The sequence below is a fragment of the Psychrobacter sp. NPDC078631 genome (genome assembly GCF_050268165.1).
Classification (GTDB): domain Bacteria; phylum Pseudomonadota; class Gammaproteobacteria; order Pseudomonadales; family Moraxellaceae; genus Psychrobacter.
Genome location: NZ_JBNNGG010000001.1, coordinates 1,418,308 through 1,515,880 on the forward strand (window position 1 = coordinate 1,418,308; position 97,573 = coordinate 1,515,880).

General features: G+C 42.7%; 86 protein-coding genes, 4 tRNA genes, 1 other RNA gene and 2 pseudogenes. 44 read left to right on the plus strand and 49 right to left on the minus strand.

Annotation, left to right across the window (positions count from 1 at the left end; all coding sequences use genetic code 11):
* Positions 1-111: 111 nt before the first annotated feature.
* Both ACQKCP_RS05645 and ACQKCP_RS05650 read right to left on the minus strand, forming a co-directional pair.
* Positions 112-522 (minus strand): DUF2177 family protein, encoded by a 411-nt coding sequence (locus ACQKCP_RS05645; RefSeq protein ID WP_404692671.1) that lies wholly within the window; start codon positions 520-522, stop codon positions 112-114.
* A gap of 39 nt (positions 523-561) precedes the next feature.
* Entirely contained in the window at positions 562-1,464 is a 903-nt protein-coding gene (locus ACQKCP_RS05650; protein WP_427611595.1) for a LysR family transcriptional regulator, read from the minus strand.
* A gap of 108 nt (positions 1,465-1,572) precedes the next feature.
* On the opposite strand from ACQKCP_RS05650, the gene ACQKCP_RS05655 reads away from it, so the two are divergent.
* Positions 1,573-2,745, plus strand: a complete 1,173-nt coding sequence (locus ACQKCP_RS05655; protein ID WP_427611596.1) for an MFS transporter — start codon at positions 1,573-1,575, stop codon at positions 2,743-2,745.
* A gap of 116 nt (positions 2,746-2,861) precedes the next feature.
* On the opposite strand, the gene ACQKCP_RS05660 is transcribed toward ACQKCP_RS05655, so the two are convergent.
* The 4 genes from ACQKCP_RS05660 to ACQKCP_RS05675 all read right to left on the minus strand — a co-directional run bounded on the left by ACQKCP_RS05660 (position 2,862) and on the right by ACQKCP_RS05675 (position 8,079).
* Positions 2,862-4,316, minus strand: a complete 1,455-nt coding sequence (locus ACQKCP_RS05660) for a class I SAM-dependent methyltransferase (RefSeq protein WP_427611597.1) — start codon at positions 4,314-4,316, stop codon at positions 2,862-2,864.
* 128 nt (positions 4,317-4,444) lie between these two features.
* A complete protein-coding gene (locus tag ACQKCP_RS05665) occupies positions 4,445-5,458 on the minus strand; it encodes a DUF1365 domain-containing protein (protein WP_427611598.1) in 1,014 nt (337 codons plus the stop codon).
* A gap of 84 nt (positions 5,459-5,542) precedes the next feature.
* Positions 5,543-7,279 (minus strand): NAD(P)/FAD-dependent oxidoreductase, encoded by a 1,737-nt coding sequence (locus tag ACQKCP_RS05670; RefSeq protein WP_427611599.1) that lies wholly within the window; start codon positions 7,277-7,279, stop codon positions 5,543-5,545.
* A gap of 62 nt (positions 7,280-7,341) precedes the next feature.
* On the minus strand, positions 7,342-8,079 hold the full coding sequence (locus ACQKCP_RS05675; RefSeq protein ID WP_427611600.1) for an SDR family NAD(P)-dependent oxidoreductase: 738 nt from the start codon (positions 8,077-8,079) through the stop codon (positions 7,342-7,344).
* Positions 8,080-8,634: 555 nt separating this feature from the next.
* Between ACQKCP_RS05675 and ACQKCP_RS05680 the strand changes: the two genes are divergently transcribed.
* Together ACQKCP_RS05680 and ACQKCP_RS05685 are read left to right on the plus strand one after the other, a co-directional pair.
* Entirely contained in the window at positions 8,635-9,837 is a 1,203-nt protein-coding gene (locus ACQKCP_RS05680) for a pyridoxal phosphate-dependent aminotransferase (RefSeq protein WP_427611601.1), read from the plus strand.
* 256 nt (positions 9,838-10,093) lie between these two features.
* Positions 10,094-10,169: transfer RNA gene (locus tag ACQKCP_RS05685), tRNA-Asn, on the plus strand.
* 186 nt (positions 10,170-10,355) lie between these two features.
* On the opposite strand, the gene ACQKCP_RS05690 is transcribed toward ACQKCP_RS05685, so the two are convergent.
* The 7 genes from ACQKCP_RS05690 to ACQKCP_RS05720 form a co-directional block, all read right to left on the minus strand.
* Positions 10,356-10,976 carry a DUF411 domain-containing protein gene (locus ACQKCP_RS05690; protein WP_427611602.1) on the minus strand — a complete coding sequence of 207 codons (621 nt, stop codon included), beginning with the start codon at positions 10,974-10,976 and terminating at the stop codon, positions 10,356-10,358.
* A gap of 123 nt (positions 10,977-11,099) precedes the next feature.
* Positions 11,100-12,407, minus strand: coding sequence for an arsenic transporter (locus ACQKCP_RS05695; protein WP_427611603.1), 1,308 nt, complete (start codon positions 12,405-12,407; stop codon positions 11,100-11,102).
* 67 nt (positions 12,408-12,474) lie between these two features.
* Positions 12,475-13,248 carry an arsenical resistance protein ArsH gene (arsH, locus tag ACQKCP_RS05700; protein WP_427611604.1) on the minus strand — a complete coding sequence of 258 codons (774 nt, stop codon included), beginning with the start codon at positions 13,246-13,248 and terminating at the stop codon, positions 12,475-12,477.
* Positions 13,235-13,642: an arsenate reductase (glutaredoxin) gene (gene arsC / locus ACQKCP_RS05705; RefSeq protein WP_427611605.1), complete on the minus strand. Its 408-nt coding sequence runs from the start codon at positions 13,640-13,642 to the stop codon at positions 13,235-13,237. Before arsC ends, arsH begins: the two co-directional genes overlap by 14 nt.
* A 44-nt stretch (positions 13,643-13,686) precedes the next feature.
* On the minus strand, positions 13,687-14,049 hold the full coding sequence (locus ACQKCP_RS05710; RefSeq protein WP_427611606.1) for an ArsR/SmtB family transcription factor: 363 nt from the start codon (positions 14,047-14,049) through the stop codon (positions 13,687-13,689).
* Between the two features lie 217 nt (positions 14,050-14,266).
* Complete coding sequence (locus ACQKCP_RS05715) at positions 14,267-14,533, minus strand: YrhK family protein (RefSeq protein ID WP_347163400.1); 267 nt, start codon at positions 14,531-14,533, stop codon at positions 14,267-14,269.
* A gap of 191 nt (positions 14,534-14,724) precedes the next feature.
* Positions 14,725-15,273 (minus strand): TetR/AcrR family transcriptional regulator, encoded by a 549-nt coding sequence (locus ACQKCP_RS05720; protein ID WP_427611607.1) that lies wholly within the window; start codon positions 15,271-15,273, stop codon positions 14,725-14,727.
* Between the two features lie 163 nt (positions 15,274-15,436).
* Between ACQKCP_RS05720 and ACQKCP_RS05725 the strand changes: the two genes are divergently transcribed.
* Positions 15,437-16,102: an NAD(P)H-dependent oxidoreductase gene (locus ACQKCP_RS05725; protein ID WP_427611608.1), complete on the plus strand. Its 666-nt coding sequence runs from the start codon at positions 15,437-15,439 to the stop codon at positions 16,100-16,102.
* A 127-nt stretch (positions 16,103-16,229) separates the two neighbouring features.
* Here the strand turns inward: ACQKCP_RS05725 and ACQKCP_RS05730 are convergent.
* From ACQKCP_RS05730 to msrB, 4 genes are all read right to left on the minus strand, one after another.
* Positions 16,230-16,306: transfer RNA gene (locus ACQKCP_RS05730), tRNA-Asp, on the minus strand.
* Between the two features lie 37 nt (positions 16,307-16,343).
* A tRNA-Val gene (locus ACQKCP_RS05735) sits at positions 16,344-16,419 on the minus strand.
* A 224-nt stretch (positions 16,420-16,643) separates the two neighbouring features.
* Positions 16,644-17,129 (minus strand): glutathione peroxidase, encoded by a 486-nt coding sequence (locus ACQKCP_RS05740; RefSeq protein WP_160020834.1) that lies wholly within the window; start codon positions 17,127-17,129, stop codon positions 16,644-16,646.
* Between the two features lie 137 nt (positions 17,130-17,266).
* Positions 17,267-17,692, minus strand: a complete 426-nt coding sequence (gene msrB, locus ACQKCP_RS05745) for a peptide-methionine (R)-S-oxide reductase MsrB (RefSeq protein ID WP_057760931.1) — start codon at positions 17,690-17,692, stop codon at positions 17,267-17,269.
* Between the two features lie 444 nt (positions 17,693-18,136).
* On the opposite strand from msrB, the pseudogene ACQKCP_RS05750 reads away from it, so the two are divergent.
* Both ACQKCP_RS05750 and ACQKCP_RS05755 read left to right on the plus strand, forming a co-directional pair.
* Positions 18,137-18,371: pseudogene (locus ACQKCP_RS05750) on the plus strand (helix-turn-helix domain-containing protein); the annotation flags it as partial.
* A gap of 53 nt (positions 18,372-18,424) precedes the next feature.
* Positions 18,425-19,789: pseudogene (locus tag ACQKCP_RS05755) on the plus strand (aminotransferase class I/II-fold pyridoxal phosphate-dependent enzyme); the annotation flags it as partial.
* A gap of 115 nt (positions 19,790-19,904) precedes the next feature.
* Here ACQKCP_RS05755 and ACQKCP_RS05760 read toward each other — a convergent pair.
* Positions 19,905-21,512: an inorganic phosphate transporter gene (locus ACQKCP_RS05760; protein WP_290176460.1), complete on the minus strand. Its 1,608-nt coding sequence runs from the start codon at positions 21,510-21,512 to the stop codon at positions 19,905-19,907.
* A gap of 556 nt (positions 21,513-22,068) precedes the next feature.
* Positions 22,069-23,754 (minus strand): ATPase, encoded by a 1,686-nt coding sequence (locus tag ACQKCP_RS05765; protein ID WP_427611609.1) that lies wholly within the window; start codon positions 23,752-23,754, stop codon positions 22,069-22,071.
* Positions 23,755-24,074: 320 nt separating this feature from the next.
* Here ACQKCP_RS05765 and ACQKCP_RS05770 point away from each other — a divergent pair, with 320 nt between their 5' ends.
* From ACQKCP_RS05770 to ACQKCP_RS05790, 5 genes are all read left to right on the plus strand, one after another.
* Positions 24,075-24,788: an FFLEELY motif protein gene (locus ACQKCP_RS05770; RefSeq protein WP_427611610.1), complete on the plus strand. Its 714-nt coding sequence runs from the start codon at positions 24,075-24,077 to the stop codon at positions 24,786-24,788.
* 90 nt (positions 24,789-24,878) lie between these two features.
* Positions 24,879-25,979 (plus strand): bifunctional demethylmenaquinone methyltransferase/2-methoxy-6-polyprenyl-1,4-benzoquinol methylase UbiE, encoded by a 1,101-nt coding sequence (gene ubiE, locus ACQKCP_RS05775; RefSeq protein WP_427611611.1) that lies wholly within the window; start codon positions 24,879-24,881, stop codon positions 25,977-25,979.
* Positions 25,980-26,097: 118 nt separating this feature from the next.
* Positions 26,098-26,802, plus strand: coding sequence for a ubiquinone biosynthesis accessory factor UbiJ (locus ACQKCP_RS05780; RefSeq protein WP_427611612.1), 705 nt, complete (start codon positions 26,098-26,100; stop codon positions 26,800-26,802).
* A gap of 102 nt (positions 26,803-26,904) precedes the next feature.
* Positions 26,905-28,566: an ABC1 kinase family protein gene (locus ACQKCP_RS05785; protein WP_427611613.1), complete on the plus strand. Its 1,662-nt coding sequence runs from the start codon at positions 26,905-26,907 to the stop codon at positions 28,564-28,566.
* A 96-nt stretch (positions 28,567-28,662) separates the two neighbouring features.
* A complete protein-coding gene (locus ACQKCP_RS05790; protein WP_427611614.1) occupies positions 28,663-30,090 on the plus strand; it encodes an FAD-binding oxidoreductase in 1,428 nt (475 codons plus the stop codon).
* Between the two features lie 98 nt (positions 30,091-30,188).
* Here the strand turns inward: ACQKCP_RS05790 and ruvB are convergent, their stop codons facing one another.
* The 5 genes from ruvB to ACQKCP_RS05815 form a co-directional block, all read right to left on the minus strand.
* Positions 30,189-31,172, minus strand: a complete 984-nt coding sequence (gene ruvB, locus ACQKCP_RS05795) for a Holliday junction branch migration DNA helicase RuvB (protein WP_057760949.1) — start codon at positions 31,170-31,172, stop codon at positions 30,189-30,191.
* A gap of 175 nt (positions 31,173-31,347) precedes the next feature.
* Complete coding sequence (gene ruvA, locus ACQKCP_RS05800) at positions 31,348-31,968, minus strand: Holliday junction branch migration protein RuvA (protein ID WP_201548844.1); 621 nt, start codon at positions 31,966-31,968, stop codon at positions 31,348-31,350.
* Between the two features lie 78 nt (positions 31,969-32,046).
* Complete coding sequence (gene fba / locus ACQKCP_RS05805) at positions 32,047-33,084, minus strand: class II fructose-bisphosphate aldolase (RefSeq protein WP_427611615.1); 1,038 nt, start codon at positions 33,082-33,084, stop codon at positions 32,047-32,049.
* 413 nt (positions 33,085-33,497) lie between these two features.
* A complete protein-coding gene (locus tag ACQKCP_RS05810) occupies positions 33,498-33,884 on the minus strand; it encodes a hypothetical protein (protein ID WP_201567361.1) in 387 nt (128 codons plus the stop codon).
* 257 nt (positions 33,885-34,141) lie between these two features.
* Entirely contained in the window at positions 34,142-35,356 is a 1,215-nt protein-coding gene (locus tag ACQKCP_RS05815; RefSeq protein WP_427611616.1) for a phosphoglycerate kinase, read from the minus strand.
* Positions 35,357-35,861: 505 nt separating this feature from the next.
* On the opposite strand from ACQKCP_RS05815, the gene ACQKCP_RS05820 reads away from it, so the two are divergent.
* The gene (locus tag ACQKCP_RS05820; RefSeq protein WP_427611617.1) at positions 35,862-36,191 is read left to right on the plus strand and encodes a TraR/DksA family transcriptional regulator; all 330 of its coding nucleotides are present in this window, start codon (positions 35,862-35,864) and stop codon (positions 36,189-36,191) included.
* Positions 36,192-36,256: 65 nt separating this feature from the next.
* On the opposite strand, the gene ACQKCP_RS05825 is transcribed toward ACQKCP_RS05820, so the two are convergent.
* The gene (locus ACQKCP_RS05825; protein WP_427611618.1) at positions 36,257-36,925 is read right to left on the minus strand and encodes a thiamine phosphate synthase; all 669 of its coding nucleotides are present in this window, start codon (positions 36,923-36,925) and stop codon (positions 36,257-36,259) included.
* An 87-nt stretch (positions 36,926-37,012) separates the two neighbouring features.
* Positions 37,013-38,095, minus strand: a complete 1,083-nt coding sequence (locus ACQKCP_RS05830) for a serine hydrolase (RefSeq protein WP_057760963.1) — start codon at positions 38,093-38,095, stop codon at positions 37,013-37,015.
* A 392-nt stretch (positions 38,096-38,487) separates the two neighbouring features.
* Between ACQKCP_RS05830 and ACQKCP_RS05835 the strand changes: the two genes are divergently transcribed.
* The 3 genes from ACQKCP_RS05835 to ACQKCP_RS05845 all read left to right on the plus strand — a co-directional run bounded on the left by ACQKCP_RS05835 (position 38,488) and on the right by ACQKCP_RS05845 (position 42,709).
* On the plus strand, positions 38,488-39,123 hold the full coding sequence (locus ACQKCP_RS05835) for a response regulator (RefSeq protein ID WP_101206382.1): 636 nt from the start codon (positions 38,488-38,490) through the stop codon (positions 39,121-39,123).
* A gap of 34 nt (positions 39,124-39,157) precedes the next feature.
* A complete protein-coding gene (locus tag ACQKCP_RS05840) occupies positions 39,158-40,915 on the plus strand; it encodes a sensor histidine kinase (RefSeq protein WP_427611619.1) in 1,758 nt (585 codons plus the stop codon).
* Positions 40,916-40,993: 78 nt separating this feature from the next.
* On the plus strand, positions 40,994-42,709 hold the full coding sequence (locus ACQKCP_RS05845) for a sigma-54-dependent transcriptional regulator (protein WP_427611620.1): 1,716 nt from the start codon (positions 40,994-40,996) through the stop codon (positions 42,707-42,709).
* Positions 42,710-42,783: 74 nt separating this feature from the next.
* Here ACQKCP_RS05845 and ACQKCP_RS05850 read toward each other — a convergent pair whose 3' ends face one another.
* Positions 42,784-44,253, minus strand: coding sequence for a S41 family peptidase (locus ACQKCP_RS05850; protein ID WP_427611621.1), 1,470 nt, complete (start codon positions 44,251-44,253; stop codon positions 42,784-42,786).
* A gap of 234 nt (positions 44,254-44,487) precedes the next feature.
* Positions 44,488-46,146 (minus strand): 2,3-bisphosphoglycerate-independent phosphoglycerate mutase, encoded by a 1,659-nt coding sequence (gpmI, locus tag ACQKCP_RS05855; RefSeq protein WP_427611622.1) that lies wholly within the window; start codon positions 46,144-46,146, stop codon positions 44,488-44,490.
* A 247-nt stretch (positions 46,147-46,393) separates the two neighbouring features.
* On the opposite strand from gpmI, the gene ssrS reads away from it, so the two are divergent.
* Positions 46,394-46,589, plus strand: a non-coding RNA gene (gene ssrS, locus ACQKCP_RS05860) — 6S RNA.
* A gap of 106 nt (positions 46,590-46,695) precedes the next feature.
* On the opposite strand, the gene ACQKCP_RS05865 is transcribed toward ssrS, so the two are convergent.
* The gene (locus ACQKCP_RS05865; RefSeq protein ID WP_057760971.1) at positions 46,696-47,328 is read right to left on the minus strand and encodes an FxsA family protein; all 633 of its coding nucleotides are present in this window, start codon (positions 47,326-47,328) and stop codon (positions 46,696-46,698) included.
* A 259-nt stretch (positions 47,329-47,587) separates the two neighbouring features.
* Between ACQKCP_RS05865 and ruvC the strand changes: the two genes are divergently transcribed.
* Complete coding sequence (gene ruvC, locus ACQKCP_RS05870; protein ID WP_057760973.1) at positions 47,588-48,172, plus strand: crossover junction endodeoxyribonuclease RuvC; 585 nt, start codon at positions 47,588-47,590, stop codon at positions 48,170-48,172.
* Between the two features lie 147 nt (positions 48,173-48,319).
* On the opposite strand, the gene ACQKCP_RS05875 is transcribed toward ruvC, so the two are convergent.
* The 5 genes from ACQKCP_RS05875 to ACQKCP_RS05895 all read right to left on the minus strand — a co-directional run bounded on the left by ACQKCP_RS05875 (position 48,320) and on the right by ACQKCP_RS05895 (position 53,995).
* Entirely contained in the window at positions 48,320-49,270 is a 951-nt protein-coding gene (locus tag ACQKCP_RS05875) for an META domain-containing protein (RefSeq protein WP_427611623.1), read from the minus strand.
* 314 nt (positions 49,271-49,584) lie between these two features.
* Positions 49,585-50,247, minus strand: a complete 663-nt coding sequence (locus ACQKCP_RS05880; RefSeq protein ID WP_427611624.1) for a glutathione S-transferase family protein — start codon at positions 50,245-50,247, stop codon at positions 49,585-49,587.
* A gap of 219 nt (positions 50,248-50,466) precedes the next feature.
* Positions 50,467-51,105, minus strand: coding sequence for a peroxiredoxin (locus ACQKCP_RS05885; RefSeq protein ID WP_114700376.1), 639 nt, complete (start codon positions 51,103-51,105; stop codon positions 50,467-50,469).
* Between the two features lie 243 nt (positions 51,106-51,348).
* Positions 51,349-52,092 (minus strand): phospholipase D family protein, encoded by a 744-nt coding sequence (locus ACQKCP_RS05890; protein ID WP_427567356.1) that lies wholly within the window; start codon positions 52,090-52,092, stop codon positions 51,349-51,351.
* A gap of 163 nt (positions 52,093-52,255) precedes the next feature.
* Positions 52,256-53,995, minus strand: coding sequence for a glutamine--tRNA ligase/YqeY domain fusion protein (locus ACQKCP_RS05895; protein ID WP_427611625.1), 1,740 nt, complete (start codon positions 53,993-53,995; stop codon positions 52,256-52,258).
* A gap of 305 nt (positions 53,996-54,300) precedes the next feature.
* Here ACQKCP_RS05895 and ACQKCP_RS05900 point away from each other — a divergent pair, with 305 nt between their 5' ends.
* Positions 54,301-54,816: a peptidylprolyl isomerase gene (locus ACQKCP_RS05900; RefSeq protein ID WP_057760980.1), complete on the plus strand. Its 516-nt coding sequence runs from the start codon at positions 54,301-54,303 to the stop codon at positions 54,814-54,816.
* A 123-nt stretch (positions 54,817-54,939) separates the two neighbouring features.
* Positions 54,940-55,809, plus strand: a complete 870-nt coding sequence (locus ACQKCP_RS05905) for a UDP-2,3-diacylglucosamine diphosphatase (protein WP_427611626.1) — start codon at positions 54,940-54,942, stop codon at positions 55,807-55,809.
* A gap of 119 nt (positions 55,810-55,928) precedes the next feature.
* On the opposite strand, the gene orn is transcribed toward ACQKCP_RS05905, so the two are convergent.
* The gene (gene orn / locus ACQKCP_RS05910) at positions 55,929-56,516 is read right to left on the minus strand and encodes an oligoribonuclease (protein ID WP_057760984.1); all 588 of its coding nucleotides are present in this window, start codon (positions 56,514-56,516) and stop codon (positions 55,929-55,931) included.
* Positions 56,517-56,746: 230 nt separating this feature from the next.
* On the opposite strand from orn, the gene rsgA reads away from it, so the two are divergent.
* The 4 genes from rsgA to secB all read left to right on the plus strand — a co-directional run bounded on the left by rsgA (position 56,747) and on the right by secB (position 59,795).
* Entirely contained in the window at positions 56,747-57,850 is a 1,104-nt protein-coding gene (gene rsgA, locus ACQKCP_RS05915; RefSeq protein ID WP_261869670.1) for a ribosome small subunit-dependent GTPase A, read from the plus strand.
* Between the two features lie 221 nt (positions 57,851-58,071).
* A complete protein-coding gene (locus ACQKCP_RS05920; protein ID WP_057760987.1) occupies positions 58,072-58,527 on the plus strand; it encodes a rhodanese-like domain-containing protein in 456 nt (151 codons plus the stop codon).
* Positions 58,528-58,886: 359 nt separating this feature from the next.
* Positions 58,887-59,150, plus strand: a complete 264-nt coding sequence (gene grxC, locus ACQKCP_RS05925; protein ID WP_021813631.1) for a glutaredoxin 3 — start codon at positions 58,887-58,889, stop codon at positions 59,148-59,150.
* Positions 59,151-59,342: 192 nt separating this feature from the next.
* Positions 59,343-59,795: a protein-export chaperone SecB gene (gene secB / locus ACQKCP_RS05930; protein ID WP_057760989.1), complete on the plus strand. Its 453-nt coding sequence runs from the start codon at positions 59,343-59,345 to the stop codon at positions 59,793-59,795.
* Positions 59,796-59,987: 192 nt separating this feature from the next.
* Here secB and adk read toward each other — a convergent pair whose 3' ends face one another.
* From adk to ACQKCP_RS05960, 6 genes are all read right to left on the minus strand, one after another.
* Positions 59,988-60,644, minus strand: a complete 657-nt coding sequence (gene adk / locus ACQKCP_RS05935; protein ID WP_427611627.1) for an adenylate kinase — start codon at positions 60,642-60,644, stop codon at positions 59,988-59,990.
* A gap of 332 nt (positions 60,645-60,976) precedes the next feature.
* Positions 60,977-62,257 (minus strand): c-type cytochrome biogenesis protein CcmI, encoded by a 1,281-nt coding sequence (gene ccmI / locus ACQKCP_RS05940; RefSeq protein ID WP_427611628.1) that lies wholly within the window; start codon positions 62,255-62,257, stop codon positions 60,977-60,979.
* Positions 62,254-62,811, minus strand: coding sequence for a cytochrome c-type biogenesis protein (locus tag ACQKCP_RS05945; protein WP_427611677.1), 558 nt, complete (start codon positions 62,809-62,811; stop codon positions 62,254-62,256). The genes ccmI and ACQKCP_RS05945 overlap by 4 nt, the downstream gene beginning before the upstream one ends.
* Entirely contained in the window at positions 62,808-63,485 is a 678-nt protein-coding gene (locus ACQKCP_RS05950) for a DsbE family thiol:disulfide interchange protein (protein WP_427611629.1), read from the minus strand. Before ACQKCP_RS05950 ends, ACQKCP_RS05945 begins: the two co-directional genes overlap by 4 nt.
* A gap of 1 nt (position 63,486) precedes the next feature.
* The gene (locus ACQKCP_RS05955) at positions 63,487-65,517 is read right to left on the minus strand and encodes a heme lyase CcmF/NrfE family subunit (protein ID WP_427611630.1); all 2,031 of its coding nucleotides are present in this window, start codon (positions 65,515-65,517) and stop codon (positions 63,487-63,489) included.
* A 280-nt stretch (positions 65,518-65,797) separates the two neighbouring features.
* Positions 65,798-67,132: a hypothetical protein gene (locus ACQKCP_RS05960; RefSeq protein ID WP_102093742.1), complete on the minus strand. Its 1,335-nt coding sequence runs from the start codon at positions 67,130-67,132 to the stop codon at positions 65,798-65,800.
* Positions 67,133-67,625: 493 nt separating this feature from the next.
* On the opposite strand from ACQKCP_RS05960, the gene mrdA reads away from it, so the two are divergent.
* From mrdA to scpB, 8 genes are all read left to right on the plus strand, one after another.
* A complete protein-coding gene (gene mrdA / locus ACQKCP_RS05965) occupies positions 67,626-69,611 on the plus strand; it encodes a penicillin-binding protein 2 (RefSeq protein WP_427611631.1) in 1,986 nt (661 codons plus the stop codon).
* 69 nt (positions 69,612-69,680) lie between these two features.
* Positions 69,681-70,367, plus strand: coding sequence for a 16S rRNA (guanine(966)-N(2))-methyltransferase RsmD (gene rsmD, locus ACQKCP_RS05970; RefSeq protein ID WP_427611632.1), 687 nt, complete (start codon positions 69,681-69,683; stop codon positions 70,365-70,367).
* 210 nt (positions 70,368-70,577) lie between these two features.
* Positions 70,578-71,006, plus strand: coding sequence for a 50S ribosomal protein L13 (gene rplM, locus ACQKCP_RS05975; RefSeq protein ID WP_057761004.1), 429 nt, complete (start codon positions 70,578-70,580; stop codon positions 71,004-71,006).
* Positions 71,007-71,016: 10 nt separating this feature from the next.
* The gene (gene rpsI, locus ACQKCP_RS05980; RefSeq protein WP_101206364.1) at positions 71,017-71,403 is read left to right on the plus strand and encodes a 30S ribosomal protein S9; all 387 of its coding nucleotides are present in this window, start codon (positions 71,017-71,019) and stop codon (positions 71,401-71,403) included.
* A 332-nt stretch (positions 71,404-71,735) separates the two neighbouring features.
* The gene (locus ACQKCP_RS05985) at positions 71,736-72,824 is read left to right on the plus strand and encodes a lipid A biosynthesis acyltransferase (RefSeq protein WP_427611678.1); all 1,089 of its coding nucleotides are present in this window, start codon (positions 71,736-71,738) and stop codon (positions 72,822-72,824) included.
* Positions 72,825-72,932: 108 nt separating this feature from the next.
* Positions 72,933-74,018 carry a tryptophan--tRNA ligase gene (locus tag ACQKCP_RS05990; protein WP_427611633.1) on the plus strand — a complete coding sequence of 362 codons (1,086 nt, stop codon included), beginning with the start codon at positions 72,933-72,935 and terminating at the stop codon, positions 74,016-74,018.
* A 180-nt stretch (positions 74,019-74,198) separates the two neighbouring features.
* Positions 74,199-75,017, plus strand: coding sequence for a segregation and condensation protein A (locus tag ACQKCP_RS05995; protein ID WP_427611679.1), 819 nt, complete (start codon positions 74,199-74,201; stop codon positions 75,015-75,017).
* A gap of 124 nt (positions 75,018-75,141) precedes the next feature.
* Entirely contained in the window at positions 75,142-75,702 is a 561-nt protein-coding gene (gene scpB / locus ACQKCP_RS06000; protein ID WP_427611634.1) for an SMC-Scp complex subunit ScpB, read from the plus strand.
* Between the two features lie 121 nt (positions 75,703-75,823).
* Here the strand turns inward: scpB and lolA are convergent, their stop codons facing one another.
* The 4 genes from lolA to rplU form a co-directional block, all read right to left on the minus strand.
* Positions 75,824-76,510, minus strand: coding sequence for an outer membrane lipoprotein chaperone LolA (gene lolA, locus ACQKCP_RS06005; protein ID WP_057761010.1), 687 nt, complete (start codon positions 76,508-76,510; stop codon positions 75,824-75,826).
* Positions 76,511-76,885: 375 nt separating this feature from the next.
* On the minus strand, positions 76,886-77,530 hold the full coding sequence (locus tag ACQKCP_RS06010) for a hypothetical protein (protein ID WP_427611635.1): 645 nt from the start codon (positions 77,528-77,530) through the stop codon (positions 76,886-76,888).
* A gap of 220 nt (positions 77,531-77,750) precedes the next feature.
* A complete protein-coding gene (gene rpmA / locus ACQKCP_RS06015; protein ID WP_021813611.1) occupies positions 77,751-78,008 on the minus strand; it encodes a 50S ribosomal protein L27 in 258 nt (85 codons plus the stop codon).
* 91 nt (positions 78,009-78,099) lie between these two features.
* Positions 78,100-78,411 (minus strand): 50S ribosomal protein L21, encoded by a 312-nt coding sequence (rplU, locus tag ACQKCP_RS06020; RefSeq protein WP_057761012.1) that lies wholly within the window; start codon positions 78,409-78,411, stop codon positions 78,100-78,102.
* 569 nt (positions 78,412-78,980) lie between these two features.
* Between rplU and ACQKCP_RS06025 the strand changes: the two genes are divergently transcribed.
* From ACQKCP_RS06025 to hemB, 5 genes are all read left to right on the plus strand, one after another.
* The gene (locus ACQKCP_RS06025; protein WP_427611636.1) at positions 78,981-80,006 is read left to right on the plus strand and encodes a polyprenyl synthetase family protein; all 1,026 of its coding nucleotides are present in this window, start codon (positions 78,981-78,983) and stop codon (positions 80,004-80,006) included.
* 863 nt (positions 80,007-80,869) lie between these two features.
* Entirely contained in the window at positions 80,870-82,273 is a 1,404-nt protein-coding gene (locus ACQKCP_RS06030) for an efflux RND transporter periplasmic adaptor subunit (RefSeq protein ID WP_427611637.1), read from the plus strand.
* 34 nt (positions 82,274-82,307) lie between these two features.
* The gene (locus tag ACQKCP_RS06035) at positions 82,308-85,538 is read left to right on the plus strand and encodes an efflux RND transporter permease subunit (protein ID WP_427611638.1); all 3,231 of its coding nucleotides are present in this window, start codon (positions 82,308-82,310) and stop codon (positions 85,536-85,538) included.
* On the plus strand, positions 85,535-87,349 hold the full coding sequence (locus tag ACQKCP_RS06040; protein WP_427611639.1) for an efflux transporter outer membrane subunit: 1,815 nt from the start codon (positions 85,535-85,537) through the stop codon (positions 87,347-87,349). The genes ACQKCP_RS06035 and ACQKCP_RS06040 overlap by 4 nt, the downstream gene beginning before the upstream one ends.
* A 268-nt stretch (positions 87,350-87,617) precedes the next feature.
* Entirely contained in the window at positions 87,618-88,625 is a 1,008-nt protein-coding gene (gene hemB / locus ACQKCP_RS06045; protein ID WP_427611640.1) for a porphobilinogen synthase, read from the plus strand.
* An 88-nt stretch (positions 88,626-88,713) separates the two neighbouring features.
* On the opposite strand, the gene ACQKCP_RS06050 is transcribed toward hemB, so the two are convergent.
* Positions 88,714-89,691 (minus strand): glutathione S-transferase family protein, encoded by a 978-nt coding sequence (locus tag ACQKCP_RS06050; protein WP_427611641.1) that lies wholly within the window; start codon positions 89,689-89,691, stop codon positions 88,714-88,716.
* 311 nt (positions 89,692-90,002) lie between these two features.
* Here ACQKCP_RS06050 and ACQKCP_RS06055 point away from each other — a divergent pair.
* A tRNA-Val gene (locus tag ACQKCP_RS06055) sits at positions 90,003-90,079 on the plus strand.
* A gap of 241 nt (positions 90,080-90,320) precedes the next feature.
* Here the strand turns inward: ACQKCP_RS06055 and ACQKCP_RS06060 are convergent.
* Complete coding sequence (locus tag ACQKCP_RS06060) at positions 90,321-90,545, minus strand: helix-turn-helix domain-containing protein (protein ID WP_060491549.1); 225 nt, start codon at positions 90,543-90,545, stop codon at positions 90,321-90,323.
* A 150-nt stretch (positions 90,546-90,695) separates the two neighbouring features.
* On the opposite strand from ACQKCP_RS06060, the gene ACQKCP_RS06065 reads away from it, so the two are divergent.
* The 5 genes from ACQKCP_RS06065 to ACQKCP_RS06085 all read left to right on the plus strand — a co-directional run bounded on the left by ACQKCP_RS06065 (position 90,696) and on the right by ACQKCP_RS06085 (position 93,359).
* Positions 90,696-90,911, plus strand: a complete 216-nt coding sequence (locus ACQKCP_RS06065; RefSeq protein ID WP_075107543.1) for a hypothetical protein — start codon at positions 90,696-90,698, stop codon at positions 90,909-90,911.
* An 11-nt stretch (positions 90,912-90,922) separates the two neighbouring features.
* A complete protein-coding gene (locus tag ACQKCP_RS06070; protein ID WP_427611680.1) occupies positions 90,923-92,134 on the plus strand; it encodes an Arm DNA-binding domain-containing protein in 1,212 nt (403 codons plus the stop codon).
* Positions 92,121-92,411, plus strand: a complete 291-nt coding sequence (locus tag ACQKCP_RS06075) for a hypothetical protein (RefSeq protein ID WP_427611642.1) — start codon at positions 92,121-92,123, stop codon at positions 92,409-92,411. Before ACQKCP_RS06070 ends, ACQKCP_RS06075 begins: the two co-directional genes overlap by 14 nt.
* 10 nt (positions 92,412-92,421) lie before the next feature.
* Positions 92,422-92,742, plus strand: coding sequence for a hypothetical protein (locus tag ACQKCP_RS06080; RefSeq protein ID WP_427611643.1), 321 nt, complete (start codon positions 92,422-92,424; stop codon positions 92,740-92,742).
* 197 nt (positions 92,743-92,939) lie between these two features.
* Positions 92,940-93,359 (plus strand): SMP-30/gluconolactonase/LRE family protein, encoded by a 420-nt coding sequence (locus tag ACQKCP_RS06085; RefSeq protein WP_427611644.1) that lies wholly within the window; start codon positions 92,940-92,942, stop codon positions 93,357-93,359.
* A gap of 125 nt (positions 93,360-93,484) precedes the next feature.
* Here ACQKCP_RS06085 and ACQKCP_RS06090 read toward each other — a convergent pair whose 3' ends face one another.
* A complete protein-coding gene (locus tag ACQKCP_RS06090) occupies positions 93,485-94,210 on the minus strand; it encodes a GntR family transcriptional regulator (RefSeq protein WP_427611681.1) in 726 nt (241 codons plus the stop codon).
* Between the two features lie 171 nt (positions 94,211-94,381).
* On the opposite strand from ACQKCP_RS06090, the gene ACQKCP_RS06095 reads away from it, so the two are divergent.
* Positions 94,382-95,671 (plus strand): SLC13 family permease, encoded by a 1,290-nt coding sequence (locus ACQKCP_RS06095; RefSeq protein WP_427611645.1) that lies wholly within the window; start codon positions 94,382-94,384, stop codon positions 95,669-95,671.
* A 24-nt stretch (positions 95,672-95,695) separates the two neighbouring features.
* Positions 95,696-96,496: an amidohydrolase family protein gene (locus tag ACQKCP_RS06100; protein ID WP_427611646.1), complete on the plus strand. Its 801-nt coding sequence runs from the start codon at positions 95,696-95,698 to the stop codon at positions 96,494-96,496.
* 140 nt (positions 96,497-96,636) lie between these two features.
* Here the strand turns inward: ACQKCP_RS06100 and ACQKCP_RS06105 are convergent, their stop codons facing one another.
* On the minus strand, positions 96,637-97,461 hold the full coding sequence (locus ACQKCP_RS06105) for a M48 family metallopeptidase (RefSeq protein WP_427611647.1): 825 nt from the start codon (positions 97,459-97,461) through the stop codon (positions 96,637-96,639).
* Between the last annotated feature and the right edge of the window lie 112 nt (positions 97,462-97,573).

Consider the following 97,573-nt stretch of genomic DNA (forward strand, 5'->3'; position numbering starts at 1 on the left):
CATTTATACAGCAGGGCACCGTATAGCACAAACGATCCTCTGTCATTAGACAGTCTAAATTGTGTAAATTAGGGCTATTTAAACAGCGTTATATAGGCCAAGATGTAAGCGCTAGCTCAACCAATGGAAACGGTACGCAAGCCACGCTACTATGGCACTAACCGAACCGGTCAAAATACCACCCCATACAAAGTCAACGAGCGCTGTATCTAGCGTAAAACCCTTATACAGTGCCAAATTGGTAAAGTCGTATGTGCCATAAGCCATCAAGCCAATCAACCCGCCGAGTAAGAAGATATGACCAACGGATGCGCCAGCTTTGATTTGCGGATACAGTACCAAAATACAAAGCGCCAATATATAAAACATATAAAACACGCCAGCGGCTATCATGTTTGGCTCATCGGCCAATAGATGCCCGATACGCGACTCATAAAAGGCGCCTTTCATGGTCGTCAGCCAAACAGCATCCACGCCCAAAAAGATGACCACAGCAGCGAGATAAATAAAAACATAACCCATGATAATACCCCTTATAAAATGAATAAAAACGGATAAAACTTATAATGTCAGTCGTGGCTGAATAAAATCTAAAAATGCTAAAATACGCGATGATACGGCACTGTTTTTATAATAGACCGCCTGTATGGCTTCGCGATTGTTTGGTCTGACTATCGCTTCAGGCAACACCTCAACCAATCGTCCAGAATTCAAGTCTTCACCAATCATAAAGTGTGACAGTAAAGCGATACCTTGATGATTTAAACACAGCTGACGCAAGGTCTCGCCGCTACTGCCAGTCATATGAAAGTTCAGTTTCATTGGTGTTTTTAGTGGCCAGCTATTTAGTTTTGACGCATCGTTAAAGCCAATTAACTTATGAGTGCTCAAGTCATCAATATTCAAATCATCAATATGAGCTACTTCATTATGCTGATATAAATATTCAGGACTGACTACTAGCCGCAGCTGACTTTTACCCAATAGACGCGCATGCAGGTTTGAGTCTTTTAAATCGCCAATTCTGATAGCCAGATCCGTCTTGTGCTCAAGCAAGTCGATGATGTTGTCATGCGATGTCAAATCAAGCGTAATATGCGGATACTGCTGCACAAACTCACCAACCAAAGGCGTCAGCTGATGCAATACAAACGGACTCGCAGCATCAATTCGTAGATGCCCACTTGGTGCTTGTTTTAACAGCTTAATCGCCTCTTCACCGGTATATAACGTATTTAAACTCTCACGCGCATATCTAATAAAGACATGCCCTTCCTCCGTCAGCTCCAAGCGCCGTGTCGTTCTATTTAGCAGCGTACATTGCAGCGTGTCTTCGAGTCTGGACACAGCACGAGATACCTTAGCTACTTGCTGATTCAGTAAATTAGCAGCGCCAGTAAAACTACCCGTGTCTACTACCGTCAAAAATATCTCTATGTCTTCTGTTTTAGCATGTCCCATCATCATGATTACCTTTACAAAATTGACAAAGGTATTTTGTCATTTATGCTGTTTTTTGCAAACTATAAATCCGTCAAACTACGCGCATCATTTAATTATTAGGATGTCGTTATGCCACTCGCTTTATGGGCGCTTACTCTGAGCGCATTTGCAATTGGGACAACCGAATTTGTCATCGTTGGATTGGTACCAACTATTGCCGCCGATCTGGGTGTGAGCTTACCTTCAGCAGGGTTACTCGTTAGCCTATATGCTGTCGGTGTCGCTATCGGTGCCCCTATACTTACCGCACTCACTGGCCGCTGGAATCGAAAAATAGTACTGATGAGCTTAATGGGTCTGTTTGTGCTTGGCAACTTATTGGCTTGGCAAGCACCCAGTTATGAAACCTTAATACTTGCCCGTATCTTGACCGGTCTGGCGCATGGCGTGTTTTTCTCTATTGGTTCTATGATTGCTACCAGCCTTGTTAGTAAAGAAAAAGAAGCCAGCGCAATTGCCATTATGTTTACCGGACTCACTGTTGCGCTCGTCACTGGTGTACCCCTTGGCACATGGATTGGACAGCATTTTGGCTGGCGCGCTACGTTTCTAGTCGTCTCAGTACTGGGTTTAATCGCTTTAATTGGTAGCGCAATATTAGTACCAAAAAACCTAAAAAAATCTATCCCTGCGACGTTCAAAGAGCAATTACAAGTCATTGTAAAACCACAGTTATTACTGGTTTATCTCATGACTATCCTCGGCTATGGTGGTACGTTTACGGCATTTACCTACCTAGCACCTATCTTAGAGCAGCAGACCAAATTTGCGCCATCAGCCATCGGCCTTATCATGCTCGTATATGGCGTATCCGTTGCTATTGGTAATATCTGGGGCGGAAAACTTGCAGATAGACGCGGCCCTATTAGTGCGCTTAGCATTATATTTAGCGCCCTAAGTGTCATTCTTTTACTGTTCACCTTTACTATGCAATCCAAGATTGCCGCAGTGCTAACTATTTTGGTATGGGGTGCGTTCGCCTTTGGTAATGTACCAGGTCTACAAATCTATGTGGTTAAGCAAGCTGAAAAATATACGCCAAATGCCGTCGATGTCGCTTCTGGATTGAACATTGCTGCATTTAATATCGGTATTGCACTGGGCTCAATCATCGGTGGTAGCGTGGTTGAAAATATGTCATTACAAGACACAGCTTGGATCGGCGCTGTTATCTCTTTAATGGCATTAGCGGTAACACGCTATTCAGGTCTGCGTGATAAGCGTGCCCTGCAAGCATCGTAGAACCTTTCGATTTAGAACTTTTAAATGTACAACTTCTCAACATATGGGTCTCAAACTGTTCATGCAGTATGAGACTCTATGAATGTTATGAAAAAACCCTATCTATGTCATCAGACTTATACTGACGCGGTGTCTGTTCTATCTTCTTTACTAAAGGCTGTCTCATCGTTCAAAACCGTTTTATGATTTAAGACGGCAGATGGCAAATCAGAAAAATGTAGCGTATCGATGTTGTTAGGCTTCACCGCAGTAACTTGTACCACACCGATCGTGCGCTCCAAAAAGCCACCCTCGCAATAGCAAAAGTAAAACTCCCATAGGCGGATAAAGGCATCGTCATAGCCAAGCGCTTGAATCTCTGCACGCTGCGCCATAAACGCAGCACGCCAGTCACGCAGCGTGTACGCATAATCGAAGCCATAATCATGCAATTGTTTGACGACCATATCGGTTTGTTCAGTAAATTGTGTCGTCAGTTCTTGGTTGGAAAGCAGACAACCACCTGGGAAAATGTGCGTTTGGATAAAATCGACTGAATCGATATAGTCTTGATAATTTTGATCATTAAAAGTGATGGCCTGTAATACCATAAGACCTGTCGGCTTGAGCAAGCTATTACACTTGGCAAAGAAAGTCGGTAAATACTCATGCCCCACCGCTTCAATCATCTCAATACTGACTAATTTGTCATATTGACCTGTCAGCTCGCGGTAATCTTGCTTGAGTAGCGTGATTTTGTCAGACAGCCCTGCCGCCTCGACTCGTCGCTTCGCTTCATCATACTGGGCATCAGAGATAGTCGTGGTGGTCACATGACAGCCGTAGTGCTTAGCCGCAAAGATAGCAAAGCCGCCCCACCCTGTACCGATTTCAATCACATTATCATCAGCGCTGAGCTGTAAACGTTGGCATATGAGCGACAGTTTGTATTGCTGAGCATCACTGAGCGTCACATCAGGCGTAGGATAGACTGCCGATGAGTACATCATGGTATCGTCCAAAAACCGCTCATACATGTCATTGCCCAAGTCATAATGCGCTAGGATATTGGATTTGGATCCAGATTTATCATTGCTACGTAGCTGGTGCTTCGCTTTTTCAAATGCTTTACTAATACCTGCAAAACGATTCTCTAGTTTATTGAGTACGGCTAAGTTACGAGCCGCCAAACGAATCAAACCTGTCAGATCATCCGTATCCCACTCACCATCGATATAACTGTCTGCTAGCGCGATAGAGCCTCCTAAAAGCAGCTGACGATAAACAGCAGAATCATGAATCTGCAATGTCACATGTAGCGAATGGCGACCAACCGCCGAGCTACTAGTGTCATTAGTAGCTACTTTGCCAAAGCTACTTGTCTTAGGTTCCTGCTCGTCAAATGTTTCAATCAGCGTGAGGCTACCAAACTGAACGTGCTGTAACGCACGAAAGATAAGCTTTCTAGCTAAGTTATTCACACTATTGCTGACTGGCTGTAGTACAGCACTTTCATTAACTACTTTGCTCACACGAGCAGTTAGTTTTTCTAGTTTTGTGACTGGTGCTCGATCGGTCGGTCGTGCTGGCATCGTGTATTTATCCTTATTTAAATGCTTTATTTTTTAGTATTACATTGACGATATTTTTGGTTTGTTGATATTTAAAAATTGCTAGAACTATAAGACATTTTTTTCGCTCGATACTGCTAGCTGCTTTTCTACTGTCTACTTTTCTGTTGACTGTCGGCCAATTTTTCATCGTAGTTGATATACGGCACCTTTTTAATCGCATAGAGCTTAAACGCATGCCAATAAATACGGGTTAATGACGTCATATTCATCAGAGGGTTTTTTCGCAAGCTATGACGAACGGTATCTTCTGTCATTGGTACGCCTGATATCTTTATACCAGTTTTTAGCACTTCACCGCGCTCATCGCTGATATTGATAGCAATACGTGCTTGTAATCCAGTGTTAGGCTGCTCATCAGTTTTAGTACGTTTTACCGTTACCTGCCAGCGATACAGCTGATCAATAGGGTTAAAAGGTGATACGTGAAAATCCTTATCATGACAGAATTCAGTATCCTCTCCCTCTAACAGAAACCCGTAGTAATGGCGCTTGTCCCATGGCGTGTTAGACACTTCAGCCAATAGATGAGTGGGCGTCTGCTGCGCATCAAACCCCAAGTAAAAATTGACTGGGCTAAAGTACATGCCCGCATTACGGCAGACAAGCAATCCCAATATATCGCCTTCAGGCGCGCTTCCTGCATGTTTTTCAAATGCGCGGCTTAGGCGTTTTTCTAGTGCTTGAACAGACTGTACATTACTATCATGTTTTTCATCGTTACTTAGGCTATTAGCACTCTGTAGGTCAGTATGCTGTAGATAGTCATCAGGACAGAATTGTTGTAGCGCTTTTTTCTTTGCTGAAAATAGAGGCAGACCTTTTGCTAGTAGCTTTTTCGATAATACTTTAGGTAATGGTAACTTCCCTAGAACCTTACTTTCATCAAATGACGCCGTGTTAATTTCAGGCAGTTCCTTCCCTTTCGCAAGCGCACTAATATTGACGCCCCAATAGCGATAAGGGTAAACGAATTTATTCACGCTAGGTAGCAGACGACTGTGCCATGTCGTACCCTCAAACAGCTGATGCGGCAATGCAGTGGGATCATAAGAAGACTCATGACTTGGCATAGCATTGGTATCTTGAGCGAACGTGGTCATAAATAGTCTCTTGTGTAACGGTATGCTTTTCGTATGGCGAATCTTTCAAAACACTTAGAATACATAACGGCATTAATCGTCATACTATTTGGTTCTACGGCGACCAAATAAGCCACGCTTCTTATATTGGCTCGTATCAGTAGCTGCATTCTGCAAACGATTAGCATACTCGACCAGCTCCTGATTGGTCGTCGCTATGGTTACTTCGCGCTTGTTCAGTCTACGTAATTTGGTATCCGCTTTTATAGGTAAGTCTTTATAACGGAACGGCGTATGCGCGCTATCAGCGTCAGGTAAATGAGCTGGGTCAACCTCGTCTTTTATATCAATATCAAGACCAAGCGCCTGACAGACGCGTAATCCACTGCGTACGCCATCTTCATGAAAGCCATTAAACCAATAAGCCCCGCAGAAATGCGTGTGCAAACCATTACCCGAGATACTCGACCATTTAGTCTGTGCATCAATCATCGCAAGATCGAACACTGGATGACTGTAATCGATGCTTTTAATTATCTGCTTATCATCGACGCTTTTGTTGTCTACAGCTGGATTTAATGTGACCAAATAATTGTGTTTTTTGGTCAAGCGTTGCAGGATATTCATGTGATAAGTCAGCACTGGCTTTGCAGGTACCTGTGCGTTTCCAGACGCTTGCTCATCCTTAACACTGCCTGAAACTGTTTCATCTATTAAGTAATTCCAGCTTGCCCATGCCAGTGGTTTCTTAGGTAAAACACTGGTATCGGTGTGTAGTACCGCTGTGTTCTTGGTAAAGCGAAAGTGACTTAATACTTCAGATTCATCGGTGCTCGCATCCTTTAGAATCTTTAGCGCAGTATCTGCATGACAAGCAAATATAACCTCATCGAACACAAGGTTTTCGCTACGGTTGTCAGCGTTACCTTTATCCTGCATTGTTAAAACATTCTTCACCGTCAAAGTCACTTGCTCACCATCACGAACCACAGACTGTACTGGGCTATTGACTCGTATCTTGCCACCCGCTTTGATAAAACGTGGAATCAATTTATTGACGTATTGCTTTGAGCCGCCTTTTATCGTAAACCACTGCGGACGATTGACCACATCCAGCAAACCGTGGTTGTCAAAGAACTGTGCAAAAAACACCAGTGGAAAATCTTGTACTTCATCTAGGCTGGTTGACCAAATAGCCGAGACCATTGGTAGTAGATAGTTATCGGTAAATAGCTGACCGTATTTCTTTTGTGCTAAGTAACCGCCAAGTGTTTGCTCTGCAAAGCTACTAACGTCTTGTCCTTGAGAGCGCGCACTATCATAATCTTGGCGTAGCTGTTTGATATGCTTATTAAACTGCAAAATATCTTTGATAAATTGCCAGAACTTTGGATTAAGTACATTTTTACGTTGTGACAATAAAGTGTTGAGCGTATGACCATTGTATTCAAAATGACGTGCAGTATTTTTGACAGAAAAGCTCATGTCCGTTGCCTGAAACGGCACCTGCAACTCATGAAGCAAACGAAAGAAGTTCGGGTATGTGCGCTCATTAAAGACAATAAACCCTGTATCTATCGCACTACTCTCTACATTGCTACTCTTCGCTTTTTTACCATCTTGTAGTGCCACGTCAATCGTATTTACATGCCCGCCGATATAATCATTGGCTTCAAATACCGTCACATCATGTTGCGTACCTAGATAATGGGCACATGTCAGTCCTGATACACCTGAGCCAATGATAGCAATAAGTTTTGGGGTAGTCTGATGGTCAGAATCTGTTGCAGCATTAGTAGCAATCTTTTGGTTACTGGCACGTTTGAAATGAGTAAACGGCATAAAAGCATTCCCTTCTATATTTTTCTGTCGATATAATGGTTGAGAGTTCTACTGATAGTAGATTATTTTTTATTAAGTTTTTCACTAACTTGCTGCCAGACTAAATCAGGCAACGTACCTAATGCTTTCAAAGGCATGGTTAGTTTTTTTGGAAATTCAATCACGTCATGCCCACTCTCGATACCGTCACGTATAGCTTTACTGGCCTGCGCTGGCGTCTGGATAAACGGCATCGGAAAGTCATTCTGTTTGGTCATTGGGGTTTCGACAAAACCAGGTACGACTAAGCTAACTGACACATCATGCGGTGCAAGACTAATCTGTAGGGTTTTCATTAGATAATGGATAGCAGCTTTTGAGCTACCATAGGCTTCAGCGCGCGCAAAAGGCACATAAGCAGACGCTGAACCGATACCGACCAAGCGACCTTTTGAAGCGATTAGCTTTGGCAGCACTCCTTCGATCGTATGCGACAACGTACCCATGTTTACCGACATGACTTTCATAAACACACTGCTATCAAAGTTCGGCATATCTAAGTACTCGCACATACCAGCGCCGCAAATTGCTAGATCGATATTGTCGATTTTTTCAAAAGCTTCGACGACCTTTTCTCGATCCATTAGGTCTAAATCAATCGTTTCTGCGCCTAACGCCTGAAGTTCAGCCAACGCTTCGTCGTCACGGCCAACTGCATATACATGATGATTTGCTAGCAGATAGTCTTTTGCCAACTGCTTACCAATGCCCGACGTCGCCCCAGTAATGAGAATATGTAATTTTTCAGTAGAATCTGTCATCGTAAATATCCTTTTTGAGTATTCTTATCTTTTTAAGTATTTTCATAATATGGAATTAATGCTCTTAAACTGATTACCTAATAAAACCTTAGACCTTTGATAGCAACTAGCTATTAATTATCGTTATTCTTCGCAAATATCATTGGGCGCATTTTATTAAGCTATAAGCCATTTTATTTAACAAATCTAAATAATTATAGTGGTTGGCTACAGGTTTATTGTTGTGTCTTCGCAATCGTCTGGGCTCAAGCTTAATCTCAGTGTGTTATTTACTACCTTCACAAGGATGCTGCTATCACAAGCAACGACACAATATTCTGTTACTAGCGTCGTAAGACAGGTCAATATCAGCATGCTACAATGCAAAAATTAGCAATCGCGTCGTTTGCCGAAGCATCATTACTATCATCTATAATCGAATGACCGCCGTGTTACGGTAAGATGACGCTATCTTTTCTCAAACTATCTGACATCTTGTCCTGATAGCAATGAAAACGTTATATAATTAATATCAGATTTTCATCAACCCCACCCTCATATAAAAAAGGATCTCTCATGAGCGAGTTGCAACTGTCTGACCGCGTCAACAACATCCAACCATCACCTACGCTAGCGATTACCAATAAAGCCAAAGAGCTAAAATCAGCTGGTAAAGATATTATCGGTTTGGGCGCTGGTGAACCTGATTTTGATACCCCTGAACACATCAAAAAAGCAGCAATCGACGCAATCAATAATGGCTTTACTAAATATACAGCTGTCGATGGTACGCCAGAGCTAAAAACAGCCATTATCGAAAAATTCAAGCGTGACAACGACATCAGCTATGAGCCAAACGAAATCCTAGTATCGGTCGGTGGTAAGCAGTCATTCTTTAACCTGGCTCAAGCATTTATCAATCCTGGTGACGAAGTCATCATCCCAGCACCATATTGGGTCAGCTATCCTGACATGGTTATCATCGCAGAAGGTGTGCCAGTCATCGTCAAATGCCCAGCTGAACAAGATTTCAAAATTACTCCTGAGCAGTTGGAAGAAGCCATCACTGACAAGACTAAATTGTTAGTATTAAATAGCCCATCTAACCCAACGGGTATGATTTATACATTAGATGAGCTAAAGGCTATCGCTGAAGTATTGAAAAAGCATCCACAAGTCTATGTAGCTTCAGACGATATGTACGAGCATATCCGCTGGACAGGCGATAAGTTCTACAATATCTTAAACGCGGCACCTGAGCTAAGAGATCGTGCCATTATCTTGAACGGTGTGTCTAAAGCGTATGCGATGACGGGCTGGCGTATCGGCTATGCGGGTGGCCCTGCTAAGCTAATTGGCGCGATGAAAAAGGTACAGTCACAGTCTACTTCATGCCCGACATCAATCAGCCAAGTGGCTGCCGAAGTTGCTATCAGTGGTGATCAGAGCGTACTAGAGCCGATGGTAGCCGCCTTTGAGAAACGCTGTGACCTAGTTGTAGATGGTTTAAATGCCATTAAAGGCATTACTTGCTTGCGTCCTGATGGCGCATTTTATGTATACCCAAATATCGTACCGCTCATCAAAGCGGCGGGCCTGTCGTCATGTACTGAATTCTCAGCATGGTTATTGGACAAAGTTGGCGTGGCAGTCGTACCGGGTGATGCGTTCGGTCTTGGCGGCTATATGCGTATCTCGTACGCTACTGATGAGGCAACATTGAAAGATGCACTATCACGTATCGAAAAAGCAGTGGCTGACTTAGACGTTGCTGAATAAAACGTAAATAGCAACGAGTCTTACCCTTGTTCATAGAAAAGACGCCCTATAGAGTATATAGGGCGTCTTTTTTTGCACGAGTCTTGAGCGTAACTAAGAAAGACACGCTATCTCATCATTAAAATGACAATTTTTACTAATTATGCAAAAAAAGGCTTGACGTATTTTTTAACTTTGCTAGAATACGCCCCACTTAGCAAGAACTCGTTAGAGACTTCTAAGGCTCGTTGTAAGCGATTAAACACTTACAGCCTATTCTCCAATAGCTCAGTTGGTAGAGCAACGGACTGTTAATCCGTGTGTCCCTGGTTCGAGCCCAGGTTGGAGAGCCACATTTTAGTAGTAAATTTCTTGAGTCAACTTTGATTCAATTATGGCATTTGCCAAAACCCCCATCAGTTTGATGGGGGTTTTTTTATGGCTACTATATGGAAACTCTGCACTTATTCCAACGCTTCGATAAGTGCCTGCATTTCTTTTAGCTCACATTTTTGTGCCTCAATAATATCGTCAGCAAATTATAGCTGCTGAGCGATGGACTCGATATCTGCATATACTTGATTTGTACCGTCCTTATTTATTTGCATAATTTGATAAGGTGAGAACTGGTCTCGATACTCCATACCTGGGCTACCGACTGGCATGCTAGGTACAGCGAGTCCGATAGCCTGCTCTGGTGGGTTCTGCAAAAACTCTGCTACATACTTCGCCGGGACATGGCCTTCAAAGATGTAGCCTTCGGTCGTGACTGCCGTGTGACAAGAGCGCATCTCATCAGGCACGCTATAGCGGTCTTTGATCAATGATAAATCAGCTGGATGCTGGGCTGTCGAGACCAGTCCGTGCGTCTGTACATGATCTATCCACTCTTTACAGCAGCCGCAATTAGCATCTTTATAGACGGTTGCAGATACATTGTTTAGGATACCAGTCTGGCTCGCTTGCGGCGCTGCTGTAGGTTCTACTACCGCTTCAACGTTTGCGTCTTTAGCACTGGTATTGATACTTACGTCATCAGTATTATCAGACTCTGCGCATGCCGACAATAGAAGCGCAGTAACCAATACAGCTGCCCCGCGGATTGGCATTAGCAAATACTGACGAGGTTTGATAATGATGTTCACAGTAAGCATTGTCATTTTATACCCTCATTTTAGGTAAAACACGGATCGCATTTAGACCTTATCATGTCCAAACAAAGCTGAACATCGATACGCTTATCAAATTAGCGCCCTAGTAAAGCGGGCTTGCTAATGCTTTGATTAGCTTGGCAGCATAGGCAACCAAACAACCAATGCTAACAATGTCACTAACAACACAGGCGGCGTGATCAGTAGACCAATCTTTATGTACTGCCCCCAGCTGATTTTGTAGTCCTTTTCTGCCAACACATGTAACCATAGTAAAGTAGCCAGACTACCAATCGGCGTAAATTTAGGGCCCAAATCATTACCAATGACATTGGCATAAATCATTAGCTCTCGCGTTGCAGCAGGTACTTGTGCTTGATCAATCGCAAGCGCGCCGACTAAGGTTGCTGGCATATTATTCATAACAGAAGCGACTATAGCGGACAAGAACCCAGTTCCAACGGTAGCAATGACTGCGCCTTGTTGACCCAACCAGTTGAGTACTTGCGCCCCATAGGCAGTGAGACCTGCATTACCCAGACCGTATACCACTAGATACATACCGATTGAAAATAGTACGATTTGCCAAGGCGCTTTACGTACTACATCGCTCACCGAGACCACCGCACCGCGACCGCCTTGCCATATACGACCAGCGATTGCCATCAGTGCAACAGCAGCGATGCCCGTGACCAGCGAAATAGACAGCCCCAACGGCTCAGTCGCAAAATAGGCGACCAGTAGCAAACCTAATAATGGAAAAGCAGCTCGGAACACCAATGGATCGGTAATAGCAGACTCTGGAGCGCTTAGCTCGCCAGTCGAGTAGGTTTTTGGAATATGACGTGCATATACAACCCACAACACCAGTAGCGTCGCTAATACAGACACTATATTGACCGGTACCATCACCGCCGCATAACGACCAAAGCCTATGTCAAAATAATTGGCACTGACAATGTTGACTAAATTTGAGGTGACCAATGGCAGACTTGCCGTATCAGCGATAAAACCAGTTGCTATAATAAACGCTAACGCTGATGGTGGCGAAAATTTCAGACGTAGCAAGATAGCGATGACAATCGGAGTCAGTAGTAGCGCTGCACCATCATTGGCAAAAAATGCAGAAATAAAGGCGCCGAGCACGACAATCATCGGAAACAACAAGCGCCCTTGCCCATTGCCAAGGCGTGCCACATGCAATGCGGCCCAGCCAAAAAACCCTGCCCGATCTAAGATAAGCGAGATGATAATCAGCGCCACAAAAGTAAAGGTAGCATCCCAGACAATATCCCAGACAATACCCACATCTGATAGCTGCACGACGCCAAGCGCTAACGCTACTAAGGCACCACCCATGGCGCTCCAGCCGATACCCAATCCTTTAGGTTGCCAGATAACTAAGACTAAAGTGACCACAAAAATAGCAAATGCAAGCATTGTACGACCTTACTTAAGCTGACTTTATTCAGCCGATTTAATATAGGGAATTAGATCGATTAGGGGGTTAGATCGATTTTTGATTGACGCGGCTCGATAGTTCTTCAGCACTCTCAACGCGCTCTGAATAGCGATCAGTGAGATAATCTGAACGTCCGCGTGTAAGCCAAGTAAACTTCACTAACTCCTCACAGACATCGACAAGACGCAGATATAACGGAGACATATCCATGCGATTGTCGTCGTTGAACTCTAAAAATGCTTTGGGTATCGAAGATTGGTTGGGGATAGTAATCATCCGCATCCAGCGCCCAAGAATACGCATTTGATTAACTGTATTGAAGCTCTGACTACCACCGCTGACTTGCATCAGTGCTAGTGTTTTACCTTGAGTTGGACGTACGCCACCTAGTGACAGCGGTATCCAGTCGATTTGCGCTTTCATGATACTGGTAATACTGCCGTGACGCTCTGGACTCACCCACAGCATGCCTTCTGACCACTGCGCCAGCTCCCGTAACTCTTGCACTTTAGGATGGTCTGAGTCTACATCGTCAGGCAACGGCAAGCCGGATGGATCAAACATTTTTACTTCACAACCATACCAACGTAGCAACCGGCTCGACTCTTCAGCGGCCAATCTAGAAAATGAGCGCGCACGGACAGAACCGTATAGCACTAGTATTCTTGGCGGATGACGTGAGTCATTTGGCGCAACCAAAGACTCAATATCGATAGGCTGAAGATTATCTATATCAATATTGGGTAAGTCGTCTAAGCTAAATTCTGGCAAAACAGTAGATTCGGCTTCCAATGCTTGGTCAACCTCAGTGTTTGTCATGAGTAACAACCTCGCCGTCTTCTTTTGTGAAGCTACTTACTGGATTGGCTAGCAATTCAAACACACGCTCTGACGGACGACATAGAGCAGCGCCTTTATCCGTCACTACGATAGGACGGTTGATTAAAATAGGATGCGCAATCATGGCATCGATAATTTGATCGTCAGACAACTCAGGATTATCTAGACCAAGCTCATCATTGATAGCTTCTTTACTTCTTAACAGCTCTCTAGGCGAAATCTGCATTTGTGCCAACAGCTCCACTAAACGGTCGCGGGTTGGTGGATTGTTCAGATATTCCACCACTTCTGGTTCTTCACCTGATGATTTAATAATGGCAAGCGTGTTACGAGAGGTTCCGCATTTAGGATTATGAAAGATTAATGGCTTCATAGTGTTTACACCTATTTTATGTATTTATTGAAATGATAATTGGTTTAATCATTACTTTGCTCAGTAGACTCATTTACTTTGCAGCCACTCAGGCTATCCATGAGTGACGCACATAATTCTGGATGTCCCGCACAGCAATCTTGCAACAGGAACTGAATGACGTTTTCCATATGTGATAGCGAAGCACGATAGATAATTTGCCGGCTTTGTCGTTGTGAGACCACCCACCCTGCTCGTGCCAGCACCGCTAGATGCGCTGACATCGTGTTGTGCGGCACACCAAGCTGACGGGCTATTTCACCGGCAGGGAGACCTTCAGGCTCGTGGCTGACCAGCAACCTAAAAGCCTTTAAACGAGTGTCTTGAGAGAGTGCAGCAAAGCTTGCAGTAGCAGTAGTTATTTCCATATGTCCAATAATATAGACATATGGAAATAACTCAATGGTTTTTGGATGAAATTTTTGTCTTTTAAGAGTATCAGAGATCACTCACCATCGTTCAATGAACCAAATTACTTCTAGCAATAATGACTATTGTCCTTGGGAGTGATACTGGATAAATTGATTGTATTTATAGTTAAAGCTTATGGGTTATAACAAGCGAGGTACTACCTAACGCTATAACTTATCGCTGACTTGATCGTTTGTATACCCTACCGACATGAATTAAGCTGACCAGCTTGATCAGTGGCTTTATAAGCAACTGCGCACTACCAAGGATAAATAGCCAAGTACCGTCCGTTGTCAGTGATTCTTTTAAAAAGAAAAAGCTACCGATCAGAAACCAAATAGCGATAAGTAAGTCATTTACCGCGCCCAAGGCATCATAGCGCCGCTGTATCACAATATGATCTTGTCCAATATCAACATCTAATTTTTTACTATCACCCAAAACTTATTCCTTAGCCACATGTCACTTTGTTACACGCACAGATATACCAATTAATTAGAACCGCTGCCAACATCAGAGTTTACTAAATAGACCAAGCCAATAAGATTAGATATATATCATGTGTAAAACTAGTTACTCCAATATTCGTGATCCTTTAGGTAAATAACAAAGATAAAACTTAGAACCGTACACTATAGCAATTTGTCATCTTCCATTGCTGGATGACTTTCTAGCAGAGATACCAAGAGACATTTAGCAGTCATAACAGCCTTTGATCCTAATATCGGCCAACTTTGAACAACACCCTCATGTATCAATAACAAATGATCTCTTCTATCTAGGAGATTTGTCGTCTCAGCCATTTTATCGGCGACTTCTTTTTTATGCTGTTCCATAACCTTGCGGATAGGCTCGCTATGAGGATATGAAGCAACGGCGCTATGAAAAAGACATCCCTGCGATACATTTTCAAACATCCACCTCCCGACTCTATCAAATATGACGTTTGATATATTTTCAGTATTGTCAGGTAAATCCTCAAAAATATAACTGAGATATCGTGTATGACGATTCTCAAGTGCCATTATGATCATGTCTTCTTTTGAAGGACAATATTTGTAGAGGGTCCGCAGGCTCACCTGTGCCGAATCACGTAATTGATCGACACCCAATTCGGTGAATCCACTTTGGGCAAATGCTTTTTCAAGACCTGCTGCGATTTTTTTCTGTGTTTTATTCATAGTTGACAATGTAGAACGTTCTCTATACTATTTCAAGTAGAGCGAACGTTCTACTTTTTTAATACATCCATTATTATCAAGCGTAGTGATGGATAATCACTAAATAAATTTTTGTTACAGGATTTATTATCTCTCTATCAACCGTACTGTAAGAGGCAATCATATGAATATATTGACCGTTTTTTCCCATCCATTTAGAGACAAGTATCCAGCAGCAGTCATGGAGGCTTTTCACAAACCTATCATCGACGCAGGTCACTCGGTAGATATATTAGATCTGCATGCCGAAGGGTTCGATCCTCGATTTACTGAAGCAGATCATGCTTGTTTTTGGGGTGGCGAGCTGCCTGATGAGATAAGAGAAATGCACCAAAGAGTTGCTAAAGCAGATCAACTTGCTTTTATTTTTCCCGTTTACTGGTGGAGTATGCCTGCATTAATGAAGGGCTGGATTGAACGCGTCTTCACTGGTGGCTGGGCATATCAATATGGTTCAGGTGTTGAAGATCGCGGTAAAGCGCCATTGGATGGCCTTTTGACAAATATACCAACAATTTTAATTGGTGTCGGTGGTTCAAAAAAGGCAACCTACGATAAGTATAATTATGAACATGCTATGCATACTCAAATTGATCTTGGTATTTTCTCATACTGCGGGGTAACAGATGTCGAAAGCCATATTATCTATGATGTGGAAGGCGAAAGTAACGCACCAAATCGTGAACAAGGACTAAAGTTCGCCAAAAAAGCGGGGGAAGACTTTATCTGTCCTAGTCGAATACCAAAAAATGTCAGAGAAGCATTTTTGAAAAATTTGTCATTAGAATGATAAGTGAATTTATTTTATTACTTAAGGCAGAGCTTAATTTAAACACCCAAACACAAAAAAACCTCAAACAATCTAATGCTTGAGGCGAAACTTGCTTAAACTCGAAAGTCTAAATTCGTTTTAAATATGGCGCAGCGGACGGGACTCGAACCCGCGACCCCCGGCGTGACAGGCCGGTATTCTAACCAACTGAACTACCGCTGCTTAGGTCTCTTAGCTTGTTTAGCCACTTGCTAAGAAGTGGTGGGTGATGACGGATTCGAACCGCCGACATTCTGCGTGTAAGGCAGACGCTCTACCAACTGAGCTAATCACCCTTCGAACAATCGCTAGGCAATTTATTCAACATCAACTGAGCTCTTAAGTTTGTCACTAAGCTCCGTTGCTGTGGGTGTGTATTATATAGATTTACTGTTGGGTGTCAAACAGTATTTACCACTTTTTTAGATATTTTTTCGATTTTTATTAGAATATCTAGCAAGCATTTGTTTTTATTGATTTTATATTTTCATACAAAATCAATATTTTTTAAATTTAATGCCTATTTATTAGCCAGTGCTTGCTCGATGTCGTTTTTGATGGCTTCTGGCTTGGTCGTTGGTGCATAGCGGTCAATCACCTGACCTTTACTATCGACTAGGAACTTGGTGAAATTCCACTTGATACCATCTGTCAGCACACCACCCTTTTGTTCTTTGAGCCATTGATAGATAGGATGAGCATCTGCGCCATTGACATCAGTCTTTGCCATCATTGGAAAACTGACACCATAGTTCTTTTGGCAAAACGCACCAATTTCGTCATTGCTACCTGGGTCTTGGCTACCAAATTGATTACAAGGAAAGCCGACGATGACCAGTCCTTGATCTTTATATTGTTGATATAGCGACTCTAAGCCTTCAAACTGCGGCGTAAATCCACATTTGCTTGCAGTATTGACGATTAATAATACTTTATCTTGGTAATCTGAAAACGCTTGCGAGCTACCATCCATGCGCTCAGCCGTAAAATCATAAATTGTACTCATCATTTATCCTTAAATTGAGGTTTTTATTGTTTTGAGTGTCTATGCACTACTTCTTTTTCTATCATACACCTAATAAAACTATTGAAAAGGAAGCACCTTGTACTTCCCTTTCACGTTTCTAATACTACTTATACTACTTACTTCTCAGACTTATCTAAATCGATAGATACTGAGTTAATGCAATAGCGCATGCCTGTTGTCTCGGTAGGACCATCAGGGAATACATGGCCCAAATGTGCGCCGCAGTTGCTGCAAGTGACTTCGGTGCGAGTCATGCCTAGCGAGTTATCGACGTGCTCTTCAATCGCACTGTTATCGATACCTTGGTCAAAACTTGGCCAGCCACAGCTAGCATCAAATTTATTGCTTGAGTCAAATAAGCTTGCACCGCAGCCCTTACAGCGGTAAACGCCATCGTCGGTCGCATCATTATATACACCTGTAAATGGGCGTTCAGTGCCCTTCTCACGCATAATATGATACTCATCAGCGGTTAAACGCTCTTTCCAGTCAGCTTCAGTCAACTGGCTGATCTCTTCTTTGCTTAGTTGGTTGTCTTGCATAATTTATCCTTATTCGAGTATTTATTATCTAATCTCGGTAACTATTTTATCGCCATTTGATTATGAGAACGACGTGCTCTATCTGTTGGTTATCGGCACACTATTCAAGGCATATATAAGAAAAGCACTCTTTATATTGGGAGATAGACAACATGATTGAGGAGATTAACTGAGTCAAATATAGCAAATTAATTTTAGATAATGATGGGTAAAGATGTAATTTTGATACCTATACATTTTATAGTCTACATAAGAGATTTAAAGCCATATAAATATAAGCCAAATGTCAATTGCAAGATATACTTGCAAATACTAATTGAACCGATTGTAAAATCATTTGCAAATTAATTATCAATGCAATAATATCTTGCATTAGTGTTTGACTAAAATGTTTAATATACCTCTACACTGAATAACTACTGGTTAATAAAGGCTCAAATAACAATGTCTAACGACAATAGCAAAAGTACGCAAGCGGAACGACTGGTACAGTTGCGCCGTGACAAAGGATTTACTGCTGAGCAGCTAGCACAAGCCATGACAGCCGCTGGTGCAAAGGTGAGTCGTGGTGCTATATCAAACTGGGAGCGCGGTACCAATGGCATTGTCTCATCCAAGCTGCCTACGCTCGCGCGTATTTTGGGCTGTAGTGAGGGATATCTGTTGCGCGGCGACCTCAACAATGAAGCTATTGATGCAGATGAATCGACATCATCTATAGAGTGCAGTGAACATCAAGAGATGGATACGATTTCCTACACCCAGTCAGATATTAGAGCGACTGTCGCTCAATCGACGACACCTTATCCTGCTGGTAAAGACTCAAAAACCAATTCGACAACCAATCCGAAAAACGGTCATGCTATGAACACCATAAAAAAATCTGATAAATTACAAAACGTTTGCTATGACATTCGTGGTCCTCTATTGCAGACTGCCAATAAGATGGAAGCAGAAGGCAAACGCATATTAAAACTAAACGTGGGTAATCCAGCGCCTTTTGGTTTAGAAGCACCGCATGAGATTTTGCGCGATGTCGCTATGAACTTATCTGAGGCGACTGGCTATTCAGACTCGCAGGGGATTTTCTCAGCGCGTAAAGCCATTTTGCAATATTACCAATCAAAGGGGTTGCTGTCGGCTGTTGATGTGCGTGATGTGTATTTGGGCAATGGGGTTTCTGAGCTTATTGTCATGACCATGCAGGCGTTGATGAATGACGGTGATGAAGTCCTAATTCCAATGCCAGACTACCCGCTTTGGACTGCTGCTGCTAATCTCGCTGGCGGTACTGCTGTGCACTATCGCTGCAATGAAAAAGACAACTGGCATCCTGATATTGAAGACATTAAGTCTAAAATTACGAGCAAAACAAAGGGCATCGTGGTTATTAACCCAAATAACCCGACAGGCTCCCTTTATAGTGATGAGTTATTAAAGCAGATCATCGAAGTCGCTAAAGAGCATGATTTAATTATCATGGCTGATGAGATTTACGATCGTATTCTCTATGATAATAATATACATACCCCAATGAGCACTCTAACTGATGACGTGCTGGTACTTTCTTACAATGGCTTGTCAAAGTCACATCGTATTGCAGGCTTTCGCTCAGGTTGGATGATGGTATCGGGTCGTAAACAGCACGCAGCTGACTTTATTGAAGGCTTAGATATGCTCGCATCTATGCGTCTTTGCTCTAACGTGCAAGGACAGTATGCTATTCAAACAGCGATGGGTGGGCATCAGAGCATGCAAGACCTGACTTCTGAAAAAGGTCGCCTATATAAGCAACGTGAAATGGCAGTCTCACGTCTTAATGCTATTAAAGGCATTTCTTGTACCATGCCTCAAGGCGCGTTTTACTGTTTTCCAAAAATGGATCCAGAGGTTTACCCTATCACCGATGATATGGATTTTATGATGGACTTGCTCGTTGAAGAAAACGTACTGATGGTTCAAGGTACTGGGTTTAACTGGGATAGACCCGACCATTTCCGTCTGGTGTTCTTACCTAACTTGCTTGACCTAGAAAATGCGATGGATAGATTGGACAGATTTTTTGCCAAAAAACGTAAGCAATTTGGTACCGAGTAAATCGTTATATATCATTAAAAAACGCTTATCGGCATGATGCTGATAAGCGTTTTTTATTGCGTTAAACCTAGTTATTCAAACTCAATTATGATAATTCATTGATAAAAACAGCGCATTAAAAAATGTTGCTCAATACAAGATAACTGATGGCAGACATAGTAGCCGCTGCAGGCAGCGTCACAATCCAAGCCAAGCCAATCGGTTTCATAAGCTTCCAGTTAGTATCTCTGTTGACGATACCGATACCTAATACCGCGCCTACTAGCGTGTGAGTACTTGATACAGGCAGACCCATAGTCGATGCGCCCATCACAACCGCCGCAGCAGCCAGCTCAGCTGAGAATCCTGAAGCTGGATGCATTTTCGCTAGATTGGTACCAACGGTTTGAATAACTTCTTTACCAATGAACCAAAGACCAACGATTAGTGCGACACCAAAAGTCAGCATGACAGCAGGTGGTACAGCAGCTTCAGTAGCGATACTATTAGTACGAATCACATCCATAATGGCGGCAAAAGGACCAACCGCGTTGGCAATATCGTTTGAACCATGACTAAAGGCAAAAGCTGACGCGGTAAAGACCTGCATCCAGCTAAACATAATGAATGTCGCTTTGGTCAAATCTTCTTTGTGCTTACCGCGGATACTCTTGGTATAGATGTAGGTCGCTAACCATACTAGCGCCGCTATCATACCCATAATCAAGAAGCCCTGTAGTGTGGTCAGGCCGCTATTAACATTTTTAAGACCTTTAAAGACGACTAGAGAAGTCATCACCGCACCACCTGCGGCAGCAATGATAGGTACCCATTGCTTAAGTGCTTTTAGAGTATCAAGGCTACTACGCTCATTCTCAATATCATAAAGCTTTTTGTAGTAATCAGTTTCTAAATCTTCAACGTTACAATCGTCATCTTTATAGATTTCCTGATCACGTAACATCGCTGACGTATAGGCCAATTGCTCAGACTCTGTCAAACCATCCAAAAACTCTTTATGATTTTGCTTTAAGACTTTTTTATTGCCTTTTAGCGTCGCAATATAAGCTTCGGTTTTATCGTTATATTCAATGATGTTTTTCTTGATTTGTCCATATAAAAGATAAGACAACACGCCACCTAGTAGCGGCGACAACACCCAAGAAATAGCGATGGTTCCAACTGTTCCCCAGTCTACTGTTGATAGCGCCATGTCCGTACCACCTAACGTGATACCTAAAACAATGGAGCTACCAATCACACCGCCAATAATGGAGTGAGTGGTCGAAACAGGCAGACCTTTTTTGGTCGCAAATAACAGCCAAAATGCTGCTGCAACCAATGCGGAGAGCATGACATAAATGAACTGATTGGGCGTCACTGATAGACCATCTAGATCGACGATGCCGCTTCGAATCGTATCAGTAACCTCCCCGCCTGCAAGGACTGCCCCCGATACTTCAAATATCGCGGCAATACCCAATGCTTGCGGGATAGTCAATGTCCCTGCACCCACCGAAGTACCAAATGAGTTGGCGACATCGTTACCACCGATATTGAATGCCATAAAGACACCAAAAGCGGTCGCCACGATGAATAGCGTCGTTTGCTGACGCATGGTGTAATCTAAACCCCACCACAAAAAGTAGGAAGTCATCGCAATCAGTAAAATGGCAAAAAATAGATTTATTCTCATAGAGCCAACTGGCTTGACTGACTCTGTAGAACTGCTGCTAATACCCATACGTTAGTACGTCCTGCGTAAGCTGATTAAAATTATATGAGGTTGATAATACTGCGCTGCTACTCACAGTGCTTGTCGCAGCATCTAATGAAGTAGCAATAGAAAATATATAACATGCGGTTAGAAGGTCTTAAACCGACTATAATGAAAGGAGAAGTACATCCTTCAACATGTCACAAAGCCGCAAGTAATGTTGCCAAATCGTCTGATTACAGCATCTTGCGGCTTATATATTTCTTAGCGATATTTGTGGTACTACTAACAGCTATTGTAACAATTTTTGTCGTAATTATTAAGTTATCTATACTAAATAACCAAAATACGTTGTTTGCTAAATTAAAATTATTATTTAGCAGAAGCTGTTTTGCGCTCTATTATATTAAATATGAGCACATAATGCATGATGATATTGCGAGATTTGTAACTGCAAGTGTATACGGACAAGACCACACTCTGTAAAAGACAGGATGGCTCGAATATGTTTTGAGCCATCTTACTTAGGAAATACAATTATATGAGCCTATAAGAGCCCTTAAACTTCAGGCATCTTTAACAACTACTTGCTTTTGGTGATTGCCGACAACTGCTCAATAGCATGATCTAACACGTCTAAACGCGCCTGACGCTTTTCGTTGGTCGCAATGACACACCATGGCGCTGTCGTTGTATCTGTACGTGCCAGCATATCTGCTGCAGACTGCACATAGTCTGACCATTTATCACGGTTACGCCAGTCATCATCCGTTAGTTTAAACTGCTTATGCGGTGTTTCTAGACGATCTTCAAACCGTTTAAGTTGCTCTTTTTTATCAATCGCTAACCAATATTTGATAACCAACGTTCCTGCTGCTGCCAAGTCTGCCTCGAAACGATTGATTTCATCGTATGCTCGTTGCCATTCATTAGGAGACGCAAATCCTTCGATGCGCTCAACCAACACACGCCCATACCAAGTACGATCGAAAATAGCGATACGGCTAATACGATTCGTTTGCTCATCAGGCAATCTCGTCCAGAAACGCCACAAGTAAGGATGCTGAGTCTCATACAACATCGGCGCGCCAATATTATAGATTTGATACTCGCGGGGATCTAGCGGTGCGACCAATCTTTTTATTGCACCGCCCTTGCCAGCAGCGTCTATTCCTTCAAAAGCAAACACCACATGCCGACCTTGGCGTGCACGTAGCAATTCAGCGAGCCTTGCTTGCTTCTCCGCCAATGCCTCACGATAGTCGGACTTACTGATTTTTTGATCTTTAATAGATGTCAGTTGCTTAGGTATCGGTACAGGTTCAAACTGTTTTTGTTTGGTATCTGAGCTAAGTTTCAATGTCTCAAACTGGGGATCATTTGCTGATACTTCATTGTCATTGCTATCTGTCTGACTACTCGCCAGCGCGGTTTGCATAGCGTGTAGCACCAAATGACAAAAGTTATCAGCGGCCTCTAACTTATCATCACCATCAATGATGACCCAGTCATCCTGTTGACGCAGCAAGGTCGCAGCCACTTCATTAAACTTCTCGATGACTTGCTTACTATTCCAGTCAATTTGATACAAAAACTGAGGATCTGCCTCATCATCTTTTAAGCGACTGTGCAACGTTTCGATATCAACATGAAACCAACATTTTAATAATTTGGTTTGATTGGCAATGAGATCGTCTTCAAATGCTTTTAGTGTGTCTAATTGCTGCTGTAGATAATCTTGCCACTGAGCAATAGGAAGCGGATTTTTATCTGTTTGACCTTTATTATTTGATAATGCTTCAAGGTTTACACTATCTGATGTCGCTAGTCGCATGACGTTATATAATAAATCAGCATACCAGTTGCCAAAATATACCATGACATCACCATGGCGTGGCATGGCGCTAGTATGCGCTTGCCAAATAGGTTGATAGTTCAATGGCGAATGACCAATAGTGGCCTCAACTTTAAGCAGCCTTGGATCTACCCACTGCCGTAACTGCTTAACGGCGGTACCTTTACCCGCCTGCTCCATCCCATTAACTAGTACTAACAGACCTGTTGGTTTATTGAGGGTCGGCGGCGTTTGCTGGCGAGTGGCTTTTAAAGCATACTGAGCTGTTACCAATGCCAATCTAAGCGAATCCTCATCCAGTGAAAACTGACTTAAAGGATTGGGCTTTAGACGCTGCTCCACAACTTGCTCACTAAATTGTGTACTTACCGCTTGTGGTGCTTTTGGTTCAGTAGTATCATTTTTTTTAGACATGATTACACTCGCTATTATTGTTATTGGACTGCTTTACCGTTGAGTGACTTATGGAATAGCTATTAATAGGATAACTCTTAACATTTCTATCTCATCGCTCATTTTTATCTCATTTAATCATAGCACTGCGCCAATCGAGTAAATAATATTGCTGTGTAACAGATTGGTATTTGTATTCTTAATTATTTTCTTTTAAGGTGAACACAATTTTGAGTATAGGATAGAACAGTTGTTGAAAAACTCATAACCCTGAACCACCATATTTAAAACAACCATACTCAAATTTGATTACCCTATTTACTTCTACAGGATTCACTGCCATGACCGCTTTAGCTGATTTACAACAGCATTTGACACGTTTTTGGGCGATGCCTCATCACCAAGATGATGAATTAAATGCTAAGCTCAAAGAAGTACAATCATGGCAACAAGTACGTCTCCAGCAAACGCATCGCGAGCTATTTGAACAACCCAAAAACCAGTTAATGGCAGATTACTTTCTCACCCAACTGTATGGCGGCGAAGAGTTCAAATTATTAGCAGAGCAGTTGGCACGTATCTTGCCAAAAGCGAAAAAGCTAGAACGGCTTGCTAAAGAGTCAGCCCTAGAGGCTGGTAGCATGGGCATCCAAGCAGCGATTTTTGCTATTGAGCTAGATCTGCATTTAGCCCAGTGGTTACTCGCTCAGGATTTACCAGTGAATGAAGAGAATATGCTAGCCGCCTATCGTACTGTCGATGAAGAAGACGAGCGCCGAGTTCAGATTGCCAATCTAAAAGACGTCTGCTATCGCACGGACAAACATCTAAATTCGTTTATGCTCAAAAAAGCCTTTGCACTAGCAAAAAGCACAGCCTATCGTCATGGTTACCAGCCGCTTTATGATTTTATTGATACAGGCTTTAAGGCCATGAAACCTTTGAGCAGCGTCAGCGATTTTATTGAGCCGTTCTGCGAGCGTGAACTGTCCATTATCGATCAGGTTCATGATACGGATAATGGCAGTAAGCCAGTAGCGTTTGGTGTATCATAAGGTCAATATGCTAAATAGCTAATTGACGCTTACTATTTAACGATTTCCTCCGATAAAGACAATCATAAAAATAAATTCTAGGACAACATGATGACTGATAATTCAAAAGATAGCAGCGCCCTTTCTAATCAAGCCACAACGACCAATGGTCATTTGCAAGACAAACTGGTAAAAGACAGTATTGCTCATAATCAGCAGATTAGCGCGCAGATATTACGCAACCAAACAACCAATGTCGTGCCGAGCAAGAATAATAGCGTTGCTAGTGATGACAATAGCGACTTTACTAAAGTTCAAGATCTACCAACTGGGACGCCGCAAGGCCAACAAACCACTATGCCAAACAACGACAAAACGACTCGTACAAACCCTTCAGAGCAAACGATAAAACAGACACTGTTCAATCAGCGTGATGACATCAATAATCCGCACACGCCTGAAACAGATGGTAATGAGCAGACGCATTTTGGCTATAAGACAGTCAATAAAGCAGAAAAACAAGCACGTGTGGCTGACGTATTCACTTCTGTTGCCAAAAAATACGACATCATGAATGACTTGATGTCATTCGGTATTCATCGTCTATGGAAGCGCTATGCGATTAGTTTATCGGGCGTGCGCGCTGGTCAGCATGTCCTTGATATTGCGGGTGGTACGGGTGATTTGGCTAAAGTATTTAGCCGTGAAGTTGGTAGAAATGGCCACGTGGTACTATCTGATATCAATGCTGCGATGCTGGAAGTCGGTCGTGAGCGCCTGATCAATGCAGGCTGTAATAACGTTGATTTTGTATTAGCAAACGCTGAGACATTAGCTCCTTTTGATGACGAAAGCTTTGATTTGGTCACCATTAGCTTTGGTCTGCGTAACGTCACAGACAAAGATGCCGCGCTAAAGTCTATGTATCGCGTCCTGAAGCCAGGCGGTCGTCTATTGATTTTAGAATTCTCAAAGCCAGTATTTGAGCCATTATCTAAGGCTTATGATTTGTATTCATTTACTGCATTGCCAGTGATGGGTAAGCTAATTGCTAATGATGCTGAAAGTTATCAGTACTTGGCTGAGTCAATTCGTATGCACCCTGATCAGCAGACACTCAAGCAAATGATGCAACAAGCTGGGTTTGAGAACTGCGATTATCATAACTTGACTGCTGGCATCGTGGCTGTCCATCGCGGATTTAAAGCGTAACGCTAAATTACGATTGGCAAGACCATTACGTTTAACAGACCCTATTGAACCTAACACGAACATACTATGCGCTGATGCAGCTAATGCAAAGGCGCTCACTTACCGATGCGAGAGCCTTATGCTGACTGTCCTTCTATTAGCTGGAGCCGAAAAGCTAATTAACATTGCCATTGCTAGTGATGAGATTACCAAAGCAGGTTTAGCGCCGCTTGCAGGTAAGGTGTTACGTCTTAATATGGGACTGCCTGAGATTCATTTAGATATCTTGTTCACTCATGAGCGTTTGCGCTTTGAGCCGGTCACGACAGAGAGCGTATTTGAGCCAAATGGCCAGATGAATGAGCGCCAAAAAGCCAGCATGGAGCGCGCACGTTTTGGTCATAGTCGTCCAGACTGTACCATCACCGTAGACAATGCCGCTCAACTGCTTAATCTGATGCGTGGCGCTGAAGGTAACCTGCCAATCGCTGGCGATTACAAAGTGCTAATGCAGCTCAAACAACTGGTTGCAGGATTTGATCCTGACGTGGCTGGACAGCTTGAACCATTTATTGGTAAACCAATGGCTAGCCAATTACACCTTCTTATCTCTCAGCTCAAAGGTAGCTGGCGTCATAGTGCCAAACGTGCTTTGGATGACGTTAGTGATTGGGCCAATGAAGTGGCTGGCAATAGCACACCTGATCCTATCAAGGTGGCAGAAGTAAATGATCTGAAACAGCAACTGTTAAAATTACGTGCTGACATCGAACGGGAAGAAGCCAAACTTGCTGCTATCAAAGAAGAGCAAGCACAGTTTCTTAATAACTCGTTTCATCAATAGCCGATTGCATCAATCATAAATAAACGCTATTACCGATGGCACTATTTATGATTAAGCACAGCGCTTACCCCATTTTCGTCTTTGTTTAGAGTACCTAACCTCATGCTATTATCGCACCGCGCTCGTCTACTTGAGCTTTGGCGTATCGCCGCAATGTATCGCCTTGATACCCATTTTTCTACCGAAGAAGCACCGCAGCTGCAGCCTTTGGCGCGATTAATTCGCATGCATCCAGCAGCATGGGGTAAAAAGCACCAACCAAATGCGATTAAGTATGCGCTTGAGGATATGGGCACGCTGTTCTTGAAACTTGGCCAGTTACTCTCAACGCGTCGCGACTTGGTGCCGCCTGAGATTATCGCTCAATTGGTTCAGTTGCAGGACAAAGTTAAGCCTTTTGACGCTGATATTGCTGTCGCCCAAATTCAACATCCTAAACATGGTCTTGGTCAGTCGATTGAAACGCTGTTTGCCCGGTTCGATATTAAACCGCTAGCGGCCGCTTCTATTGCCCAAGTACACACGGCTGCCCTACATGATGGGCGTGAAGTCGTGGTAAAAGTGGTTCGCCCTGATATTCGCACTGTGATTGTCTCTGACTTTGAACTACTGCGAGAATTGGCAAGTTGGGCATCTGCACGGATTGAAGCGGCACGTGCCGTTCATATCATTGATATTGTCGAAGACTATCGGCAAGTCATGCTCAATGAGCTTGATTTGACGCTTGAGGCTGATAATACTACTCAGATGCGCAACAACTTCTTGGGTTCGGCATTGATGTATGTGCCTGAAGTTTATGATGCTGCCAAAAACGTGATGGTCATGGAGCGTATCCAAGGTGTCCCTATCTCACAAGTTGAGATGTTTGATCAGTTAGGCTATGACCGTGCGGCGCTTGCAGAAAAAGGCTTAACGATATTTTTTACCCAGGTCTTCCGTGATAACTTCTTTCATGCTGATATGCATCCAGGCAATGTGTTCGTAGAGACGCCACCTGTGCAAACCTTACATGCAGGTATGGCAGCAGTTGATTTAGGTCATGAACCACGTTATATCGGGCTTGATTGCGCCATCATGGGCACTTTATCAAAAGACGATCAGCTCATCGTGGCGCGGATGTTACTTGCCGTAATGAACAATAACTTTACCGCTGTTGTTGATATCGTCAGTCGTGCAGGTTGGATACCACCAAATGCCGATAAGCATGCCCTGATGCGTGATATGAAACGTACTGTCGGCCCTATGCTACAAAAATCAATCGATGATATCGACTTTGCTGGCGTACTGATGCAGATTTTGGACATTGCACGTAGACATCATATGAGCATCCCGCCGCAGCTAATGCTTCTGCTAAAAACCTTGGTCCATGTGGAAGGACTCGGTCGTGATTTATATCCTGACCTTGATATTTGGTCACTTGCCAAGCCAATTCTAAGCAGCTGGATTAAAGAGCAGTTAGATCCTATGCGTAATCTACAGCAACTGCGCCAACAACTGCCTGAAATACTCCTGTCTACTACCGATATTCCTAAACTATTAGATCAAGGACTACAAAGCCTTGCCTCACAGGGCTCGCGTCAGGACAGTCAACTACGCGAAATACAGCAAATTCGCGCTGACATGCTAAACGACCGTCGTCGTGATTGGTTGGCACTTGCAGGGTTTGCTATATTTATCGCTATCGCTACGCAAGTTATCGGCTGGCTATCACCTATATTTTATATACTGGCGGTCTTGGTAGTTGTTTGGCGCATCCTAACTTAGTTATAATAGAACAAATGTCTGTCAACAAAGCATATCAAATGGATATTGAATATGCTAAGTTAATGCTAAATATTCTCGTTATCTATAGGAACCCTCATGTCAGCGCTACCACTGTCACAGACCCATAACACTAGTAAACCAGACTATAGTGAGGCTATCACAGCTTTGCAAGAACGTTTTGGCAAGCAACTGAGTTTGAACGCTACAGTGCGTGAGCAGCATGGCCATACCATGACCTGGTTAGCCAATCAGCCGCCAGATGCAGTATTAACAGTACAGGACAAACAGGAAGTAGCTGCGGCTGTTGAGATTTGCCATCGGTATCAGATGCCAGTGATTGCTTTTGGTATCGGTTCTTCTTTGGAAGGACAATTAAATGCTCCCTATGGTGGACTGTGCATCGATATGCATGCGATGGACGCTATTTTACAGGTCAATAATGAAGATTTGACCGTTACCGTTCAGCCTGGCGTGACGCGTGAGCAGTTAAACCATTATTTGCGCGATACAGGACTATTTTTTCCGATAGACCCCGGTGCTAATGCCAGTATTGGCGGCATGGTCGCCACTCGTGCCTCAGGTACTAATGCGGTGCGTTATGGCACTATGAAAGATGTGGTACTCGCATTAGAAGTAGTGACCGCAAGTGGCAATATCATACGAACAGGCACACGCGCTAAGAAGTCTGCGGCCGGTTATGATTTGACACGCTTGATGATAGGCTCAGAAGGCACCCTTGGTATTGTCACTGAAGTCACGCTGAAACTATTTGGTATTAGCGAGTGTATAGGCAGCGGCATTTGTCATTTTTCAACCATTGAAGATGCTTGCCAGGCAGTAATGCTAACCATTCAAATGTGCTTACCTATTGCTCGTATCGAGCTGCTTGATGCAATGCAAATCAAAGCATGTAATCAACATGCCAATCTCGATTTAACCGAAACGCCTACGCTATTCGTCGAATTTCACGGTACAGAAGCAAGCGTTGCTGAACAGGCGCAAATGTTTGCTGATATTATCGAAGAGTTTGATGGTCGTGATTTTGCTTGGGATACCAATGAAGCTGAGCGTAAACGTCTCTGGCAGGCAAGACACAATGCTTATCATGCTAGCTGTGCGTTACGTCCTGAGACAAGCGCCCTATCGACTGACGCTTGCGTACCTATTTCGCGCTTGGCAGAATGTGTCAGCGCCACTGCAAAAGATATTGAAGCATCAGGGATGATTGGACCAATTGTGGGTCATGTAGGCGACGGTAACTTTCATGTTTTATTATTGGTCGATACCAATAATCCTGAAGAGGTAGCTACTGCTGAGGGTATTATCGGTCGTCTCGCCACGCGGGCTATCGAGATGGACGGTACTTGTACGGGTGAACACGGGATCGGACAAGGCAAACAAAAATATATGCAGCAAGAACATGGTAATGCGCTGATACTTATGGAAGCTATCAAGGCAGCCCTCGATCCTAAAAACATCCTTAACCCAGGGAAAATATGGCCTGAGGCTTTATCTATTTCCTAATACTATTAGAAAAACTAAGACCATACTAAAACCAAAGCAATAGCCAAAAAAATACGCCTACTTTCAATCAAAAGTAGGCGCTTTTTTAATATTTATCTTTATAGCATTTGATCAATTGCCATCTGTGTTAGCACCCGTCCACGAGCGGTACGCAGCACATAACCTTGTTGAATCAGATACGGCTCAATCACATCTTCGAGCGTACCACGGTCTTCAGCCATCGCTGCTGCCACTGCTTCAACACCAGCAGGACCACCATCAAATCGCTCGTGCAATATTTCGATATAGCGTCTGTCTAGATGATCAAGACCGCGTCTATCCACTGCCAACATATCTAGCGCGCTACCTGCAATCGCACCATTAATACTACCGTCACCTCTTACCTCGGCATAGTCACGCACACGGCGTAATAGGCGGTTAGCAATCCTTGGTGTACCGCGTGCACGGCGCGCAATCTCTACAGCGCCGTCTTCGCTCATTGGTACACGCATTAGACGTGCTGCTCGACTGACAATCGTCGTTAGGTCTGCAATATTATAAAACTCAAGGCGCTGTACAATACCAAAACGGTCACGCAGTGGTGAGGTTAGCAGTCCTGCTCTCGTCGTTGCTGCTACTAAAGTAAACGGCGGCAAATCAAGCTTGATAGAACGCGCAGCAGGCCCTTCACCAATCATAATGTCCAATTGGAAATCTTCCATCGCTGGATAAAGGATTTCTTCAATGACCGAGCTTAAACGGTGAATTTCATCAATAAACAGCACATCACCTGCTTCTAGATTGGTCAGCATGGCTGCCAAATCTCCTGGACGCTCAAGCACAGGCCCTGAAGTAGAACGCAAATTGCCACCCATTTCACGAGCGATAATATTAGCGAGGGTTGTCTTGCCCAGACCCGGTGGACCAAATATAAGTGTGTGATCTAGCGCTTCGTCACGGCCACGAGCAGCACCGATGAACACTTCCATCTGCTCACGTACCACCGGCTGACCAATATACTCAGCCAATAATGCTGGTCGGATATTGGCATCAGGAGCGTCACTTGCACCTTCTAGCGGATTAATTAAGCGATCTTGCGTCATAGAATTTATCATTATATTAAAAAATTAGTTAACAAATAGCATAACCAAACGCTGCGCATAAGTCATGCAAAACCTCATTAAGCGAGCACTAAAACGAAAATAAGCGACATTCAATGTCGCTTATTAATTTAATACATTATGTGGTTGTCATTGATAGACGGCTAGTTAATATAAATTAAAAGCCAGATAACTGCTGTAAAGTGGCTTTTAACAAGCCTTGAGTATCAGCAAAAGTATCTCCTTTACTCTTAGCAGCTTTAATCGCTAGCTGAGCTTCTTTTTCTTTGTAGCCCAAGCTAATCAACGCGCCTTCTACTTCAGCGATGATACTACCTTCGTGAGAAATCGTAGTTTCTTGAGGCGTCAATTCAAACGCACCACTATCAACGTCGATATTCTTTAGCTTGTCTTTGAGCTCAATCAATAAGCGTTGCGCGGTCTTTTTACCGATGCCTGGGATACGAGTCAACGCCGTCTCCGACTCTTGCTCGACATGCATCTTTAGCTCAGCTGCTGACATTGCAGACAGCATTGCCAAGGCCATTTTTGCCCCCACCCCGTTAATTTTAATTAACTGGCGAAAGACATCACGTTCTTTTCGATCGATAAAACCGTATAGCAATTGGGCATCTTCGCGAACATGGAAGTGTGTCCAAATGCTGGCTTGTTCATTCAGCTGTAACTGGCAAAATGAAGGTAATGGCAGTTCGATATCATAACCCACACCCGAGGTCGTCATGATACAAGCCGTCGGTGCCATCAAGTACTGCACCTGTCCGGTAATCAATCCAATCATTACTTATGACCTCTTATGTGGAATATTATAAAATCAGCTGCTATTTTATGATTAACAACTACGTTCTACAGCACAACCTTATTGATAAAAACTCACCATACCTTCAAGACTGGTTGGGCGAATTTTATGTGCTTGACCTGCAGAGCCGAACGCTTCAAAACGATTGGTACAGATATCTGACATCGCTACCATAGACGCTTTAAAGTATTTACGTGGATCGAATTCACTTGGATTTTTTGCAAGGAATTCACGGATAGCACCAGTTGATGCCAGACGTAAATCCGTATCGATGTTTACTTTGCGCACACCATGTTTGATCGCTTCAACAATTTGCTCAACTGGCACGCCATAAGTTTCGCCAATATCACCGCCATTTTCATTAATAACTTTCAGCCATTCTTGTGGCACTGATGAAGAACCATGCATGACCAAATGCGTGTTAGGAATACGGGCATGAACCTCTTTTACGCGCTCAATAGACAAGATATCGCCTGTCGGTGGACGTGTGAACTTATAGGCACCATGGCTAGTACCGATAGCAATCGCCAACGCATCGACATTGGTATCTTTTACAAACTGCTCAGCTTCATCAGCACTGGTCAAAAGCTGCTCATGATCCAATACGCCTTCAGCGCCAGAGCCATCTTCTTCACCAGCCATACCAGTTTCCAGACTACCTAGGCAACCGATTTCGCCTTCTACAGAGACACCGCAAGCATGTGCCATCTTAACAACTTCACGCGTAACGCTAGCATTGTAATCGTAGTCCATTGGCGTTTTGCCATCTTCACCAAGTGAGCCGTCCATCATCACTGATGAGAAACCTAATTGGATTGAGCGTTGGCAGATAGCTGGTGACATACCGTGATCTTGATGCATTACTACTGGAATATGTGGCCATTCTTCGATCGCAGCGATAATCAAATGACGCAAAAATGCTGACCCTGCATAGTTACGTGCGCCTGCACTGGCTTGGACAATAACAGGTGAATCACAAGCATCCGCAGCCATCATGATTGCACGCATTTGCTCTAAGTTATTGACGTTAAAGGCAGGAACACCATAACTGTGTTCAGCGGCATGATCTAGAAGTTGACGTAAGGATATTAGGGCCATAAGACGCTCTCTGATTAGATTTTGAATAGTATTTTAAAAAACAGCTTGATAGCAATCATTTCACTGTATATTCGACCATACTGACCGTATATAGGCTAGTAAAGGTTTGAATGATATTGGATATGATTACCACGCGGTGATTATAGCAAAAATTGTTCTGTCTTCGTAGCGGTTGACCGACTATTTGTCAGTCTATACCGTCTCTTGATGTCAGTTTAACTGTTATAAACTATTAATCTATAAACTGCCACAATGGCATATAACGCAAAAAGCCTTGGCAATCACCAAGGCTTTTCTAGTATTTCGAGGCTTATAAAGCAATGACCATTCCTAGATATTATTTACCGATGATTATCTATCAATCGATAGACTCCCAGTAAAACAGTCATTATAGTGCTTAGTTATCGCGTAGCTTAGTACTGTTGCTCTGCATCAACTGCAACATCATTTGCGCCATCAGCAACAGCGTTAGCGCCATCAGCAACAGCTTCAGCAGTATTTTCAACCGCTGTGTTGGTGCTTTCAGCAATAGCATCGCCAGTGTTTTCTAGAGCGTCTGTCGCAGCTGCACCAGCAGTGTCAGCGCCTTCGGCAACTTCAGTACCAGCGTCTTGAGCAGCAGCTTCAGCTTCAGCAGCAGCAGCGTCTGTTTCAGCGGCAGCAGCATCAGCGTTTGCAGCAGCATCATCGCCAGCAGATTCAACAGCAGCTTCAGTGTTTTCTTCTGTTTGTTGGCTACATGCAGTGATTGCAAAGGTACCAGCAAGTACGCTAGCAAGTAATAAATGACGTTTTAACATAATAAACCTCTCGTAAATAATGCATGTCAAAATACATGGTCGCGCTATTTTATAGAGTGCGAATCAGACATGCAATAATAATTTTCAGTATATAAATAAATAATTACTGCTTAATAATAATCGATGGCTATTGCGCTTATTTATATCAATAAAAATAAGCAAATCAACAGCCAAAATATTATTTTTACAGACTACCTTAGTTATTTAAAGTTAGTTGTACGTCTAATGTTACTAAGCTACAGAGTATCGTTAATTAGTTATGCATCTATTTGCAGTGCAGCAACTGCTGGAAGTACTTTACCTTCAACAAACTCTAAAAACGCACCGCCACCTGTTGACATATAGCTCACGCCTTCAGCAACTTGATATTTATCGATAGCCGCTAATGTATCACCGCCGCCCGCGATAGAGAAACCATCGCTGTCTCTTACAGCAGTAGCTAATATCTGTGTGCCTTGCCCGAAAGCATCGACTTCGAAGACACCCACTGGACCATTCCACAAGATAGTTTTTGCATTAATAATGGCATTAGCAAGTTGTTTTGCGCTTTCTGGCGCGATGTCCAATATCATGTCATTGTCACCGATCGCATCAACTGATTTGATCGTTGCGGTAGCCCTTTGCAATGAGCCAGTAAAGTCAGCGAAATCGATGTCGTTTTTATCAGCGACTACGACGTACTCAGGCAGTAGAATTTCAGTCTTGGTCATAATATCACGTGCAGTATCGAGCAAATCTGCTTCGTACAATGAGGCACCAACACTGTGACCTTGTGCTGCCAAGAAAGTATTAGCAATACCGCCACCAACGATAATTTGCGTGCAAACTTCAGCCAAGCTGTGTAGCACTTCTAATTTGGTAGACACTTTTGACCCACCAACGATAGCAAGCATTGGCTGTGCTGGTGTTTCAAGTGCTAGGCTCAAAGCATCAAGCTCAGCAGCTAACAATGGCCCTGCACACACAGTTTTATCTGCTTGACGCATCGCTTGCGTAACACCCTCTGTTGATGCCTGTGCACGGTGCGCTGTACCAAAAGCATCCATCACAAACACATCGCACAAATCAGCGTATTTTTTCGCTAGCGTGGCATCGTTTTTCTTTTCACCGTCATTGAAGCGTACATTTTCTAATAGAACCACTTCGCCAGATTTTACATTGGCACCTTGGGTAAGGTAATCACTATTAAGACGTACAGGTGTCGATAATTGCGAGCTTAATTTGTCCGTCAAATAGTCAGCAACTGGTGCCAATGAATATACAGTTTCAGGACTGCCTTCTGTTGGGCGGCCTAAATGTGAGCAAACAATTACGGCAGCGCCTTTTTCGAGCGCCATTTTGATGGTAGGAAGACTGGCTTGCAAGCGCGCATCGCTCGTGACCTTACCGTCCTTAATAGGCACATTTAAATCTTCTCGAATCAAGACCACTTTATCCGTTAAGTTCAACTCACTCATACGCAAAAAATTCATTACCTGCTCCTATGCATCAATATATCTGTTAATTTGCGATTACTGTCGTTACTGATATGACCATTATAGTCAGCTCTATATAAATCAGATTCAGTGCTAAGCTTGATCAATCTACTATTTCGTAGCACTCTCACTAACCGGCTTTATAAATACGCTATTTTATATCCAAGCTATATAGTCACTATCAGCTTTATTACTTATTAATGTTTTTTAACGCTTGGCTCTGACACTTATCAAACCACTTTGATGGATCGATCAAATAAGCAGAATTCAGCGGCGGTGTATTCTACCAGTTTTCTAGCGCAGTCTCACAAGCAACCTGACACAAATTTCAGCACGTTTAAAATATTTAGTCTAAATTCTTAGACCGTTATTCGAGGGCAACAATTGCAGTTGCTAGCTTTAAGCATAGTCAATAAACCGTAACATTTCGTGGTGGTACTCAGCAGTCAAGCTCTTTATGATAGAAACATTGACAATAAAAATAACCCATTAGGAGAAAATAATGAGCATCAACTTAGACACTGCTAAACAAAAATTATTAAAATTAAAAGATGAGTACGAATCTCGAATTGATAAGATAGAAGATCACATCCAAAATCCGCAAGATGATCTCAATGAACATTGGGAAGATCAGGCCATATCCTATCGTCAAAACGACATGCGCAAAAATTTGATGAGCGAGGCGCGTCAAAGCTTAATCTATGTCGAAAATGCATTGAGTCGAATTGAAAGTGGTACTTATGGTGAGTGCGAAGTCTGTGGTGAACAGATCGAAGAGCAACGCTTAGAAGCGCTGCCCTATGCTACCTTATGTATGGAACACGCTGAGTAGCGCTGTCATATTAATACTATATTATAAGACTATTACTACTCTAAAACCTCTCTAAGAAGCGTACTTCAAGTAGGTGTTTTCCATTTAGAAAATGCCTGCTGCCATTCATGACAGCGCTGCGCTATGTCTGCTGCTGGCAAATCCATGATATCCCCGACTACTGCCACAAGCGCAATGGGCAAATCTACCAGCTCTGAGACATTTTCTGCGGTTAACCCCCCTATCACACATATTGGTATGCCTTGCTGACACCCTTCCACAAGCTGCTGACGTGAAATGATATTAGCATTTGGCTTAGTTGTAGAGGTAAATACTGCACCCATCGCAGCATAACTTGCGCCATCATTTTTTGCTTCTTTAATCAGTGCTATATCACCATGACAGGTACGACCAATTATTTGATGCGGTGAAAGGGACTGTAGAGCATCACCGATACTGCCGTCTGTTTGACCAAGGTGTACCCCAACGCCAAGCTTTTCGGCCAACTTCACGTCATCATTAATAATAACTGGCACGTTGTATGTTTTAGCTAACGCAACGATTCTTTGCGCCTCATCAAAAAGCTTCAAAGCTCCATCAGGTAGACTAAGAACTTGCTTACGACGAATTTGTAATAGCGCAATTAATCCTGTCGACAAGGCTGCCTCTAGCTTTTGATATAACAGCTCAAATTCATCATCGTTGGTCAACAAATATAGCTTAGGCATAACTGAGGAAAATGATGAACGACTCATAGCGTTTATCCTTAATTCTTAAATTCAACACAATAAAAAAGCCGTTATATGATATAACAGCTTTTTTATACATTTAGAATAGCAAACTTACACTGTACGGCGTGTAGCCAAACTATTTAAGATATTTTTAGCATCGCCCCAACGTGTTGCTGAGCTGTTTGCCCCTAAGATAACGATAATCGCAGGACGATTATTGACCCGAGTTTCCATTACAACACAACGTCCAGCTTCATTGATAAATCCTGTCTTAGAGATACCGATTGGATAGCTGCCGTCACGAACCAATGTACTGGTATTACTGGCTTTATAGGTGCGGTTACCACTTGAGTAGTTTGAGACGAAAAAGTCATAGCTCTTAGTGGTAGAAAAACGACGAATCACATCATAGTTACCAGCGGCACGTACCATCTTAACCAGATCTTTTGACGAAGCTACATTACGCTTATCAAGTCCAGTTGGATCACCGAAAAACGCCGTGTTCATGCCCAAATCTTGCGCTTTACGATTCATTGCACGCATAAAGGCATCATAGCCACCTGGGTAATTACGCGCTAAACTCTTCGCTGCTGGATTTTCAGACTTCATCAACGCCATCAATAGCATCTCAGCGCGGTTTAAACGATCACCTGATTTCAAACGTGAGCTTGCACGCTTTGGACCAACAAAATCTTCTGGATCAAGCGTGATTTCTTCACGCATATCAAGGCCAGCATCCAACACGACCATAGCCGTCATAACCTTAGTGATACTAGCCATTGGGCGCGCGATATCAGCATCTTTTTCGTAGATAGATTCACCAGTTTCAGCATCGATCACCGCAACACTACGTGAATCGGTGCTAATCGGAATCATATCACTGCTACCAAATGCCCCGCGATAGGTTGTATTGTAGCGGGCACTATTGGTGTTATTACTACTAGCAAAACTATTAGTATTCGTAATATTGGTAGTGCCGTAGCCATTATCGACTTTCTTAATAGCAGAGCCATTAGATTTGTACATTATGTTACGAGCTTCAGACAAACTATCAGCGCCGCCCCAACTTAGGCGTGCACTAGAGGCAGTGTCAGTGCTACCATTAATTGTAAGTGCGGCTTGTGCAACACTGCCCAAACTCAATGAAATCATAGCAGCGATCAATTGCTGTTTGGTTAATGGTAGTTGCTTCATTATGCCTCCTGCTGTCGCTATTACGCCAGTTACATATTATCTGACGCCAAAAACGTACGTAGCGTTTATAGATGTGTTTGTAAGTACTCACATAGAGCTTTTGTATTTTTAGTGTATCATGGTTTACATTTAAGTTTAATCTATCAAACTGATTTAGTAGTTTTTTTTGGCTTCATTCAAACTTTGCTACAACCAATTTATATTATAGAAACATCAATTCACACTGCAGCAATATAATTTAACTTCGAATGTTATGATTACTCGTATTTTGTTATATTAATCAGCGGTATTTTGAATATACAAAGATAAAATAATGGTTGAAATATATTCGTTTTTTATACTATTTGAACCTAATAAAGCGTTCATTCTGACAATCAATAAAGAGTATGGTTATGATTAAAGTATTAGTGGTAGATGATCATGATTTGGTACGGATGGGTATTAGCCGTATGTTGTCAGACAGCCCCGATATTGAAGTAGTAGGTGAAGCAGACAGCGGTGACATGGCTATCAAACAAGCCAAACAATTACATCCTGATGTAATTTTACTAGACGTCAATATGCCGAATATTGGCGGGCTCGAAGCAACCAAACGTCTGATTCAACTCGATATGGGTATCAAGATTTTGGCGGTCAGTAGTATGTCTGCACAGCCCTATCCTTCAATGCTGATTAAAGCAGGTGTTAACGGTTACATTACCAAAGGCACGCCGCTTGATGAAATGATACGTGCGGTCAAAAAGATTTATCAAGGAGGTCGTTACTTCAGTCAAGACGTCGCTGAACAGTTAGCGGATGTTTTATTATCTGATAATGCAAACTCACCTTTTGACTTATTAAGTGACAGAGAAAAACAAGTGGCCATGATGGTTGTTAATTGTCAAAGCCCTCAGCAAATAGCTGATCAATTGTTTGTTAGTGTCAAGACCATTAATACGTATCGCTACCGTATTTATGAAAAAGTTGGGGTTGATAGTGATGTTAAATTGACTCACTTGGCCATTCGTCATGGTCTGATTCAACCATAAACCATTCTAGCGTTTATTTTATTACGGCCAGTTTATGAACTCTGCTACCAATTCTAGCTCTGTCATTACTCATTATGTACATCATGATGATACGCTTCCTCTGTCGATGTTGCGTAAGTTGGGGCTGATCTATAGTAGCTATCGCTTCGTCGTTAGCCTGTTCTCTATGCTCATGCTATACATCTCTGCTCGTACTGGTGATGGCACTTCTTTACCGAGTTTTTTACAACAAACGACTCTAAGCTTTTACGTACTGTTAAGTTTGATACTGCTTGGATTATTTTATGTCGTTAGAAAACATATGCGCCGCCAATTGGCATTCGGACTGGCCTTAGACGTTATTATACTAAGCCTGCTGCTCTACACAACAGGTAACCCTGACTTGCAGTTAACCATGCTATACATGGTTGTCGTCGCGGCTAGCTTTATGCTACTACATGGCTCACAAGCATTGGTTATTACTTTACTTGCCATCATTCTCGTTATTTATCAGCAATTTTTTTACGCTATTGCTAATAGCATGAGTCTAGCCAACCTAGGTGATGCGCTACTGATGTCAGCGAGTTTTTTAGCAGTGGGCGGTTTAAGCTGGTCTATCTCTCAACGATTAGTACAGCTTGAAAAGGTCGCGGCAAACCATGCTAAGGAAGTTGAGCGACTAAATGTGATTAATCAAGAGGTTATCACGCAGATGGTGAATGGTGTTATCGTTATCGATAAGCAACATATTGTCTTAGCAAATCTTGCCGCACATCAGTTGCTGAGCCTTTCTCTTGTCACACCTACCACAGCGCAGAATACCTTTGACGATACAAAAGAAACTCATAACAAAGCGCTTCTCTCTAATTTCGAGCAGCAACTCAATGAACAGCATTCCCAGTTGTTTAATGCCTGCTTATCAGTAGCTTTTGGGCAGTCACGCGCTTTTACCTACGACGTGCCAGCTGTGGCAAATGCCTCAATATTTGGCAAATTACGTGTACAAATTATTCCACTAAAAGACGATAGCAAGCTTGTCATATTAGAAGACTTACGCCGTGAGCAAGCTAGTGCTCAACAGTTGAAACTGGCTTCTTTAGGGCAATTAACTGCCAGTATTGCCCATGAAATCAGAAACCCATTAGCAGCAATATCGCAAGCCAGCCAGCTATTAATGGAAGATGTTGCAGAACAAATGGAAGTTGACAATGCATTAACAAGTGAATCGAATGCTGCCATGACCGGCAACCATGAGCTTTATGAAATGATATTTTCACAGACAAAACGTGTAAACCGTATTATCGAGGATATTTTAAAGCTGTCTCGTCAGCAGACGGCTACCCAGCAGGTGCTCGAATTGGCTGAATGGATGCCATCGTTTTTGGAGAATTACTTTCAAGGACACGACATTTTTCTACGAATAAAAACTAAACCCATCATATCATTTGATACTCATCAGTTAGAGCAGATATTAATCAACCTAATCAACAATGGCCTGCGCTATAGCAGCTATTCTCATCCTCATGCTTATGTAGAAATCGACATTTACTGCGCAGACAACGATGTTATAATCGATATACTAGATAATGGTGATGGTGTTAGTGCTGTAAATTTACAACTTTTGTTCGATCCATTTTTCACAACAGATAAAGCTGGTACAGGACTGGGGCTCTATCTATCACAAGCATTTTGTGAAGCCAATCAAGCGCGTTTACTCTACATTCCTGAACATGAGAAAACATGCTTTCGATTGATTGTACCTTCTATTAAATCTGATAATAAATTTCAAACTATCGAAGAAAACCTTTCCTAAATTTATCTTTTGAAAGCTATTACGCCTATTTAGACCTAGCTATTGATTTTATAGCCATTGAATACGATGAGATGATGTATGACAACAACCGCGCTAGTCGTCGATGATGAAGTAGATTTATGTCGATTGATGCAAATTACCCTAACTAAAATGGGTATCAAAAGTGATGTGGCTTATACATTGTCGCAAGCAAGAACGTTTTGGCAAGACAATGACTACGATTTTTGTCTGACGGATTTAAAGCTACCAGATGGCTCCGGACTGGAGCTGGTAAAAGAAATTAGCAATAGCTCTAATATTCCAATAGCGGTGATTACGGCTCATGGCAGCATGGATTTGGCTATTGAGGCGTTGAAACTCGGTGCCTTTGATTTTGTCAATAAACCGCTAGAACTACCACGTTTGCGCCAACTGGTAGAGAATGCCATAAAAGTTATTCATCAAGATAACGAAGTACAGGCCGCACCGGAATGCTCTCCTGAACAAAAAATGCTAGATAGTAGATTGATTGGTAATTCTGCTGTCATGCATCCCCTCAAAAATACTATTCTAAAGCTAGCACGTTCACAGGCACCTGTGTTTTTATCGGGCGCTTCTGGTACAGGTAAAGAAGTGGTCGCCAGATTGATCCATGATTTAAGTCCACGGCGTGATGGCAGCTTTGTACCAGTGAACTGCGGTGCAATACCATCAGAGTTAATGGAGTCGGAGTTTTTTGGTCATAAAAAAGGCAGCTTTACAGGGGCTGTCGCTGATAAACAAGGGTTATTCCAGCAAGCCAATGGCGGCACGTTATTTTTAGATGAAGTGGCAGATTTACCTTTAGCCATGCAGGTTAAATTGTTACGTGCCATTCAAGAAAAAACAGTAAGGGCAATTGGTGATACAAAAGAAGTTCCAGTAGACATCCGCATTTTGTCTGCCACTCACAAAGACCTGAGCCAATTGGTACAAGATGGTGCATTTCGACAAGACTTATATTATCGCATCAATGTCATTGAGCTAAAGCTTCCAACACTTAATGCACGCCGTGATGATATTCCTGTATTAGCAGACCACTTTTTGGCGATGATTGCTGATGACTGGCAATTAGAGTCACCGCCCTCATTGACGATGGAAGCCTGCGAACGCTTACAATGCCACGATTTTGCGGGTAATGTCCGTGAACTACGCAACTTACTGGAGCGTGCAGTTACGTTAGCTGAAACTTCATACATAGACGTTAGTCATTTAGGTCTTCCTGACATTGACCCTGAGCTTGTAAATATGCAAGAGCAAAATCATAGCTCAGCTATCGATACCTCTGAGCTACCTGCTCGTGACGTAGAAAATCAAATAGACGTTCAATCTACAGTCCAATCAACAAAGGACGATGAGCAAGTCATTCAATCTAGTCGCAATATAGCAACGCAGGTTGAGCAAAGGGCAACCAATTTACATCCTTATCGTACTAATACCAACCACTACCCGTCAATGGTGCAGCATTCGTCAGCTAGTAATGACAGTTCGTCAACCAGCGTAGCAAATACTCATGACAAAGAGTCGCTCCTTGACTCCACTGCCCAACAAGAAACCTCTAAAGACATATCAGGTTTACAAGAATTATTCGACGGTCAATTACCGCCTCAAGGGTTAGAACATTATTTGCAGGAACAAGAAAAGCAGCTGATTATCACGGCACTCAAACAAACTGGCTGGAACAAAACCCAAGCAGCTGAATTATTAGGAACCACCTTTCGCTCTTTACGCTACCGTATGAAAAAGCTCGAAATTTCTGAAGATGCGTTCGACTAGTTTCTTTTGAACGTCATCATCAAATATTTTTAAGCGTTGAATGGTATGTGCTGTTAATTAAATGCTACGAAATTCTATTCTTTCGTAGCATTTTTTCTAACAAAGCGAATGCCAGAATCAAGCGCGCGCGCCTTTACTATTTCTAATGCTTGCTGCTCCCACGTGTTCTCGCTGCCTGATAAAGTCACATCAGGTTCTACGCCGATCTCGTCTATTTGTTTGCCTGCTGCTGTCATATAATTGGCCACAGTCAATTTGACGGCTTGCTCATCGTTTAACGGTATGACTGATTGTACTGAGCCCTTGCCATAGCTAACTTCACCGATAATAGTAGCGCGTTTTTGTGCTTGTAAACTACTGGCAAGCACCTCTGCTGCTGATGCTGAATAGCGATTTTGTAATACCACTAATGGCAAAGGCTTAAGTATCGCATCACCTTGGGTCGATAGTACGCGTGATTTATTTTGACGTGCTTGCACCTGCACTATATCAGTATCATCCATAAATAAACTGGCAACACTCACTGCCGATGTCAGTACGCCACCTGGATTATCACGCATATCTAGTAAAATGCCTGATATAGGAGCGTTTAGGTTAATTAAACCTTCTAGTAACTTCTCACGGCTGTTATTTTGAAACGCCGGTAATTTGACAATGGCAATACCATCAACCAGTTTGGTCTCGATAATCTGCGGATGACTATTATTACGCTGCAACGTCGTTGTATGCTTACGGCGGCCAGCTTTAGAAGTGATAATATCTACCTGCGTACCAGCGATACCCGTTAAGAGCTGCTCAACATCATTGACCTGTCGCCCCTCATCTAGCTTGAACTCATCAACCTGATGCAAATAATCACCAACTGCAATGCCTTTTTTGTCTGCAGGTGAGTCGTCGATAACCTCTGTCACGACCCAATATCCTGCCTCTGGCTGGTAATTAACCCTAATACCAATATCACCAACGTCGCCCTCAGTAAAAGCACGCAGGTTCTCATAGGCTTCTGCGTCCAAAAACTCAGCATGGCTATCAAGTTTGGTCAGCATGCCACTCATCGCATTGCTAAATAACTCTTCGTCATTGACCGCATCGACGTATTGACGACGTACTAAATCTACCACAGCCACAAATGTTTTTAGCGTCTCAGGAGAGATAGCATTTAGCGATACTTGTGCAACTTCTGCTGGAATCTCCGTATCAATATCATCGGCATCATCTGTTAGCGCGCTTTCATCTGGCACACTATCTATCGAGTCATCTGGCTCATCGGCGACATCTAACATATCAGCAATGTTAGATAAGTTATCAGCGTCGTTTTCATCCGCTATCTCATCTGCATTCAAACTGATGAGCTGTAGACCATTCGTAGGATTATCATTATTTGTAGAAGCTCCCACTGCTGCTTGTGCATTTACGCTAATCGCACAACCAAGCACACCTATTATAATTGCAGGCTGCAAAACCGTGGACGCGACTGATGCCTTCTCTACTGATTTACTTAACCCTTTGGATAAAAAAGAACGTGCAAAAGAAATAGGCTGCATAAAAGAACTCATTTGAATAATAGAGAATACGAATTTATCGTTATATAGCGATTTATAAGATAGCACCAAACGCATATCTCGAACTAGCATAGTATTGCAAGTAAATTAAGTAAAATGTATCACAAAAAAAGGAAAGGATAATAGGTTATCCTTTCCTTTTCGATATCTTCTAGTACAGCTGCCAAACCTGTATAAACCACAGTCATTCAAGTACTGTGGTTTAACTCGACTGGCTTAGACTGCTGGAACCAATAAGCTCTCACCTGTCATCTCAGCAGGGGCATCGACATTCATCAATGATAAAATAGTCGGTGCCACATCACTAAGTTTGCCGCCACGGCGTACTTGCAGCTTTTGCTCGCCCACGTAAATTAATGGTACATGCTCTGTCGTATGCTGTGTATGTACTTGACCACTTTCATAGTCTTGCATCTGCTCACAGTTACCATGATCGGCTGTGATAAGCATGTCACCACCAGCTGCTCGCACTGCTGACTCGATACGGCCAACGCATACATCCAAAGCCTCTACCGCTTTTACCGCTGCATCAAAGATACCTGTGTGTCCAACCATATCACCATTGGCATAATTGACCACCAATACATCATACTTACCAGACTCAATCGCTTCTACTAATTTATCAGTGACTTCAGGCGCGCTCATCTCAGGCTGTAGATCATAAGTTGCAACGTCTGGAGATGGCACTAATATACGGGTCTCACCCTGATACTCTTCTTCGCGGCCGCCACTAAAGAAAAACGTCACATGCGCATATTTTTCAGTTTCAGCGATACGCAGCTGTGTTTTTCCTTGATCCTGCAAGTACTCTCCCAATGTATTGGCCAAAGACGTTGGGTAGTAAGCAATGCTGGTTTTTGGATTGTCAGCTAGGACATCTGAATACTTAGTTAGCATCACAAATGCCGCCAGTTTTGGCTGTTTTTGACGCGCAAATCCAGAAAACTCATGATCTGGCAGAACAAACGCTTGGGCAAGCTCACGAGCACGGTCAGCACGGAAATTCATAAAAATAAGTGCGTCGTTATCATTGACAGTATATGGCACTTCATCACGTCCAATTACGGTCGTTGGACTGACAAACTCATCGGTCTCACGCGCTTTATAAGCAGCTTGGACAGCACCATCTGCCCGTGTCGATAGACGATCAGCTTTGCCTTCAGTAATCAGCTCATAAGCTTTTTGTACGCGATCCCACCGATTATCGCGGTCCATTGCATAGTAGCGACCGATGATACTTGCAATCTGTACGCGGCCACCTTCGTAATGAGCGTTTAACTTATTGATATAGTCGCGCAGACGATTGATGTACTTATCAGCAGATTTAGGCGGGGTATCACGGCCATCTAAAAAACAATGAATAAAGACATTCTTGGCACCATGGACCAGTGCTGAGTGACACATGCCTTCGATATGGTCTTGATGAGAGTGAACGCCGCCATCAGAAAGCAAGCCCATAATATGGACATTACCGCCACGCTCGTTGGCCGCTTTCACGGCATTGACCAATGCTTCGTTTTTATAGAATTCACGATTGGCCAGCTCACTTGAGATACGTGTTGAGTCCTGATAAAGAACACGCCCTGCCCCTAAATTCATGTGACCGACTTCTGAATTACCAAACTGACCATCTGGCAAACCAACATCTTCCCCTGAAGCTGAAATAAGCCCATAAGGGTATTGCTGATAAATCTTATCTAAATTTGGCATATTGGCGGCAGCGATGGCGTTATCTTTATCTTCTTCACGATGACCAAAGCCGTCCAATATCATCAAGACATGCGGTATTTTTTTATTCTGTGCACCGTCTTGGTTATTGCTAAGCTGTGTTTTATTATTATCAATAGAGTCTGATGCTTGTTGGGTACTGGTCATATATTACCGCTCCTCGAGTGAATGAACGCCTATAATGCTGTGTAAGGGAATATAAAGCCCTCTATATTAACACACATCTTGAAATAGCTGAAAAACTGAGCATTTTTCGTGAGTTTATGAATAATTTTATAGGGTTAGCTTGTGATGGTTTTTCTAGACAAGCTAATATAAATGCGGCCAACCAACTAAGCTACGTATCAATCTGTAATTCAGACTTGCAATCACTCTTTTCATTGGTTAAGATAAAACTATTCTGAAGTGTTGGCTAGTAGATGTTTATTCCCTGAGCCGATAATGCTTTACCAGGATGTGGTACCTATTGTCTCATTGTGTATGCCTGCACCGCTTGCGGTGTATCAGGAAACCTGCAGAGATGATGACGCATCCGCCCTGAACTTCACGGTTCATGGGTCACCATCTTACAGCGGCACTTCGGTTGTTTCATTCGGTTAGTAAATATATTTCTTATAATTTATTTACTACCACTAAAAAGCCCCTTTCGTCATCGACGGGAGGGGCTTTTTTTATGCTTATGATTTAACTAAATAGTTATTCGTCATTAGCAGATTTAGTAATTTTCTTTACATCTTTAGGGATGTTTTTGGCAGTACCATCAACCGTAGTATGCTGTTTAAACACATCACCAAATGGGTTTTGCTGCTGTTGACCAAATGGATTTTGACCATTCATGCCACCTGCGCCACCGAACGGGTTTTGACCACCCATGCCACCAGCACCGCCAAATGGATTTTGACCGCCGCCCATTTGACCACCCATCTGCTTGGCCATCATTTCCATCATTTTTTGCTGATTATTCATGACGTAATTATTAGCCAAGTCTTTTAGCTTTTTCTGCACAGGTGGCAATACTACCAACAGCGCCATCAAGTCACTAAGCACCCCAGGAATAAGCAATAAAATACCTGCAGCTGCCATAGCGATACTCTTAATCATCGTGGTCTCTGGCGGACGCATCGCAGGGTTCATCATGCCACCAGCTTTCATTTGCTGTGCCATTGGATTAAGAGCAGCCATACCTTTGCGCATCAAGGAGATACCAATAACCGCGGCGATAATAAACCACATAAACACCCACCAGCCGCTCATAAACTGAGCAAGCAAATACCACAGTAGCATCTCGATAATAAACCAAACGATGGCTATACCAACTATCTGACCCATAAAGTGTCGTCCTATAAAATAAAAACCAATAAATTGAGCGCCATGAAAATTAAAATGGCTAACATATGATGTATATGGGGATTGGTTGCTATACTATCAAACTTAAGGCTAATTTTTAAGCCATATAGTCGGTACAACATAATTTGGACACAAGGAAGGTGGAAGATACTACTACGAATAGTGGGCTAAGCGAGTCTGATATCGTATCCAATTTATATAAGACTGAATATAAAATGACAGGTAAGCAAGACGGAATATTATGGCAATTATTATAGGCATTGATCCAGGGTCACGCATGACTGGTTATGGGATAGTACAGCAGACAGGTGACAAGCTGACCTATATCGATGCAGGAACGATTCGCACAGATACCAAAGAGATGCCTGAACGCCTCAAGCGTATCTTTAATGGACTAACCCGTATCACACAGCATCATTTAAAATATGCTGACGAGCCTATCTATACAGCGATTGAGCAAGTATTTATGGCAGAAAACCCTGATTCTGCACTTAAGCTTGGGCAAGCAAGAGGTGCAGCGATTGCAGCGATGGTTGCACTAGATTTAGAAGTGTCAGAATATACGGCTCGGCAAATCAAACAAGCCGTCTGTGGCTATGGAGCAGCGGCCAAAGAACAAGTACAAGAGATGGTTTGCCGGATATTAGCGTTAGAAGTTGTACCTCAACAAGATGCTGCCGATGGTCTTGCCTGCGCCATCTGTCATGCTCACTCAAGCCATTCAATGAACAAACTGATATTGAATAGCGCCATGCGTGGCCGCGGTGCTTCTAAGAAGAAAGGCCGTTGGCGCTTGACCGAAGAAGATTTGGGTAACTTGCGTTAAAGATCAGCGTTAAAATATCTAGGTATTAGAGCAAACAATCGTCAAAATAGATAAACGGCAAAGTAGACACCCCATAAAAAAACACGCGCTATTAGACGCGTGTTTTTTTATAACTATGAACATTTCAAATGTTCAAACTATAATAGGCTACTCTACAACTGCACTTTCAATCACAGCATCTAATATATAAGCATACTTTTCATCAGCAGTATCATCTTCAGTTGGTTCATTAGTCTCTAATAATTCATCGATGTTTAGCGGATAGCGTTGTAAGCGTAATACTTCTTCGTGTTTGCTGTCATGCTGATAGCCATCGATCTCACCAACGAATACTCGCCACTGCCCTTCGTGAGTTTTAATACCTTGATCATTATAAGTAATAGGCTTAACTTGTAGACACTGCTCAGAGTTACTTGCTTCGCAAGGTACAGTTTCGGAGTTTACTGCCCAAAATACTGTTTCACCCTTACTGTTATATTTCGCTTGTGCAGTAAGCCTACCATTCCAAACCAGAGTTACATCATCGTCGGTAAACTGGGTCAATACTGGATTATCACCTTGATCAATTTTGAACTCACTACTGCCCTGCATCAACGTATTCAAGGTGTTTTCAGCCACGTCTAGCTCGCCACAAGACATCTTCGTACTCATACCCTCTTCAGTAGTTAAGGTATGCCCTTTTAACTGATAGCTAGCACTAATCGTATTACAGCCTACGCTATAGCTTAGCGTGTCTTGCCCCTGATATTGGTTAAACGCAAGCGTTACCTGACTGTTGATATTCGCAAATTCAGCCATAGGTTGTTCATTGGCGTCAACAGCATTTACTAACGTCCAACGATGATGAGATAAGGTGGTCTTCAGCTTGTCTTGAGCGGTTAATTCAACAGGTTCAGATTCGTCTGATGTAGGGCTCATACTAGATACCAGACCTTCACTTACGGCTAAGTCTGTCGTCTCGCTAGCTTCAGTACCCTGCGATGTATCATTTTCGCTAGACGCCGCTTCTTTTTGACACGCACTTAGCATCAGACTAACTGCCATCATACTAGGTAATAGCAGTAATTTTAACGTTGGCTTATTTCGGCTACCTACCATATTACATACCTCTTAGTAAGCTTGTACAACTTATCTCGCGTACCATCTATATTTTAAAAAACCTATTCAAAAGAAGTCGTACTTTAAAAGTATTCTTCTTAAATAAACGTTTTAAAAACATAATTGATATCACTAAGTTAGATTAACCACTATAACCTTGGCTCTATTAACCTATGTAACGAAATGTTGATATTTATTATATTTCATAAAAAAACAGCTAACGATTGAGGTTAGCTGTTTTGATTTATAGCAATCAATTTAACAAATAGGTTAATAGATAAATTTTACGATTTAAACTATTTTTCTAGAACCTTTTAGTCATTCACACTTGCAGGTTTGGCTTTAGCCATATTTTTAATACTAAAGCGTTCATTCATCTTTTGATAAAAACGAGCTAGGTTTTCGCCTTGCTCATTAGGATTAATTTTCAATACTTTACCGAAATCCAAACTTAGATATAACACGATATCCGCAAAACTTAATTGCTCACCTACTAAGTATTCGCGACCTTTTAATATCGTCTCAAAATATGCCATGGCTTTAACAGCACGAGCAATTGATGGTGCGACGAACTCGGGCACTTGCTCAACACGTTGTGCTTTGGATGGATGACTGTGCTGAAACGCGAGCATCAAGTTATACATCACTTCAAACTCTGCAACACGGCGCATAGAGCAAACTTGCGCACGCTGTACCACATCATTACCCATGACTGAACGCTCACCGTAAACACGATCTAGATACTCACAAACTGCCTGCGAATCATTCAATACAGTACCATCATCTAAGGTCAAAACAGGTACGGTCTGCATCGGATTCATTTGCGTAAAGGCTTCTGACATTTGCTCATTTGCCGCAAAATCAATGTCTATCACATCGACATCATCCATATCATCGACATCGATACCTTTTGAAGCCAATAAGATAAGCGCTTTACGTGGATTGGGCGCTGTACGGGTAATATATAGTTTTTTCATAGCAAACTCCTTGTAAAAATGATTGGACAGCGATTTGACGCTGATACGCTTTATTATGGTTGTTGTACTGATAAGCACAAATATTGATACGCTATACCACAGTTATAGCCTAATCTGGCCATCATGGCAAAGTGTTATTAGTCATAAAGTAGAAATAATAAAAGCCCCACAACCTGGAGTCATGGGGCTTTATTTAATCACATTTATATATCAGTCTAGTTATTTGTTTGGTGCAGGTGTGGTACGTAGATACGGCTTAATCTCTTTGTGTCCTTTTGGATATTTTGCAGCGATATCTTCATTTTTCACACTTGGTGGAATGATCACATCATCGCCATCTTTCCAGTCTACAGGTGTCGCAATGTTATACTCATCCGACAACTGTAGTGCGTCAATCACGCGGATAATTTCATCAAAGTTACGGCCACAGCTGGCAGGATATGTCAGCGTTAGACGGATTTTTTTGCTTGGATCAATGATAAAGACGCTACGTACTGTATGAGTGCTATCGGCATTAGGATGCATCATGTCATATAGCTCAGCGACTTCTTTATTAGGATCAGCGATGATTGGGAAGTTCATATCTGTGCCTTGAGTCTCACCGATATCGCTCGCCCACGCTTTGTGATCTTCTAGGCTATCAACAGAAATACAAATCGGCTTTACATTGCGCTTTTGGAACTCGCCATTTAGTGCAGCGGCGCGACCAAGCTCAGTGGTACATACTGGCGTAAAATCTGCTGGATGCGAGAAGAAAACAACCCAATGATCACCTGCCCACTCGTGAAAATTGATGTCACCTTCTGTGGTTGTAGCGTCAAAATTTGGTGCGGTATCACCTAAACGTAAATGTGCCATGCTTGATTCCTTAGCTATGTGAATGAACGCTTATATCGACACGTCGGCCTCGCGTTCTATTATTATCATCGACGTGCTCAGCTATCAAATATAACATAAAGCACATCCGTAAAAACTGACTTTATCTTAACAAACTGGTTATGAATGTCTTGTGACGGATTGTAATGCGGTTATTACATTTACCTCTAAGCTGATGGACAAATTTTTTAATGAATTTTATGGACAGTCAGCTTTGATAAATAATTAAACCACCATCCCTGCATCCCATAAGCAAAATTCGCCAAACTTACCCTTTTTACTGGTACCACCAGCTGCGCGTCCAGCATCAGTCAATACTAGCTCACCATCTTGCGCTTCTAGATAACCCGCTGCAAGCAGCTTTTCATTCAACTCTTGCGTTTTAAAGCCCAACTCTTTAGCAAGCTTGGCGGTGGTCAGTTTAGAGTAATTAGGTGTGGTTTCTGTCGTAGAGTTACCGGTTACGTTGGTAGTAGAGTTTGTTGTTTTGGGACTAGGCTCAGACTTACTTTCAGTTTCGGTCACCTTTTCAAGAGACATTCTCACTTCATCACTGATACGAATAATGCGCTGCGCTTCCTCATAAGTATCAGCATAAAGCTTAGCATCGTCATTACGATAAATCAGTACGCCCATCTCATTATTATTGACTTGGCTAAACTCATAAAGATTTAAACTGGTAATAATGCATTCATTTTCATTCAGATAACATTTCGCATGTAAGTTTTTGCAAAAGCTAGTACGAATAAAGGTCAGGTTTTTGAGCCAGTTTATTTCTTCAGGGTGCAAATCATTCTTGCCATAAACAATGCGAATGTCGATCTTGAGGCGGTTGCGGTCTTCCAATAACTCTTTGATACGTTCATTAAGCTTCAAATATGGGCTAATAATAATCAACCTGTCAGAAGCGTTTTTAATCAACTCTTCTAAATGATACGTTGTACCACTGCTGTTTAGAAACTTTGCCATTCTTATTTCCTCAAATCTTACTACGCTTAACTTTATAACTACACACAAAAAAGCCCATCCCTAGCGTACTAGAAATGGGCTAACTTGCAAACTACTATTGTTCAGTATTATTTCAAAATATCTATTTGGATAAAGATACTTTTAAATACTAAGCCAACATAAATTAAGCTGGCTTATAACTATCACGCAAGCTAACGATTTGGTTAAATACTGGCTTATCAGTGCTGTGATCTTCGCTATCAGAGATGAAATAACCTTCACGCTCAAACTGGAAACGCGTGCCAGCATCTGCATTGACCAAAGATGGCTCAACCACTGCATTTAGCTCAGTGAGCGAGTTCGGGTTTAGCGCTTGATGAACATCAGCGACGCCACTTGGGTCCTCAGCACTGAATAGCTGCTCGTACATACGTACGGTCGCTGGCACACCTTGACTGGCTGATACCCAATGAATCACGCCTTTGACCTTACGCCCTTCAGGGTTGTTGCCCAAAGTAGCAGGGTCAATCGTCGCTTTTAGCTCAACGACATTGCCATTTTCATCAGTGATATGTTCAGTGACGGCTAGTACGTAGGTGTTACGCAGACGAATCTCTGGCTTTTCTGGTGATAGGCGCTTATAGCCTGCTGGCGGCTCAATCTCGTAATCACCTTGATCGATGTATAGCGTCTCGGTAAACGGAATCTCACGCTCACCCATATCGACGTTAGGATGGTTCGGCTGAGTCAACCAAAGCGTCTGAGTCGCATCGTCAAAACGTGCATTAACGCTATCGGCTTTTTGCGACTCCCAGCTGCTAACCGCTTCGCTAAAGTTAGTGATGGTCACTTTCAATGGCTTTAGCACCGCCATACCGCGACCAGTTGTCGTCTCTAACGACTGACGAACACTAAACTCTAGTAAACGGAAATCAACCACGCTATCGGCTTTGGTCACACCCACACGCTCACAAAAATCACGCAAGCCCTCTGGCGTATAACCACGGCGACGCATGCCAGCAACGGTCGGCATACGGGGATCATTCCAACCACTGACGATACCTTCATCTACTAGCTGCTTCAGCTTACGCTTACTGGTCAATGTATGATCAACGTTTAAGCGGCTAAACTCGTACTGATGCGGCGGCACGTCAAAGCCGATTTTTTCGATGACCCAATCATAAAATGGACGATGATCTTCAAATTCAAGCGTACATAATGAATGGGTAATCCCTTCTAACGCATCCGAGAGTGGATGAGCAAAGTCATACATTGGATAAGTGCACCATTTATCACCAGTCTGATGATGCGCTTGATGCATCACGCGATAGATAACAGGATCACGCAGGTTCATATTTGGGCTAGCCATATCAATCTTGGCACGCAAAATAGCCTTTCCTTCAGCGTATTTACCGTCTTTCATATCGTTGAACAGCGCTAGGTTTTCTTCAACACTGGCATCACGATATGGTGAAGGCGTTCCCGCTTCATTGAATGAACCACGGTTTTCTTTGATTTGTTCAGGGGTTTGCAAATCAATATAAGCGTCGCCTTGCTCAATCAACTGAATTGCCCATGCATGCAACTGATCGAAATAACCTGAGGCATGATGCGCCTCGCCTGCCCACTCAAAACCTAACCACTGCACATCGTTCTTAATATTGTCGATGTAATCTTGCTTTTCAGCAGTTGGGTTGGTGTCATCAAAACGAAGGTTGCACACACCGCCGAACTCTTCGGCCACACCAAAGTTTAAGCAGATAGATTTTACGTGGCCTAAATGCAGGTATCCATTTGGCTCAGGCGGAAAGCGCGTTACAATTTGCTGGTATTTTTGCGCATTGACATCGTCACGAATGATATTACGAATAAAATCGTTTTTTGCTTCGTCTTTTTGTGCATTGTTGCTTGAGTGATCACTCATCGGGCATTGCTCCTAACGCAAATTGTCAGTTCATGGTGCGTGCCATCACGCATCACGAAACGTTTAAACTAAAGTGTTAAAATAAAGCGAGAATATAAAAACCTAGATAGTGCGACCGCATTATCAAAATTTGTCAAAAATGGGTAAAGTTGCGTTATTCTATCAGGTTTCGCAAACGCATTAACAGCCTGATACATGACACGGGATAAAAAAGCCGTTAGACTACCCGTAACTTTTTAACCACCAACTTTTAACCACCACTTGACAGCGTCATTTAAGGCGTTGCAATCAAAAAGGAATATCCCATGGTAGACATGCCACCAGTAGTAGAACTTGAAACCAATATGGGTGCGATCGTTATCGAACTCAACGAAGAAAAAGCACCAAAAACCGTAGAAAACTTTTTAAACTACGTAAAATCTGGTCAGTATGACGGTACAATTTTCCATCGCATCATTGATGGTTTCATGATTCAAGGCGGCGGAATGGACGCTGAGATGAATGAAAAACCAACCAATGCGCCTATCGAAAACGAAGCGGACAACGGCCTAAAAAATGACAAAGGTACTATCGCAATGGCGCGTACCCAAGATCCGCATTCAGCGACTAGCCAGTTCTTCATCAACGTAAAAGACAACGACTTCCTAAACCACTCTGGCAAAAATATGCAAGGTTGGGGTTACACCGTATTTGGTAAAGTAACAAGCGGTATGGACGTTATCGAAAAAATGCGCAGCGTACCAACTGGTCGTTTCGGTATGCATGCTGATGTGCCAAAAGAGCCAGTTGTTATCAACTCAGCAACCATCATTACTCAGTAATAGTCATTCAATAGTGGCTATTCAGTAATAGTTACTTAGCGATAGCTGTGAATGAGCGAGCATTTTCTAGTAGAGTCTATTAAATCATGCTCGCCATACGATAAGTCACGAGGACCAAGATAAATGCAAAGTTTTAATCACTTAATCACGACCCGCCCTCATCAAGTGCGGCAAGTATTGATTAGCGATTTGCATTTATCGCCTCAGGAGCCTGCCTTAGTGCAGGCTTTTTTGGCGCTATTAGATGACTGTCTCGCCTTGCCAGCGCTAAAACACCTCTTTATATTGGGTGATTGGTTTGAGGTGTGGCTGGGTGATGATACCTACTTGTCCCTATTAAAAGAGAAAAGGACAGAGGATGAACAAATAACGCATTGGCTAACCCCATTGATTGCAAAGCTAAAGCAGCTACGTATCAATGGCTGTGAGATATTGGTCATGCACGGTAATCGTGATTTTTTATTGGGTCAGCCTTTTTGTAATCTGTTCGGCGGTGAGCTAATCAACGAGCCGTATACTTTGCCTGTTGGTCAGCAGAGTTATCGCTTAGAGCACGGTGACGCACTATGTACTGATGATAAAAAATATCAGTTTTTTCGCAAAATCATGCGCAACCGTTTAACCCAGTGGTATCTGCTAAATAAGTCATTAGAAAAACGCTTAGCCATCGCAGATAATATGCGCAAAAAAAGCCAACAGAATAATGCGAACAAAGCTGCGCATATCATGGATGTAAATGATAAAGCCGTACGTCAGGCCATCACTACTAGCGATGCATTATTACACGGACATACCCATCGTCCAGATATTCATCAGGCGACGATTGATAAAAAGCGCTACGTGCTTGGCGACTGGCGATTATTAGATAAAGACACTCGCCAGCCGAAAGTTAGCGCCGTGATTGGTGCAGTGACAGATGACGAGCATTCAAATGACGGTTTTAGTAGTAGTGCTGCTGCGTTTGGATTATTTGAGTTTACAATGTTTGTTTGACTTGATCGTTGAATCTATCTAAAAAACAAAAGGGTCTGTTGAAATATCAACAGACCCCTTTTATTTTTTACCACAATTCTTTCATTACACTTTTAAATAGCTCATCGCTTGCTAGCTATTTAAGGTATTAGCTTAAAGAAATGCTGACGGTAATGCTTTAGCTCACGGATAGAGTCACGAATATCGTCTAAGGCTAAATGACTGCCACCTTTTTCGAAGTTCTTTAAGATATCAGGACGCCAGCGGAAACAAAGCTCTTTGATAGACGACACATCAAGATTGCGATAATGAAAGAAACGCTCAAGCTCTGGCATTTGACGCGCCATAAAGCGACGATCTTGACAGATAGAGTTGCCGCACATTGGTGACTTACCACTATCGACCCATTTGTTTAGGAACTTGATGGTCTCAGCTTCGGCTTCTGCCAATGTCACCGTACTACGACGCACACGATCGACCAATCCTGACTGACCATGCTGCTTGGTATTCCAGTCATCCATTTTGTTTAAGACTTGATCTGATACCTTGATAGCAAACACAGGCCCTTCAGCAAGCACATTCAAATCTTCGTCAGTAACGACAGTAGCAATCTCGATAATCTCATCGTTTAAGGTATCAAGTCCGGTCATTTCTAAATCAATCCACACCAGCCCTTTTTTGCCTTGATTTTTGATTTTAATCTTGTTGGGATGGTCACCGGTAGTCATACAATATCCTATGGTCATTAAATTTTGGGACAGTTTTAAACATAATTTAAAAAACGTATTGCGGTTGAATACTCATATTCAGGCAGCTTTGTCATGCACTGATTGATTCAAAAAATCTAGCAATCAGCCAAAATATTACAAAACCACTGTCTGCCGCAGACGCTTTAGGCTGTATGTTAGCAAATTTTCACGCTACACTTAGCAATATTTTTATAATAGGTCAAAAACCCATGGCATTAATCCGGCAACGCAAACTGACTAAACAACAGATTCGTCGCATCGACAAGCAGCAACTGTCTAATCAAGATAGTATTGATGACAGTTTGATGGATGGCGTGGTCATGGCGCATTACGGTAAGCAACTAGAAGTACAAGTCACTAGCCTGCCAGCTGTCATACCTGAGCAGCCAGAGATTGCACCTGATGATCCTGAGCCGTTTTGGCAAACGCTTGAGTTAAATGATATTTGGCGCTGTCATGTTCGTACCAATTTACCGATGCTAGCTGCTGGTGATCAAGTACGCTGGAATGCCGACTCTAATACTGGCTTTGGTCGTATCGAAGCGGTCAAACCGCGTACATCGCTAGTTTCTCGTCCTGACCGCTATCATAAGCTCAAACCTGTTGCCGCCAATGTCGATATTTTGGCGATTGTTTTTGCGCCATTACCTGCCGCCGCGCCAACGTTGATTGATCGCTATCTCGTGGTATGCCATCATGCAGGTGTCAAACCACTATTGGTACTCAACAAAGCCGACTTATTGGCAGAAGAAAATGGCGTGGACACCAATGAATTGTTGGCACAATATGCCGCGCTTGGTTATGAAAGCGTTCTGACTTCGGTGGACTGCCCTGAAAATATCGCTGAGAGCGATGAGCAAGAAGGCCTTGATGAACTAAAACGCTATATAGATAAAAAGCTGGTCATCTTTGCGGGTCAATCTGGTGTCGGCAAAAGCAGTCTAATCAATGCCCTTCTGCCTGACTCTGGCCAGAGCGTCAATATCATCTCGCAAAACTCTAAGCTCGGTCAGCACACCACGACAACTAGTCGACTGCTGCCATTTAACCCAGAAGACCTCACTCAAGGCGGTATCGTTGATACACCGGGGATTCGTGAGTATGGTATTTGGCACCTTACTCCTGACGATATTATTTCAGGCTTCGTTGAGCTAGCACCATTGGCCGGTGACTGCCAATTCCGTGACTGTCGCCATACTCACAACAGCAAAGGCTGTGCACTATGGCAAGCGGTAGCTGATGGTGAGGTATTGCAGCGCCGCGTTGAAAACCTCGTCACGCTACGAGAAGAGGCAGATACGAAGCCTTATTAATATTTGGCTTGTTAGTGTCCGTCTGAATTAAAAGCGGTCATGTAAATAGATATTTTTATTAGGCTGAGAAGCTCCATAGATAAGTACAATAATCGCCCAATTATTGCCTGTGTCATCGCCCGTTTACTATAGATGGCCTTATCGGTATAATAGCGCCTTGTTCAATATCATTGGGCTGTCTTCTCAGCTTAATAGAACACTTATTTTTTTGGAGGTATGGTTTGGATCGTGCGCTGGAATTTGTGGGCAACCACCCGTTTTTATTTGGTATATTAGCCGTACTTGCTATACTGTTTTTTACGATTGAAAACAAACGTAGCGGTAGAAAAATATCGCCTAACACGCTTGGCATGATGGTCAACTCTCAAAATGCGCAGCTGATCGATATTCGCGCCAAGAAGAAGTTTGAATCAGGTTATATTCAAGGCAGCCGCAACATACCGTTCACTGACCTCAAAGACCGCTTAGAAGAGATTCGCGCGATTGAGCAGCCAGTGATTATCATCTGCGACATGGGCGTCCAAGCAGGCGCTGCGATTCAGATGATTGGTAAAGATAGTGTCTATCGCTTAGAGGGTGGTATTGGCGGCTGGCAAGGCGCTGGCATGCCGTTGGTTGGTGTAAAAGACGCCAAAGCAAAGGCTAAAGGTAAAACAAAACCAAGTCTAAGCAAGTAATAGACCTGTATAGGCGCTTAAGTGAAGCGTTTATACACATCGCTTAGCCCATGTTTGTGTGACTTAACTAACGTTATCAGCGCTACCAACGCTATAAAGAAGACACCTTTTTATCAGGTGTCTTTTTTTGTGGTTTATTTTTTATGACCTATTTATCAGGTTTTATAGCACTAAAATACGTTTTGAGCCAAAATGGCTTGAATTTGTTATGCCCATCCCCACTTTAGTAATGAGCATCACCGAATGCATTTTTACTTTACTCATTGATAACAGACTATACCAACGCTTAGACTATGATAATTTATCATGCTCTTTATAATACGTTTGTTATCCCATAAATTTATAAATAAGGATTTATCATGACTGTATCTGTGAAAGTTTACACTACCCCTATCTGCCCATACTGCTCAAACGCCAAACAACTACTAAAAACCAAAGGCGTTGATTATGAAGAAATCGGCATGCACGATATGAGCAGCGAAGAGCGCCAAGCACTGATGAAAAAAACCAATAACTACCGCACTGTGCCGCAAATCTTCGTTGGTGAAACCTTTGTTGGTGGTTTTGATGAACTTAACCAAATGAACCAGCAAGGCAAACTTGACGAGCTATTGGCAGGTTAATCTGCTACCTTTCTTTACTGTCTGTCTTTATTTATGTAAAGATAGACAGTGGCACGTCTTAATAGAGCAGTAAGAAGTAATGATAAAAAATATCGAGACAATACCAAAAAATAGTCTCGATTTATATTACAATGAACTTTTATTAAAATGACGATTTGCCCAATCATTTGATTTAATTTTAGAGGATTTACCATGGCTGAAGAACAAGCACAACCACAATTGGCACTAGAACGCATCTACGTAAAAGACATGTCACTTGAAGTCCCAGGCGCTAGCGTATTCACCAAAGAGTGGAACCCAGAGCTTGATATCAATTTGTCTAGCAACGCTGAAAAACTAGATGACGATCATTATCAAATCATCCTAACTGTAAGCGTTACTGCCAAAAATGCGGAAGAAGCAGCATTTATCGCTGAAGTGCATCAAGCAGGTATCTTCTTACTAAAAGATATTCCAGAAGATCAAATCGGTCAAATCTTGGGCGCATACTGCCCTAACGTGTTGTTCCCATATGCTCGCGAAGTCATCAGTGACATTGTGACGCGTGGCAGCTTCCCACAATTGCTACTAGCACCTGTGAACTTTGATCAAGCGTATGCACAAAGCCAGCAGCAAGCACAAGTTGATGCTCAAGGTAACGCATAAGCATTAATTAAAATATATGAGCTCTACCAGTCGTATATTTTATAAAAGGCCGTTTACTTATAATGAGTAAGCGGTTTTTTTGTGGGTGTGTTTTATAAAGTATAAAATCATCAGCCATAAAAAAACCCTGCTATTAAACAGGGTCTTCAACGACTATATCGACTGGCTAAATTACTTAGCTAACATCGAACATTAGCCTTTTAGTGAAGACAAAATTTGCTGCTTAACGTCATCAATACCTTGCGTACCATCAAACTTGTCATAGTTAGGCGCATCATCGCCTTCTTTAGCTTTGTCTTGGTAAAAACCAACCAATGCTGACGTTTGCTCATGATAAGTAGATAGACGGTCACGGATAGTCGCTTCTTGGTCATCTTCGCGCTGGATAAGCGCTTCACCAGTGACGTCATCGATGCCTTCAACCTTTGGTGGATTGTGATCGACATGATAAACACGACCTGAACCTGGATGCTGACGACGGCCAGACAAACGGCTCACGATTTCGTCATCAGGTACACTGATTTCGATAACATGGTCAATAGCAACATCAGCGTCTGCAAGTGCTTGCGCTTGAGGAATAGTGCGCGGGAAACCATCTAGGATACAACCATTAACACAATCAGGCTTAGCGATACGCTCTTTCACTAGGTTGATAATGAGGTCATCAGAAACCAAACCACCAGCATTCATGATATCTTTGGCTTTTTTGCCAAGCTCGCTACCTTCTTTAATTGCTGCACGTAGCATGTCGCCAGTTGAGATCTGTGGAATATCATATTCTTTAGAAATAAACTGGGCTTGGGTACCTTTACCGGCGCCTGGTGGTCCTAGTAAAATAATACGCATCATTACACGACTCTCCTTAATAGATAGGATTTTGGGATTAATAAAACTCTGGGATTAGTTGTTTGCAAAGCTACCTTACCTTGTGGCCCTGCAAAGCTCAAGTATTTTCATTATTGATGTGATAAGTTGGCATGACTTATCTGTTCATACATGGTCAATTCAAGATAAAAAGTAGCAGAATTGACTGCGTTTGAAACGCCCATTTATACATCTGGGTTCACTTCATATCCCTTTCAAATTAGAACAATCATAGCACTGCTGCTCGAGGCTATGCTGAGCAACAGCGTTTGTATGATAAATACCATTAGCGTCCGGTATTTATATTACTACTATGACTATGGCACTTGTTGATTGATTTCCACGTTGACCTGATTTTGTTCTGCGCTGATAACCACTGGATTGCCCGAAAGGTCGCCTGACTCTGCGGTAGCATTGCCACTATGACTGATACGAGCGATGACCGCTAGCTGCACTTTATCAGAACGAGCCGATCCTAGGGTACGTTCTGGCATCATAGCATCAAGATCACTTAGGCTAATAACTGCTTCGCCCTGTTTGATATTGCTAATTGGTAGACGCTTCGCGGCAAATGGTGGACCACCTTTCACATCACGTATCGCCACGAATAGCGTATCGTCAGCTTTTACCAATGGTAACAGACTAGCATTAATTTTGACGGTCACTTCGACGCCTTCAGAGGCTTGCTGCTGCTGCATCACCACATTAGCACTAAGCTCATCTAGACTTGATAGCGCTTGCGTATGATCACCCGGTTTGGCAGCGATACTGTCACGCAGACGTTTAATCCAGCCTTGCGCTTGATCGAAGTTACTAGCACGTGCTTCACCCATAGCCATAAGCATCTGTGCGCCCTCATGCTCTGGGTTTGTGGCCAGTATGTTTTCTAACACACGGCGGCTATTGGCATCTAACTGACCTTTGTTAGCAAAGAAACTGATCTGCGCATAAGTGGTCGCAATCTCTTCGTTATCAGGTGATAGACGATAAGCGCGCGACAAAGCCTCTAATGCCGAATCAGTCGCCTCTAATGACAAGAATAGCTCTGATAGACGCATCCAGCGATTATAGTCACTGGCATGACGATAGACGTTAGTCTGCATAGCACTAATCAGCTGGTTACCATCTTCAATTGCCCAAGCTGGTGGCTGATCGATTCTACCTGTTAATAGATCGTCCGCCACTTGACCGACTTTGTCCTCGGCAGCCCACAGCTCAAAGACAGGTGTGCGATCACCGACCATCAGATATGCCATGGCCGTTAATACAGGTACCCAAACCATAATAATCAATCGGCTTTTGATACCTGGCGTGACCATCGGTGACACTTCACGCTGAGCATCCAAAAGCTGACGCTCAAGCTCAAGCTTCTGGTTTTGATAGTGATGGTCATCAATGATACCACTGTCTTTGTCTGTTTTCAGCTCTGCTAGTCGCTCACGAAACACAGCAACGTTGATATCCAGCAATTGATTGTCCACAGGCTTACTATGCGAACGCGGTGCTCTTAACCACGGCTTAATGGTGATAATGCCCAATAGTAGAGCGACAAGTAAACTTAGCGCAATAAATAAGCCAACAGTAGAAAATATGGTCATTTTTTGCCCCCAAGGCTTGTAGTGTCGTCTTTGTCATCACTGTTAGCTCGTGACAATAAGCGATCAAGTTCTGCTTTTTCAGCGGCAGACAACGCTTTGACATGGTTGTCTACTGCCACACCACTCTCGCCACTGGCGACAAGCTGACGGCGTTTACTTTGCCAAAACCAACCGACCAATAAAACGATCAATAATAGCGGTGGGAAAAACCATAAAATCCATGTTGAAGGACGTACTGGCGGCTTATAACTAATAAAGTCGCCATAGCGCTCTTGCATATAAGCTCGAATCTCGCCATCACTACGCCCATCTTTTATCAAATCATAGGTTTTTTGCTTTAAGTCTTGAGCAATTGGCGCATCAGACCCTGCCAAGTTTTGGTTTTGACATTTCGGGCAGCGCAGCTCTTCGATAAGACCACGGTACTGAGCTTCTTGTTGCACAGAATCAAAGTCATAGACATCAATGGCAGCAAAGCTTGCTATGCTCAATAGACAAGCGATAAACAAGCTTGCTAACTTTATGGTCGCATTTCTTATCTGGTAGGCTATCATTTGCATGCCTCCGCAACTTGGCTCGGATCTGGACTGACACCATTGTTACTAGCGTCATTGAGTACCATCAAGCAAGGCGTAATACGACTTTGCCAATTGCTCTCATTGATCTCACCGATGATATGCTGACGAATAATCCCATCACCATCGACAATGAAAGTCTCAGGCGCACCAGTCAGACCTAAGTCAAGAGCGAACTGTCCTGACAAGTCTTGAATAGACATAGAGAACGGATCGCCACCGCGATTCAGATACCCTAACGCATCACCAATATCATCTTTGTAGTTTACGCCCACCAAGTTAACGCCGCGCTCTTCTAGCTTCATCAAAAAAGGATGCTCAATGATACAAGTTGGACACCAAGAGCCCCAGATATTCATGAGGAATGGCTTATCTGGCAGGTTGTCATTGGTCATGATACGACTGGTATCTGATAACAATGGCAATTCAAAGGCAGGTACTGGACGCTCAAGCGCCGTATTGGTCACGATATCAGTTGGTTTGCCCAAACGCATATAGAGCATAGCAACCAAACCAATAAAGATAACCAGCGGAATCAAAAACCCAATTTTAAGTTTTTTCTTAGTTTTTACTTTATTACTACTCGCAACCTTAGTGTCTTTGACAGCCTCTTGCTGAGCTTTTCTATCAGGTTCATTGTTTGAGGTAGTCATATTAACGCTCCCCTATCTTTGTAGCTGACGTATCCAAATCTGCAACCGTCGCAAAGCCTGATTTTTTGGCCGCGATTTGTGCAGGTGTTTTGGTTTTTTTGATACGGTAACGATTGTCTAGCATACTGAGCAATGCGCCAAACGCCATGATAAGCGCACCCAACCATATCCAGCGGATCAGCGGTTTGACATAGATACGGAAAGCCCATTCATTGCTATCTTCAGCAATTGGCTCACCAAGTGCTACGTAGACATCACGCATTAGATTGGCATCAATCGCAGCCTCTGTCATCGGCATCATACTGATAATGTAGTTACGTTTTTCAGGATATAACGTGGTCACTTCTTGACCGTCTTTACTGACTGTTACTTCTGCTTGGGTGGCGTCAAAGTTACTGCCTTTTACCTCACTAAAGCCTTTTACCGTAAAGTCATAGCCTTGCACGTTAACACTGTCATTAGGCCCTAATGCCACATCGCGCTCAATACTGAGCGTGGTAGTAAATGCCACGCCGATAACGGCAATAATGACGCCAATATGAGCGGTTTGCTGACCCCAGTAGCTTAGACGCAATTGACGTAAACCGTTTAAAAGACTTGGTGCATTTTTAGTTTTGTCTTTGAAATCGACAACCATCCATAACAACACCCAAAAGCTCACAGCCAATGTGACACCAATATTTAGCATCGCTGATGGACTGACAAAATAGGTGATAATGGCAGCTAATACCAAACTGCTTACCGCGATAACCATGCCAGCACCCAATAACGGGCGGCTGTCTTGTTTCCAGCGGATATTAGAGCCCATACCCATCGCTACCAGTAGCAGCCATGTCAATGGCACAAACAGGGCGTTGAAGTATGGAGGGCCAACAGATACCTGACCTAAATTAAAGGCATCAGCAATAATAGGATATAGCGTACCAAGTAGTACCACTAAGGTTGAGATTAGAATGATAACGTTGTTAATCACCAAAAATGATTCACGTGAGATAAGTCGATACTGACTCTCGACCGTTAAACGCCAACCACGTACAGCAAACATCAACAGACCACCGCCGACGATAATACCTAGGATGACTAGAATCACTAGACCGCGCGTTGGATCAGCGGCAAATGAATGCACTGAGGTGATGACACCTGAACGTACTAAGAACGTACCAAGCAAACTGAGCGCAAAAGCAAAGATTGCGAGCATGATTGTCCATGCTTTAAACACACCGCGTTTTTCGGTGACAGCAAGTGAATGCAGGAGCGCCGTCCCTGCCAACCATGGCATTAATGAGGCGTTCTCTACTGGATCCCAGAACCACCAACCGCCCCAGCCAAGCTCATAATAAGCCCACCACGAGCCAAGCGCGATACCGACTGTTAAGAAACCCCAAGCCGCCAATGCCCATGGACGCGACCAGCGTGTCCATACCGCATCCAAACGCCCTTCCCACAGTGCTGCCATACAAAACGCAAATGGCACAACCATACCCACATAACCCATATAGAGCATCGGCGGGTGAATAATCAAACCAAAATCTTGCAATACAGGGTTTAGATCCGCGCCATCAACAGGTAGATTGGGTAGTGTGCGATCAAATGGTGATGAGGTAAAGATAAGCATCGCTAGCATCATCATCTGCACGCCTGCCAATATCACCAGCACTCGTGCACGCATAGACAACGGCAACCCACGACTGAAGTAAGAGACCAGCGCACACCAAGTGGCCATGATGGTCATCCAAAGCAGCAGCGAGCCTTCATGCCCGCCCCATGTCGCCGACAGCTTGTAGTACCAAGGCAGCAATGTATTAGAATGCTGAGTGACATAGACGAGACTAAAATCGTTGTAATAAAAGCCTGCCATCAGCGCAGCAAATGAGGTAATCATTGCCGCAAATTGTGCCCATGCTAGACTTGGCGCCAAGCGCTGCCAAGCGACGTGGTCACGCATGACGCCAATGGTTGGTAGTACCACCTGCAAAATCGCCAGTATAAAAGCGGCCAGCAAGGCAAAATAACCCAATTCTGTGATTAACATACGGTCTAACCTTGTTTACCTTGGATACAATTAAGGGTTCACCGATGGCATTGCTAGCCACTGGCAAACGCTAATAGTCCTTTATGCGGTCATAGTTTACGGTTAAAAACTGAGGTTTCAATTGCTGTAGAAGCACATAAAACCCGCTACTATCATTGTGACGTATCAATATGAATGATTGATACAAACTGCTTATCTGTTGTTAACTTTACATTTTTTAGTTATTCAAAGCTTATTCAATACAGCCGTTCATGACTAATTAAAAATACTTATTAATGCATTACTGCATCGAGGGGAAAAATACTAACACTAAATGCAACCAACCTGCTAGAAAACCAGTCAAACCGCCCAAAACAATCAACGTCATCTCATCCTCACGGAAAGCGGGACGCAACAGATTTTGGAACTCATTTGGCGTGAGCGCACGTATTCTATCGCGAAACAGACCAAATATCTTACTGGCTCGGCTTTCATTTAGCTCAGGATCTCGTAGTGGTACCATCGTTGCGACAATAGACTTGTCAATAATGGTATTTTTGAGTTGTCCATAATCGCGGCGTCCCAATCCCACACGTAATGTCGTGCTAATCACTGGTGACTCAAGCACCGTATATAGATGCGATTTCATCAAATCACGGGTTTGTGCTGAGCGGTCACCGTACATCATTTCATTCATGATGTTCTCTAGAGTGACCAAATCTTTTACCACAATCTCAGCAAAAACCTCAGAAACTTCCTCTTGGCGCTTCATAAAGCCGCCTTGTAAGCGATACTTTGCGATATGCGGTATAACCGGTTTGATAAATGGAAAGCGACTCTGCACCGAAAACAGCTTCAAATAAGGGATAAAGTGTGGCTCTACTGGATTAAATACCATCCAAATGGCAATCCAATTGGTGAGAAAACCCCAAATCGCAGCAAAGAAAGGTACGGTCCAATGCTGCGGCACCACCAAAAATATAAACATCTGGATAATACCAAATACTAGACCAATCAAAGCACTGATGTGCCAGATAAAATCGATCTCTTTTTGGCCGACCTTTAAAAACATATTGACCATCAGGCGACGATCGTTTTCCATGGTATTGACAATCATTTTGCGCATATCGACCAAGTCTTCGACATGATAAGTCAAATCTGTCACCAGCGACTGCATAATACTAGGCAGCTCTTTATGGGCTTGCGCATAGACACGGCGCTTTAGGGCGTAAGGCAGATTGCCCCACAATGCTGGCGAGTGATCCAACATAATCTCATCAATCAATGGCTCAAGATTTTTGTCCACCGTATCAGTGACAAATATCGCCATTTGCTCAGGCTCCATCGCCTTAAAAAACTCATCAAGTGAACCGAGTTTTGAGAGCGTCTGGTCAACGATAACTCCTGATATCTTGCCCGCTTTGCGCGGCACGATACCTTGCCAACCAATACCTGGCAGCCCAAAAAATGGAAAGTTAGGAATACGAATACCCCAAAACTTGACTGGATAGAACAGCATCTTGAGCGCCATCCACACATGTACCCAAGTGACGAATGCCGTCACTGGTGGGATGGTCAGCATGGCAAAGAACTCTGGGTGTTCAGCTATCGTCTGCCATAATGAATTTACGTCCATGACTTATCTAGTCCCTGACAGGTTGATTGTCGTTGCTAATACTGTCGCTACTGATAACGAGGCTTTAGCAAAATTAGAACGTTTCAAAAGACGCTCCGCCCATAATAACTACTATAAAATAAATCGCCTGATTTTAGCATACTTGCCATTTATTAGCACATATAGACCAGTGGCAAGTTGTGACTAAAGATGACATGGTTCATATCGTCTGCTCCCCAACAAAAACCTAAATATAAGCCAGTTCTTGGTCAGTAGATAATCAAGACAAAATATATGACTGAGTACTGCGCCTGCTCATTTGTTCTGTTATAATTTGTAGTGAAATAACAAAGACTACCTGCGTATAAATGACTGCATGATGATTTCACCCCATACCCATCTATGTGATTGAAACCATTTGCATTATCTTTTAGACTCACCGCACTTTGGTTAACCAACCTGCCCTCTTATTTTTCTTTTATTGACTCACTGACCGTTTGGGCTCTGATCTTCTATGAATAAACCGATAACTCCCAATACCGAACAGGTCAACAGTACCTTTACCAACCGTATTATCATCTTTGGGATTATAATATTGATTGGTTTGGGCGGTTTGATAACACGCTATGGGTATTTGCAAGTCTACGCTCATGATCAGTACACCACGCAAGCCGATAACAACCGTATCAAACTGATATCTGCGCCACCTAGTCGTGGGTATATCTATGATCGTAACGGGGTAATACTGGCAGACAACCAGCCAGTCTTTACAGCGATGCTCAGCCCTGATGAGGTCGAAAATCCTGAGCGCACGTTGCATCTACTCGCGCCGATTTTTGATTTAACCGATACAGATATTACTGATATCTTGGCGCGTCTAAGTAAAAATAAAAACGACCCTGTGACGATTAAGATTGATTTAACAGAAGCACAGTTGGCTCAGTTTAGTGAACGTAAGCCATTCTTCCGCGGGGTATCTATCCAAAGCAAGCTTACGCGCTCTTATCCTTATGATGAGCTGTTTGCCCATGTCATCGGCTATGTCGGACGTATCAATGACAAAGAGTCAAAGCGCATTGATAAAGACCGTTACGCTGGTACTGACCTAATTGGTAAGATTGGTATCGAAGACTACTATGAAGATATTTTGCTTGGGCAACCGGGTTATCAATCGGTAGAAACAGACGCACATGGCAATATTTTGCGTCAACTGGATACCAAGCCGCCAATAGCGGGCAACGATATTACGTTGAGCTTGGATTATGGTCTGCAAACCATCGCCCAACAGCAGCTCGATGGACGCCGCGGTGCAATCGTTGCGATAGATCCCAAAAACGGTGACGTCTTGGCGTTTGTTAGTAATCCAAGCTACGACCCTAACCCTTTTATATCGGGTATTTCTTTCAAAGACTATGATGATCTGCGTGAAGATTTAGATCAGCCGCTGTATAACCGTGCACTACAAGGTACCTACCCACCTGGCTCTACTATCAAGCCATTTGAAGGTTTGGGCGGTATTCATTATGGTCTACGCGATTGGAACAGCACCATTTATGACCCTGGTTATTTTAGCTTACCTGGAGACAGCCATCGATTCCGCGACTGGAAACGCGGAGGTCATGGTACGGTTGATTTAAAGAAATCTATCCAAATGTCGGTTGATACTTACTATTATAAACTGGCTTATGAGATGGGCATTCAACGTCTGCACGACTGGATGGTGCGCTTTGGTTTTGGTAAAGATACTGGTATTGATTTGCCTAACGAAAAATCAGGCATCATGCCATCACCAAAATGGAAAAAAGATACTTACGATAAAGACTGGCTACCCGGCGAAACGATCTCGGTCAGTATTGGGCAAGGGTATTTCTTGGCCACACCGCTACAGATTGCCAACGCTACAGCCATGACTGCCAGTAAAGGTCAGCATATTACCCCGCATTTATTAAAGAGCAGTGACGGTGCTGCGGACGTCAAAATCATCACTAAGCCAGATGGCAAAATCGACTATAACGGTAAGCCGTCCGACTGGTTGCGTATGCATGACGCGATGGAAAGCGTGGTAGAAAACGGTACAGGACGCGGTATCTATACCCCGCGCTATCGTATCGCTGGTAAAACAGGTACTGCACAGGTGAAGTCTATCGCGCAAGGCAAACGCTACGACAAGTCAGCGATTGATAAACGCCACTGGGATCACGCTTGGTTTAATGGCTTTGCCCCAGTAGAAGACCCGCAGATTGCCCTTGCGGTACTGGTCGAAAATGGTGGCGGTGGTAGTACTGTTGCAGCGCCTATTGGCCGTGCTCTATTTGATTACTGGGTATTACAACGCAAGACAGATCCAGTGCTGCCACCTTCTGCTGATGAGCTAAAAGTCATTAAACGCCAAAAGGCTTTTGAAAAAGCGATGCGTGATGCCATTCGTGATAAAGAAGCAAAAGCGTTAGAAGAAAAAGAAGCCGCGAAAGCTGAAGCGGCAGCAGCGACGTCTGAGTAACTAGACCTTTAAGTGATTAATAGTATAAAAAGCAAAACCTAGCAAAGAATTGGTAAGCGAGACACAATAATGAAAAAAGCCTCAAATGGACGCGCACCAAAGAATAACCGTAAGGCGAAAAGTGCGGCAGCGGGTGATGTACGCATTATCGGTGGTCAGTTTAAGCGCCGTATTGTAAGTTTCATCGATGCAGATGGCCTGCGCCCGACCCCAGATCGCTTGCGGGAGACTTTATTTAACTGGCTACTCGCTGACATTCATGATGCCCATGTGCTCGATAGCTGTGCTGGCAGTGGCGTACTAGGGTTTGAAGCGCTATCTCGCGGTGCAGCTCACACGACATTTATCGAAATCAATCCAGCACAAAGTAACATGATACGTCAAAGTGCTGAGCAATTACGTCTTGAAGCTGCTGCTTATCAAATCATCACTGGCACTGCTGAACAAGTATTGCGTCAAGAGCAGCTGACTGCACGTCCTTTTGACATTGTATTTATCGATCCACCTTATGCTCAGGATTTATGGCAGCCTATTTTGACTGCGCTTATTACCAATGCCTTAATAAATACTGAAACACTGATTTATTTAGAAGCTGATAAAGATTTGTCAGCACAGCTTAAGCAATTGGAAGCGTCGCTAAATGAGAATTTAGACCTCCAATCAAGCGTTACTCAGCAACCAATCGCTTTTGAATGCTTGAAACAAACCAAAGTCGGACAAGTTGTTGCTGGACTTTATCGTCTATCATCGTCATAATTGTCGGGTTAATGAAAGCCGTTAACGTATTTTACAAATGTTTAGAACCGCTAAAAACTGGCCGACGCTGCAGTTTAATGTATATAAGGCGAAAATAAACCCCAATGCAGCTTGCAAGCGTAGGCGCTACTGCTTATAATGTGCAGTCTGTTTTTTGAGAGCCCCGTTCCCAGCTAAACTCTCAACGAATTCTAATTTTAAGGTTTTATCATGAAAACACTTAGTGCAAAACCAGCTGAAGTGACCCATGACTGGTATGTCGTAGATGCTGACGGCAAAACCCTTGGTCGCTTAGCCACTCAAATCGCAACTCGCTTACGTGGCAAGCACAAGCCTTCTTTTACTCCGCACGTTGATACTGGTGACTTTATTGTTGTCATCAATGCTGACAAAATCACGGTAACGGGTAAAAAAGCACAAGACAAAAAGTACTATCGTCACAGTGGCTACCCAGGTGGTATTAAAGAAACCAACTTCAATAAGTTGCTTGCACATAAGCCTGAAGATGTTCTACACAAAGCAGTTAAGGGTATGCTTCCAAAGGGCCCTCTTGGCTATGCGATGATCAAGAAGCTGAAACTTTATGCGGGTACTGATCATCCACATACTGCACAGCAACCTAAAGAACTAGACATCTAAGGATATACTTATGGAACGCAATTACGGAACTGGTCGCCGCAAGACGTCTACTGCTCGTGTATTTTTATCAAAAGGTACTGGTAGTATCGTTGTTAACGGTAAGCCACTTGACGAATACTTCAGCCGTGAAACTTCACGCATGGTTGTACGTCAGCCATTAGAACTACTAGACTCTGTTAACGCATATGATTTATATGTAACTGTTGCAGGCGGTGGTATTAGTGGTCAAGCTGGCGCAATCCGCCACGGCATCACACGTGCATTAATCGAAGCTGACGAAACTTTGAAGCCTGCCCTAAAAGCAGCTGGTTTTGTTACTCGTGATTCACGTCAAGTTGAACGTAAGAAACTGGGTCTACGTAAAGCACGTAAACGTCCACAGTTCTCAAAACGTTAATCAAAACTCTCTCTTATCTTTTTGCTGCTGTTGTCTTTTTCTCAGAGCTTCAGTAGCAAAGTTAAATAAGAGTCTGGTTTTGCAAAACCTTATAAGCTGGTCACAGCTTATAAGGTTTTTTTATGCCTACTGATAGCGTGTTGTTTATCTGATTGTCTTCATCAAACCAGCTTTGTTTTACGGCAATAACTAACATGAGTGCCTTGTTTCGACACTACATAGTAGAGCGTCTGTAGAAATTCTAACTTGTAAAGCATTAAATGCTACCCCATCATATCAGTAACTTTTTATTATTTGCCATGATGCCTCAAACCGTGCCGCAGAAGGATATTATGAAAGCGCCAGAACAATTCGACCCTAGCAAGCCATCTGCCAATAGCAGCGTGCCGCCTAGCATGAAACAGTCGGCTAAGTCGCCTGCGATACCGGCTGGCACACCGACAATTACCCAAAATCATAAGCGTACAGCACAAGCAGATAATAAGCCATTTCAGTGGCAGTTTTTATCACCAAAGAATTGGGGCATTTGGTTATTATTTTTGATAATGCTACCGATGATATATCTGCCGTTACGTTGGCAGTTTTGGCTAGGTCGTAAGCTTGGTATATTGATTTATAAAGCTGTTGGCTCACGTAGGCGTGACACTCTGATTAATCTAAAGCTTGCATTTCCAGAAAAGCCCGAAGCTGAACGTGAATTAATGGCCAAGCAAGTCTTTGTCAATCAAGGCATTGGTGTGTTTGAAACGTTATGTGCTTGGTTCAGGCCAGATGTATTTACTAGAACTGTATCCATCTCAGGGTTACAGCATATTGTTAATGCGCAAAATGAGCAGCGGCCAGTTATCTTGCTCGGTGCACATTATACGATGCTAGATTTGGGTGGCCTATTGTGTGCGCAGTTTTTCCCTGTAGATTGTATGTACCGTACGCAAAACAATCCTTTATTAGACTGGTTTATTTATAATGGTCGTACCAATATTTTTGGTAAGCAAATCTCTAGTCGTGATATGCGTAGCCTAGTTACCTCTATCAAAGCAGGACACGTCATCTGGTACTCTCCTGACCAAGACTATGGTCTAAAGCAAGGTGTCATGGCACCATTCTTCGGTGTGCCTGCTGCGACGATTACTGCATCGCGTCGAATGGCAAAACTGGGTAGCAAAGCACAGCCGCCAGCTGTCATGGCACTGCATACTTATCGGCAGACGCCTGACAATTTGCCGCGTGGTAAACGCCCACACTATCATTTAACGATTACGCCGGAATTAGACAACTATCCAAGTAAAGATGAAGTCGCTGATGCCACTCGGGTCAATGAAGTCTTAGAAGGACTCATTCGTATTGATCCTACCCAGTGGATGTGGTTCCATCGCCGCTTCAAACATGGGCCAAACGGTCGTACCGATATCTATAAGTAAGTCTTTATTCCCAAAAATACTGGTGAAGTTTGCTATACTTTGCGGCTAATATTTTGCATTTTAGCTATGCACTGATAATAATTTGATAAACAAAATAACGGATTTTCCATGAGCAATAACAGTACTCCTGACAATCAAGCTTCTGATACTTCAACTGAAGCCAAGCGCATCCTGACTGGTATTAAACCGACTGGTATTCCGCACTTAGGTAACTATGTTGGCGCGATTCGTCCAGCGATTGAGTCTATTCAAAATAGTGATTATGAAGCGTTTTTCTTTTTAGCAGACTACCATGGCATCATCGGCTGCTATGACCCTGCTATTATTCACGAATCGACTAGAGCCATTGCCGCCACGTGGATTGCTTGTGGTCTAGACCCTGAGCGTGTCACGTTCTACCGTCAGTCAGACGTGCCTGAAATTCCAGAGCTTGCTTGGATTTTGAACTGCTCATGTGCCAAAGGTTTGATGAACCGCGCCCATGCCTACAAAGCAGCCGTTGATATCAATACAGAAAAAGCCGATGTCGATCCTGATCAAGGTGTCACCATGGGGCTGTTTGGTTATCCAGTGCTAATGGCGGCTGATATCTTGATGTTTAATGCGACCCATGTACCTGTTGGGCGTGACCAAGTGCAGCATATCGAGATGGCGCGTGATATCGCAGGTACTTTTAATCATCGTTATAAGTCGCTTTTCACGCTACCGTCAGCAGTCGTTGATAACGATATACCGCTGCTTACTGGGCTTGATGGCCGCAAGATGAGTAAGAGCTATAGCAATACGATTCCCCTATTCGGTGAGCCAAATCCACAAGTCAGTCCTGAAAAACAGATGCATAAAGCCATCATGAAAATTGTGACTAACTCACAGCTACCTGATGAGCCAAAAGATCCTGATGACTCAGCTATCTTTGAGATTTATAAAGCATTTGCCACTCCTGAAGAGATTGCTGATATGCGTGCGCGTTATGCCGCTGGTATTGGCTGGGGTGACGCTAAGCAAGCCCTATTTGATAAGATTAATGACGAAATCGCGCCATTCCGTGCACGTTATGAAGAGCTGATGGCCAATCCAAAAGAGCTAGAAGAAATCTTGCAGATGGGTGCAAATAAAGCCCGTCGCCATAGTCGTAAGCAACTAGACAAAGCTCGCCGTGCTATCGGTATCCGCCCGCTTGCTAAGCTTAAATAATCGTTGCTGGAATAATCGTTTCACTGACGCAATTTATTATCAAAGCGGGTGCTAAACGTGCAAACTAAATCAAACACCAAACAGGCGGCTTTGTCTAAAGTCGCCTTATCTGCTATGGCTGATTCAATCTCTGAGCCTATAGAAAATCAGAGCGAGCTTGATGAGTCAATCAACCATGATATGTCGATACGTATCTATCAGACGCCTGTGCAGCATTTGCCAGAAGATCTATATGTACCGCCGCAAGCCTTTGCTATTTGGTTAGAGCAATTTGCTGGTCCATTGGATTTTCTGTTGTATTTGGTCAAAAAAAACAACGTCGATTTGACCCAAATGCCTATTCTGCCTATCACTGAGCAGTACTTAGCTTATATCGGTGAATTGGATACCGAGCACTTTGAATTAGCGGGTGATTATCTGCTAATGGCATCAACGCTCATCGCTATCAAAACCGAACTGCTATTGCCCGCCCCTGACACCCCAACCGACGAGCGTGACCCGAAAGCAGAGTTGATCGAACGCCTCGAAGAGTACGCGCAAATCAAAGTGGTCAGTCAGCGCCTAGACAATCTAGTACGCTTAGAGCGCGATGTTTTTTTGGCAATGGTTAGTATGCCTGGTCAAGACGTTATGAATGCGGAACTGCCAAGCTACTCACCTAACTTGCTGATTGATAGTTTATTTAAAATGCAGCTACAGCCTGACTATCAAATGCATACGATCAAAGTTGATGCAGTACCACTTGCCGATCGTATTGCCAGTATCAGCAGGCAATTAAGTACGGACGGGGCGCGCTCCTTTTATGAGCTACTAGACAAGGCACAAGGTAAAATAGGCGTGGTTGTAAGTTTCGTCGCCGTACTTGAGCTTATAAAGCGGCAGTTGGTTGGTGTGGTCAACATTGAGACAGATAGCGATATCGTCAAATCTGTTTCCAATGACGAACTACCTGATACGGATAGTGAGCCTACCGCACTTACGTTACAGTGGTTAGCCTAGTAGGCTCTAAGACTGTCTCCTAGCCCATTCTCTATTAAAATCACAATATTGAAATAAGAGCATACTTTAGATGGTAGATATTGAAGACCCAAAGCAGCATGGTAAACCCCTAGAACCAACAACTATGACTACATCTCCATCAGCTAAAGCGCAGCATGATTCTTTGGAAGAGTTGAGTAAACGTATCGAGGTGCTGTTGCATGCGTCAGAGGCACCGCTGACCGCTCACGCATTAAAAAAACATTTGTCATTATCTACTAAAGAATTAAAGCAAACCTTGCAAGTGCTGCAACAACGCTTAGATACAGGTGTGCTTAGGCTACATGAGACCGCCAGCGGTTATCGCTTACAGATATCTGATGACTACAGCAGTCTAATCCAGCGTACTTTTCCGCAGCGTCAGGAACGCCTTAGCCAAGCCTTACTTGAAACCCTAAGTGTCATTGCATACAAGCAACCTGTGACACGCAGTGATATCGAGCATGTGCGCGGAGTGACATTATCGAGCAATATACTGCGCCAGTTATTTGATAAAGGATGGATCGTTGAGAGAGGCTTTAAAGATACTCTAGGTCGTCCTGCATTGCTACATACTACTGCGCAGTTTTTAGATGCGTTTGGATTAAGCCATCTGGATGAACTACCACCTATGCCAGATATGGAAACCATACGATCCATGTCTTAAATTTTCTGCTGAACAAACTATAGTTACTCACATAAAAAAGGACAGACCGCATAAGATCTGTCCTTTTTATTACGTTGCTAATTTTGAACTGATATGCAAATCTTAGCAATACGTCTGCTAATTACTGATTAATCACATCAACACCTTTTGGTGGTGTAAATTTAAACTGACTGCTACCAATACTTGGGTTCATCTTAATACCGCTAAATTTAATAGAGGTTGTTTGACCCAAGGTGTCATTCAATACCATCATGACAGGTTTGCCACCACTAAAGCTTATTGAAAGACTTTTGAAACTTGCACTGTCTGATTTAGGATAGAGTACATAGTAGTTTTTGTTGTCATATGGCTGAGTGATTTTAAAGTTTTGATCAATTTTGCTTGGATCACCCGATAGTAGCAAGGCTGGTGTATTACCTACTTGGCTGTCGACGTTTTGCTTAGTCGCTTGCTCTAAATCCTTGTCATAAACCCACATAGAGTTACCGTTAGCCACGATCAGCTGCTCTGATGGTGACTTGGTTTCCCAGCGGAAGTTATTTGGACGTTGGACACTCATAGAGCCTTTAAACGTACCACTACTCGCGCCTTTAGTCGTTTGACTAAAATTAGCCGTCATACTCTTGGTGTTGGTCAGCAATTTGTTCAAACGTTTAGCTGCTGTTAGGTTGTCAGCAGGAGCTGCGGTAGCCGTTTGAGTTAAGGCCATCATTGGTGCTGCAATACCTAGCGATGTCATTAATACACCTGCTAAAGCGCCGCTCATCATCTTTTGTTTGGTTGATTTTTTCGTAGATAAGTTCATCATAAATCCTCTCTAAAAAAGCATAATCGCTTTAAAGTTGTCGCTAAAAATAAAATGTTCTATTGAAATTTTTGTTTTCTATAAATACTGATTTTACCAAGTTAAAACTGGTAACCATCAGCAATGGCAACAGTGTGCCAGTTTTTTTATTACGCGCCTAGTCATGATTTGCAATCTTTACTACGGCTGCCATACACGCTTGTAACCAATGCAGTTACACGGTAAAAGTTTGCATTTAGCATCGTTAGTTGGCAAAACCGAGGTAATGAATACAGCTAAACCTTTAAGTAGGTAAGTTAACAGTATAAATGAGCAAGAAATATGTCTGCTACAACCGAATGCTCATCTCAATTTTGGTAAGCAATTTCATTATTATGACTAATGGTTTCCTTGAAAGATGACGTGCTTTCTGCCTTCCATCATTAATAATGCATAAATTAATAGATAAAAATTTGCTAGAAATCCTACAAAAATAGCCATGATGATGAAAGTTTCAGTTCCCTCTAAATAACTTCTCATTACTTTAGAGTTACCCGCTGAAGTAAAACCAAAAAACCAAACCCAGCATAAGTTGATAGCGATAAGTAGCGATGCAGTTATAAAGATAGATCTTCTGGGATTTTCTCCCACTTCATGATTCAACTTATCTGAATTTCTTGCAGCTAATTTGAATTCTCTGACAATCTCAAATGAAAATCCCTTTAAAAAATAAGCAGCTGTTATAGCAATAAAAATCATTATGAAGTACAAGACTGTAAGGTCATTCAAAAGTCTTATTCTACCCGAGGCTAGCTTCATGGATTGAGCGAAGGGTGTTATTCCCACAAAATCCGAGAAATAATTTCCAAACATTAACGGCGTAAAAAACACGAGCGCGAATCCATAAAGATAGATGTATTTAAAAGGTGATAAGTCATTAAGGATATTTAGCATGGTCTTATGAGAAATATAGTGCTGTTTTTTCATTTTTCCTTCAAACCTGTCCACGATTTCATTTATTATCTGATCAAATCTTTTATTCAAACTAGCCGTCTTTTATAAAAGGATATTAGTTGAGATTGTTGAAATAGTATATTTTAAGAACTAGCGTTGAGTGATATTGTTCAAAATATCATTCCTTAATTCTTATCATTATCTTACGGTACCCCACAAACGTAAAAAGCCCCTACTACCATAAGGCAGTAAGGGCTTTTTTAATTATCTGATCATTCTATCCAAAGAATAAAACGATCTAAATAGATAATTATGCGTTTTCAACCGTAACATAACGACGGTTAAATTTACCTTTGGTCGCAAACTTTACAACACCGTCATTCAGTGCAAATAAAGTATGGTCACGACCCATGCCAACGCCTTCGCCTGCGTGGAATTCTGTACCACGTTGACGAACGATGATGTTACCAGCTGTGATAGCTTGGCCACCAAAGATTTTTACGCCTAGCATTTTTGGGTTTGAATCACGACCGTTACGGCTCGAACCGGCAGCTTTTTTATGTGCCATGAGAAAATCTCCTTGTTAATTTGACTTATCGCTGATGCGATAACTCTTAAGCATTTAGTGCGCTATTTAGCAATAATTGCTAAATGGATAATTAGGCATTAATCGCTTTGATTTTTAACAAGGTGTACCATTGGCGGTGACCTTGTTCTTTGTGATAATGCTTACGACGGTTGTGCTTGATGATACGGATTTTTTCGCCGCGACCATGCTCAACAACTTCAACTTCTACGCTAGCGCCGTCAACAACAGGCTGACCGATTTTGACGTTATCGCCGTCAACAACCATCAACACGTCTTCAAATTTGATTGTTTCGCCTTTTTCTGCTTTTAGTAGTTCAACTTTAAGCAACTCATCGACGACTACACGGTGCTGTTTACCACCAGTTTTGATTACTGCGTACATTGTATGACTCCGTTTAACCCGTGTGCCGTGGCTGATGTTATACCAACGCTTTTACGACGAACACGACAGGGAAAAATTAAAGGCAAGATTTTACGGCTTTTTGCTCATAAAAGCAAGCCGCGCCTCTTGTTTTTGCAAGGTGGTTACACTAATGACCATCTCTCATTTAGCTATAACGGCTGCTCATCAAGGAAAGTCGATAGATGACAATGCGAATATAAACATGAGAAATAGTAATGATAAGTGATAGATTAAGCCCAACAGCGGCCATTATAACTTATGCAATCAGTTACTTACAGCCTTTTATGAATCATTTATGTGACCAATAAGCTTAAGATGCGTTAGAGGATATATCTGTAAAACATAAGACATTTCTTATCGTTTTTATTCTACTCAATAGGCATAGTAAGCCCCACATATCATACGCCTGACCTACTTGTGCTATATACTTTAACCAACAATTTAAGAAGATAGCTATGCTATCATAAGCGAAATAATACCTTACCTATAGATAGATAAAATCAAGGTTATACCAACTCTCTTTACTCTTATTAATATGACTATTTATTATGACTAGTACCTCTTTAAATAATACCGTGCCTGCCTCTCAATCGACGCCTAGCTATGCTGATATTCAAAGTATTGTAGCCAATGACTTTGAGGTGATGGACAAGCAAGTGTTTGGCAGTTTGAACTCAAAAGTACAACTCGTTATGAGCGTCTCGCAACACGTGATCAATGCTGGTGGCAAGCGTATGCGTCCGCTGATTACCTTGCTCTGCGCACGTATGTTTGATGACAATCCATCAGAAAAGGCCATGCATCTAGCTGCTATCACTGAAATGCTACACACCGCTACCCTAGTCCATGACGATGTCATCGATGAGTCAGGGCAACGCCGTGGAAAGCCGACGGCAAATGCGACGTGGGACAATGCCACTGCAGTGTTAGTCGGTGATTATTTGATTGCCCGCGCCTTTAATCTATTGGTTGGTTTTCAAAGCCTACCATTGTTGCAAGTGTTCTCTGATGGGACTTGTGATATTGCCGAAGGTGAAGTATTGCAACTACAGCATCAGCATAACCCTGCCGCGACAGAGGAAGATTACTTACGCATTATCGATGGCAAAACTTCGCGCCTGTTCATGATGGCGACCCAAGGTGCTGCTATCTTGCAAGACAAGACAGAATATATGACGGCATTGGGCGATTTCGGACAGCATTTTGGTAATGCGTTCCAGATTATCGATGATGTGCTCGACTATAGTGGCGATAGTGAAGTGATGGGCAAAAACCTAGGCGACGACCTTGCTGAAGGCAAACCTACCCTACCGACTATCAAAGCACTCGAGCTACTCAAAGACAGCGACACTGAAGGCTATGAGCAGTTACGTATCGCCGTTCAAACGGGTAAGACACCAAACGCTGAACAACTTATTAAATTGGTACGTAGTTCTGGCTCATTGGCTTATTGTAAGCAGCGCGCTTTGGAAGAAACTAAACTGGCGCAAGATGCACTGAGCACGCTACCTGATAACCGTTATCGTACAGGCTTATATCAATTAACTGAACTCGCTAGCGCCCGATTAGTATAGTTAAAGCTGAGTCGTCTGTGTTATTAACTAATTAAGACGACTCTTTTTTTGACAGAATTTTTTAGCATGGCTTTTTAGCAAACTTCCTCAGCAATTGATAAATAAAAGCCCATAAATTAAGAAGTACCTTCTCAGAAAATAGCATGTCAGCCAAATCGTTACCTTTCTTTAAGTTTCATACACCCTTGCAGTACTATAATCGTATAAGGCTTTTTGACAGTTGGTCAAATTTTGATGACGTTTGTTAGGGACATAGCGATAGTTATTTTTTATGACTGTAATTAGGGGTTGCTAAAATTGTCATTTTGTTGACAAAGTCGATTTTCTGTCGTTTAAAAACCTTAGTTACTATAGGGTTTTAGATTTATAACAAAAGTTTACAATATATTTTTATACTAGGTTGTGCATGGTTCTATTAGCTGTTAATGAAGACAATGCTTACTATGACGGTAATCTATTAATTCGTAAATTGTAATATTACCGTCTTTCGGTCCAGCTCGTATCGCAAACTACTTGACTGTGGGGTTACCCCAATAGTTTATAATAACTTATTAAATTTATTAATCCATTCTGTGGTTTGCTTAAACAATTAAGGCTAAATAATCCTTTCGATACTCAATCCATATCGATGTCAGATTTTTTATTAGTCATATTTCGCCAACGGAATCATCTGGAATTGGAGTAAATAGTGCTAGCTTAGGCTATTTACTCTTTTCATTTAGCATTAGCAAGTTATTTAGCATTAGCAAGTTATTTAGCATTAGCAAGTTATTTAGCATTAGCAAGACCCTTATATTCAGTACGCCAAACTTATTGATCGATTTTTATACTGTCACTATTTATATATATTGCCGAGGACATTGATGAAGCACTCTACTCTTGCGCTTGTAATAGCATCTGTACTATCTGGAGCTGTACTGGTTGGCTGTGACAACAACGAGGACGCCGCTGGTGAGCAAGCCGCACAGCAGCAAATGCCGCCTGCGGTTGTCAACGTTCAGACAGTCACTCTCGATACCGTCCCTCAAGTACAAACTTTTTCTGGTCGTACTGCAGCTTATCAAACTGCCGACGTCCGCCCACAGGTCAACGGTGTGATTGACGAAGTACTATTCCGTGAAGGAAGCAACGTCAAAAAAGGTCAGCCACTGTATCGCATCAACACTGACAACTATGCCTCATCTGTAACGAGTGGCCAAGCTGCCGTACAGCAATCACAGGCTAACTATCAAACTGCTGTGGCAAACAATGCCAATGCAAAAGCTGAGTTGGTCAGTCGTCAAGCGTCATTAGCACAAGCGCAAAATGACTTACAACGTCTGCAAGGTCTGGTCAGTATTGATGCCATCTCAAAGCAGCAGTACGATCAAGCACAAACAGCCGTGCGTACAGCACAAGCGGCAGTACAAAGTGCCGCCGCAGCTGTTGGTCAAACTCAAGCAGGTATTGAGAGTGCAAAAGCAGGCATTCAGACCGCAAAAGCAGGTTTGGAAGCCAGTACCTTAGATCTAAACCGTACAATCGTACGCGCACCACTTACTGGCCGTACTGATCGCTCTAGCGTCACTGCTGGTACTCTAGTCAGTGCTGGTCAAGCCGATCCATTGGTGACTATTTCACGCTTAGACCCTATCTACGTTGATATCAGCCAGTCTTCTTCTGAGTTGCTAAAGCTTCGTCAGCAGATAGCAGATGGTACTGCTCAGCCGGGTATGAACTCAGTTGAATTGGTACTAGAAGATGGTTCTGTCTATCCAGTACGCGGTAAGCTTGCACTGTCTGAAGCCAAAGTTGATGAGTCAACAGGCGCTGTCACTTTGCGTGCTATTTTCCCAAACAGCAATAACATCCTGCTACCAGGTATGTATGTCACGGCACGTTTAACGCAGAGCGTTATTACCAACGCAGCCCTTGTCCCGCAAAGTGCGGTCACTCGTACGCCTAAGAGTGAGACGCAAGTCTATATCGTTGACGAAAATAACAAAATCCAAGTACGTCCGGTCACCATTAATGGTACTTACGATGGACAATGGGTCGTCACTGAAGGCTTGAAAGCAGGTGACAAAGTGGTTGTGATTGGCGGTGCTAAGGTCAAACCTGACCAAGAAGTGGTCGCTAAACCATTAGAAAGCGCAAATCCAGCACCAGCTGCTGCAAAGAATGCGCCTAATACCAAAACGCCGCAGCAAGCCGCAAAAACGATGGATAAAAAGCCAGCTGGCGATGAGACTTCTACCAAAAAACCAACAGAAGCCGCTGCCAACTAATTCCATTCAAGACAGGAAGACTTAGGGATATACTATGTCACGTTTTTTTATTAATCGCCCTATTTTTGCATGGGTGCTGGCTGTTTTGGTCATGCTCATCGGGGTGATATCCGTTCTTAATCTACCGATTGAACAATATCCACGTATCGCACCACCAACGATTTCAGTCAGTGCAAGCTACCCTGGTGCCAATGCGCAAACCGTAGAAAACTCAGTAGTACAGATCATTGAGCAGCGTATGAAAGGCCTAGATGGCCTGATGTATATGTCATCGTCGAGCTCGTCAAATGGTAGTGCGTCAGTGACGCTAACCTTTGAAAATGGTACCGACTCTGATACTGCGCAAGTACAGGTACAGAATAAACTACAAGCCGCGATGAGCTCGCTACCTGAATCAGTGCAGCGTCAAGGTGTCAACGTCAACAAATCATCTAGCAGTTTTATGATGGTACAGGCGTTTATCTCTGAAGACGGCAATATGGATCGGTCGGATATTGCCGATTATATTAACTCTAACGTCCTCGATTCGATCAGTCGTGTCGAAGGTGTGGGTGACGTTCAGGTCTTCGGTTCTACTTATGCGATGCGTGTTTGGTTAGACCCATCACGCCTACGTAGCTACAACATGATACCTTCAGATGTCGTCAATGCGATACGAGCACAGAATGCTCAGGTATCTGCTGGTCAGTTGGGGCAAGCACCTGCCGACACAGACAAACAGGTTATCAACGCCACTGTTACTGTTCAAAGCTATCTACAAACGCCTGAAGAATTTAAAAACATTCTGCTAAAAACGGATACTTCTGGTGCGCAAGTACGTTTGGGTGATGTAGCAGATGTTGAAATCGGTAGTGAAAACTATAGTATTTTGTCTTTATATAATGGACAAGAAGCCGCTGGTCTTGGTATTTCGCTTGCGGGCGGTGCTAACGCGCTTGAAACTCGCGAAGCTGTTGCTACGCGTATGGCAGAGCTGGAGCAAAACTTCCCAACAGGTCTAGCATCAGTTGTTCCCTATGATACAACGCCATTCGTGAAGCTTTCTATCGAGCAAGTTGTACATACGCTTATCGAAGCCATTGTCTTAGTATTTATAGTCATGTTCATTTTCTTACAGAACTGGCGCGCAACCATCATTCCAACGCTTGCAGTACCTGTGGTTCTATTAGGTACCTTTGCAGTGCTATACGTTGCTGGCTTTAGTATCAACGTGTTGACCATGTTTGCCATGGTCTTGTCCATCGGTCTACTGGTCGATGATGCGATCGTCGTCGTAGAGAACGTCGAGCGAATACTAGAAGAAGATCCTCACATCTCTATCAAAGATGCAACTATCCAGTCAATGGGTGAAATCAGTAAAATCGTTATTGGTATTGCGCTTATCTTGTCTGCAGTATTCGTACCGATGGCCTTCTTTGGTGGCTCAACAGGTGTGATTTATCGTCAGTTCTCCATTACGCTGATTACCAGCATGGTGCTCTCTGCCATGGTCGCGCTTGTATTCACCCCTGCCCTATGTGTGACCTTGCTAAAACGTGGCAAAAGTCATGAAAAAGGCAGTACCGAAAAGCAAAAAGGCTTCTTTGGTTGGTTCAACCGTGGCTTCTTCAAACTTAGCCGTTCGTACGAAAACTTTGTCGGCAAAAGTATTCGTTTTAAATGGTTATACATGATTGGCTATGCAGCCATCATCGGTATCATGGCGGTGGTGTTCTTACGTATTCCAGGCTCGTTTTTACCAGAAGAAGATCAGGGTATTATGTTTACCTTGGTTCAGCTTCCAGCTGGCTCTACGTTAGATGAGACACAAGACGTATTGGATAAAGTCAGAAGCTATTACGATACCCAAGAAACCGATAATATCGCTTCGGTCTTTACCATCGCAGGCTTTAGTTTTGCAGGTCAAGGTCAGAATATGGGTCTGGCGTTTGTGCGCTTATCAGACTGGGAGGAACGCTCGGGCGATGAAAATACCGCTCAAGCTGTCGCCGGTCGAGCAATGGGGTATTTCTTTACTCAGCTAAACGAAGCACAAGTATTTGCCATCGTACCACCCGCGATTACCGAGCTTGGTAACGCCAGTGGTTTTGACTTAATGATTCAGGACAGTGGCAACCTCGGACATGACGGGCTACTTGAAGCCCGAAACATGCTCTTAGGTATGGCCGCGCAGAACGATCAAGTGGCTGGCGTACGTCCTAACGGTCAAGAAGACTCGCCACAACTTAAAATAAATATCAATCAAGAACAAGCGGCGGCTTATGGCCTGTCACTAAGCAATATCAATAGCGTCATCTCAACAGCATGGGGCTCAAGCTACGTTAATGACTTTATCGATCGTGGCCGTATCAAACGCGTCTATGTACAAGGTGAAGCCAGCAGTCGTACCAACCCTGATGATATTGGCAAATGGTATGTACGAAATGACATGAACGATATGATTTCGTTTGATGCCTTCTCTAGTAGTGAGTGGCAGTCAGGCTCACCGCGTCTTACTCGTTACAACAGCCTACCGTCCATGAACATCCAAGGTAGCGCCGCACCAGGTCTAAGTACTGGTGAAGCAATGAGCTCGATGGAAGCGATGATAGACAAGCTACCTGAGGGTATCAGTTATGAGTGGACAGGCATGTCGTTGGAAGAGCAAAAGTCAGGTGCACAAGCGCCAATGCTCTATGCGCTTTCAATCCTAGTTGTCTTCTTATGTTTGGCAGCGTTGTATGAGAGCTGGTCGATTCCCTTCTCTGTGCTACTAGTTATTCCACTTGGGGTATTGGGTGCAGTGATATTTACCTGGCTACGTGGTTTTGCCAATGATATCTACCTGCAAGTTGGTCTACTGACTGTCGTTGGTCTATCCGCCAAAAACGCCATTTTGATTATTGAATTTGCAAAAGAACACCAAGAGGAAGGTTACAGTCTCAGAGAGGCCGTCATGACCGCAGCACGCCAGCGTTTGCGTCCGATTATCATGACCTCACTTGCCTTTGGTCTGGGTGTTGTGCCATTATTCTTGGCGAATGGGCCAGGTTCAGGCAGTCAAAACGCTATTGGTACTAGTGTTGTTGGTGGGGTAATCACAGCAACCCTCTTAGGTATCTTCTTTATCCCAATGTTCTATATCTGGGTGCGTAGTGCGTTCCCGCATAAATATGAGAACAACACACCCAATGATAAAGATGGTGGCAATGGTACGCCTAACTCGCATAACCCAACACCTTCTGAGAGTTATCAGCCTGCAAGTCTTGGAGACAATACACAATGAGTGCTCAAAAAACATCTATCATCAACTCATCATCGGTAGCTATTACAGCTATCGATGCGCAGCCAGCACTATCTCGTTTTCGCAAAAACAGTGGCCGCCTGTTAGGGCTGACTGCTTTGGCAATCAGCATGGCCGCTTGTAACACCATTCCAAAAGCAGATATGCGCCCTGTGCTAGCAGAGCCGAATATCCCTATGCAGCAATCTTATGGTGCATTTGACAAAGAGACTGTCAGTAGCGCCAATCAGGCAAGCATTGCCAGTCAGCGTTGGCAGAATTTTTATAGCGACGAGCGCTTAAAAGGTCTGATTGCTCTCGGTCTTGAAAACAATAAAGATTTTGAGAATGCACGCCTAGCCATTGAAAAAGCCCGCGCGCAATATCGAATAACCGATATCAATGACTTACCAGCTATCAACGGCAGTGGTGGCTACTCGCGTGGCGCTCAAAACAGTATCAGTAGTAGACCAGGTAGTGACTATACGGTACAACTGGGACTTGCCAGCTACGAGTTAGATTTTTGGGGCAGAATATCCAGCCTAAAAGATCAAGCGTTACAAAGCTTTTTGGCGACTACAGCAGCCAAAGATGCGACCCAGATCAGTTTGATTAGTAATATTGCCCAAAGCTACGCTAATCTAAGCTACAGCTTAGCGCAATTAAAGCTAGCTGAAGCTACAGTCGAGAGTCGTGAGCGCTCGCTATTTATCGCGGATAAACGTTTTGAAGCAGGTATCGACCCTAAGCTACCTTCACTACAGTCTTCTGCCTCATTAGAAAATGCCAAGCTCGCGGTATTACGTGCCCAGACCAGCGTTCTCCAATCACGCAATGCATTACAGTACTTGGTTGGTGGCGCTATTCCAAACGAGCTTATCCCGACTCCCGCAGTTAGCAATATTACCAGCCAGCAAATATTTAACACTGGTCTACCAAGTGAGCTGTTACGTTATCGTCCTGATGTGTTGCAAGCGGAGTACGACCTTAAAGCGGCTGGTGCAAATATAGCTGTAGCACGTGCGGCTTATTTCCCAACCATCAGTTTGGCCAGTAGTGTCGGTCTTCGTAGCGATAGCTTGGGGGATTTGTTTGACAATAACGGCTTTAGTTGGTCGTTTGGCCCTAATATCAGCGTCCCTATCTTTGATGCAGGCCGTTTAGATGCCAATTACGATGTGGCTCAAATCGAACGTGAGCAAACGCTTGCTAGTTATGAGAGCTCTATTCAAACGGCATTCCGCGAAGTATCAGATGTACTTGCCACGCGTGCGACGCTCGGTGAGCAGTTAGAGGCGCAGTATCGTCTGCAGGATAATTTTGAACAGACCTATCAGATAGCAGATGCGCGCTTCAAAGCCGGTATCTCGAACTATCTGGACGTACTTGACGCTCAGCGTTCACTGTTCTCTACTCAGCAAGGTATCCTAGATTTAGAGCTACAGAAAATCGTTAGCCAGATCGAGCTGTACCAAGCGCTTGGTGGCGGTGCGAACCTTGATGTACCGTCTGTCATCCCTGTACCGCAGCACACCAACTTGGCACAGATTGTCACTGGAACTGCTACTAGTGCAAAAACCAAAGCGACGAATGCCATCAAAGCAGCTGGTTCAGCGCGTGTGACTACGCCGCAAGAAGCTATCGCCATTAAGCAGTCACAAGCGGTAGAAACGACTACTTTCAAACCGACTGCTATCGTCGATGTGAATGACGATGGTAAGAAGGATGCCGCTGTCGGCGTGGTCACTGAAGAGACTCGCTTTAATAATAATAGTGTTGAGCAAGTTCCTGTGACCCAGATTGTTGAGCCTTAAATGACCTAGCCTTAATCTGATGACGCAGCTCTATCATCACATTGACAGTCGATACGTACTATCAGCCCTACCGACTTAACGTGGTGGGGCTTTTTGCTTTTATTGACGTCTTTTGGTTATAGTAGGCTCACTTTATACAAGCTCTCTTTATATAAAGCCACTTACAAAGCACAGATTCTGATAAGCTAATTCTATAAAATACCGCTTATAGCGATACTATTTTAACCATGTAACATGATAACTATTAAAACAATCATAAGGAATTATTATGAGCTATACCTTTAACCGTCAATACCCTGCTACTCGCTTACGTCGCCTGCGCTACAATGACAATGTACGTTCAATGATTCGTGAAGTGGAGCTGCATCCTAAGCACTTTATTGCCCCTGTCTTTGTCCTAGAAGGCGAAAACCAGCGCGAAACCATCGCTAGTATGCCAGGCGTTGAACGCTTATCGATTGATTTGCTAATCAACTATGCCAAAGAGTTATTAGCAGAAGGTGTGACAACCATTGACCTTTTCCCTGTGATCGATAACACTTTGAAAACGCCAGACGGTAGCGCCGCTTATGACGAAAACGCCCTGACTGCACGTACGATAAAAGCGGTCAAAGACGCTGTGCCAGAGATGGTCGTCATGACTGATGTAGCGCTAGACCCTTATACATCACATGGTCAAGATGGTCTGCTTGATGACAGCGGTTACGTCATCAATGATGCAACCATCGAAGTATTGGTCAAGCAGGCGCTGGTACATGCGCGTGCCGGTGCAGATATCATCTCTCCTAGTGACATGATGGATGGCCGTATCAAGGCCATGCGTGACGCGTTTGAAGCAGAAGGTTTTGTGAATACGGCTATTATGGCCTACTCAGCCAAATATGCTTCTGCTTACTACGGTCCCTTCCGTGATGCGGTTGGTAGTGCTGGCAACCTAAAAGGTGGCCATAAGAAGCAATATCAGATGGACTTTGGTAACCGTGCTGAGGCGCTACATGAAGTGGCTATGGATATCAACGAAGGCGCAGATATGGTCATGATCAAACCAGGTCAGCCTTATCTTGATTTGATTCGTGAAGTCAAAGATACCTTTGGCGTACCAACCTTTGCGTATCAAGTATCTGGCGAATATGCCATGCATATGGCAGCCATTCAGAACGGTTGGTTAAGTGATGCAGTGATTTTAGAGTCGCTGATTGGCTTCCGCCGTGCTGGTGCTGATGGCATTTTGACCTACTTCGCTCTAGAAGCGGCCCGCCAGCTAAACAATGCCTAATAGTAGCTATACTACCTTTTATATTGTACAAGCCCCAGCTACTAATAAGTAGCTGGGGCTTTTTTTGAATATTTTCTAATCAATAAAACTATAGACGTGCACGGTCATGTGGTTCATTAAAATCAAGCACTGGGCCAGCAGGGACAATACGCGTGGGATTAATATTGCCATGACTGGTGTAATAATGTTGCTTGATATGATTCATATTTACCGTATCTGCAATGCCAGGTACCTGATATAAATCACGCAGATAGCCCCAAAGGTTTGGATAGTCAACGATACGACGCAGATTGCATTTAAAGTGCCCAACATAGACAGCATCGAAACGAACCAACGTCGTAAATAGTCGCCAATCGGCCTCGGTTATAGTGCTACCTGTTAGATAACGCTGATGTGCTAAGCGCGTCTCAAGTGTATCTAATGCCGAAAATAGCTCAATCACGGCCTCTTCGTAAGCCTCTTGTGTGGTAGAGAATCCTGTTTTGTACACGCCATTGTTGATAGTTGAATAGACGAAGGTATTTATATCATCAATTTCTTGTAACAACTCTGCTGGCACAAAATCACCTGCTAGCGCATCAACCTCATCAAAGGCAGAGTTGAACATACGAATGATTTCAGATGACTCATTACTTACGATTGTGTTTGTTTTTTTATCCCACAAGATAGGTACGGTGACACGGCCTGTATAGTCTGGCTTGGCCTTGGTATATAGCTCATGGGCATAGTCTGCATTGATAACTGGGTCAGCAACGACGCCTGCACCTTCTGCAAACGTCCAACCATACTCACCCATATACGGATGTACTACAGATAGCGGAATGATGTCTTCTAAGCCTTTAAGCTTGCGATAGATAAGGGTACGGTGTGCCCAAGGACAGGCTAGCGACACGTATAAATGATAGCGGTCAGGTTCGGCTTTAAAGCCCTTAATACCTGTTGGGCCTGCGCTACCATCTACCGTTACCCAGTTTCTAAAACCAGCATCTTCACGCTGAAAGCGGCCACCACTCTCTTTTGTCTCATACCACTTGTCTTGCCACTGCCCATCTACCAAGAGACCCATGTTATTCTCCAACTGTTTTTAATATTTGTTTAACGCTTAGTCAGCATGATTGATTTCAAACCGTTATTATCATGACGATTACGTTGTTTAGAGAGATATCATATCAGTTATAAGGGTTTAATCATTAGCGTTACCCTATTTATTAACAATAAAAACTAAACCGTTTAAATTCAATATTTAGTAAATATACACAAAAATATATCTAAATAACTAATATAAGCATGAATAGCAGATATTATGATAATAAAAGAGGTTTATGCTAAAAAAGACTTGCAAAGTCTGGGAAACTTGCTAAAATGCTCAACCTAAATAGGCGTATAGCTCAGTTGGTTAGAGCGCTACCTTGACATGGTAGAGGTCGTTGGTTCGAATCCGATTACGCCTACCAGATTCGAAAAGCCCCAATCTTAAGATTGGGGCTTTTTTTTGTCCGTGAAATATGGGCTGTAGAGAAAAAGGAAACTATACGTCGATGCAAATTTCCTCTTTTCTCACTTTCCGCAAACGTCATCGAAAAACGTGTGTGCCTAAATTGTGCCTAAGTTGCGCCTGCTCTCTATTTTGCCTTTCTTTCAGAGTAGCATTTTCGACCTCTACCCTAAATTATCTAAAACACTCTCAATATTTATTTACTTCTCTTTATCTAGCGAGTCGTTAGGTACATAAGTAAATAAATCACCTACTTCAATATCTAGTGCCTCACAAATTTTATCCATAGTGTCAAAATCTATTCTTGAAGTCTGTTCGTTATAGATCTTGTGCACTGTTGACTTGCTAATTCCTGTCATTCTTATTAGATCTGCCACCTTCATACGTCGTTCAGCTAGTAGCACTGGTAAATTACATAAAATCATTAATAATTCCTTAATAGACTAAAAAAGTACTTGCATCGACTAACGATAGCTAGTAAAGTACTTCTATCGAACAACAAAGTACTTTTATAGAATTATTTGTTATCTCGATAAAACAACCTAGTTATTTAATTGGCTTACAAGGAATTTATTATGTCACATACTTACCTAACTACCCAAGAGCTTTCTGAGCTCATCAAATATAACCCTCGTACTATCCGTAATGAGCTCAAGGATAGTGTGCTTATCGAAGGCATTCATTATATACGCCCGTTCGGTGGTCGTAAGATTTTGTACATTTGGGAGGAGATTGAAAAAGATATGCGCACTGGTATCGCCGGTAGCGTCAACGCCATGGCACTACAATAAGGAGAAATATGATGGCTAGTATCAGAAGGCGCAAAGGGAGCAATATGCTATTTGTCGATTTTTATTATATGGGTATACGCTGTCGGGAGACGACAAACCTAACAGACACACCAGCGAATCGCAAGAAGCTTGAGAAAGTGGCTGAGAAAATGAAAGCAGAAATCATCTTAGGACTGTTCAATTACGCTAAGTACTTTCCAAAAAGTGACAAAGCGGCACAGATGGTAGCGTTAAACGATCGCAAGGAATGTATTAATACCGATACGCCCTCTTTTGAACAGTTTGCAAAATTATGGTTTTCTGAAAAAGAAATTGAATGGCGTGATACTTACAAGCGCAAAATAAAGGAGATTATTGATATGTACTTGATTGATAAGTTTGGGACTAAACCCATTCATCTCATAAAAAAGACAGATGTATTAGCCTTCCGTTCATCGCTCGCCAAAGTAACGTACGGAAAAGCTAACAAACATCTGTCAGCGGCACGCATTAATTCGATCATGGTACCTTTAGGTATGATACTAAAAGAAGCAGCTAAACGCTATCAGTTTGACAACCCTTATTACGATATCAATGCGCTCAAGCAACCTAAAACGGATATTCAACCATTCACACTGAATGAGGTTTGGACGTTTATTAATGGGGTGAGAGCAGACTATCGCAATTATTATCTGGTACGTTTTTTCACAGGTATGCGTACGAGTGAAATTGATGGATTGACTTGGGAGAACATTGACTTTGACCGACGTGAGATTGTGATCAAACAAGCTTATGTCAAAGGCAAAATTGTTCCTCCTAAGACTCAAGAGTCTTACCGTGCGATTCAAATGTCACCTTGGGTCTACGATGCTCTGAAGGAACAGCAGACCATAACTTATAAGCGATCTGACTATGTGTTTTGCGCGCATACGGGTGAGCCACTTGACTACAACAACGTGAATAAACGTGTTTGGCACCCTACTCTTAGGATTTTAGGTCTGAAGAAGCGCAATGCTTATCAGACTCGTCATACCGCAGCAACGCTATGGTTAGCTGCTGGCGAAAGTCCTGAATGGATTGCCAGTCAAATGGGACACTCTACAACCAAGATGCTGTTTAATACGTATAGTCGCTATGTACCGAACATGACTCGACAGGATGGTAGTGCGTTTGAAGCATTGGTCAATCGCAGTCAGATTGCTCAGGTATCTACCGATAAGGGGCCTCACAATGAAAATGATTGATTACGATAAACTGCATGCGACGTTTAAACCTAGTGGCTATGTCAGTAATGGTGCAGATAATATTGCTAACTACCTCATCTGTGAGCTCTGCATTCAGTCAGGTACTGGTTTGGCTAGGTTCCTAAGTATTGATAGTTGCTTTGATAATCATATGGCGCTGCGCATATGGGTTCAAATGCGCTTAGAGGCCAATCCTGACTATGTCGTTGATGATATGTGTAGTCAGCTACAGAGTGAGCTTTACGAGCTACTACCTCAAACTGGCTATGGATACTAAGGAGAATGTTATGAGCATGAACTTCGTCTTTGATTCAGCTCTAGAGGATACAGCGAAGCGTTTGTGTCATGAGTATTGGTCCTATGTGTCGCCCAGTGATTATATAGCGAATTTAGAACTGCTTTGTTATGACCACAACACGGAGATTGATGTATTATTTGCTACACTTGCAAAATGTCAGGTTTATTTAGATGACATACACTGTGAGTACTGTGGTCGTCCCTATCAATTAGATGTCCCAGCAGATATACCTTATGCAAGGAGATTGAATTCTTGGTTTTGTGAGGGATGTATTAGCTTTTCTGGTGGACAGCTTGTCCTAGGTAAGTAAATCTTGAAATAGTTAGAATCAGAAAAACAAAAAAGCCTCAGCTCAAAGTTGGGGCTTTTTCAGTTTAGTCAGTTTAGCTATATTTTAACTAAAATTTTTATAAGATTACACTTTACAAACTACACCAGCTTCTTTAGCCTCATCATAGACCCCGTAAGCATCTAGTCCTAAAGACTCCACATCATCAAGATATTTCTTTGTACCTTAACGAGCTATTTGGCAATAAAGTTACGCAGTTTCATATCAAAAAAGATAGTTGCCCTGGAGAAAAGCGTGACTTTGCTAATTTTGGAGAATTAGGTGATGAGCCAAATCTTGGTCTACGTATAGAGAATGCCAGCATATTACCTGATGGTTTGGCCTTGGATGCAGAAGGTGCTGTGTGGATTGCAGATACTTTAAATCAGCGAGCTGTACGTATAGCAGAGGGTGGTGAGGTTTTAGAAACTATCGATACTGCACCTGATGGTATCTTTGCAGTTGCGCTTGGTGGACATGATGGTAAGACATTATTTATGTGCGCGGCGCCAGACTGGGATGAAGCCTCTCGTAAGGCAGAAACCAAAGGACGTATGCTAGCTGTACAGGTTAAGGTAGGGCATGCAGGCACGCCATAATTAGAAATTTTTTCAGAACATAAATAAAAAACAAGCCACTAGAAGTGGCTTGCTTTAGGTTAGGATTGACTCATATATAATTCTTATAGTAGAACTGAATAGATTATCGCTAGAAACACATATAATTAATTAATGTTAACTTCATAACTAAAATTCTCTGCTAAACCGTAAGACTCTCGATATTCGATTGCTTCGCCTTTAAGGTTTTTTGCGATACGGCAAACTCTTACTAAGCTCTGCTGCTCAGCATTATCTAAGTATTCATCATGATAGTGTTTTATAAATGACAGCGTCTCTACAGCCGATGAAACAAATTGCCCACACTTTTTATAGTAAAAAGGATATAAAAGGTTTTCAAAATCATTTGGGGTCAATGTTAATAGATCCCTGAATAAGCTTTGAGGCAACCAAATTTTTTCACTTAAAATAACTTTATTGTCCATCATACGTATACGTTCGATATAGACTAAGCTATCGTTTTTACGTAATTTTAATTTTTTATTGATATTATCAACTGATGGTACAGATGTTATCTTTTTAACCAAACCAGTTGGTGTCACATAACCGGTCTCTTTATCACGAAACTTGAAAAACCTTGATAAAGATGCTTCAAAATTTGGCTGTTTCAAAAAAGTGCCGCGACCTTGCTGCTTGAATAGCACGCCATCTTCTACAAGTTTTTCAACAGCTTTACGAACTGTTCCTACTGATACTTGATATTTGTCTGCGAGCTCTGATTCAGTAGGTAAAGGAGTATCTTTATCCCAATTGTTTTCAGTGAGTAAAACTTGTATTTGCCATCGTACCTGTTCATACCGTGGCATATTGAACTTTTGAAAACTTTCTAACATTTCTGTATCCATAGTATTACTCATCCAAATCAGCTCCCATCTTATACACTAAAAAACTATTTGACAATGTTGAAACAATGCTTCTTAATACGAGTAATGATTCATATATATGTTTATATGTTTATATGTTTATATGTTTATAATACTACATAGTTACGTCAGGGAGTAGACATGACTTTTTACATTTTAGCCGCCATCATTGTTTCTATTATTCTTGGATATACCACAAAGATAAATATAGGCTTATTCGCTATTGTATTTTCATATCTGATTGGATGTTTTGGTCTCGGACTCAAAGCGTCTGATGTTATTGCATTATGGCCCATCAAGATTTTTTTTATTATCTTTGCTGTCACACTATTTTATAATTTCTCTCTAGCAAACGGTGCTTTAGAAAAACTTTCTGGGCACTTGATATATAAGTGCCGAAATTTTCCAGCGCTATTACCTTTAGTTGTCTTCTTTGTAGCTACTATTATTTCTGGATTAGGGGCTGGATACTATACGGTGCTAGCCTTCATGGCACCCATGACCTTGCTATTGTGTAAAAAAGCCAATATGAATATCGTAATTGCTGCGCTAGCCGTCAACTACGGCGCGTTGGCAGGTGCAAACTTTATGACCTCACAGAGCGGAGTAATATTTAGAGGTCTTATGGATACGGCAGGTATAGTAGCAGACACTGCCTTTGTTTATTCATCAGGAATATTTGCTGCCACTTTTTTAATTCCTGTTGTTGTTTTAGGGCTTTATAGCTTAGTAAATGCTAAACATAATAAAGCAACTATTGATGCAGTGATGCCAGATCCTTTGGACAACAAGCAAAAAAAGTCTCTCATGTTAATTTTCATCATGATGTCTATTGTACTTATTGTACCGATTCTAAATATATTATTACCTCAAGTAGAAGCTATTAGCTTTTTGAATGCTCGTATTGATATTGGTTTTATCGCTATATTTTTTGCTATCGTTAGTTTATTCATGAAATTAGGAGACGAGAAAACTGTAATAAGTTTAGTACCTTGGAGCACACTTATTATGATTTGTGGCGTAGGAATGCTAATAAGCCTAGGTGTAAAAGTAGGTGTTATAGATGAACTCACTGAATGGTTAAGCACAAACGTACCTATATGGTTAATACCTGTACTAGTATTCATTATTAGTGCCATTATGTCGGTATTTGCAAGTACTCTGGGAGTAGTCGCACCTGCATTGTTCCCTATTGTACCTGCTCTGGCTATTGCTTCAGGTTTAAACCCAGTTTTACTATTTGTTTGTATAATTGTAGGTGCTCAAAGCTCCTCTATTTCTCCGTTCTCATCTGGTGGTAGTTTGATATTGGGTTCGGCACCAGTAGATATTGACAAAAATAAACTTCTAAATGCCCTCCTATTTAAAGCGGTTCCTATAGGTATTGGAGCAGGACTGATTGCAACTGTGATTATTCAGGTCTTGTTCTAACCAATACTATAAAAAGGAGTTTATATGAACTATATCGATGCACATGCTCATGTATTTTCGCATGAAGCCAATTTCTTATCCACTGCACGTTACATCCCAGATTACACCGCTAGTATAGAAGACTATATCAGATACCTTGATCTTAACGGATTCAGCAAAGGAGTACTTGTTCAGCCCAGTTTTTATGGCACTGATAATAGTTGTATGTTGGCGGCTATATCAAACTACCCTGAACGACTTAAAGGTATTGCCGTATTGGACAACGATACAAGCATCTCTACTTTAAAGCATTTAGATGAACAAGGTATTGTAGGAGTAAGACTCAATTTATTCGGCCTTAGCTGCCCTAATTTAAATGAACCCAAGTGGCAACAATTTTTAAAAAACGTTGCTACTATGGGTTGGCAGGTAGAAATACATGCACCAGTAGATTATTTGGTAAAGTTATTACCTTTATTGACACAATATTCAATTGATATTGTTATAGATCACTTCGGCAGATTTGATAATAAGTTAGGTGTAGAAGATCTAAATTATGGACGCTTCCTAGAAATACTTGACCCTAGTCAGCATTGGGTTAAGGTGTCTGCTTACTATCGCCTAGATAATAAATTAAGTATTCAAAATGCAGTTGATGCATTTGAATTACTAAAAAATCATAATATGGAAGACCGACTTATTTGGGGAAGTGATTGGCCTCATACTCAGTATGAAAGTAAAATGACTTTTTATAAAGCATTGAGTGATTTCAAAAAGATCGTCAACAATAAAACTTTAATGAATAAAATTTTAACTCAGAATAGTGCACACCTATTTAATTTCTAAATCAGCTCAATCAAAAGTAAAAATCGATACTAAAAGGTATCGATTTTTACTTTTTCCGTGATATTTTTTAAACCTTACTATGAGCAATCTCATATAAAACAGATATATTGTCAGTATAACAACACACTACCCACATTTAATTACTCATTCAAATAAAGCTCAGCCATCTCATCAAGCCTCGCTTTTACCTCTTGCCAGTTCGGCATCACCTGCGTCAATAAGCGCCAAAAGTGCTCGCTATGATTATGCTCAGCTATATGACACAGCTCATGCAATATCACGTAATCGATGCATTCCTTTGGTGCTTTAACCAAATGAGGATTAAGTATTAGATTACCTTTAGTAGAGCAGCTACCCCACTGCTTCTTCATAACTAACAGTCTGAAAGCTGGCGTATCAGTTACCCACGCTGCTTTAGGTAATACCACCTCTAGGCGTTCTATAAAGATAAGCTTGGCTTTAGTTTTATACCACTCGTCAATTAGGCTTTTGACGATAGCAGTTCGTTCTTCAATACTTAATGTAGAATCGCTTTGAGATAATTCTACGTTTAACTTACCGCGACTAAGCTTCACAGTGCTATGCATTACATCGGCCGTTTCTATACTGGTTATCACTTTTAATACGTAACGACGACCCAGATAAAACTGGGTTTCGCCGCTGACATAACGTTTGGGTAATACATGATCTTGTTGCTTGGCAAAGTCCTGTAGGCTTTGCCATATCCAGCGAGCACGTTTCATCATCGCATCATAAATCATCTCATCGGTAGCATCGTTAGGTGCTGTGGCGACCACACGCTGATCAGGATGTACTTTAATGACTACTTTTCGAGGCTTAGCCTTTTTCGCAATCAGCTTATCGCTTTCAGGCTTATTTATCTTTTCTTTATAAAGCACTTCTTTACGCACGACTTCATAGTCAATCTTATATTGACCATAATAAAACACACCATTCTCAGTCATTGCCTACTACCCTCTTACTGCTCTTAGGCTACTTATCTCTTGAAAGTCCAAGACGGGTAGTCTTTAGCACTTCCTCGATGAGCTGTTGCGCTTTATCGATACCCAAATCCGT

Excerpts from the sequence above, each read along its gene's own strand:
- ACQKCP_RS05885 (WP_114700376.1), bottom strand. The coding sequence starts at position 51,105 with ATGGCACATTTACGTTTAGGTGATACCGCACCAAATTTTGACGCTACA.
- ACQKCP_RS06040 (WP_427611639.1), top strand. The coding sequence starts at position 85,535 with ATGAGTGCTCAAAAAACATCTATCATCAACTCATCATCGGTAGCTATT.
- ACQKCP_RS05895 (WP_427611625.1), bottom strand. The coding sequence starts at position 53,995 with ATGAGTGATCACTCAAGCAACAATGCACAAAAAGACGAAGCAAAAAAC.
- ACQKCP_RS05985 (WP_427611678.1), top strand. The coding sequence starts at position 71,736 with ATGAAAGCGCCAGAACAATTCGACCCTAGCAAGCCATCTGCCAATAGC.
- ACQKCP_RS05760 (WP_290176460.1), bottom strand. The coding sequence starts at position 21,512 with ATGGGTATTAGCAGCAGTTCTACAGAGTCAGTCAAGCCAGTTGGCTCT.
- ACQKCP_RS05845 (WP_427611620.1), top strand. The coding sequence starts at position 40,994 with ATGACAACAACCGCGCTAGTCGTCGATGATGAAGTAGATTTATGTCGA.
- ACQKCP_RS05810 (WP_201567361.1), bottom strand. The coding sequence starts at position 33,884 with ATGTTAAAACGTCATTTATTACTTGCTAGCGTACTTGCTGGTACCTTT.
- ACQKCP_RS05900 (WP_057760980.1), top strand. The coding sequence starts at position 54,301 with ATGGTAGACATGCCACCAGTAGTAGAACTTGAAACCAATATGGGTGCG.
- ACQKCP_RS06030 (WP_427611637.1), top strand. The coding sequence starts at position 80,870 with ATGAAGCACTCTACTCTTGCGCTTGTAATAGCATCTGTACTATCTGGA.
- ccmI (WP_427611628.1), bottom strand. The coding sequence starts at position 62,257 with ATGACCATATTTTCTACTGTTGGCTTATTTATTGCGCTAAGTTTACTT.
- ACQKCP_RS06075 (WP_427611642.1), top strand. The coding sequence starts at position 92,121 with ATGAAAATGATTGATTACGATAAACTGCATGCGACGTTTAAACCTAGT.
- scpB (WP_427611634.1), top strand. The coding sequence starts at position 75,142 with ATGACTACATCTCCATCAGCTAAAGCGCAGCATGATTCTTTGGAAGAG.
- ACQKCP_RS05650 (WP_427611595.1), bottom strand. The coding sequence starts at position 1,464 with ATGATGGGACATGCTAAAACAGAAGACATAGAGATATTTTTGACGGTA.
- rplM (WP_057761004.1), top strand. The coding sequence starts at position 70,578 with ATGAAAACACTTAGTGCAAAACCAGCTGAAGTGACCCATGACTGGTAT.
- ruvC (WP_057760973.1), top strand. The coding sequence starts at position 47,588 with ATGGCAATTATTATAGGCATTGATCCAGGGTCACGCATGACTGGTTAT.
- ACQKCP_RS05770 (WP_427611610.1), top strand. The coding sequence starts at position 24,075 with ATGACCGCTTTAGCTGATTTACAACAGCATTTGACACGTTTTTGGGCG.
- ACQKCP_RS05790 (WP_427611614.1), top strand. The coding sequence starts at position 28,663 with ATGTCAGCGCTACCACTGTCACAGACCCATAACACTAGTAAACCAGAC.
- ACQKCP_RS05780 (WP_427611612.1), top strand. The coding sequence starts at position 26,098 with ATGCTGACTGTCCTTCTATTAGCTGGAGCCGAAAAGCTAATTAACATT.
- ACQKCP_RS05785 (WP_427611613.1), top strand. The coding sequence starts at position 26,905 with ATGCTATTATCGCACCGCGCTCGTCTACTTGAGCTTTGGCGTATCGCC.
- ACQKCP_RS05820 (WP_427611617.1), top strand. The coding sequence starts at position 35,862 with ATGAGCATCAACTTAGACACTGCTAAACAAAAATTATTAAAATTAAAA.
- ACQKCP_RS06095 (WP_427611645.1), top strand. The coding sequence starts at position 94,382 with ATGACTTTTTACATTTTAGCCGCCATCATTGTTTCTATTATTCTTGGA.
- ACQKCP_RS05815 (WP_427611616.1), bottom strand. The coding sequence starts at position 35,356 with ATGAATTTTTTGCGTATGAGTGAGTTGAACTTAACGGATAAAGTGGTC.
- mrdA (WP_427611631.1), top strand. The coding sequence starts at position 67,626 with ATGAATAAACCGATAACTCCCAATACCGAACAGGTCAACAGTACCTTT.
- ACQKCP_RS05690 (WP_427611602.1), bottom strand. The coding sequence starts at position 10,976 with ATGACAATGCTTACTGTGAACATCATTATCAAACCTCGTCAGTATTTG.
- ACQKCP_RS06060 (WP_060491549.1), bottom strand. The coding sequence starts at position 90,545 with ATGATTTTATGTAATTTACCAGTGCTACTAGCTGAACGACGTATGAAG.
- ACQKCP_RS05865 (WP_057760971.1), bottom strand. The coding sequence starts at position 47,328 with ATGGGTCAGATAGTTGGTATAGCCATCGTTTGGTTTATTATCGAGATG.
- ACQKCP_RS05955 (WP_427611630.1), bottom strand. The coding sequence starts at position 65,517 with ATGTTAATCACAGAATTGGGTTATTTTGCCTTGCTGGCCGCTTTTATA.
- ACQKCP_RS05740 (WP_160020834.1), bottom strand. The coding sequence starts at position 17,129 with ATGAGTACAATTTATGATTTTACGGCTGAGCGCATGGATGGTAGCTCG.
- ACQKCP_RS06105 (WP_427611647.1), bottom strand. The coding sequence starts at position 97,461 with ATGACTGAGAATGGTGTGTTTTATTATGGTCAATATAAGATTGACTAT.
- ACQKCP_RS05765 (WP_427611609.1), bottom strand. The coding sequence starts at position 23,754 with ATGTCTAAAAAAAATGATACTACTGAACCAAAAGCACCACAAGCGGTA.
- arsH (WP_427611604.1), bottom strand. The coding sequence starts at position 13,248 with ATGACAAACACTGAGGTTGACCAAGCATTGGAAGCCGAATCTACTGTT.
- ACQKCP_RS05665 (WP_427611598.1), bottom strand. The coding sequence starts at position 5,458 with ATGACCACGTTCGCTCAAGATACCAATGCTATGCCAAGTCATGAGTCT.
- ACQKCP_RS05835 (WP_101206382.1), top strand. The coding sequence starts at position 38,488 with ATGATTAAAGTATTAGTGGTAGATGATCATGATTTGGTACGGATGGGT.
- ACQKCP_RS05710 (WP_427611606.1), bottom strand. The coding sequence starts at position 14,049 with ATGGAAATAACTACTGCTACTGCAAGCTTTGCTGCACTCTCTCAAGAC.
- ACQKCP_RS05945 (WP_427611677.1), bottom strand. The coding sequence starts at position 62,811 with ATGATAGCCTACCAGATAAGAAATGCGACCATAAAGTTAGCAAGCTTG.
- ACQKCP_RS05950 (WP_427611629.1), bottom strand. The coding sequence starts at position 63,485 with ATGACTACCTCAAACAATGAACCTGATAGAAAAGCTCAGCAAGAGGCT.
- orn (WP_057760984.1), bottom strand. The coding sequence starts at position 56,516 with ATGACTACCGGTGACCATCCCAACAAGATTAAAATCAAAAATCAAGGC.
- ACQKCP_RS05720 (WP_427611607.1), bottom strand. The coding sequence starts at position 15,273 with ATGAATAAAACACAGAAAAAAATCGCAGCAGGTCTTGAAAAAGCATTT.
- ACQKCP_RS06070 (WP_427611680.1), top strand. The coding sequence starts at position 90,923 with ATGGCTAGTATCAGAAGGCGCAAAGGGAGCAATATGCTATTTGTCGAT.
- arsC (WP_427611605.1), bottom strand. The coding sequence starts at position 13,642 with ATGAAGCCATTAATCTTTCATAATCCTAAATGCGGAACCTCTCGTAAC.
- ACQKCP_RS05680 (WP_427611601.1), top strand. The coding sequence starts at position 8,635 with ATGAGCGAGTTGCAACTGTCTGACCGCGTCAACAACATCCAACCATCA.
- ACQKCP_RS05990 (WP_427611633.1), top strand. The coding sequence starts at position 72,933 with ATGAGCAATAACAGTACTCCTGACAATCAAGCTTCTGATACTTCAACT.
- ACQKCP_RS05850 (WP_427611621.1), bottom strand. The coding sequence starts at position 44,253 with ATGCAGCCTATTTCTTTTGCACGTTCTTTTTTATCCAAAGGGTTAAGT.
- ACQKCP_RS05695 (WP_427611603.1), bottom strand. The coding sequence starts at position 12,407 with ATGCTTGCATTTGCTATTTTTGTGGTCACTTTAGTCTTAGTTATCTGG.
- ACQKCP_RS05660 (WP_427611597.1), bottom strand. The coding sequence starts at position 4,316 with ATGCCAGCACGACCGACCGATCGAGCACCAGTCACAAAACTAGAAAAA.
- ACQKCP_RS05655 (WP_427611596.1), top strand. The coding sequence starts at position 1,573 with ATGCCACTCGCTTTATGGGCGCTTACTCTGAGCGCATTTGCAATTGGG.
- ACQKCP_RS05960 (WP_102093742.1), bottom strand. The coding sequence starts at position 67,132 with ATGGACGTAAATTCATTATGGCAGACGATAGCTGAACACCCAGAGTTC.
- fba (WP_427611615.1), bottom strand. The coding sequence starts at position 33,084 with ATGGCCCTAATATCCTTACGTCAACTTCTAGATCATGCCGCTGAACAC.
- ACQKCP_RS06025 (WP_427611636.1), top strand. The coding sequence starts at position 78,981 with ATGACTAGTACCTCTTTAAATAATACCGTGCCTGCCTCTCAATCGACG.
- ACQKCP_RS06100 (WP_427611646.1), top strand. The coding sequence starts at position 95,696 with ATGAACTATATCGATGCACATGCTCATGTATTTTCGCATGAAGCCAAT.
- ACQKCP_RS05840 (WP_427611619.1), top strand. The coding sequence starts at position 39,158 with ATGAACTCTGCTACCAATTCTAGCTCTGTCATTACTCATTATGTACAT.
- rpmA (WP_021813611.1), bottom strand. The coding sequence starts at position 78,008 with ATGGCACATAAAAAAGCTGCCGGTTCGAGCCGTAACGGTCGTGATTCA.
- rpsI (WP_101206364.1), top strand. The coding sequence starts at position 71,017 with ATGGAACGCAATTACGGAACTGGTCGCCGCAAGACGTCTACTGCTCGT.
- ruvB (WP_057760949.1), bottom strand. The coding sequence starts at position 31,172 with ATGACGCAAGATCGCTTAATTAATCCGCTAGAAGGTGCAAGTGACGCT.
- grxC (WP_021813631.1), top strand. The coding sequence starts at position 58,887 with ATGACTGTATCTGTGAAAGTTTACACTACCCCTATCTGCCCATACTGC.
- ACQKCP_RS06035 (WP_427611638.1), top strand. The coding sequence starts at position 82,308 with ATGTCACGTTTTTTTATTAATCGCCCTATTTTTGCATGGGTGCTGGCT.
- ACQKCP_RS05675 (WP_427611600.1), bottom strand. The coding sequence starts at position 8,079 with ATGACAGATTCTACTGAAAAATTACATATTCTCATTACTGGGGCGACG.
- ACQKCP_RS05645 (WP_404692671.1), bottom strand. The coding sequence starts at position 522 with ATGGGTTATGTTTTTATTTATCTCGCTGCTGTGGTCATCTTTTTGGGC.
- ACQKCP_RS06090 (WP_427611681.1), bottom strand. The coding sequence starts at position 94,210 with ATGTTAGAAAGTTTTCAAAAGTTCAATATGCCACGGTATGAACAGGTA.
- gpmI (WP_427611622.1), bottom strand. The coding sequence starts at position 46,146 with ATGACCAGTACCCAACAAGCATCAGACTCTATTGATAATAATAAAACA.
- secB (WP_057760989.1), top strand. The coding sequence starts at position 59,343 with ATGGCTGAAGAACAAGCACAACCACAATTGGCACTAGAACGCATCTAC.
- rplU (WP_057761012.1), bottom strand. The coding sequence starts at position 78,411 with ATGTACGCAGTAATCAAAACTGGTGGTAAACAGCACCGTGTAGTCGTC.
- adk (WP_427611627.1), bottom strand. The coding sequence starts at position 60,644 with ATGATGCGTATTATTTTACTAGGACCACCAGGCGCCGGTAAAGGTACC.
- ACQKCP_RS06050 (WP_427611641.1), bottom strand. The coding sequence starts at position 89,691 with ATGGGTCTCTTGGTAGATGGGCAGTGGCAAGACAAGTGGTATGAGACA.
- ACQKCP_RS05725 (WP_427611608.1), top strand. The coding sequence starts at position 15,437 with ATGAATATATTGACCGTTTTTTCCCATCCATTTAGAGACAAGTATCCA.
- hemB (WP_427611640.1), top strand. The coding sequence starts at position 87,618 with ATGAGCTATACCTTTAACCGTCAATACCCTGCTACTCGCTTACGTCGC.
- ACQKCP_RS05670 (WP_427611599.1), bottom strand. The coding sequence starts at position 7,279 with ATGCCGTTTACTCATTTCAAACGTGCCAGTAACCAAAAGATTGCTACT.
- rsmD (WP_427611632.1), top strand. The coding sequence starts at position 69,681 with ATGAAAAAAGCCTCAAATGGACGCGCACCAAAGAATAACCGTAAGGCG.
- ACQKCP_RS05890 (WP_427567356.1), bottom strand. The coding sequence starts at position 52,092 with ATGGCAAAGTTTCTAAACAGCAGTGGTACAACGTATCATTTAGAAGAG.
- ACQKCP_RS06065 (WP_075107543.1), top strand. The coding sequence starts at position 90,696 with ATGTCACATACTTACCTAACTACCCAAGAGCTTTCTGAGCTCATCAAA.
- ACQKCP_RS05880 (WP_427611624.1), bottom strand. The coding sequence starts at position 50,247 with ATGAAAAAACTATATATTACCCGTACAGCGCCCAATCCACGTAAAGCG.
- msrB (WP_057760931.1), bottom strand. The coding sequence starts at position 17,692 with ATGCAAGACAACCAACTAAGCAAAGAAGAGATCAGCCAGTTGACTGAA.
- ruvA (WP_201548844.1), bottom strand. The coding sequence starts at position 31,968 with ATGATTGGATTGATTACCGGACAGGTGCAGTACTTGATGGCACCGACG.
- ACQKCP_RS05875 (WP_427611623.1), bottom strand. The coding sequence starts at position 49,270 with ATGGTAGGTAGCCGAAATAAGCCAACGTTAAAATTACTGCTATTACCT.
- ubiE (WP_427611611.1), top strand. The coding sequence starts at position 24,879 with ATGACTGATAATTCAAAAGATAGCAGCGCCCTTTCTAATCAAGCCACA.
- ACQKCP_RS05905 (WP_427611626.1), top strand. The coding sequence starts at position 54,940 with ATGCAAAGTTTTAATCACTTAATCACGACCCGCCCTCATCAAGTGCGG.
- ACQKCP_RS05825 (WP_427611618.1), bottom strand. The coding sequence starts at position 36,925 with ATGAGTCGTTCATCATTTTCCTCAGTTATGCCTAAGCTATATTTGTTG.
- ACQKCP_RS05830 (WP_057760963.1), bottom strand. The coding sequence starts at position 38,095 with ATGAAGCAACTACCATTAACCAAACAGCAATTGATCGCTGCTATGATT.
- lolA (WP_057761010.1), bottom strand. The coding sequence starts at position 76,510 with ATGATGAACTTATCTACGAAAAAATCAACCAAACAAAAGATGATGAGC.
- ACQKCP_RS05995 (WP_427611679.1), top strand. The coding sequence starts at position 74,199 with ATGTCGATACGTATCTATCAGACGCCTGTGCAGCATTTGCCAGAAGAT.
- rsgA (WP_261869670.1), top strand. The coding sequence starts at position 56,747 with ATGGCATTAATCCGGCAACGCAAACTGACTAAACAACAGATTCGTCGC.
- ACQKCP_RS06080 (WP_427611643.1), top strand. The coding sequence starts at position 92,422 with ATGAGCATGAACTTCGTCTTTGATTCAGCTCTAGAGGATACAGCGAAG.